This window comes from Xanthomonas cucurbitae (assembly GCF_002939885.1).
GTDB classification, from domain to species: domain Bacteria; phylum Pseudomonadota; class Gammaproteobacteria; order Xanthomonadales; family Xanthomonadaceae; genus Xanthomonas; species Xanthomonas cucurbitae.
Genome location: NZ_MDED01000001.1, coordinates 170,004 through 263,151 on the forward strand (window position 1 = coordinate 170,004; position 93,148 = coordinate 263,151).

79 protein-coding genes, 1 tRNA gene, 2 other RNA genes and 1 pseudogene (1 of these 83 running past the window's edge) are annotated in these 93,148 nt (G+C 65.8%); 43 read left to right on the forward strand and 40 right to left on the reverse strand.

The features are described 5' to 3' along the window. From rlmKL to XcuCFBP2542_RS00805, 5 genes are all read right to left on the reverse strand, one after another. On the reverse strand, positions 1-358 hold the 5' end (the start) of the coding sequence (gene rlmKL, locus XcuCFBP2542_RS00785; protein ID WP_104601726.1) for a bifunctional 23S rRNA (guanine(2069)-N(7))-methyltransferase RlmK/23S rRNA (guanine(2445)-N(2))-methyltransferase RlmL. Its footprint begins 1,778 nt before the window's first position; only the first 358 of its 2,136 coding nucleotides appear in the window; the start codon lies at positions 356-358; the stop codon falls past the left edge of the window. 331 nt (positions 359-689) lie between these two features. Further along, the gene (locus XcuCFBP2542_RS00790) at positions 690-1,640 is read right to left on the reverse strand and encodes an SAM-dependent methyltransferase (protein ID WP_104601727.1); all 951 of its coding nucleotides are present in this window, start codon (positions 1,638-1,640) and stop codon (positions 690-692) included. Between the two features lie 150 nt (positions 1,641-1,790). After that, positions 1,791-2,297 (reverse strand): GNAT family N-acetyltransferase, encoded by a 507-nt coding sequence (locus XcuCFBP2542_RS00795; protein ID WP_104601813.1) that lies wholly within the window; start codon positions 2,295-2,297, stop codon positions 1,791-1,793. 44 nt (positions 2,298-2,341) lie between these two features. Continuing rightward, on the reverse strand, positions 2,342-2,869 hold the full coding sequence (locus XcuCFBP2542_RS00800) for an alpha/beta hydrolase (RefSeq protein WP_104601728.1): 528 nt from the start codon (positions 2,867-2,869) through the stop codon (positions 2,342-2,344). Continuing rightward, on the reverse strand, positions 2,866-3,357 hold the full coding sequence (locus XcuCFBP2542_RS00805) for an MOSC domain-containing protein (RefSeq protein ID WP_104601729.1): 492 nt from the start codon (positions 3,355-3,357) through the stop codon (positions 2,866-2,868). Before XcuCFBP2542_RS00805 ends, XcuCFBP2542_RS00800 begins: the two co-directional genes overlap by 4 nt. 23 nt (positions 3,358-3,380) lie before the next feature. On the opposite strand from XcuCFBP2542_RS00805, the gene XcuCFBP2542_RS00810 reads away from it, so the two are divergent. Continuing rightward, positions 3,381-3,956 carry an N-acetylmuramoyl-L-alanine amidase gene (locus tag XcuCFBP2542_RS00810; RefSeq protein WP_104601730.1) on the forward strand — a complete coding sequence of 192 codons (576 nt, stop codon included), beginning with the start codon at positions 3,381-3,383 and terminating at the stop codon, positions 3,954-3,956. A 180-nt stretch (positions 3,957-4,136) separates the two neighbouring features. On the opposite strand, the gene XcuCFBP2542_RS00815 is transcribed toward XcuCFBP2542_RS00810, so the two are convergent. From XcuCFBP2542_RS00815 to XcuCFBP2542_RS00830, 4 genes are all read right to left on the reverse strand, one after another. Then, positions 4,137-5,081 (reverse strand): DUF1684 domain-containing protein, encoded by a 945-nt coding sequence (locus XcuCFBP2542_RS00815; protein WP_104601731.1) that lies wholly within the window; start codon positions 5,079-5,081, stop codon positions 4,137-4,139. A gap of 85 nt (positions 5,082-5,166) precedes the next feature. Further along, positions 5,167-6,039, reverse strand: coding sequence for a sulfurtransferase (locus XcuCFBP2542_RS00820; RefSeq protein WP_104601732.1), 873 nt, complete (start codon positions 6,037-6,039; stop codon positions 5,167-5,169). Continuing rightward, positions 6,036-6,833, reverse strand: a complete 798-nt coding sequence (locus XcuCFBP2542_RS00825) for a CoA pyrophosphatase (RefSeq protein ID WP_104601733.1) — start codon at positions 6,831-6,833, stop codon at positions 6,036-6,038. Before XcuCFBP2542_RS00825 ends, XcuCFBP2542_RS00820 begins: the two co-directional genes overlap by 4 nt. A 117-nt stretch (positions 6,834-6,950) precedes the next feature. Then, the gene (locus tag XcuCFBP2542_RS00830; RefSeq protein WP_104601734.1) at positions 6,951-7,649 is read right to left on the reverse strand and encodes an FKBP-type peptidyl-prolyl cis-trans isomerase N-terminal domain-containing protein; all 699 of its coding nucleotides are present in this window, start codon (positions 7,647-7,649) and stop codon (positions 6,951-6,953) included. Positions 7,650-7,971: 322 nt separating this feature from the next. Between XcuCFBP2542_RS00830 and XcuCFBP2542_RS00835 the strand changes: the two genes are divergently transcribed. Together XcuCFBP2542_RS00835 and nth are read left to right on the forward strand one after the other, a co-directional pair. Continuing rightward, the gene (locus XcuCFBP2542_RS00835) at positions 7,972-8,352 is read left to right on the forward strand and encodes a hypothetical protein (protein WP_104601814.1); all 381 of its coding nucleotides are present in this window, start codon (positions 7,972-7,974) and stop codon (positions 8,350-8,352) included. Then, complete coding sequence (nth, locus tag XcuCFBP2542_RS00840; RefSeq protein ID WP_104601735.1) at positions 8,349-9,041, forward strand: endonuclease III; 693 nt, start codon at positions 8,349-8,351, stop codon at positions 9,039-9,041. Before XcuCFBP2542_RS00835 ends, nth begins: the two co-directional genes overlap by 4 nt. A gap of 256 nt (positions 9,042-9,297) precedes the next feature. Here the strand turns inward: nth and XcuCFBP2542_RS00845 are convergent, their stop codons facing one another. The 3 genes from XcuCFBP2542_RS00845 to XcuCFBP2542_RS00855 all read right to left on the reverse strand — a co-directional run bounded on the left by XcuCFBP2542_RS00845 (position 9,298) and on the right by XcuCFBP2542_RS00855 (position 11,987). Continuing rightward, positions 9,298-10,857: a SulP family inorganic anion transporter gene (locus XcuCFBP2542_RS00845; protein ID WP_104601736.1), complete on the reverse strand. Its 1,560-nt coding sequence runs from the start codon at positions 10,855-10,857 to the stop codon at positions 9,298-9,300. Between the two features lie 11 nt (positions 10,858-10,868). Continuing rightward, complete coding sequence (locus XcuCFBP2542_RS00850; protein WP_104601737.1) at positions 10,869-11,549, reverse strand: carbonic anhydrase; 681 nt, start codon at positions 11,547-11,549, stop codon at positions 10,869-10,871. 117 nt (positions 11,550-11,666) lie between these two features. Next, on the reverse strand, positions 11,667-11,987 hold the full coding sequence (locus XcuCFBP2542_RS00855; protein WP_104601738.1) for a hypothetical protein: 321 nt from the start codon (positions 11,985-11,987) through the stop codon (positions 11,667-11,669). A gap of 336 nt (positions 11,988-12,323) precedes the next feature. Between XcuCFBP2542_RS00855 and XcuCFBP2542_RS00860 the strand changes: the two genes are divergently transcribed. From XcuCFBP2542_RS00860 to rnt, 8 genes are all read left to right on the forward strand, one after another. Next, entirely contained in the window at positions 12,324-13,574 is a 1,251-nt protein-coding gene (locus tag XcuCFBP2542_RS00860; protein ID WP_104601739.1) for an OprO/OprP family phosphate-selective porin, read from the forward strand. A 203-nt stretch (positions 13,575-13,777) separates the two neighbouring features. Next, on the forward strand, positions 13,778-14,797 hold the full coding sequence (pstS, locus tag XcuCFBP2542_RS00865; protein WP_167526848.1) for a phosphate ABC transporter substrate-binding protein PstS: 1,020 nt from the start codon (positions 13,778-13,780) through the stop codon (positions 14,795-14,797). Between the two features lie 186 nt (positions 14,798-14,983). Then, positions 14,984-16,075 carry a phosphate ABC transporter substrate-binding protein PstS gene (pstS, locus tag XcuCFBP2542_RS00870; protein WP_104601741.1) on the forward strand — a complete coding sequence of 364 codons (1,092 nt, stop codon included), beginning with the start codon at positions 14,984-14,986 and terminating at the stop codon, positions 16,073-16,075. A gap of 112 nt (positions 16,076-16,187) precedes the next feature. Beyond that, positions 16,188-17,162, forward strand: coding sequence for a phosphate ABC transporter permease subunit PstC (gene pstC / locus XcuCFBP2542_RS00875; RefSeq protein ID WP_104601742.1), 975 nt, complete (start codon positions 16,188-16,190; stop codon positions 17,160-17,162). Then, positions 17,162-18,031: a phosphate ABC transporter permease PstA gene (pstA, locus tag XcuCFBP2542_RS00880; protein ID WP_104601743.1), complete on the forward strand. Its 870-nt coding sequence runs from the start codon at positions 17,162-17,164 to the stop codon at positions 18,029-18,031. Before pstC ends, pstA begins: the two co-directional genes overlap by 1 nt. A gap of 22 nt (positions 18,032-18,053) precedes the next feature. Further along, positions 18,054-18,884, forward strand: a complete 831-nt coding sequence (pstB, locus tag XcuCFBP2542_RS00885; protein WP_104601744.1) for a phosphate ABC transporter ATP-binding protein PstB — start codon at positions 18,054-18,056, stop codon at positions 18,882-18,884. Positions 18,885-18,999: 115 nt separating this feature from the next. Further along, positions 19,000-19,710: a phosphate signaling complex protein PhoU gene (phoU, locus tag XcuCFBP2542_RS00890; protein WP_104601745.1), complete on the forward strand. Its 711-nt coding sequence runs from the start codon at positions 19,000-19,002 to the stop codon at positions 19,708-19,710. Between the two features lie 293 nt (positions 19,711-20,003). Next, positions 20,004-20,639, forward strand: coding sequence for a ribonuclease T (rnt, locus tag XcuCFBP2542_RS00895; RefSeq protein WP_104601746.1), 636 nt, complete (start codon positions 20,004-20,006; stop codon positions 20,637-20,639). Between the two features lie 148 nt (positions 20,640-20,787). Here rnt and XcuCFBP2542_RS00900 read toward each other — a convergent pair whose 3' ends face one another. From XcuCFBP2542_RS00900 to rnr, 3 genes are all read right to left on the reverse strand, one after another. After that, the gene (locus tag XcuCFBP2542_RS00900; RefSeq protein ID WP_104601747.1) at positions 20,788-23,820 is read right to left on the reverse strand and encodes a ligand-binding sensor domain-containing diguanylate cyclase; all 3,033 of its coding nucleotides are present in this window, start codon (positions 23,818-23,820) and stop codon (positions 20,788-20,790) included. A gap of 253 nt (positions 23,821-24,073) precedes the next feature. Then, complete coding sequence (rlmB, locus tag XcuCFBP2542_RS00905; protein WP_104601748.1) at positions 24,074-24,823, reverse strand: 23S rRNA (guanosine(2251)-2'-O)-methyltransferase RlmB; 750 nt, start codon at positions 24,821-24,823, stop codon at positions 24,074-24,076. 205 nt (positions 24,824-25,028) lie between these two features. Next, complete coding sequence (rnr, locus tag XcuCFBP2542_RS00910) at positions 25,029-27,545, reverse strand: ribonuclease R (protein ID WP_104601749.1); 2,517 nt, start codon at positions 27,543-27,545, stop codon at positions 25,029-25,031. A gap of 121 nt (positions 27,546-27,666) precedes the next feature. Between rnr and XcuCFBP2542_RS00915 the strand changes: the two genes are divergently transcribed. Next, a tRNA-Leu gene (locus XcuCFBP2542_RS00915) sits at positions 27,667-27,753 on the forward strand. Between the two features lie 205 nt (positions 27,754-27,958). On the opposite strand, the gene XcuCFBP2542_RS00920 is transcribed toward XcuCFBP2542_RS00915, so the two are convergent. Together XcuCFBP2542_RS00920 and XcuCFBP2542_RS00925 are read right to left on the reverse strand one after the other, a co-directional pair. Then, positions 27,959-29,482 carry a GDSL-type esterase/lipase family protein gene (locus tag XcuCFBP2542_RS00920; RefSeq protein ID WP_104601815.1) on the reverse strand — a complete coding sequence of 508 codons (1,524 nt, stop codon included), beginning with the start codon at positions 29,480-29,482 and terminating at the stop codon, positions 27,959-27,961. A 161-nt stretch (positions 29,483-29,643) separates the two neighbouring features. After that, the gene (locus tag XcuCFBP2542_RS00925) at positions 29,644-30,762 is read right to left on the reverse strand and encodes an acyl-CoA dehydrogenase family protein (protein ID WP_249027590.1); all 1,119 of its coding nucleotides are present in this window, start codon (positions 30,760-30,762) and stop codon (positions 29,644-29,646) included. 153 nt (positions 30,763-30,915) lie between these two features. Here XcuCFBP2542_RS00925 and XcuCFBP2542_RS00930 point away from each other — a divergent pair, with 153 nt between their 5' ends. After that, on the forward strand, positions 30,916-31,911 hold the full coding sequence (locus tag XcuCFBP2542_RS00930) for an ArsR/SmtB family transcription factor (RefSeq protein WP_170066927.1): 996 nt from the start codon (positions 30,916-30,918) through the stop codon (positions 31,909-31,911). Beyond that, the gene (locus XcuCFBP2542_RS00935; RefSeq protein WP_104601752.1) at positions 31,908-33,047 is read left to right on the forward strand and encodes a homocysteine S-methyltransferase family protein; all 1,140 of its coding nucleotides are present in this window, start codon (positions 31,908-31,910) and stop codon (positions 33,045-33,047) included. Before XcuCFBP2542_RS00930 ends, XcuCFBP2542_RS00935 begins: the two co-directional genes overlap by 4 nt. Here XcuCFBP2542_RS00935 and XcuCFBP2542_RS19505 read toward each other — a convergent pair. Continuing rightward, complete coding sequence (locus XcuCFBP2542_RS19505; protein WP_158251424.1) at positions 32,969-33,535, reverse strand: hypothetical protein; 567 nt, start codon at positions 33,533-33,535, stop codon at positions 32,969-32,971. The two genes, XcuCFBP2542_RS00935 and XcuCFBP2542_RS19505, sit on opposite strands and share 79 nt — an antisense overlap. 53 nt (positions 33,536-33,588) lie before the next feature. On the opposite strand from XcuCFBP2542_RS19505, the gene metH reads away from it, so the two are divergent. Then, complete coding sequence (gene metH / locus XcuCFBP2542_RS00945; RefSeq protein WP_104601754.1) at positions 33,589-36,342, forward strand: methionine synthase; 2,754 nt, start codon at positions 33,589-33,591, stop codon at positions 36,340-36,342. 135 nt (positions 36,343-36,477) lie between these two features. Here the strand turns inward: metH and XcuCFBP2542_RS00950 are convergent, their stop codons facing one another. The 11 genes and pseudogenes from XcuCFBP2542_RS00950 to XcuCFBP2542_RS01000 form a co-directional block, all read right to left on the reverse strand. Continuing rightward, on the reverse strand, positions 36,478-37,683 hold the full coding sequence (locus tag XcuCFBP2542_RS00950; RefSeq protein WP_104601755.1) for an AGE family epimerase/isomerase: 1,206 nt from the start codon (positions 37,681-37,683) through the stop codon (positions 36,478-36,480). Further along, positions 37,680-38,666, reverse strand: a complete 987-nt coding sequence (locus tag XcuCFBP2542_RS00955; protein WP_167526846.1) for a carbohydrate kinase family protein — start codon at positions 38,664-38,666, stop codon at positions 37,680-37,682. The genes XcuCFBP2542_RS00950 and XcuCFBP2542_RS00955 overlap by 4 nt, the downstream gene beginning before the upstream one ends. Next, positions 38,663-39,973 carry an L-fucose:H+ symporter permease gene (gene fucP, locus XcuCFBP2542_RS00960; protein WP_104601757.1) on the reverse strand — a complete coding sequence of 437 codons (1,311 nt, stop codon included), beginning with the start codon at positions 39,971-39,973 and terminating at the stop codon, positions 38,663-38,665. The genes XcuCFBP2542_RS00955 and fucP overlap by 4 nt, the downstream gene beginning before the upstream one ends. A 13-nt stretch (positions 39,974-39,986) precedes the next feature. Beyond that, positions 39,987-41,075 (reverse strand): annotated as a pseudogene (locus tag XcuCFBP2542_RS00965) (LacI family DNA-binding transcriptional regulator); the annotation flags it as partial. Positions 41,076-41,338: 263 nt separating this feature from the next. Next, positions 41,339-42,061, reverse strand: a complete 723-nt coding sequence (locus XcuCFBP2542_RS00970; RefSeq protein ID WP_372372406.1) for a transporter — start codon at positions 42,059-42,061, stop codon at positions 41,339-41,341. A gap of 242 nt (positions 42,062-42,303) precedes the next feature. Beyond that, a complete protein-coding gene (locus XcuCFBP2542_RS00975; protein ID WP_104601760.1) occupies positions 42,304-44,412 on the reverse strand; it encodes an acyltransferase family protein in 2,109 nt (702 codons plus the stop codon). Positions 44,413-44,483: 71 nt separating this feature from the next. Beyond that, the gene (locus tag XcuCFBP2542_RS00980; protein ID WP_337999780.1) at positions 44,484-45,194 is read right to left on the reverse strand and encodes a DUF2058 domain-containing protein; all 711 of its coding nucleotides are present in this window, start codon (positions 45,192-45,194) and stop codon (positions 44,484-44,486) included. Between the two features lie 18 nt (positions 45,195-45,212). Then, positions 45,213-45,449 (reverse strand): SlyX family protein, encoded by a 237-nt coding sequence (locus XcuCFBP2542_RS00985; protein ID WP_024939344.1) that lies wholly within the window; start codon positions 45,447-45,449, stop codon positions 45,213-45,215. Beyond that, the gene (locus XcuCFBP2542_RS00990) at positions 45,442-46,791 is read right to left on the reverse strand and encodes a UDP-glucose dehydrogenase family protein (RefSeq protein WP_104601762.1); all 1,350 of its coding nucleotides are present in this window, start codon (positions 46,789-46,791) and stop codon (positions 45,442-45,444) included. The genes XcuCFBP2542_RS00985 and XcuCFBP2542_RS00990 overlap by 8 nt, the downstream gene beginning before the upstream one ends. A 24-nt stretch (positions 46,792-46,815) precedes the next feature. Next, positions 46,816-47,787: an FKBP-type peptidyl-prolyl cis-trans isomerase N-terminal domain-containing protein gene (locus tag XcuCFBP2542_RS00995; RefSeq protein ID WP_104601763.1), complete on the reverse strand. Its 972-nt coding sequence runs from the start codon at positions 47,785-47,787 to the stop codon at positions 46,816-46,818. A gap of 90 nt (positions 47,788-47,877) precedes the next feature. Further along, complete coding sequence (locus tag XcuCFBP2542_RS01000) at positions 47,878-48,435, reverse strand: glutathione peroxidase (protein ID WP_104601764.1); 558 nt, start codon at positions 48,433-48,435, stop codon at positions 47,878-47,880. Between the two features lie 135 nt (positions 48,436-48,570). On the opposite strand from XcuCFBP2542_RS01000, the gene XcuCFBP2542_RS01005 reads away from it, so the two are divergent. The 7 genes from XcuCFBP2542_RS01005 to XcuCFBP2542_RS01035 all read left to right on the forward strand — a co-directional run bounded on the left by XcuCFBP2542_RS01005 (position 48,571) and on the right by XcuCFBP2542_RS01035 (position 52,920). Then, the gene (locus XcuCFBP2542_RS01005; RefSeq protein WP_104601765.1) at positions 48,571-48,819 is read left to right on the forward strand and encodes a hypothetical protein; all 249 of its coding nucleotides are present in this window, start codon (positions 48,571-48,573) and stop codon (positions 48,817-48,819) included. Between the two features lie 2 nt (positions 48,820-48,821). Then, positions 48,822-49,184, forward strand: coding sequence for a GntR family transcriptional regulator (locus XcuCFBP2542_RS01010; RefSeq protein ID WP_104601766.1), 363 nt, complete (start codon positions 48,822-48,824; stop codon positions 49,182-49,184). Next, positions 49,181-50,056 (forward strand): ABC transporter ATP-binding protein, encoded by an 876-nt coding sequence (locus XcuCFBP2542_RS01015; RefSeq protein ID WP_104601767.1) that lies wholly within the window; start codon positions 49,181-49,183, stop codon positions 50,054-50,056. The genes XcuCFBP2542_RS01010 and XcuCFBP2542_RS01015 overlap by 4 nt, the downstream gene beginning before the upstream one ends. Then, positions 50,053-51,039, forward strand: coding sequence for an ABC transporter permease (locus XcuCFBP2542_RS01020; protein WP_104601768.1), 987 nt, complete (start codon positions 50,053-50,055; stop codon positions 51,037-51,039). Before XcuCFBP2542_RS01015 ends, XcuCFBP2542_RS01020 begins: the two co-directional genes overlap by 4 nt. 10 nt (positions 51,040-51,049) lie before the next feature. Then, on the forward strand, positions 51,050-51,868 hold the full coding sequence (locus XcuCFBP2542_RS01025; protein ID WP_104601769.1) for a DUF4097 family beta strand repeat-containing protein: 819 nt from the start codon (positions 51,050-51,052) through the stop codon (positions 51,866-51,868). A 23-nt stretch (positions 51,869-51,891) separates the two neighbouring features. Then, complete coding sequence (locus XcuCFBP2542_RS01030; protein ID WP_104601770.1) at positions 51,892-52,425, forward strand: DUF2884 family protein; 534 nt, start codon at positions 51,892-51,894, stop codon at positions 52,423-52,425. A 72-nt stretch (positions 52,426-52,497) separates the two neighbouring features. Beyond that, positions 52,498-52,920: a hypothetical protein gene (locus XcuCFBP2542_RS01035; RefSeq protein ID WP_167526845.1), complete on the forward strand. Its 423-nt coding sequence runs from the start codon at positions 52,498-52,500 to the stop codon at positions 52,918-52,920. Between the two features lie 119 nt (positions 52,921-53,039). Here XcuCFBP2542_RS01035 and XcuCFBP2542_RS01040 read toward each other — a convergent pair whose 3' ends face one another. After that, a complete protein-coding gene (locus XcuCFBP2542_RS01040; protein ID WP_104601772.1) occupies positions 53,040-54,446 on the reverse strand; it encodes a class II fumarate hydratase in 1,407 nt (468 codons plus the stop codon). A 285-nt stretch (positions 54,447-54,731) separates the two neighbouring features. On the opposite strand from XcuCFBP2542_RS01040, the gene XcuCFBP2542_RS01045 reads away from it, so the two are divergent. The 16 genes from XcuCFBP2542_RS01045 (at position 54,732) to XcuCFBP2542_RS01120 (ending at position 75,389) form a co-directional block, all read left to right on the forward strand. Then, positions 54,732-56,054 (forward strand): hemolysin family protein, encoded by a 1,323-nt coding sequence (locus tag XcuCFBP2542_RS01045; protein ID WP_104601773.1) that lies wholly within the window; start codon positions 54,732-54,734, stop codon positions 56,052-56,054. 35 nt (positions 56,055-56,089) lie between these two features. Continuing rightward, positions 56,090-57,457 (forward strand): adenylosuccinate lyase, encoded by a 1,368-nt coding sequence (gene purB / locus XcuCFBP2542_RS01050; protein ID WP_104601774.1) that lies wholly within the window; start codon positions 56,090-56,092, stop codon positions 57,455-57,457. 77 nt (positions 57,458-57,534) lie between these two features. Next, a non-coding RNA gene (locus XcuCFBP2542_RS01055) (sX9 sRNA) lies at positions 57,535-57,610 on the forward strand. 206 nt (positions 57,611-57,816) lie between these two features. After that, the gene (locus XcuCFBP2542_RS01060) at positions 57,817-58,317 is read left to right on the forward strand and encodes a DUF3060 domain-containing protein (protein WP_104601775.1); all 501 of its coding nucleotides are present in this window, start codon (positions 57,817-57,819) and stop codon (positions 58,315-58,317) included. A gap of 402 nt (positions 58,318-58,719) precedes the next feature. Further along, on the forward strand, positions 58,720-60,180 hold the full coding sequence (locus XcuCFBP2542_RS01065) for a ribosomal protein uL16 3-hydroxylase (RefSeq protein WP_104601776.1): 1,461 nt from the start codon (positions 58,720-58,722) through the stop codon (positions 60,178-60,180). After that, complete coding sequence (locus XcuCFBP2542_RS01070) at positions 60,177-61,109, forward strand: GNAT family N-acetyltransferase (RefSeq protein ID WP_104601777.1); 933 nt, start codon at positions 60,177-60,179, stop codon at positions 61,107-61,109. The genes XcuCFBP2542_RS01065 and XcuCFBP2542_RS01070 overlap by 4 nt, the downstream gene beginning before the upstream one ends. Positions 61,110-61,289: 180 nt before the next feature. Further along, positions 61,290-64,109 (forward strand): 2-oxoglutarate dehydrogenase E1 component, encoded by a 2,820-nt coding sequence (locus XcuCFBP2542_RS01075; RefSeq protein ID WP_104601778.1) that lies wholly within the window; start codon positions 61,290-61,292, stop codon positions 64,107-64,109. A gap of 42 nt (positions 64,110-64,151) precedes the next feature. Further along, positions 64,152-65,360 carry a dihydrolipoyllysine-residue succinyltransferase gene (sucB, locus tag XcuCFBP2542_RS01080; RefSeq protein WP_104601779.1) on the forward strand — a complete coding sequence of 403 codons (1,209 nt, stop codon included), beginning with the start codon at positions 64,152-64,154 and terminating at the stop codon, positions 65,358-65,360. Positions 65,361-65,504: 144 nt separating this feature from the next. Further along, positions 65,505-66,941 (forward strand): dihydrolipoyl dehydrogenase, encoded by a 1,437-nt coding sequence (gene lpdA / locus XcuCFBP2542_RS01085; protein WP_104601780.1) that lies wholly within the window; start codon positions 65,505-65,507, stop codon positions 66,939-66,941. 151 nt (positions 66,942-67,092) lie between these two features. Beyond that, the gene (locus XcuCFBP2542_RS01090) at positions 67,093-67,686 is read left to right on the forward strand and encodes an LOG family protein (RefSeq protein WP_104601781.1); all 594 of its coding nucleotides are present in this window, start codon (positions 67,093-67,095) and stop codon (positions 67,684-67,686) included. 72 nt (positions 67,687-67,758) lie between these two features. Next, positions 67,759-68,361 (forward strand): IMPACT family protein, encoded by a 603-nt coding sequence (locus tag XcuCFBP2542_RS01095; protein ID WP_170066928.1) that lies wholly within the window; start codon positions 67,759-67,761, stop codon positions 68,359-68,361. Continuing rightward, the gene (locus XcuCFBP2542_RS01100) at positions 68,358-70,127 is read left to right on the forward strand and encodes an ABC transporter transmembrane domain-containing protein (protein WP_104601782.1); all 1,770 of its coding nucleotides are present in this window, start codon (positions 68,358-68,360) and stop codon (positions 70,125-70,127) included. Before XcuCFBP2542_RS01095 ends, XcuCFBP2542_RS01100 begins: the two co-directional genes overlap by 4 nt. Positions 70,128-70,243: 116 nt before the next feature. Beyond that, a complete protein-coding gene (locus XcuCFBP2542_RS01105; RefSeq protein WP_104601783.1) occupies positions 70,244-71,143 on the forward strand; it encodes a hydrogen peroxide-inducible genes activator in 900 nt (299 codons plus the stop codon). Between the two features lie 88 nt (positions 71,144-71,231). After that, entirely contained in the window at positions 71,232-72,920 is a 1,689-nt protein-coding gene (locus XcuCFBP2542_RS01110) for an ABC transporter transmembrane domain-containing protein (RefSeq protein ID WP_104601784.1), read from the forward strand. Then, positions 72,904-73,989: an efflux RND transporter periplasmic adaptor subunit gene (locus XcuCFBP2542_RS01115; protein ID WP_104601785.1), complete on the forward strand. Its 1,086-nt coding sequence runs from the start codon at positions 72,904-72,906 to the stop codon at positions 73,987-73,989. The genes XcuCFBP2542_RS01110 and XcuCFBP2542_RS01115 overlap by 17 nt, the downstream gene beginning before the upstream one ends. Continuing rightward, positions 73,986-75,389: a TolC family protein gene (locus XcuCFBP2542_RS01120; protein WP_104601786.1), complete on the forward strand. Its 1,404-nt coding sequence runs from the start codon at positions 73,986-73,988 to the stop codon at positions 75,387-75,389. Before XcuCFBP2542_RS01115 ends, XcuCFBP2542_RS01120 begins: the two co-directional genes overlap by 4 nt. 164 nt (positions 75,390-75,553) lie before the next feature. On the opposite strand, the gene XcuCFBP2542_RS01125 is transcribed toward XcuCFBP2542_RS01120, so the two are convergent. The 6 genes from XcuCFBP2542_RS01125 to hrcA form a co-directional block, all read right to left on the reverse strand. Continuing rightward, positions 75,554-76,681: a prephenate dehydrogenase gene (locus tag XcuCFBP2542_RS01125; RefSeq protein WP_104601787.1), complete on the reverse strand. Its 1,128-nt coding sequence runs from the start codon at positions 76,679-76,681 to the stop codon at positions 75,554-75,556. After that, a complete protein-coding gene (pdxY, locus tag XcuCFBP2542_RS01130) occupies positions 76,678-77,586 on the reverse strand; it encodes a pyridoxal kinase (RefSeq protein ID WP_104601788.1) in 909 nt (302 codons plus the stop codon). The genes XcuCFBP2542_RS01125 and pdxY overlap by 4 nt, the downstream gene beginning before the upstream one ends. Before the next feature lie 600 nt (positions 77,587-78,186). Next, positions 78,187-79,314 carry a molecular chaperone DnaJ gene (gene dnaJ, locus XcuCFBP2542_RS01135; RefSeq protein ID WP_104601789.1) on the reverse strand — a complete coding sequence of 376 codons (1,128 nt, stop codon included), beginning with the start codon at positions 79,312-79,314 and terminating at the stop codon, positions 78,187-78,189. A gap of 138 nt (positions 79,315-79,452) precedes the next feature. After that, positions 79,453-81,381 carry a molecular chaperone DnaK gene (gene dnaK / locus XcuCFBP2542_RS01140; protein WP_104601790.1) on the reverse strand — a complete coding sequence of 643 codons (1,929 nt, stop codon included), beginning with the start codon at positions 81,379-81,381 and terminating at the stop codon, positions 79,453-79,455. Positions 81,382-81,522: 141 nt separating this feature from the next. Then, positions 81,523-82,041, reverse strand: a complete 519-nt coding sequence (gene grpE, locus XcuCFBP2542_RS01145; RefSeq protein WP_104601791.1) for a nucleotide exchange factor GrpE — start codon at positions 82,039-82,041, stop codon at positions 81,523-81,525. 100 nt (positions 82,042-82,141) lie between these two features. Beyond that, positions 82,142-83,173 carry a heat-inducible transcriptional repressor HrcA gene (hrcA, locus tag XcuCFBP2542_RS01150; protein WP_167526998.1) on the reverse strand — a complete coding sequence of 344 codons (1,032 nt, stop codon included), beginning with the start codon at positions 83,171-83,173 and terminating at the stop codon, positions 82,142-82,144. Positions 83,174-83,312: 139 nt separating this feature from the next. Here hrcA and recN point away from each other — a divergent pair, with 139 nt between their 5' ends. Beyond that, positions 83,313-84,977: a DNA repair protein RecN gene (gene recN / locus XcuCFBP2542_RS01155; protein WP_104601793.1), complete on the forward strand. Its 1,665-nt coding sequence runs from the start codon at positions 83,313-83,315 to the stop codon at positions 84,975-84,977. Between the two features lie 990 nt (positions 84,978-85,967). Here the strand turns inward: recN and fur are convergent. Then, positions 85,968-86,378: a ferric iron uptake transcriptional regulator gene (gene fur, locus XcuCFBP2542_RS01160; RefSeq protein WP_029221003.1), complete on the reverse strand. Its 411-nt coding sequence runs from the start codon at positions 86,376-86,378 to the stop codon at positions 85,968-85,970. 104 nt (positions 86,379-86,482) lie between these two features. Between fur and XcuCFBP2542_RS01165 the strand changes: the two genes are divergently transcribed. Next, the gene (locus XcuCFBP2542_RS01165) at positions 86,483-86,878 is read left to right on the forward strand and encodes an outer membrane protein assembly factor BamE (RefSeq protein ID WP_039403293.1); all 396 of its coding nucleotides are present in this window, start codon (positions 86,483-86,485) and stop codon (positions 86,876-86,878) included. Positions 86,879-87,115: 237 nt separating this feature from the next. Here XcuCFBP2542_RS01165 and XcuCFBP2542_RS01170 read toward each other — a convergent pair whose 3' ends face one another. Beyond that, positions 87,116-87,385 carry an RnfH family protein gene (locus XcuCFBP2542_RS01170; protein WP_104601817.1) on the reverse strand — a complete coding sequence of 90 codons (270 nt, stop codon included), beginning with the start codon at positions 87,383-87,385 and terminating at the stop codon, positions 87,116-87,118. Between the two features lie 7 nt (positions 87,386-87,392). Beyond that, on the reverse strand, positions 87,393-87,824 hold the full coding sequence (locus XcuCFBP2542_RS01175) for a type II toxin-antitoxin system RatA family toxin (RefSeq protein WP_104601795.1): 432 nt from the start codon (positions 87,822-87,824) through the stop codon (positions 87,393-87,395). A 60-nt stretch (positions 87,825-87,884) separates the two neighbouring features. Here XcuCFBP2542_RS01175 and smpB point away from each other — a divergent pair, with 60 nt between their 5' ends. Beyond that, the gene (gene smpB / locus XcuCFBP2542_RS01180; RefSeq protein WP_029221007.1) at positions 87,885-88,388 is read left to right on the forward strand and encodes an SsrA-binding protein SmpB; all 504 of its coding nucleotides are present in this window, start codon (positions 87,885-87,887) and stop codon (positions 88,386-88,388) included. A gap of 146 nt (positions 88,389-88,534) precedes the next feature. Here the strand turns inward: smpB and XcuCFBP2542_RS01185 are convergent, their stop codons facing one another. Then, positions 88,535-90,973, reverse strand: coding sequence for a S8 family serine peptidase (locus tag XcuCFBP2542_RS01185; protein WP_104601796.1), 2,439 nt, complete (start codon positions 90,971-90,973; stop codon positions 88,535-88,537). A 133-nt stretch (positions 90,974-91,106) separates the two neighbouring features. On the opposite strand from XcuCFBP2542_RS01185, the gene ssrA reads away from it, so the two are divergent. Together ssrA and XcuCFBP2542_RS01195 are read left to right on the forward strand one after the other, a co-directional pair. Then, positions 91,107-91,503, forward strand: a transfer-messenger RNA (tmRNA) gene (gene ssrA / locus XcuCFBP2542_RS01190). 105 nt (positions 91,504-91,608) lie between these two features. After that, entirely contained in the window at positions 91,609-93,105 is a 1,497-nt protein-coding gene (locus tag XcuCFBP2542_RS01195) for a site-specific integrase (RefSeq protein WP_104601797.1), read from the forward strand. Positions 93,106-93,148 lie beyond the last annotated feature (43 nt).

The following is a 93,148-nucleotide window of genomic DNA, read 5'->3' on the forward strand; positions in this document are numbered from 1 at the left end:
GCATGGTGTCCACCACCGCGTCCTTGATCCGCTGCGCCGCGTAACGGGCGTGGGTGATGGCGGTGCCGGAGACGTGCGCATCCACCGACAGGGTATGCCCCACCGCCAGATGCTCGTGCCAGGGCAGCTCGGCGACACCGGCGTAGAGCGCGTCTTCGTCCGGGCAATCGAATTCGGTCAGCGGCCACAGCACCCGGCTGGCCAGGCGCGACCACAGCACGGCGCGCTGCGCATCGCGCAACTGGCCTTCGACGTTGACGCCGGAAATGGTGGCGGTGGCCTTGCTGGCACCGAGCGTCAGCAGCTCGTCGGCAAGCAGATATTCCAGGCCTTTGGCACAGGATGCGAAGAATTTCACGTGGGCAGGTATCGATCAAGACGCTGGCCGCAGTGGCGAGCGTGGGAGCAGGACGGCGGGACGGCGCCCGCAAGGGCAATGCCGTGGCCGTGGACGGGCGCAAATGGTCGGCCATCGGGGCCGGCATTACCACCCCCGCCGGCCGCATTGCCCATTGCACGGCTCACCAGCGCGCCGCGATCGCCGTCCGGCACTCCCTGCAATCCGGCCCAATCCCCCGCCACACCCTGGAGTGCAGGGGCCTGGCAGCGGCACGTCGCCCGACACCGGCTCCGCGCATCCGCACGCCTGCCGTCGTTGCCGCAGGCGTGCAGGCCTGCGGCCGCCCCGCTCAGCCGTGGGCAGGCTTGTGCGCGATGACGGTGGGAAAGAGGCTGGCGCGATCCTCGATGAAACGGATGTCGGTAAAGCCCGCGCTCTCCAGTTGCGCTCGCGTTTGCGCGTGTGTACGGAACGATGCCCAGCGCGCCTGCACGATGTCGACGAAGATCTGGCTCTGCAGTGCCAACGCCGCCGGGTCGATCAATGCCATCTGCCATGGCGACTGCGCGCACAGGCTGGGGGGTGGCGTCAGGAAACTGGTCAGCAACGTGCCGCCCGGCCGCAACTTGTGGAAGAACGCGCCATACAGCGCGATCACGCGCGCGTCGTCCGGTTCGTAGAGATTGAGCCCGTTACTGGTCAGCACGTCCACGCTATTGGCATCGCCCTGCGTCCATGCGTCTTCCAGCCGTAGCGACAGCTGCCCCTCCAGCCCGTGCCGGCGCGCCAGTTGCAATGCACCTTCCAGCGCCTGCGGGTCCAGGTCGATGCCGAGCAACTGCACCTCCGGACAGTGCCGGTAATCCAGGCTCAGCACGTCACCCATCCAGCCGCAGGGGACCGAGGCCAGCGTCATGCCAGGCCGCAGCAGGGCCTGCAACTGCGCACGGAAAATGCCGAACCGCTCACGCGTGGCGAGCACGGCCGGGAGTGTCTCGAACAGGGCGTATTCCAGTGCCGGCGTGGTGTCCGGCGCCAGACTGCCTGGCGGGTGCGTCACCAGACGATGGGTCCAGGCCGCGTCCAGCCCGCGGTTGCGGAGCAGGAACCGGCCCAGCTCCACCGCCCATAGCGCATCGAGCAACTGCAGCAGGCGCTCCACGTCCGCCGCGGACCGCGCCGGGTCCTGGCCGAGTCGCGCCTTGATCGAGGCGAGCAGGGTCGCATCGTCGTGCGGCAGGTCGCCCGCGTGCGAAATCAGGCGCGCCTGCGGCGGCACCGCTTGCTGGTCATGTTGCATCGTTCACCTCGTCTAGCGTTCATCGCGATCGATTGACCATGATGACGGCTGACGCAAGCCGCGACGGTGCCCAGGGCGATGCAGGATGCCGGCGAACGAACGCGAACGACAGGCTGCGCGGAAAGGCCCCGGGCAAGCCACGCGCACGGCTCAACCCAGCCCGAATGCCGGGTGGTAGGTCACATCGGCCAGTGGCACCAGCCGGTCGCCGAACGCCAGCGCCTGCACCGTCGATGCCGGCACATCCGGCATGCCCAGGCCCGGCTCGACGGCGAATCCGAAACGGCGGAAGAAGCCGGGCTCGCCATCGACCACGCAGCCGGCCGCGCCACGCTCGCGCAAGCTCGCCAGGGCCGCGCGCACCAGGCGCGTGCCCAGTCCCTGATGCTGATGGCCCGGGCCAACGGCCAGTGGCCCCAGCGCGAACCAGCCGGAGGATCCATCGGACAAGGCCACCGGCGACACCGCCAGATGCCCCACCACATAGCCGTCGTGGTCGGCCACCAGCGACAACGCCAGCGCCGCCGCGTTGCGCAACTCGGCGATCACCTGATGCTCGTCGTGACGGCTGTGCTCGGCGCGCATGAAGGCCACCATGGTCAGCACTTCGATGGCCGCCGCGTCGTCCGCGCTCGCCTCGCGGATCAGCACCGCCAGTGGTGCTGCTGCCTGCGCAGGCGGCAGGTCGTCGGCGTCGTGCATCACAGGTCCTGCAGCAGGTCGGCAAACGCGCGCGTCGCGGTCTCCACGTGCGCGCCAAGGCGATGCCCGTCGTCGACCAGCAACAGCCGCGCCGCACGCGCCTGTGCCCAGGCGATCACCTCAGCCGCAGGAATGAGTTCGTCATGCCAGGCATGCACGATCGAGATCGGCACTGCCGCGGCATCCAGCGCCGGCAACGGTCCCATTCGGGTCGGTGGCACCATCAGGAACAGCCCGCGCACCGGCACCTGCAAGGATACTTGCGCGGCGATGTAGGCCCCCAGGCTGGAACCGGCCAATACCAATGGCCCCTTGGCGGCGGCGGCGCGCGCCACCTCCAGCAATCGCTGCAGCCGCCCACGCACGTCGCCCAACTGGCCCAGATCGCGGCGTGCATCCAGATCGGTGAAATCGGGCCGCTCGTGCGTCCAGCCCAGCCGCTGTGCCGCCTCGGCCAGGGCGGTGACCTTCAAGGCCTCCGGACCGCTCTCGAACCCGTGCGCCAGGATGCAGTGACCGCGGCTCATAGCGCCTGCACCACATCGCCCAGCCGCAGCACGCCGCCCCGCAGGATGCGCGCGCACAAGCCGCCGTGCCCGCGCATCGCGTTGTAGCCGCCCGCACCCAGCGCGTCTTCCATGCGCGAACAGGGATCGCACGGATCGGTGCCTTCCAGTTCCACCTCGCCAATGCGGAACCGCCGCCCCTTCAACGCGATCAACGCAATCCCGCTGACCACCAGGTTGCGTCGCAGCGTGGCCGGCGCGATCGTCGCATGCCCGGCCAACGCCGCGATCACCGGCAGATGCTCGGCCTGGATCAGGGTGACACCGCGCTTGCCGCTGCCGCCCTTGTAGCGATCGCCGACCAATCCGATGCCGGTGGTGGCCTGCGCTGCGTCCACCTCCAGCATTGCCACATCACGCGCCGGACGCACGCCGATCCAGGTCACCTGACCGGTCTGCGGCAGCGTTGCCATCAATTTGCCCAGGGGGCTGTCGGGATTCAAAGCCATCGTCGAATGCTAGCATTCGCTGCATGTCCGATGCCGTCCTGCCGTCGCCCCCGATCACCTACGCGCCGTTGCCCTATGAATCTCGACTGGCCCGCCGCGCGCTCGACCGGATCGACATGGTGGTCATCCATTGCACCGAACTACCGGACATGGCCATGGCGCGCGAATACGGCGAGCGCGTGCTCTACGACAGCGGCACCGGCAACAGCGGGCATTACTACATCGACCGCAATGGCAGCATCCAGCAGTACGTGGCGCTGGAGCGCGTGGCGCACCATGTGCGCGGCCACAATCCGCATACGCTGGGCATCGAACTGGTCAACCGTGGCCGTTATCCGCACTGGCTGGATTCGCGTCATCAGCTCATGCACGAAGCCTACCCGGATGCACAGATCGCCACGCTGGTCACGCTGCTGCAGTGGTTGCAGCAACAGCTGCCCTCGGTGCGCTGCATTGCCGGCCATCAGGAGCTGGATACCACGCTGGAAGCGGCCAGCGACGATCCGGCCTGCAAGATCCAGCGCAAGCTCGACCCCGGCCCGTTGTTCCCGTGGTCGCGCATCGAAGCGGCGGTGGCTTGGTCGCATCGCACGCGCTGAGGCTGGCGCTGCCGCAACGCCGACGTGGCTGGCGGGTACCGGATGCCTGCACGCACTTGCGCTGCATCGTGCACGCGGCAACCTTGCCGTCCCGGGTGCCATTCGGCCGACGCGCGACCGCGCTGCCGATGATGCCCGCGCGATGAGCCGGCAGCCCGCGTGAACCGCCTTGGTGGCCGCTCAGGGTTCAGCCGGGCGGTAGGTGGTTTCGCCCGCACTCACCGCAACCGCCAGGCGATTTTCCAGTGGCGCGATCGGGCACACCACATGCGGGGTGAAGGCGCAGGGCGGGTTTTCGGCCAGATTGAAATCCAGCACCACCTCACCATCGCGCGGCAGTGCGGTGGTCAGATAACGTGCGCCGCCGTAGCTGTCCTTGCCGCTGGTGCGGTCGGCGAACAGGAACACCAACCCGCCACCGTCCTGCGCGATCGGCTGCAGCCGGTAGTGGCGGCCGTCGCGCGCGAACACCGCTTCACCCGGCACCTGCACCGTCAGCGTGGTCCCGATCGAGGTCAGCAAGGTGGTGGTGCGCGCAGGCACATATGGCTGCCAGTGCGCGCGCACGCGCCAACGCGGGTCGGTCGGAAAATACTCCAGCCCGTCGAACCGGCTCAATGCCGGCGCCCGTGGATCGCGCAACCGCCAACCGAACGCGTTGCCGGTCTGCACCAGGAAGAACTGCCGTTGCTCCAGATCCAGCCGATCGCCGCGTTGCCCCGCCCGCTCCGGCCGCAATCCGGCAACCTGCACCGGCTGCCCATTGAGTGCCACCACCGCGCCGGGCGCCACCCGAAAGCGCGCGTGGCCATGCGCGTCTAGGGTCAGTTGCCCCAGCTGCGCGGGCCCGGCCGGCAGCACGATGTCGTTGCCCGCATCGCTGCCCACCCGGTAGCGGCCCGGCTGCACGCGACCGGATCCCACCAGGCTCAGCCAGCCATCGGGTGTGCGCAGCCGCTCCACGCGCTGCGCGCGGGCAACGTGCAGTGCCTGCTGGTAACCGGAGGGCACGTCGCGGAGCCGGCTCTGCGGCGGGTTGCCAGCGTCCGCCGTCGACCCGGCCGTGCATGCCGCCATCGACCACAGCGCTCCCCACACGACGCATGCCCGCCATTGCAGCCACATGTGCTTTACCACCGCAAGAAACCGCGCTGCGCGCAGTGCACCCACCGTTGGGCAGGCCACCGTCCCGGCGGCCATTGTGCACGGCTCAGCCCGCCATTTCGACCGGGCGCGATGGCTCCTGCAGCCAACCGCTCCACGAACCGGCATACACGCGGGCACCGGGCAGGCCGGCCACCTCCAGCGCCAGCAACAGATGGCAGGCGGTCACGCCCGACCCGCACATCACCACCACCTGACCGGGCCGGTAGTGGCCCAGCAGCGCCGACAGCTCGGCGCGCAACGCATCGGCCGGCTTGAAGCGGCCATTGTCGATGCTCAGCCCCAGCGGACGATTGAGCGCGCCGGGCACGTGCCCGGCGACCGGATCGATCGGCTCTACCTCGCCGCGGAAGCGCTCGGCGGCCCGCGCATCCAGCAGCCAGCCTGGCGCCTGCTGCAGCCGTGCCTGGACCTGCTCGGCCGTCACCACCGCATCGGCATCGAAACTGCCCGGATAGGCGGGAGCCTGGCGCAACGCCGGCGGCTCGGTGGTCTCCGCCAGGCCTGCGGCGCGCCAAGCGGCCAGCCCACCATCCAGTACCGCCACGCGGCGGTGGCCCATCAGCCGTAGCATCCACCAGGCGCGCGCGGCGGCCATGCTGCCATCGCCCGCGTCGTAGACCACCACCTGGCTCTCCGGATCGATGCCCCATGCGCCCAGGCGGCTGGCGAAGTCGGCACTGTGCGGCAACGGATGCCGCCCCTGCCCGGGCCGCGACAGATCGGCCAGGTCATGGTCCAGATCCACGTAGTGCGCACCGGGCAGATGCCCCTGCGCGTAGGCCTTGCGGGCGGCTCCCGGGTCCGGCGCGGTCGGCGGCGCGGCGCGCGCGTCCAGCAAACGCAGCTGCGGATGCGACAAGGCGTCCGCCAGCGTGGCGCCGTCCACCAACGTGGTCCAGTTCGGCTCTGAATTCATGCAACCTGCTCCAGGCGACGACGAAGATTGAGAAGAATGGCGGCGGTGGCGCCCCAGATGCGTTGCCCGGGCCAATCGTATTCGAGCACGCGCCGCGGCCGCCCGCGGAATTCCAGCTCCACGCTGCGCAGGTTGTCTGCATCCATCAGGTAGGCCAGCGGCACTTCGAACACCTCGGCCACTTCGTCCGGCTGCGGCACCGCCACGAACGCGGGGTCGATCACCGCCACCACCGGCGTCACCCGAAACCCGCTGACGGTCAGGAACGGGTCCAGATAGCCCAGCGCGTGCGCCTGCCGGGCACCCAGCGCGATCTCCTCGCAACTCTCGCGTAACGCGGCGCCGGCCGCATCGGCGTCGGAGGGTTCGATCCTGCCACCCGGAAAGCTGACCTGCCCGGCATGATGGCGCAGGCTGTCGGTGCGCCGGGTCAGCAACACCGTGGTGCCCTGCGCACGCGGTACCAGGCCGCACAGCACCGCCGCTTCGGCGCAGGCGCCGCCTTCGCTCAGGTCGATCAGTTCGGCATGGTTCCAGCCAGGCCCGTCGGGTGCGGTGTCCAGCGGGTACAGCGCGCGCCGCAGGTGCGCGTATTCGGCCAGCGACGCCACCAGGGCACGCGCGGGCAGCACGGTGTGCAACAACTCATGGCGTTCGGTGTCGCTCATGCTCATCCAGCGGGCAATTTCATCCAGGCTGCGCAGGCAGCCGACGCAGTGCGACTGCGCGTCTAATGAACATACACCGATACAGGGGCTGGGCAGCTGCGCACTGGCCGAATCGGTGTCGCTCATCGCTCGCTCCTGCCAGCCTGGTTCGGGTTGTGCATCGCTCTGCTCGCGTTTGTCTGCCGGACTGAAACGACAACGCCGGCCTGGTGGCCGGCGTTGTCACTGCAACAACAAACGCGATTACTTCACGCTGACCAGCTTGATCTCGAACTGCACGGCCACGTTCGGCGGGAACGGCGTGCGCGGGTCGGCGCCATAGGCCTGTTCCGGCGGCAAGGTCACTTCCCACTTGGAGCCGGCCGGCATCTGCAGCAGGGTTTCGCGCATCGCCTTCATTTCGACTTCGCTGACCTTGATGGCCGGGATCTGCTGAGCCGGACGCGCCTTCTCACGGTCGCCGAAGGGGAACGGACCAGCCACTTCCAGCTGCACGGTGCTCGCCTGGGTCGGCTTGGCACCCTTGCCGGCTTCGATCACGCGGTACTGCACGCCGCTGGGCAGGCTCTGCACACCAGCGGTGCCCTTGTTCTTGGCCAGGAACGCATCGCTCTTGGTCTTGTTGGCGGCGGCGGCCTTGTCGTACTCGGCCTTGGCTTGCTGGGCACGGCCCTGCTCGCGCTTCTGGAACGCTTCGACGGCCGGCTTCAGCTGGTCGGCGGTGATGGCCGGCTGCTTCTTGGCGTAGGCGTCCTGCAGGCCCTTGACCACCGAATTGATGTCCAGCTGCTCGCCGCGACCGGTGAGTTCGGCAAGGTTGTTGCCGTAGTCGTAACCGAAGTAATAGCTCAGCTTGCCCTTTTCGGACGTCGTGTCCTGGGCCACTGCATTGCCCGTCAGGGCCAGGGCCGCCACGGCGACCGCGATAGAACGCAACTTCATCAAACAATTCTCCAGGGTGGTGGCACAGGACGGGGCTGCCGCCTGAGATGACGCGCTAGGATAGCGGCCGCGATAGCGAACCGCTACTGATCGCGAAAGCTAGGACCAGCAAGGCTTTCAGAAGTTCCGTATTTACTATTTTTTTACGTTTGCAAGAGGTTTCGATGTCCACCGACGCCATGTTGACCGCCGACCACGCCACTGTCCGGACCAGCACGGTCAATCGGCCATACACATTGGATGCCTGCTCCAGCCACACTACGCGGGCGCGGGACCAGATCGCAAAGCGTCTTGCGCAGTTCCGCCCCCAGTGAGCGCCGCCATGCTGCCCGACCCCACCCCCTCACCGCATCCGCTGTGCCTGCAGTTGTTCGACTGCGTGCAGGCCGATGACCTCGATCGCGCCCTGGCGCTCGGCTTGATGGAGTACCGGCCCGAGCCGCCGGACGACGCCTGCGATCCGGCGGCCATGCAGAGGGTGGCGGCCGTGCTGGCGGCGCAGCAACGCCTGCGCGATGCCTGGGCGGCGCGTGAGCGCTACCGCGCGCGCGCCGTGCGCCTGCAGCGGCGTGCCGCAGAACGCGACGCCCGCCGCGCACCGCCGCCGCTTGCCAGCCAGCCGGCCGCCCCTGCGCTGCCGCCGTTGGCGGCGGCGATCCTGGCGCGCGCCAAGGCCAGGGCAGCCGGCGGGACCCGGTCATGAGCGCCGCGCGCCCGCTCGCTCCGGCACGCCGCCGCATGCGCAAGCCCGAGATCCAGGAAATGTTCGTGCGGCTGCGCGAGCTCAATCCGCACCCCACCACCGAGCTGGAATACACCACGCCGTTCGAATTGTTGATCGCCGTGTTGCTCTCGGCGCAGGCCACCGATGTTGGCGTCAACAAGGCCACGCGCAAGCTGTATCCGGTCGCCAATACCCCACGCGACATCCTGGATCTGGGCGAAGAAGGCCTGAAGCGCTACATCTCCACCATCGGGCTGTTCAACGCCAAGGCCAAGAACGCCATCGCCACCTGCCGCATCCTGCTGGAGCACTACGACGGCGAGGTGCCGCACGATCGTGCAGCGCTGGAGGCATTGCCCGGGGTCGGCCGCAAGACCGCCAACGTGGTGCTCAACACCGCCTTCGGCGAACCCACCATGGCGGTGGATACGCATATCTTCCGAGTCGCCAACCGTACCGGCCTTGCGCCTGGCAAGGACGTGCGCGTGGTGGAAGACCAGCTGGTCAAGGTCATCCCCGCAGAATTCCTGCACGACGCCCACCATTGGCTGATCCTGCACGGCCGCTATGTCTGCAAGGCGCGCAAGCCCGATTGCCCGGGCTGTGTGATCCACGACCTGTGCTGCTATCGCGACAAGACCCCGCCGGCCCCAGAGCGGCAGACATAAAAACCGAGGCGTGATGCAGCTACGGCGTCAGAACAAGCCCGCAGCAAGAAGACGGAGCAATAGAGACCCCCGATCCACATCCAGCAAACGCACGGCCGCATGCTTTTGCGATTCCCGATTCCCGATTCCCGATTCCCGATTCCCGATTCCCGGCCCAAAAAAAATCGCGACCGGATGATGCGTCTTACGGCGCCATGCATCATCCGGTCGCGACACACTGGACCCCGGCGCGTACGCCGGGGCTACAACAACAGCGTCAGGCCGCCTTGCGCGGCGCGTCCACCACCGCGCCTGCGGTCTTGGCCGTGCCTTCGACGCGGCGATCCAGCTCGTTCCAGTCCACCACCAGCTCGCATCCACGCGAGGCTGCATTCCGGCTCCAGTCGCGCAACAACTCGATGCAGGCGTGGTCCACGTGGTGCAACTTGGCCACATCCAGATGCAGTGCGGTGTTCGGCGGCACGCTTTCCAGCGTCCGCGCCATCGCCGGCACCTTCAGGAAGGTGGCCGAACCCTGCAGGGTCAGATGCATTTCGTCCTTCTTGTCGGCGTGCTCGCGCACTTCAACCTTCAGACGCGAAGAATGCAGCGCCAGGCGGAACAGCGACAGACCAAAGCCGATCAACACGCCGGTCAGCAGGTCGGTCGCCACGATCGCGAAGGTGGTGGCCAGGTAGATCGCCGCCGTTCCGCGGCCGTAGGTCGCCAGCTCCTTGACCTGCCCGATCTTGATCATCTTCACGCCCGTGTAGACCAAGATGCCGGCCAGACACGCCACCGGGGTCATCCGCAACAGCCACGGCAGCAGCATCGCGAACACCAGCAGCCAGCTGCCGTGCAGGATGGTCGAGGTGCGTGTGGCGGCACCGGCCTGCACGTTGGCGGCACTACGCACGATCACGCCGGTCATCGGCAACGCACCCAGGAAACCGCACAGCATATTGCCCACGCCCTGCGCCGCCAGCTCGCGGTCGTACTGCGTGCGAGCGCCCTGGTGCATGCGGTCCACCGCTGCCGCCGAGAGCAGGGTCTCGGCGCTGGCGATGAAGGCAAAGGTCACCGCCGACACCAGCAGGGTGTGATTGAACACCCCGAAGATGTCGGAGACGCTCGGGATGCTGATCGCGGAGAACAGGTTGCTCGGCACGTCGACACGATTGACGTTCAGACCCTGCAGCTGCGCCGTGGCGGTCACCGCAACCACCGCGATCAACGCACCGGGCAGGAAGCGCAGACGCTGCGGACGCAGCTTCTCCCACGCCAGGATGATGCCGATCGTCGCCAACCCCACGAACAGCGCGGTGCGCCCGGTACCTTCGCTGATGGCCTGCCACAGCACCGCAGGCAGCGCCGCGAAGTTTTCCAGACCACGCGCCTTGGGTGCCGCATCCATCAGCACATGCGCCTGCGAGGCCACGATCAGGATGCCGATACCCGACAACATGCCGGCCACCACGGCCGGCGAGGTCATCCGGAACCACACCCCTGCACGGCACAGACCGGCAATCAGCTGGATCGCACCGGCGACCAGGATCACCGGCCCCAGCGCCGCGGCGCCATGCTCACGGACCAGTTCGAACACCAACACAGCCAGGCCGGCGGCCGGCCCGCTCACCTGCAGAGGAGAGCCCGCCAGAAAGCCGACGACCAGACCACCGATGATGCCGGTAATCAAGCCGGCGGCCGGCGGCATGCCGGAGGCGATCGCGATGCCCATGCACAAGGGCAACGCGACCAGGAAGACCACGACCGACGCCAGCAAATCGCGCCCGAACAGTCCCTGGCGGAAATATCCGCCGATACCTGATGTGCTCATGATCGGCTCCGTCAGGCGAGTTCGGCGCGAACGACTTGCTGCAGTCGCGGACGCGGGGTGGCTTCAGGCGTGCTGTCGGCCAGCAACGGACGGAAGCCGCCCTTCTCGGCATCGAACGCGCGGATGTCGCCGTGCGCGATGTCGTAGATCCAGCCGTGGATGCGCAAGGTGCCGGCAGCCAGGCGTGCGGCAACCACCGGCTGCGTACGCAAATGGTCCAGCTGCGAGACCACGTTTTCCTCGGTCATGCAGCTCAGCGCATCCTGGCTGTGCGGATCGTGCCCGTGGTGGGCGGTGACGTGCCGCGCCGCATCGGTGTGCTTGAGCCACGCCGCCACGGACGGCACGTCCTCCAGCGATTCCGGCTTGAGCACGGCCTTCATGGCGCCGCAGTCGGTGTGGCCGCAGATCACGATGTGACGCACGCCCAATACCGCGATGGCGTACTCGATGGCGGCAACCACGCCGCTGACGTGCTGTGAATACGGCGGCACCACATTGCCGATGTTGCGGTAGACGAACAGTTCACCGGGCTGCGCGGAAAAAATCAGCTCCGGCATGACGCGCGAGTCGGCGCAGGTGATGAACAGCGTATGCGGGCTCTGGCCGCCGGCCAGCTCCTGAAAACGCGCGCTCTGGCGCGGATACACTTCCTTGCGGAAATGACGAAACCCTTCAAGCAGACTTTCCATGGGAGATTCCTCTAGGCAACGGATAGCAATCCCCGGCGCAAGCCGCGGATTGAAAAAGACAATCAAGTCAAACGAAAGAGCAGGCGCGTGGCGCACCGGGTACAGCGACAGCCGGGATCAGCCAAGCAACGCGTTTGGAGGACGCAGCTGTGGGATCAGGTCGCGTTTTTGATGTGCAGGCGCGTGGTGCGCGTGCCAGGAGGGTGAGTACCGCGCCAGCATCAGCCATGCCTGGGAGGGCAATGGAATATCGTCTGCGGGGTGGGTATCGACCTGGCTCTGTGTTTCCCCGTCGTCCTGCAGAAGGTCGGCGCTGTCGCGCTGCTCGCCTGCATCGGCCGTCACCGCCACGCCGTCGCCCAGCAACGCGCCTTCAGCGCGGCCGTGCGCACTGGCCGCCGACCACGCACCGAGCGCGAGCAGACAAACCAGTAGCAAATGGAGGAATCGGGGAAACATGTGTCCGAAATTAACAATTTAGAACAGGTATACGCAAGTGGTGCGTTGCACAAGCTGGCATCGGCGTTCAGGGTGCGATGTCTCAGGTTGAGCCTGCTCGCCGGACGAGCCTGGCCACAGTGACTTTGGCAGGCGTGCAGCGGGCTGTCGTGGCACAGTCACATTCAGTTACATGACATACGATGACACAGTTGAAACGCGTGTAAAACCTTGTCTTTATTGGAAAAAAATAAATGTGACGGCTCCACTGATTTGTCACATTAACGCAACTTTCACACCATAGCCTGCGCCCAATTTCCCGCCAGGTCGCATGTCATGAAACCCGCTTCCACCCTGCTCTACTCCGCATTGTTCTTCGCGCTTGCTGCGCCCACGGCGCACGCCGAGATCGCCATCGATGCCATCGCCGGCTCGGAGATCTCGCTGGAAGGCCTGGTCCAGGCCGACGGCAACTGGTTTCACAACGACGTGCAGGACCTCAACGGCCCGATCGGCGCCAATGGCGACAACTCCGAATTCAGCATCCGCCGTGCGGAGCTGGTGCTCAAGGGCAAGGGCCCGGGCAACGTTGAATGGGTGGCCGGCTACGACCCCAGCGTCCTGAAGGAAGTCACCATCCGCGGCACCACCATCCGCAGCACCGGGCGCTTCCTGGACAACAACATCAAGTACAAGTTCGGCGGCAATGCGAACAACTTCGTGCAGATCGGCCAGTTCAAGCAGCCCAACAGCCTGGAAGAGCTGTCCAGTACCAGGTACAACGATTTCATCTCCAAGGCGGCGGTGACCAACACCTACGGCATTTCGCGCCGGCTGGGCGTGGAATCGGGCATGGGCGACAACAACTGGAGCGTCACCGCCAGTGCCTTCAGCCGCGAGCTGACCCGCAACCAGGCCCACGGCAACGGCTACGGCGCACGCGGCACCTGGGCGCCGATCAACGAGACCGGCAACGTCCTGCATATCGGCCTGAGCTACCTGAACTTCGACACCGACGACGACACCCTGCGCCTGCGCGCGCGGCCGGACGCAGACCTCACCACCATCCGCCTGATCGACAGCGGCGCACTCACCAATGTGGACCGCGTGGGCGTGGCCGGTGCCGAGGCGATGTGGATCGGCGGCCCGTTCAAGCTGCAGAGCGAGTACTTCCTTGAGAACGCCAAGCGCATCGGCAACAACGCGCAGGACTACAAGAGCAATGGCTGGTACGTCAGCGGCGTGTGGAACCTGACCGGCGAAACCTGGGGCTACAAGGCCGGCGTGCCGACCAACCCGCTCCCCAATGCGCCGGCCTCGGGCATGTGGCAGCTGGCACTGCGCTACGACTCCCTGGACCTCAACGACGGTCACCTGGTGTCCAACGGCAACACGCCGTTCGTCGACGGCGTGCTGGGCGGCAAGATGGACGTGTGGACGGTTGGCGCCAACTGGTACTGGCGCTCCAACTTCAAGTTCGCGCTGAACTACGCCAAGGTCGAGAGCACCCGCTACAACAGCGCCACGCGTGGCCTGGTGGACGACAACCCGTCGATCGTCGAGGCACGCGCGCAGTTCTACTGGTAAGCGCGCGTCGCTGCTGCGGCCGCCGTGGCGCATCTGCCCGGGCGCGGTATGGCGACCGCAGCGGCGCCCGGCAGTGCTGGAGAACGCCTCGGCACCACGCTGTCACCCTGCCGTCATTTCTGCGACACCGCACGGTCATGCCACTGCCCTGCAATGGCGCCACTGCGGAAGCGTCGCATCCCTTCGCTACAAGGAGCTGTTCCGTGATCCATTCCCTCAAGACCCGCCTGGCCATCGGCGTACTCGCCGCCTCGCTGGCACTGTGCGCCCAGGCCGCCGATGTCACCGGCGCCGGTGCGTCGTTCATCTATCCGGTGATGTCCAAGTGGTCGGCCGACTACAACACCGCCACCAAGAAGCAGGTGAATTACCAGTCCATCGGTTCGGGTGGCGGCATTGCCCAGATCAAGGCCGCCAGCGTGGACTTCGGCTCCTCCGATGCCCCGCTCAAGCCGGAAGAACTGGCTGCCGCCGGGCTGGCGCAGTTCCCGTCGGTGATCGGCGGCGTGGTGCCGGTGGTCAACGTGCCCGGCATCGCCGCCGGCACGCTCAAGCTCGATGGCAAGACCCTGGGCGACATCTTCCTGGGCAAGGTCAGCACCTGGAACGATGCGGCCATTGCCGCGCTCAACCCGGGCGTGAAGCTCCCCGACGGCAAGATCACCGTGGTGCATCGCTCCGATGGTTCGGGCACCAGCTTCAACTTCACCAACTACCTGTCCAAGGTCAATCCGGACTGGAAGAGCAAGGTCGGCGAAGGCACTGCCGTGCAGTGGCCGACCGGCATCGGCGGCAAGGGCAACGAAGGCGTCGCCGCCTATGTGAAGCAGATCAAGGGCGGCATCGGCTACGTGGAGCTGTCCTACGCGCTGCAGAACAAGATGGCCTACACCGCGATGAAGAACGCGGCCGGCAAGTTCGTGCAGCCGTCCGACGAGACCTTCGCCGCGGCCGCCAACAGCGCCGACTGGGGCACCACCAAGGACTTTTACCTGGTGATGACCAATGCCGCCGGCGACAATGCCTGGCCGATCACTGCCACCAATTTCATCCTCGTGCAGAAGAAGCCCAAGAACCCGGCCGGCCTCAAGAACACGCTGGACTTCTTCCGCTGGGTCTATACCAAGGGCGATGCGCAGGCCAAGCAGCTGGACTACGTGCCACTGCCAGACAGTCTGGTGACGCAGATCGAAGCCTACTGGGCCAAGAACCTTCCCAAGTAAGGCACCGCACAACGTGCAGGATCGACGCCGTCTCTCTCCCCGGCGTCGGGACCGGGACGCGGCCTCACGGGGCCGCGTCTTTTTTGTGATGCCTATCGCGCCAGTCGCTGTCATGCACATGTAACAAAAACATCATTTCATAGCGTGGTCTGCCGGATACCCGGCCCATCCAGCCTCGGAGCTTCCATGAAATTGCAGTCGGCCAGCCTGACCGCCCTGTCCCTCACCATCGCACTCGCCCTGGCGGCATGCTCGCCCGGCAAGGACGCGCAGTCCGGCGATGCCGCCAAGGGTGCGCCCGGTGCAGGCGTTGCGGCCAGCGACAGCAAGAGTGCCGAGATCTCCGGCGCGGGGGCCTCCTTCATCTATCCATTGGTGTCCAAGTGGTCGGCCGACTACAACGCCGCCACCGGCAACAAGGTGAACTACCAGTCGATCGGTTCCGGTGGCGGCATTGCGCAGATCAAGGCCGGCACGGTGGATTTCGGCTCGACCGACAAGCCGCTGGATAGCGCCGAATTGGCGCAGGCCGGCCTGGGTCAGTTCCCGTCGGCGATTGGCGGCGTGGTGCCGGTGGTGAACATCGAAGGCATGGCACCGGGCAAGCTGCGCCTGACCGGCGCGCTGCTGGGCGACATCTTCCTGGGCAAGGTCACGATGTGGAACGACGCGGCGATCGTGGCGGCCAACCCGGGCATGACCCTGCCGGCGACCAAGATCAATCTGGTGCACCGCTCGGATGGTTCGGGCACCACCTTCAACTTCTCCAACTACCTGTCCAAGGTCAGCCCGGAGTGGAAGAGCAAGGTTGGCGAAGGCACCTCCGTACAGTGGCCAGGCGGCGTGGGCGGCAAGGGCAACGAAGGCGTGGCGTCGTACGTGCAACAGATCAAGGGCTCGATCGGCTATGTCGAACTGGCCTACGCACTGCAGAACAAGATGCCCTACACCTCGCTGCAGAACGCGGCTGGCCAGTGGGTCGAGCCGAACGCCGACAGCTTCGCCGCCGCAGCCGCCAGCGCCGACTGGGCCAACGCCCGTGACTTCAACCTGGTGATTACCAATGCACCGGGCGAGAAGGCCTGGCCGATCACCGCCACCAACTTCATGCTGATGCACAAGCAGGCCAAGGACGCTGCGCGCAGCAAGGCGACCCTGGACTTCTTCAAGTGGGCACTGGAAAACGGCCAGGCCCAGGCCAGCGAGCTGCATTACGTGCCGCTGCCGCCGGAACTGGTGAAGCAGATCCAGGCCTATTGGGGCAGCGAGTTCAAGTAATGCCTGCAGCCCGCCGGCCAGGCGGGCTGCGCGGCGGCGAGGTGCTTGAGGGCGCCTCGCCGTTCCTGATGTCTCACGCTCCCGCCATTGCGCGGGTGACGGGTTCAATCGAATGAATGCCACTGCCATTCCCGAAGCGATGACCGCTCCCCGCGGCCGTGACCTGCGCGATGCGCGCGCCGATCGGCTGTTCAAGCTGGTATTGGCCGCCACCGTGGTGTTCGTGCTGCTCGCACTGGGCAGCGCAGCACTGTCGATGCTGTGGGGTGGGCGACATGCGCTGCAGATGCAGGGCCTGAGCTTCTTCTATTCCGCCGACTGGAATCCGGTAGAGAACAAATATGGTGCGCTGGCGCCGATCTACGGCACCCTGGTCACCGCGCTGATCGCGATGCTGATCGCGGTGCCGGTGAGCTTCGGCATCGCGTTCTTCCTCACCGAAGTGGCACCGCGCTGGCTGCGTGGGCCGGTCGGTACCGCCATCGAACTGCTGGCCGGCATTCCGTCGATCATCTACGGCATGTGGGGCCTGTTCGTGCTGGTCCCGGTGATGACCGAGCACGTGACGCCCTGGCTCAACGACCATCTGGGCACGTTGCCGCTGATCGGCCCGCTGTTCCAGGGCCCACCGCTGGGCATCGGCCTGCTCACCGCCGGCTTCGTGTTGGCGATCATGGTGATTCCCTTCATTTCTTCGGTGATGCGCGAAGTATTCCTGACCGTGCCCACGCGCCTGAAGGAATCGGCCTACGCACTGGGTTCCACCAAGTGGGAAGTGAGCTGGGACATCGTTCTGCCCTACACCCGCTCGGCGGTGATCGGCGGTGTGTTCCTGGGCCTGGGACGCGCGCTGGGCGAAACCATGGCGGTGGCCTTCGTGGTGGGCAACACGGTGCGGCTGTCGCCATCGCTGCTGGAGCCGGGCACCACCATTGCCGCATTGATCGCCAATGACTTCGGCGAGGCCACCGAAACCTATCGCTCGGCCCTGTTGCTGCTGGGTTTTGTGCTGTTCATCGTGACCTTCATCGTGCTGGCGATCGCGCGCTTGATGCTGATGCAGCTCTCGCGCCGGGAGGGCAACTGATGTCCGCCGCTTCGGTCTCGCAATCGCTCTACACCCGGCGCCGCATCACCAATGCGGTGGCGCTGCTGCTGTCGTGCATCACCGCCCTGTTCGGGCTGTGCTTTCTGGCCTGGATCCTGTGGACGCTGTTGTCCAAGGGTCTGCCTGGCATCGATCTCAAGCTGTTTACCCAGATGACCCCGCCGCCGATGCAGGAAGGTGGCCTGCTCAATGCCTTCTACGGCAGCGCGGTGATGTGCGGGCTGGCGTTGGCAATCGGCACCCCGCTGGGCGTGGCCGCCGGCACCTGGCTGGCCGAATACGGCAATGCGCGCAAGGCCGGCGAGGTGGTGCGCTTCGTCAACGACATCCTGCTGTCGGCGCCGTCGATCGTGCTGGGCCTGTTCGTCTACACCTTGTACGTGATGCAGACCGGTGGGCGCTTCTCGGCGTTCGCCGGTGCGTTGTCGCTGGCCTTCATCGTGCTGCCGGTGGTGGTGCGCACCACCGACGAGATGCTGCGGCTGGTGCCGGCGCAGATGCGCGAGGCCGCGTTGTCGCTGGGTATTCCGCAGTGGAAGGTGACGGTGCAGGTGCTTTACCGCAGCGCCTCGGCCGGCATCGTCACCGGCGTGCTGCTGGCGCTGGCGCGCATCAGCGGCGAAACCGCGCCACTGTTGTTCACCGCCTTCGGCAATCAGTACTGGAACAGCAACATCTTCCAGCCGATGGCCAGCGTGCCGATCATCATGAACCAGTTCGCCGGCAGCCCCTACGAATCCTGGCAGACGCTGGCCTGGGCCGGCGCACTGGTACTGACCGTCTTCGTGTTGCTGGTGAGCCTGGGCGCACGCGCGTTGCTGGTGCGCAACAAGATTTCCAATGACTGACCTCTCCTTTCGGACCCCGGACATGAACGATCTTCAAAACGCCAAGCCGATGCATCGCATCGCCGTTCCGGCTGCCGCACGGGCGCCGAGCGTGCAGGCACAGGTCAAGGTGGCCGCCCGCGAGCTGGACTTCTATTACGACAAGTACCACGCGCTCAAGGGCATCAATATCGAAATTCCGGAAAAGCGCGTCACTGCGCTGATCGGGCCATCGGGTTGCGGCAAGTCGACCCTGCTGCGCATCTTCAACCGCATCTATGCGCTGTACCCGAAGATGGAGGCGCGCGGCGAGGTATTGCTGGACGGGGAAAACATCCTCTCGCCCAAGTACTCGATGAACCGCCTGCGCAGCAAGGTGGGCATGGTGTTCCAGAAGCCGGTGCCGTTTCCGATGACGATCTTCGAGAACGTGGCCTACGGCATCCGCCATCACGAAAAACTGTCCAAGGCCGACATGCAGGAGCGGGTGGAACAGGCGCTGCGCCAGGGCGCGCTGTGGGACGAGGTCAAGGACAAGCTGGGGCAGAGCGCGCTTGGCCTGTCCGGCGGCCAGCAGCAGCGCCTGTGCATCGCACGCGCGGTGGCCTTGCGGCCGGACGTGCTGCTGCTGGACGAACCGACCTCGGCGCTGGACCCGATTTCCACCAGCCGTATCGAACAATTGGTGGAAGAACTCAAGCGCGACTACACCATCGTGATCGTGACCCACAACATGCAGCAGGCCGCGCGCGTGTCCGACTACACCGCCTTCATGTACCTGGGCGACCTGATCGAACACGACCGCACCGAAACCATCTTTTCCCAGCCCTCCAAGCAGCAGACCGAGGACTACATCACCGGTCGTTTCGGTTGATGTCTGCCAACGCATCACCTGCGCTGCATTGAAGCAGCCACACCGTTGCCCTGCACACGGCTCGCCGCGTGCAGGGCAACGGACGTCCACCACTGCCTAGAAAATCGAGACCACGATGAACCAGCACCCCAACGACCATATCGTCAAGAGCTACGACGAAGAGCAGCACCGGCTTGTCGCCGAGATCGTGCGCATGGGCGAGACGGCGGTGGCGCAACTGGAAGCGGCGCTGGACGTCGTGGAGCGTCGCGATGACCACGCCGCACACCGCATCGTGGTCAATGACGAAGCGATCGACGCACTGGAACACGCCATCAGCCATGACGTGATGCGGCTGGCCTTGCGTGGCCCGATGGCGCGCGACCTGCGCGAGATCCTGGCCGGCCTGCGGATTCCGGCCGATATCGAACGCATCGGGGATTACGCGGCCAACGTGGCCAAGCGCTCGATCGCACTCAATGCCGCGCCGCCGCTGCCGCAGACGGTGGGCCTCCGCGCGCTGGGCCAGATGGCCGCCGATGCGGTACGCGAGGCAGTGCAGGCGTATCGCGACAAGGACGCCGACGCCGCGATCCGCGTACGCGACGAAGACGCACGCCTGGACGCGCAGTACACCGCGCTGTTCCGCGAACTGCTCACCTACATGATGGAAGACCCGCGCAACATCACCCCCTGCACGCATCTGCTGTTCATGGCCAAGAATCTGGAACGCATCGGCGACCACGCCACCAACATCGCCGAGAACGTGTGGTTCCTGGTGCACGGCGAACAACCGCTGCCGCCGCGCGTGAAGCGCGACGACACCAGCACCACCGGCGTGATCTGAACCAGACGACGCGCGCGTACCCGACGCGCGGGGCCTGCGGTCGCCGCATTGCCTGAACTGCCTCTCGAGGTGTCGTTAGATCGGCCCGACCCACCACAGCTTGGGGTCGGGCCGTTTTTTTTCGCCCTCTGCGGCCAGGCCGCTCCCGCCAGGCAAGTCGCCGGAGAAGTCGACCAGGGAACCTGCGGATGCCGCCTGCACGCCGCCGGCCACGCGTCAGCGCGCAAGGCAGGACCGGGACGGCGACAGATGGCCAAGGCCAGGCACGCGGTGCGACCTGCTAGGCTATACGGATGAACGCACCGGTCGCCCCGCCCTCTGCCCGCTCCATCCTGCCCATGTCGCGGCGTTTCCGCGGCTATCTGCCCGTGGTGGTGGACGTGGAAACCGGCGGCTTCGACTGGAACCGGCATGCCTTGCTGGAAATCGCCTGCGTGCCGATCGAGATGGATGCGGACGGGCGCTTTTTCCCCGGCGAAACCGCCAGCGCGCACCTGGTGCCTGCACCAGGGCTGGAGATCGACCCGAAGTCGCTGGAAATCACCGGCATCGTGCTCGACCATCCGTTCCGCCTGGCCAAGCAGGAAAAGGACGCGTTGGACCATGTATTCGCGCCAGTGCGCGCAGCGGTGAAGAAATACGGCTGCCAGCGCGCGATCCTGGTTGGCCACAACGCGCACTTCGATCTGAACTTCCTCAACGCAGCCGTGGCGCGCGTCGAGCACAAGCGCAATCCGTTCCACCCCTTCAGCGTATTCGATACGGTCACCCTGGCCGGCGTGGCCTATGGGCAGACCGTGTTGGCGCGCGCCGCCCAGGCGGCGGGCCTGGACTGGAACACCGCCGATGCGCACAGCGCGGTCTACGACACCGAGCAGACCGCACGGCTGTTCTGCACGATCGCCAATGCCTGGCCGGGGCCTGGTTAATCGGGAATGGGGAATGGGGAATGGGGAATGGGGAATGGGGAATCGTAAAGCTTGCCGCATCGGCTTCTTCACTGTTCGGGAGAATCGCTTACGCCTTGCGGCGGGCATGCTGCACGCTTTTGCGATTCCCGATTCCCAATTCCCGCCCCTAAGTCCCGCTGATCCGGTCGCGCCCCGCGCTCTTGGCCTCGTATAGCGCGTGATCGGCGCGCTGCATCAGCGACGATGCGGTGTCGTCCTCGCGCAACTGCGCCAGTCCGGCACTGAACGTCACCCGTAGCCCATCCACGCCGCCCCAATCATGGCGCGCGTGGAACAGCGCGCGAATGCGCAGGCACGATGCCTGGGCATCGTCGAGCGTGGTGTCGGCCAGCAGCAGGGCGAACTCTTCGCCACCCAGCCGCGCCGGCAGATCCGTGGCGCGTGCGGCGGCGGTCAGCAGTGCACCCACTTCGTGCAGCACCGTGTCGCCGCTGGCATGCGAATAATGATCGTTGATGCGCTTGAAATGATCGATGTCCAGGATCGCCAGCACCAGTGGCCGGCCGTTGCGGCGTGCACGGCTGATGTCGCGCGCCAAGGCCTCGTCGAAATGGCGACGGTTCGGCAGCCCGGTCAGCGCATCCTCGTGCGCCTGGCGTTCGAACACATCGGACTTGATGCGTAGCCGCGTCAGCAGTTCACTCTTTTCCTGATTGGCGTACAGCAGGCGCTGTGCCTGCAGCTGCAGGTCGTGGGTACGGCTGCGCACCAGTTCGGCGAGCCGGGCGTTGTGGGTCTTGTAGCGATGCAGCAGCAACCGATACGACAAGGCCAGTGCGACCAGCGCAACCAGCAGCGCCGCCAGGCGCACATCCTGGCGCTGCCACCACAGCGGCAACACGTCGAAGGTCCAGCGCGCTTCCTGACGGCTCCACGCCCCGCCCGGATGGCGGGCGCTCACGCGCAGCGTGTAATGACCGGGCGGTAGCCCGATGAATTCCACGTTGCGCTGCCGGCCGCGCTCGATCCATCCCTTGTCCAGGCCATCCAGGCGCGTGCGGTACTCGATGCGTTCGGACAATAGAAAGCTCATGCCCGCGTAGGCCACGCTGAGACGGTGGCCACCGGGCAGCGCGGCCGGTTGCCGCCAGTCCAGCGGCTGGCCATCCTGCTGCACGCGCTCGATCGCTGCCGGCGGCGGGCGACGTTCGCGAAACCGCCGCAGACGCGCCGGATCGACCGTGCTGACTCCGCCGGCGGTGACCACCCATACCGACCCATCCGCGCGCTCGATCATGCTCGGCCCGGAACTACCGTTGGCCTGCGCATTGCCCATGCCATCGATCTCGCCGTAGCGCTCGACGTCCAGCCTGCCGCGCCCATCGGCCACCGCGTCGAGCGCGCCGAATGCGCTGCGCAACATACCGCGATTGCTGCTGATACAGGCATTGCCAAGCTGGTCCTTCACCACCTGGAACACCGTATCGACCGGCATGCCCTGCTCCAGGCCCACCCGCGCAAGCGTGCCACCGCGGACGCGATACAAGCCACGGTCGGTGGAGATCCACATGGCCTTGCCGATCGACTGGAACCCGAACACGCTGCGCGCCCCCCCGAGGCGCTGCAGATCCAGCGGTCGCAGCTGGCCCTCGCGCAACACCGCCGCGCCATCCACCGAGCCGATCCACAGCGCACCATCGAGACTGGCCAAGGCAGTAATCACGCCCTCGGGCATGCCAGCGATTGCCAATGGCACGCGCTTGCCATCCACCAGCTTCACCACGCCGCGCTGGGTGGCCAGCCACGCCACGTCGGGATCGTCCACGAGGATGGCGCGGATGTGACCGCTCGGAATGCCCTCGGCTTCGCCGAACTGGCGCAGCACCCGTCCGCCGCGCAACACAAAGACACCATCGGCATAGGTGCCCACCCACAGGTCGCCATTGCGGTCCAGCGCCAGGCTGAGCACCGATGGCCGGCGCCCGGATGGCAGCGCGACCGGCACCGGGACGATGCGCCCATCCGGCAGCATGCGATCCAGACCGGCGGTACCGGCGATCCACAGGCTGCCATCGCGATCCTCGAGCACCGCGCGCGTATAGTCCCCGCTCAAGCCGTCGCGCTGGCTGTAGCTACTGAACAAGGTCTCGCGCAGCCGGAACAGGCCGCCGTTGGCGCCCACCCAGATGCTGCCTTCGGCATCCTCGCGCAGGCTGACGATACGCCCACCGGGCAGGCTGCGCCCGGCCGGCAGGTGCTCCACCCCGTGGCTGCCGATGCGCAGCAGCCCCTGGTTCTCGCTGCCCAGCCAGAGATCGCCGTTGCGATCCTGCAGCATCGCGGTGAAATGGCCCTGCTCTGGAACCCGGTGCACCAGATCGGCACGCCCATCGTGCAACTGGTACAGCCCATCGTCCGCGACCACCCACAGCCTGCCGTCCGGGGCGCGATACGGCCACGCCAGACCCGGTGGCAGCCCAAACGCCGCTGGCGCGCGGCGCATGCGCCCATCCGGTTCACGATAGACCAACCCGTCCAGCGTACCGATCAGCAACCGGCCGTCATTGTCGAACAGCATGCGCGGGAAGCTGCTCTGCAGCGGCACACCATCGCGCGGCGGAAAATAGTCGAAGCGTCCATCCGGCCACAGGCAACCCAGCCCGTGCCCTTCGAACAAGAGCCACATGCGGCCTTCCGCATCCATCGTCATCGCGTGGATCAGCGCCTGCGGCCACGCCCCCCTGCGCGGCCAGTGGCGCCATTGCCCATCGGCGCCATGCCGCACCAGATTGCCGCGTGCATCGCTGAGCCACAGCGCGCCATGGCGGTCCACATACAGCGCTCCCACGCCGTTATCGGGCAGGCCGGGCCGGGTACTGCGGTCGATGACGGTGAATTCCAGCCCGTTGTAGCGCACCAGGCCTTCCCAGGTGGCAAACCACAGGGCGCCGTCGGGGGTCTGGGCGATGTCGCGCAGCGAGTTGTGCGGCAAGCCGTTGCGCGAGCTCCAGCTGTCGATGGCGTAATCACGCAACGGCGCCGTACCGGCCTGCGCGGCGAATACGGCGAATGCGTACAGCGTCAACAGCATGCACACACCGACGCCTGGCCAGCGCCGCCACCGCCCGTACGCCCGTGCCCACGCTGCGTCGGCGCCCCCATTCTCGCCCCTGCCGCAGGCGCCCACCCCAAGTTTCATCAGATCGACACGCCGTTCACTGTCGATATGGTAGGCAAAAACCAGCGCGCGTGCCGAACCGCGCCGCCCGGTGGTCGCGGAAGCATTGCCCCAGCAGCGTTACGCAGCCCGAGGGCATCATCGCCCCGGCAACCGCCCGCTGACCATCTGCGCAGATAAGGGCCAGCCAGTGCACCGGCCAAGCCCCCCCCTATGTGCCCGCGAGCGGCGGCGCTGCGCTACCGCTCCCACCCTCCCGGCGGGTGCGCGATCCTCACTGACCCAGGCGTTGGCGCACCGCTTCGAACAGGGTTACCCCGGTGGCCACGGAGACGTTGAGACTCTCGATATCGCCCGGCATCGGGATCTTGACCAGCCCGTCGCAATGCTCGCGGGTGAGACGGCGCAGGCCATCGGCCTCGCCGCCCAGCACCAGCCCGACATTGCCGCGCAGGTCTACGCTGTACAGCGAGGCCTCGGCCTCGCCGGCCAGGCCGTACAGCCACACGCCCTGCTTCTGCAGATCGCGCAGGCAACGCGCCAGGTTGGTCACCGCCACCACCGGGATACGGTCGGCGGCACCGGCCGAGGTCTTGCGCACGGTGGCGTTCACCGTGGCCGACTTGTCCTTGGGGATCACCACGGCGGTCACGCCCGCCGCCGCCGCGCTACGCAGGCAGGCGCCCAGGTTGTGCGGGTCCTGCACGCCATCGAGCACCAGCACCAGCGCACGCCCCTCGGCCGCATCGACCAGCCCCTCCAGCTCGTTTTCCGCCCACAGCCGCGCCGCCGCATAGCGCGCAGCCACGCCCTGGTGGCGCACCTGCCCACCCACGCCGTCCAGCGCCTGGGTATTGACCCGGCGCACGTCGATGCCCTTGCGGCGCGCCTGTTCCTCGATCTCGGTCAGCCGCGGATTCTTGCTGCCGGCCTCGATCAACACCTCGCGCACGTTGTCGGCATCATTCTCGACGGACGAGGCGACGGCGTTGACGCCGACGATCCACTGGTTCTGCTTGCTCATTGCGCGGAATACGAAAAGATGAAAGCGGGCATGGTAGGCCCTGCGGCCTGCCACGTCACGACCAGGCCGGCCACTGCGCCGTATCGTGACCCGGATGCTGCCGCTACACCCTGCCCGCACGGCGCGCGAGCGCGTCGGGTGGGTCTGCTGATCGGATGTGTTGCCGGCAGCACTGCGCCACCGGCAACGTCATGCCTCAGATCGATCAGTGCGACTTCTTCTTGCGCTTGGCAGGCTTTTCCCGCGGCGGCAACGGCGCCTCGGCGGGGTCGCGCTCTTCGGCCAGCCGGAAATCGATCTTGCGCTCTTCCATGCTGGCCTTGAGGACCAGCACGCGCACCGGGTCGCCCAGCCGGAATTCGCGACCACGGCGCTCGCCGCTCAGCGTCTTGCGAATCGGGTCGAACTGGTAATAGTCCTGCGGCAGCTGGGTGACATGCACCAGGCCGTTGACCTTGGATTCGTTCAATTCCACGAACAGGCCGAAGCCGGTCACGCCGCTGATGACGCCATCGAACTGGCCACCGACATGCTTCTCCATCCAGGCGGCGCGGTAACGCTCATCCACTTCGCGCTCGGCCTCGTCGGCACGCCGCCCACGCTCGGAACACTGCAGCGCCAGCGCCGCCATCTGCCGCGGCGTGTAGATGAACTTCTCCGGGCTGGCGCCGGTCAGCGCGTGCTTGATCGCGCGGTGCACCAGCAGGTCCGGATAACGGCGGATCGGCGAGGTGAAGTGCGCATACGCCTCCAACGCCAGGCCGAAGTGGCCGTTGTTGTCCGGCGAATACACCGCCAGGCTCTGGCTGCGCAGCAGTACCGATTCCAGCAATGCGGCATCCGGGCGCGCACGCACCTTCTTCAGCAGCTTGGTGTAATCGGCGGGGCGCACCTTGCTCCAGGCCGGCAGGCTGAGCTGGAATTCCTTGAGGAACTCCAGCAGGTCCTCGTACTTGCTCTCCGGCGGGCGCTCATGCACGCGGTATGGCGCGGGCACATGCACGCTCAGCAGGTAGCGTGCGGCTTCCACGTTGGCGGCGATCATGCATTCTTCGATCAGCTTGTGCGCGTCGTTGCGCACCAGCATGCCGGCCTGGGTGACTTCGCCGGTATTGTCGAGCACAAAGCGCACTTCGGAGGTTTCGAACTCGATCGCGCCGCGGTGCGTGCGCGCCTTGGACAACAGGTGATACAGCTGATGCAGGCGCTGTACCTGCGGCAACAGCGGGCCGATGAAGGCCTTGGTGTCGGCATCGTCCTCGCCCACCGCCTTCCAGACCTGGTTGTAGGTCAGGCGTGCGTGGGAATTCATCACCGCTTCGTAGAAGCGCGAGCCGCTGACCTCGCCGTCGCGGCCCACCTGCATGTCGCAGACAAAGCACATGCGGTCGACCCTGGGCATCAGCGAGCAGATGCCGTTGGACAGCGTTTCCGGCAGCATCGGCACCACGAAGCCGGGGAAATACACCGAGGTGGCACGCTGTTGCGCCTCATCGTCCAGCGGCGTACCAGGACGCACATAGTTGGACACGTCGGCGATCGCCACGACCAGACGGAAGCCGTCTGCGTTCGGCTCGCAGTACACCGCGTCGTCGAAATCCTTGGCGTCTTCGCCATCGATGGTGACCAGCGGCATCTGCCGCAGGTCCACGCGGCCGCCAATCATCTGCGGCTCGACCACCAACGGCACGGCCGCGGCTTCGTCCAGCACTTCCTGCGGGAACTCGTGCGGCAGTTCATGGCCATGGATGGCCATTTCCACCACCAGCGACGGGGTCAGCTTGTCGCCGAGCACGGCGATGATCTTGCCGATGGCCGGGCGGCGCGCATCCGGCGGTGCGATCAGCTCGCACACCACCAACTGGCCTTCGCGCGCCTCGCCGATGCCGTCCGGGGCGATCTGTACGTTGCGCTGCACGCGCTTGTCGTCCGGATCGACGTAGGCCACGCCGTGTTCGTAGAAAAAGCGCCCGAGCATGCGCGACATGCCGCGTTCGAGCACGCGGGCGATGGCACCTTCGCGGCGGCCGCGACGGTCGATGCCGGTCACGTTGGCCAATGCACGGTCGCCGTGCATCACCTTGCGCATTTCGAATGGCGGCAGGAACAGGTCGTCGCCACCCTCGTCCGGCTTGAGGAAACCAAAGCCCTCGGGATTGGCGATCACCACGCCGGCAATCAGGCTGGTCTGCTGCACCGGGGCATAGCCGCCGCGACGGTTCTGCACCAGCTGCGCTTCGCGCACCATCGCGGCCAGGCGCTTGCCCAGCGCATCGATGCGATCGCTCAGGCCGAGCTGCTCGGCGATCTCTTCGGCGGTCTGCGGGCCGTCGCAGGCTTCCAGCAGCTGCAGGATGGCTTCGCGGCTGGCGATCGGCTCGGCATAGCGCAGCGCCTCGCGGTCGGCATGCGGGTCCTTGAAACTGGTGGCAGGCGCGGCGGTGGCCTCTGCAAAACGCTCGGGCGGCGGTGCCGGCGGGCCGCTCTTGCGCGGATGCGGCGCGCGCGGAGCGGCGGGCAGTGGAGCGGAAGGCGGCTCCGGTGCCGCCTTGGCGGCGGCGCGCTTGTTGGCGGACCTGGTCGATGCACCGGCAGCGGCGCGGACCAGGAAGTCGGGCATCCACCCGGGTAACTTCTGTTGTTCGGCGGTGGAGGAATCGCCCGGGCTGGCGGATTTACGGCGGCTGGGCCGGGCGGAATCTGGGGGGTTTTTCTTCGTCATTGCCCTTATGGTACCCCCTGCGGTCCTGGCGTGGGCGGCAGGCCGGCCCCGGCGGCCGGCCATGGATGCATGAAACCCGTTGACAAGCCAGCCGGGAGTCTGCAAAATTCGCGGCTCACCTGCCCAGGTGGCGGAATTGGTAGACGCACTAGCTTCAGGTGCTAGCGGGGGCAACTTCGTGGAGGTTCGAGTCCTCTTCTGGGCACCAGTTTAAAAAGACCTCCGAGCGATCGGGGGTCTTCTGGTTTATGGGGTCCGGATCTTCCGGGCGCCCTCGACCGATCGATGCGCACGTTGCGCCTGCTGTTAGATGCGTCTTGTCACCGCCTGTACGGCACGGCATTCACGCCGCGCATCTCGCATCAAGGCCCAAGTATTCCAGGACAGCCTGGCCAGCGCCTCCGGCGTCGTGCCTACGGCACTGCGGTGATCCCGGCGGCGCGCAATGCCTGCGCCCAGATGCGATAACCGGCTTCGCTGGGATGGGTGCTGTCGGGCATCAGGGCTTCGGGAAGGGAACCGTCGGCCTGCAGCAGTTGCGGGCCGATATCCAGCAACCGCACCGACGGGTCCTTGGCGAAACGGGCGACCAGCAGGCGATTGGTCTCGGCGATCGGCGCACGCAGCGGGCTATCGGCACGGAAACCGCGCGGCATGATCTGCATCAGGATCAACCTGCTGTTGGGCAAGCGGCGGCGCACCTCGGCGACCACCGCCTCCACGCCCAGGGCCGCCTCGGCCGGGGTGCTGGCGCGCGACTGCGCAGTGCCGGTGAGGTTGTTGGTGCCGATATGCAGTACCACCCATCGCGGATCCAGGCCGTCGAGTTCGCCCTGGCGGATGCGCCACAGCACGTTCTGGGTGCGGTCCCAGCCGAAGCCCAGGTTCAGCACCGGCCGCTTGCCGTACAACCACTGCCAGGACGCCGCGCCGCTGACGCGAGTGGCCTGCGGCGGACCGGCCCAGAAATGGGTGATCGAGTCGCCGATCATCACTACCTCCGGCTTGAGCGTACGTGCCACGGCCAGCGCTGCGTGGTGGCGCGCATACCAGTCGTAGGAATCCTGCTCCAGCCAATCGACCGGCATCAACGCGGTTGCCGCATCCCGCCCGAGCTCGGCCACCGGCTTGACCGGCGGCTCGCCAAGCAGCCGCGCCAGCGTCGGTTCGATCGCCTCGGCCAGCATGCGCTGGCCCTGCGTGTCCGGATGCAGGGCACCGGCTGCAGGCCGGAAGCGGGTGTCGTAGAACAGCTCGGTCCGCAGCTTGCCCGCACGCTGGAAGACCGTGCTCACGTCCAGATAGGTCACGCGCGGGTTGTCGCCGTAGCGCACCGCCAGCCCCTGGTTGACCTGCGCATCGCGACGCGACTTCTCTGCGGAAATATCCGTGGGCAGCACGCTCAGCAGCAGGATGTGGGTGCGTGGCAGTTTCTGCTCGATGGCCGCCACCACCGCATCGATGCCGAGCTGGGCCTGCTCGGCGCTCTGGCCGAGATGACCGGTGTTGTTGGTACCGATCAGCACCAGCGCGACCTTGGGAGCCAGGCCGTCCACTTCGCCATTGGCCAGCCGCCACAGCACGTTCTCGGTGCCATCGCCGCTGAAACCCAGGTTGAGCGCGCCACGGCTGCCGTAGAAGGTCTGCCAGGTGGACTGGAAGTCTTCGTCCGGCGCCTTGGCTTTCTCGTAGTTCTGGGTGATGGAATCGCCGATCAACAGCAGCGGCGTGTTGGCGTGCTGCTTCACCTGCTCCAGCACCTGCGCATGCCGCTGCGCCCACCAGGACTCCTGCAGACGGTCGGTGGGCTCGATCGAAGGCATGGGCGTCTGCGCACCTGCACAGGCACAGGCCAGCAACAGCCCCCAGCACACCAGCGCAGGCGCAATGGCAGACAGCGAACGGCGGAAAAACACAGCGTGCAACGACCGGAACATGCGCGCACCAGCGGCGGGGTAGCGGCGATTGTGGTCTGCGCACGCGGCCAACGACAAGCGCGCCAGCGTTTCGTAGGAGCGTGCCTGCGCGCGACGAAGCGTTATCGATAACGCCAAGTCGCGCGCAGGCACGCTCCTACGAGACGCACCGGATGGGCCGCTCAGCGCAGCCCGGTCTCCCCGCGCGCGATCACCAGGCGTTGAATCTCGGAGGTGCCTTCGTAGATCTCGGTGATCTTGGCGTCGCGGAAGTAACGCTCCAGCGGCATTTCCTTCGAGTAGCCCATGCCACCGTGGATCTGCACCGCCTGGTGGGTGATCCACATCGCCGCCTCCGACGCGGTGAGCTTGGCCACGGCCGCCTCGGTGCCGAACTTCTTGCCCTGCCCCTTGAGCCAGGCCGCGCGCAGCGTGAGCAGCAGCGCCGCATCCAGCTTGCACTTCATGTCGGCGATCTTGGCCTGGGTCATCTGGAAGGTACCGATCGCCGCGCCGAACGCCTGGCGTTCCTTCACGTAGGCCAGCGTGGCTTCATAGGCGGCACGCGCGATGCCTACCGCCTGCGAGGCAATGCCGATGCGCCCGGCATCCAGCACGCTCATCGCGGTCTTGAAGCCCTCGCCCTCGGTGCCCAACACCTCGTCCGGCTGCGCCACATAGTCGGCGAACTCGATCTCGCAGGTGGCCGAGGCGCGGATGCCCAGCTTGGGCTCGGTCTTGCCGCGATGGAAGCCGGCGCGCTCGGTATCGACCATGAACGCGGTGATGCCGCGCGAGCCCTTGTCCGGCTCGGTCACCGCGAACAGCACGATGTACTTGGCCACCGGACCGGAGGTGATCCAGCTCTTCTTGCCGTTGACGACGAAGCTGCCATCGCCCTGCTTGACCGCGCGGCAGCGCATTGCCGAGGCATCGGAGCCGGACTGCGGCTCGGTCAGTGCGAAAGCGCCGATGTGGGTGCCTTCGGCAATCGCGCGCACGTAGCGCTGCTTCTGCGCTTCGGTGCCGTTCTTCAGGATGCCGGTGCAGAACAGCGAGTTATTGACCGACATGATGGTGGAATGCGCGCCGTCGGCGGCGGCGATCTCGATCATCGCCAGTGCATAGCTGATCGGGTCCATGCCGGCGCCGCCGTACTCGGCCGGCACCTCGATGCCCATCAGGCCGTTCTCGCCCAGCAGCTGGATATTCTCCAGCGGAAACTCGCCGCTGCGATCGAACTGCTCGGCACTGAGGGCGATCTTTTCCTGGCCGATCCGGCGTGCCACGTCCTGGATCATCCGTTGTTCTTCGGTAAAGCTGAAATCCACGTTCGACCCCTCCCGGGGATTGGCTGTGCGCCCATTGTAGCCACAACCATTCGCATGCGTATGTAGTTGACCCCACCCCCTGCCCGGCCGAAAATATCTCCATATCGCGATATAGAGATATTCATGGATCTGGAAGACTGGTCGGCCCGCCTGAAAGTATTCGCCGACGCCACCCGTGTCCGCCTGCTGGCCCTGCTGGAACAGGAAGAACTCACCGTGGCCGAGCTGTCGGCCATCACCCGCCTGGCCCAGCCGCGGGTGTCCACCCACCTGGCCAAGCTCAAGGAAGCCGGGCTCGTGCGCGACCGCCGCGCCGGTGTGTCCGCCTACTACCGCTTCGATGAGGTGTCGCTGGACCCGGCCCAGCGTGCGCTGTGGCTGGCGCTGAGCACTGGCAGCGACGACCCGCTGCTGCGCCAGGATGGCGAGCGCGTGGCCGCCGTGTTGGCCAACCGCGCCGCCGACCAGAACTGGGCCGATTCGGTGGCCGGCGACATGGAGCGCCACTACTCGCCCGGGCGCACCTGGGAAGCGCTGGCGCGCACGGCGCTGCCGTTGCTGGAAACCGGCGACGTACTCGACATTGCCTCTGGCGATGGCGTGCTGGCCGAACTGGTGGCCCCGCACGCCACCCGCTACATCTGCATCGACACCAGTGCGCGCGTGGTGGCCGCCGCCAGCGAGCGTCTGCGCAAGCTGCGCAACGTGGAAGTGCGCGAAGGCGACATGCATGCGCTGCCGTTCCCCGATGCCAGCTTCGACCTGGTGGTGCTGATGCATGCACTCACCTATGCCGCCAAGCCGGCGCAGGCCGTGGCCGAATCGGCGCGCGTGCTGCGCCCCGGCGGCCGCCTGCTGCTGTGCAGCCTGGCCAAGCACGAACACCGCGCCGCCGTACATGCCTACGGCCACGTCAACCTGGGTTTTGCCGCCAAGGAATTGCGCAAGTTCGTCGAGAAAGCGGGGCTGGACGTGTCCAGCCTGGAGACGGTAACGCGCGAAAAGCGGCCGCCGCATTTCGAGGTGATCTCGTTGATTGCTGTGAAGCCGGGAATCGGGAATCGGGAATCGGGAATCGTTGAAAGCAGCGCCACTGCCTCTCGGAGAATCGCATCATGACGCCCGCTGCAATCCCCAATCCCCAATCCCCAATCCCGTTCTCGCTGCCGTGGCTGCATCCGGAGCGTGCTGCCAAGCTCACTGCCGCGTTGCGCGAGCGCATCCTCATCATCGATGGCGCAATGGGCACCATGATCCAGCGCCACGATCTGCAGGAGCCGGATTACCGCGGCACCCGCTTTGCCGAGGGCTACGACAGCGCGCATGTGCATGGGCCGGGGTGCGATCACGCACATGCGCCGGAAGGGCATGACCTGAAGGGCAACAACGACCTGCTGCTGCTGACGCGCCCGGAGATCATCGCCGGCATCCACCGCGCCTACCTGGATGCCGGTGCCGACCTGCTGGAGACCAACACCTTCAACGCCACCTCGGTGAGCCAGGCCGACTATCACCTGGAACACCTGGTCTATGAGTTGAACAAGGCCGGTGCCCAGGTTGCACGCAGCTGTTGCGATGCGGTCGAAGCACTGACCCCGCACAAGCCGCGTTTTGTCATTGGCGTGCTCGGCCCGACCAGCCGCACCGCCTCGATCAGCCCCGACGTCAACGACCCCGGCTATCGCAATACCAGCTTCGATGCACTGCGGCAGACCTATCGCGAGGCGATCGAGGGCTTGATCGACGGCGGCGCCGACACCTTGATGGTGGAAACCATCTTCGACACCCTCAATGCCAAGGCGGCGCTGTACGCCATCGAAGAAGTCTTCGAAACGCGCGGCGGGCGCCTGCCGGTGATGATCTCCGGCACCATCACCGATGCGTCCGGGCGCACCCTGTCCGGACAGACCGCCGAAGCGTTCTATGCCTCCGTGGCGCACGGGCGACCGTTGTCGGTGGGCCTGAACTGCGCGCTGGGCGCCAAGGACCTGCGCCCGCATGTGGAGACGCTGGCGCAGATCGCCGACGGCTATGTGAGCGCGCATCCGAATGCCGGCCTGCCGAATGCATTTGGCGAGTACGACGAAACCCCTGAAGAGATGGCGGAGACATTGCGCGAGTTTGCGCAGGCCGGCTTGCTCAATCTGGTCGGGGGGTGCTGCGGCACCTCGCCCGATCACATCCGCGCCATCGCCGAGGCGGTGGCCGATCTGCCGCCTCGGCAATTGCCTGGTGGGCAGGAGCTGGTGGCGTGATGCGCACGGCAGGCCCTCATCCGCCCTTCGGGCACCTTCTCCCGCCTGCGGGAGAAGGACAGAACATGGCTTGGCTTGCCGCAAAGATGCGCCGTGCGCAGCCAATCACCCTTTTTCCGCCTGCGGGAGAAGGACAGCGCATGGCTTGGCTCGCCACAAAGAACCGCCGTGCGCAGCCAATCACCCTTCTCCCGCCTGCGGGAGAAGGACAGCGCATGGCTTGGCTCGCCACAAAGATGCGCCGTGCGCAGCCAATCACCCTTCTCCCGCTTGCGGGAGAAGGACAGCGCATGGCTTGGCTCGCCACAAAGAACGGCCGTGCGCAGCCAATCACCCTTCTCCCGCTTGCGGGAGAAGGACAGCCCATGGCTTGGCTCGCCACAAAGAACGGCCGTGCGCAGCCAATCACCCTTCTCCCGCTTGCGGGAGAAGGTGGCGCGCAGCGCCGGATGAGGGCCGCATTCCACCGCACGCCATCGCAGGGCCATAGACACCAATCCACCAAGACCGATCGCGCCGCCACCGTCCAGCAGAGGCTTGCATGAGCACTCCCCGCTACACCCGCCTGTCCGGGCTGGAGCCGCTGGTCATCACCCCGGACCTGCTGTTCGTCAACGTCGGCGAGCGCACCAACGTGACCGGCAGCGCGCAGTTCCGCAAACTCATCAAGGAAGAGCGCTACGAAGAGGCGGTAGAGGTGGCGCGCCAGCAGGTCGCCAACGGCGCGCAGATCCTCGACGTCAACATGGACGAAGGCCTGATCGATTCCGAAAAGGCGATGACCCGCTTTCTCAACCTCATCATGTCCGAGCCGGACATCGCGCGCATCCCGGTAATGGTGGATTCGTCCAAGTGGACGGTGATCGAAGCCGGCCTGAAATGCCTGCAAGGCAAGAGCGTGGTCAATTCGATCTCGCTCAAGGAAGGCGAAGCGGTCTTCATCGAACAGGCGCGCAAGGTACTTCGCTACGGCGCTGCCGCAGTGGTGATGGCCTTCGATGAAGTGGGCCAGGCCGATACCTGCGCGCGCAAGGTGGAAATCTGCACGCGCGCCTACACCGTGCTGACCGAGCAGGTGGGCTTCCCGCCGGAAGACATCATCTTCGATCCGAACATCTTTGCCGTGGCCACCGGCATCGAGGAACACGACAACTACGCGGTGGACTTCATCGAGGCCACGCGCGAGATCAAGCGCACGCTGCCGCACTGCCATATCTCCGGCGGCGTCTCCAACGTGTCGTTCTCGTTCCGTGGCAACGAAAGCGTGCGCCAGGCGATCCATTCGGTGTTCCTGTTCCATGCGATCAAGGCCGGCATGGACATGGGCATCGTCAATGCCGGCGGCATGCCGATCTACGACGAGCTGGATCCGGAACTGCGCGAGCGCGTGGAGGACGTGATCCTCAACCGGCGCCGCGACGGCACCGAACGGTTGCTGGACATCGCCGAGCGCTACAAGGGCACCAAGGGGGCATCGAAAGCCGAAGACCTGGCCTGGCGTGACAAGCCGGTGCATGCACGTCTGGCGCATGCACTGGTGCACGGTATCGACGCCTATGTGGAAACGGATACCGAAGAGGCGCGCCAGCAGTCCACCCGCCCGCTGGATGTGATCGAAGGCCCGCTGATGGACGGCATGAATGTTGTCGGCGACCTGTTCGGCGCCGGCAAGATGTTCCTGCCGCAGGTGGTCAAGTCCGCACGCGTGATGAAAAAAGCCGTCGCCTACCTGCTGCCCTTCATCGAAGCGGAAAAACTGCGCACCGGCGATGTTGGCAAGTCCAACGGCAAGATCATCATGGCCACGGTCAAGGGCGATGTGCACGACATCGGCAAGAACATCGTCGGCGTGGTACTGGCCTGCAACAACTTCGATGTGGTGGACCTGGGTGTGATGGTCAGTGCGCAGGTGATCCTGGACCGCGCGCGCGAAGAGCATGCGGATCTGATCGGGCTGTCCGGGCTGATTACACCCTCGCTGGAAGAGATGTCGCACGTCGCACGCGAGATGCAGCGCCAGGGCTTCGAGATTCCCTTGTTGATCGGTGGTGCCACCACCTCGCGCGCGCACACCGCGCTGAAGATCGACCCGCACTACAGTGCACCCACCGTGTGGGTAAAGGATGCCTCGCGCGCCGTGGGCGTGGCGCAATCGCTGATTTCGCGCGACCTGCGCCAGGCGTTCGTGGCCGCCAACGATGCCGACTACGCGGAGATCCGCGCGCGTCATCGCAACCGTGGCGATGCCAAGCGGCTGGTGTCGCTGGACAAGGCGCGCGCGCAAAGGTTCGATGGCGATTGGAGCAACTACACGCCGCTCACGCCGCGCCAGCCGGGCCTGCACGTCTTCGACGACTACCCGCTGGCCGAGTTGGTGGAGCTGATCGACTGGACCCCGTTCTTCCAGGCCTGGGAACTGGCCGGCAAGTTTCCGGCCATCCTCAGCGACGAGCTCGTCGGCCCCCAGGCCAGCGAGCTGTATCGCGATGCGCGGCGCATGCTCAAGCAGATCGTTGCCGAAAAATGGCTCACGGCCAAGGCGGTGTTCGGGCTGTGGCCGGCCAATGCGGTAGGCGATGATGTTGTGGTGCTGACAGAGCCTTCGCAATCTGGAATCGGGAATCGGGAATCGCAAGGCGATGCATCGGCACCCGACCACTCCCGATTCTCCATTCCCCATTCCCTGCATTTCTTGCGCCAGCAAGTCGACAAACCCATCGATCGCCCGGATTTCTGCCTGGCCGATTTCATCGCGCCCAAGGACAGCGGCAAGCAGGACTGGATCGGCGCGTTCGCGGTCACGGCCGGCCTTGGTATCGATCCGCACATCGCCCGCTTCGAAGCCGCGCACGACGACTACAACTCCATCCTGCTCAAGGCCCTGGCCGACCGTCTGGCCGAAGCGCTGGCCGAGCGCCTGCATCAGCGTGTGCGCACCGAGTTCTGGGGCTATGTGGACGATGAGCACCTGGACAACGAGGCGCTGATCGCCGAACGCTATCGCGGCATCCGCCCGGCACCCGGCTATCCGGCCTGCCCCGAACACAGCGAAAAGCGCACGTTATTCGACTTGCTCGCCGCCGAGCGGCATGCCGGCATGTCGCTGACCGAGAGCTTTGCCATGCTGCCCACTGCAGCGGTGTCGGGCTATTACTTCAGCCATCCCAGGAGCCAGTACTTCGTAGTCGGGCGGCTGGCCAAGGAACAGGTTGCCGATTACGCCAAGCGCAAGGGCATCACCCTGGCGTTGGCCGAACGCTGGCTGGCGTCCAATCTGGATTACGACCCCGAATAAGCACGGCACGCAAGCGTAGGAGCGCACCCGGGCGCGACGGGGCTGTACCGGTGTAGGAGCGCACCTGGGCGCGACGAGGCCGTACCGGTAAAGCCCCATCGCGCCCAGGTGCGCTCCTACGAGATCACATGCGCATCAAGTCGCCGGGCGCAGCACGTTCAGCACTTCGTGGCAGGCACCCATGGTGTGGTAATCGGTCTTGCCGGCCGGGCTCTTCTCGTCGCTGTACTTGCGGTTGTCCGCATCCAGGATGCGATACCACGCACCGTAACGGTGGTCGATCATGTGCTTCCACGAGTAGTCCCACAGCTTGTCGTACCACTGCCAATAGCGTTCATCGCCACTGCGTTGTGCCAATAAGGCCGCCGCAGCCAGCGACTCAGCCTGCACCCAGAAATACTTGTCGTCGTCGCACACCTGGCCATCCGGCGCGAAGCCATAGTACAGCCCGCCGCGCTGCGCATCCCACGAACGCTCCACCGCCACGTCGAACAGGTGTTGCGCGGTCGGCAACAACCAGTCCATGGGTGCATAACGATCCAGCAGCATCAGCAGCTTGGCCCATTCGGTCTGGTGGCCTGGCTGGAAGCCCCAGGGACGGAACAGATGCTTGGGATTGTCGCGGTTATAGTCCCAATCGATGTTCCACTGCGGGTCGTAATGCTCCCACACCAGACCATCGGCCTTGGCCGCCTGACGCCGGGTCATGTTGTCGGCCAGCTGCAATGCGCGATCGAGATAGCGCTGCTCGCCGCTGGCCTCGTACGCGGCGATCATCGCCTCGCACATGTGCATGTTGGCGTTCTGGCCGCGATACGTGGTGAAGTTGAACTGGGCATCGGCTTCATCGCGGTACAAGCCGAATTCCGGCTCCCAGAAGTGTTTCTCCAGCAGCTGCCAGGTTTCGTCCATCCACGCACGCGCCTCGGCGATGCCGGTCTTCAGCCCGCACGAATACGCCAGCAGCACGAACGCCACGCCGTAGCAATGGTTCATGTCGTCTTCCACCACGCCATCGCGCAGCGTCCAGGCATAACCGCCGGTGGCGGCATTGCGATGCACGTTGCGCAGGTAATCCAGGCCGTGACGCACGGCTTCCAGATACTCGGGGTTACCGAATTCGCGGTAGGCCATCGCATAGTTGAAGACGAAGCGCGTACTGCTCACCAGATGCCGGTGCCCGGCATCGTAGATGCTGCCGTCATCCTTGAAATACTGGAAGAAGCCACCGGCCGGATCGATCGCGCGCGGGTGGTAGAACGCCATGGTGTCGGCGATGTGCTGGCGCAGGACGTCGGCCGAACGGAAATCGGGTGTGGGGGAAGCGGGCAACGGGCTCATGCTTGTTCCTGGATCAGGGTATGGACGTCATCGATGCCGGGCATCGCTGCAAACGCGCCCTTGCGCGTCACCGCCAACGCACCGACGGCGGCGGCGAAGCGGATCACCTCGGCCATCGTCGTAGGGTCGCCGCACAGCTGCTCAAGCGGAATTGCACGCGCTGCCAGCTGGTACAGCAGGCCGCCGACGAAGGCATCGCCCGCCGCAGTGCTGTCGCGCACCTGCACCTCGAAGGTTGGCACCTGGCCCGTATCGGTACGCGTCTGCCAATGCACCGGGCCACCGCCGTCGGTGACCAGCAGCCAACGCGCCTGCCCCTGCCACAGCTTCTGCGTCACCGCGCCAGCGTCGGCCTTCAAGGTGCCGGCCAGATAGTCGAGTTCTTCGCGCGAGAGCTTGACCACATCAGCCAGCGCCAGCGCCTCCCACAGGACCGGCGCCGGGTTCACGTCCTGCGGCCACAGCATCGGGCGCAGGTTGAGGTCCAGGCTGACGATGGCGCCGGCCGCGCGCGCGCGGCGCATGCCATCGAGCGTGCACTGCGCGATCTCCGGCTCGGTCATGCTGTTGGAGCACACATGCAGCACCGCTGCCTGCGCGAAGCCGTCGGCGGCGAAATGGTCGGCGCGGAACAGCAGGTCCGCCGCCGGCGGCCGGTAGAAACTGAAACTGCGCTCGCCTGCGGCATCGAGTGCGACGAACGCCAGCGCAGTCTTGGCCTGGTCGGTGCGCACGATGCCGTCGGTGGCCACGCCTGCCTGCTGCAGGCTCTGCAGCAGGAAGTCGCCAAACATGTCGCGGCCCAGCATGCCGACAAAATGCGCCGCGCCGCCGAGCTTGGCCACCGCCACCGCCACGTTGGCCGGCGCACCACCGGCGTATTGCGCGAAGGTACGCGCATCGTCGCTGGCGGCCTGCGGCAAGGCCAGCATGTCGATCAAGGCTTCGCCGAAGCAGATCACCTGATTCCTGACCGCACTCATGCGCGCGCCTCCGCCAGGGCGCCACGCAGGCGCGAACCCCAGATGCCATAGAACACGATGTACAGGTAGCACACCAGCGGCAGCACGAACGATTCCTGCAGGCCGATGCGGTCGGCCAGCAGGCCCTGCAGGTACGGCACGATCGCGCCACCGACAATGGCCATGATCAACAGGCTGGAGGCGCGGCCGGTCAGCGCGCCCAGGCGCTCGATGCCCAGGGTGAAGATGGTCGGGAACATGATGGAATTGAACAGCCCGATCGCCACCAGCGCATACACCGCCAGCATGCCGCCGCTGAGCATGGTCGCGCCCAGCAACAGCACGTTGATCGCCCCAAACACCGACAACAGCACGCGCGGCGACAACTTGGCCAGCAATGCCGAGCCGACGAAGCGGCCGATCATTGCCAGCGTCCAGTAGGCCGAGACGTACTTGGTCGCCTCGCGCTCGGTGAACCCGCCGATCTCCGGCAACGAGAAGTAATTGACCATCAGGCTGCCGATGGCCACTTCCGCACCGACATAGAAGAAGATCGCCAGCACGCCGAAGCGCACATGCGGGTGGCGCAGCGCATCCAGCAACGAATGCTTGCTTTCTTGCTTCTGCGCGCCGGCGTCAGTCAATGCCGGCAGGCGGAACAGGAACACGAAGATCGCCAGCAGGAACAGCACCACGCCCAGGCCGATGTACGGGCCCTGCACCGCCTGCGCTTCCTGCACGCGGTAGGCAAGCTGCTCGGGTTCCGGCAGCGCCTTGAGCGCGTCGCTGCTCATCACCTTGTTGGACAGGATCAACCAACCGCCCAGCAACGGCGCGATCGCGGTGCCGAGTGAATTGAGCGCCTGCGCCAGGGTCAGCCGGCTGGACGCGCTGCGTTCTGGCCCCAGCAACGCGACATAGGGATTGGCCGCCACCTGCAGGATGGTGATGCCGGTGGCCAGCACGAACAGCGCACCGAGGAATGCGCCGTACACACGCAGCTCCGCCGCCGGCCAGAAGCCCAGGGCACCGACCGCCGCCACGGCCAGCCCGGCCACGATGCCCTGCTTGTAGCCCAGCCGGTTCACCAGCCAACCGGCCGGCAGCGACATCAGGAAATACGCGCCGAAAAAGGTGAACTGCACCAGCATCGCCTGGGCGAAATTGAGCTCGAACACCGACTTCAAATGCGGAATCAGGATGTCGTTGAGGCAGGTGAGAAAGCCCCACATGAAGAAGATCGTGGTGACCACCGACAACGCGACGCGGTTGTTGACGGGCGCCTTGTTGCCGCTTGGCACAGGGGATTGCGTGGAAAGGGAAACCATAGGAGTTGCCTGGTCAGCGGCCGGAGGCCTTGGTGGGGGAATGGGTGGGAGAACGGCGTAAAGGCGCGGGCAAGACCGCAGCGATGGGCGCGCAGGCGCTGCTGGCGCGAACCTTCAGCGCCACCGCGGCGGTGAGCCGCTGCACCGCCAGGTCGGGGCTGCCGATGCGTTGCAGCACCAGTTGCGCAGCCTGACGGCCACGCGCGCGCGGATCGGCAGCCAGGGTGGTCAGCGCCGGCGTGAACAGCGCGGCCTCGGCGATATCGTCGAAGCCGGTCACCGCGAAGTCGCGCCCCGGCACGACGCCGCGCATCGCCAGGGCCGCCATCAGGCCCAGCGCAACGCTATCGTTGTAGCAGACCGCCGCAGTGGCGCCGTGCGTGCCGCCATCGAGCATGCGTGCGCCACACAACGCGGCATCCTGGCGATTGGGTGCCGATTCGACATACTGCACCGCCAGCCCGGCCACGGACATTGCCCGCGTGTAGCCGGCGCGACGCTGCCGGCATGAGCTGGAATCGGCATGGCCACCGAAGAACACGATCTGCCGATGTCCTTGCGCGATCAGATGGGTACAGGCGAGCAAGGCGCCCTGCTCGTTGTCCAGCGCCAGCAGATCCCACCCCGCCCCTTCCACTTCGCGGTTGAACAGCACCACGTTGCGCTGGCGGCCGACCACCTGCGCCAGCGCCTGTGCCTGGCTGCCTTCTGCGGGCGAGAGGATGATGCCGGCCGGGGTGTGCTCCATCAGCGAGGTCAGCACCGCATGCTGGCGCTGCGTCGATTCGCCAGTGCTGCCCAGCAGGGTCACATACCCGGCCGCGCCCAGCGCCTCGTCCACACCTGCCGCAAATTCGGCAAAGAACGGATTGGACAGATCGTTGATGACCAGCGCGATGCTGGACGAGGTGCGCTGCCGCAGATTGGCCGCAGCGCGGTTATAGACGTAATGCTGCCGATCCAGCTCGGCTTCCACCCGTGCACGGGTCGTGGCATGCACCAGCGGGCTACCACGCAGCACCAGCGACACGGTGGCACGCGAGACGCCGAGCGCGCCGGCGATATCGCGCAGCGTCACCGCGCCACGGCGCGCCGGGCGCGTCTGGCCCGCCTCCGGCGCGGCCGGCACCTGCCTGGAACGCGTCAAGCGCCCGCCCCCGCTGAGTGGACATCGTGCATGCAATGGACTGAAATTGGATCGATCCAATTAAGCCTTTTCCTCGCTCCCAATGCATGCGGCAGTGCAGCATCGACCCCCCCCATCTGACAGCCGACGTCCTCACGCAGCACTGCTGCTTTGGAGGCTTGCGTGCGCGCACGGCCTCGTCGCGCGGCGCTGTGCCTATGTCGAGCCGAACAAGCCCGTTACTGGAAGGCGATCGACAACCCGAGCCCACCCTGCCAATCCGGGCTTTCCGATGTCAGCCCGCGCAGGACCGAGACATCCAGTTGCATTGCGTGCGGCAACTGCCAGGCAGCACCGACACCGGCGACACGCGAGTGCTCGCTGCCGGTCTGCACGCCCGCTTCCACATAACTGCTGAAGCGTTCGCCGGAAAAGAACGTGTAGTTGGGCGCGAAGGTCCAGTTGTGCCCGTCATCGTCACGCGCATAGTTGATGTACAGCGCCAGCGCACGTTGTTGGGCAAGGTCCCAGGATGCAGTCACCCCCAGTTCGCGCGCATGGCCGTCGCTGAAGGCGGGGCTGCCGGTCGGCACGCTATAGGTGCCTAGCGCCGCCCAATGAAAGCTGTCCGAGCGCGACGGCAAGGCCACCTTCAGCCCGACATGGCTATCGCCTCCGCCGCGCACGCGCGCGCCACCGCCGTGCTGCCAGTTGTAACTGTCGCTGCCGAGCTGCAGCTCCACATGTTGCGATAGCCCCAGACGCAGCACGGTGTCAGCGGTGTAGAGCGTCGTGCGCTGACCATCGGCTCGGTCGGTACTTGCATCCGGCAAGCCCTGCTCCCAGGCGAACGCGCCGGGCTGCAACACGTCGGCGGCAAACGGAAGGCCGGGGCGATCGAATGCAGGTGGATCCTCCGCCTGCGCGGAAGCCTGTCGACTAGCCAGGCACAACAGCACTATGGCGCCGGCCAATGCGAGGTAGCGACCCGCCTGTGGCCGCAGGCCACTGAGCGCAGCAGCAGGCATCGACGACGCCTGCGCAACGGCGCGAATTTGCACAACGTGGGAGGACTGGGACATACGCGGCACCATCGGCAGAAAGTGAGCGACAACGCAGCTGCCTATGCCTGGCTGCGTGGACCGGCAATGACGCGCATGCTGCCGCTGCGGCCGTGACCGGCATGTATAGCGCGCTGCGCCGCCTACTGACCGGCCACCCTCTGCGCCGGCAAGGCGCGCAGATGCGCGGTGAAGTCGGGCAATAGCACGCGGTTGCCGTAGCCACTGACATGATCGGCGTCGAAGAATAACGGCCTGCCCTGCAGGGCCGGCGTGCACCAATGCGCATCGCATAGCAGCGGTAGTGGATCCCACAAGGTGGCTCGCTCCAACCCCACCACGATCTGGCGCAACCCGTCCAGCGCAGGCGCTCGGTAGCGTTCCATCACACTGCGTTCGATCTGCATTCCGTTGACGCAAATGGGGTTGTCGCGGTTGAACCAGTCAGAGCACCGGTATGCCGGCGCCTTGAGCACCGGCTTGGGTGCTTCCAGCACGATGTGCACGCCGTTGGCCTGCACTGGCTCCAGCAATGTGATTGTCGCTTCTGCCTCCAGTTGCCGCTGTGCTCTCGCCTGCGCGCTATGCAAGCGGGACGTATTGAAAGACAGATCGAACAATTGGTCCTGCTCGGCCAGACGCGGCACCCTCAGTCCCGGAAGGAACAGCACATCACCGGGACGCGCATTGGCAATGACGTCGTCCAGCATCTGCCGCACGAATGCTCGACAACGTGCCGCACCCGGATCAGGCGTCATTGGCGCAATCGCGCAACCGGCGGCACCGTAAAGGCGCACACTGCCACCTTCCATCACGGTGAACCGGCGCAGCATTTCGCTGTAGGACAACGCATGCGAGTCGCCGAGCACAAAGATCTGCCGATGGTTGTGTACCGGCAGTACGCACGTTCCGCGCGAGAATATCTTGGTGCGCCATCCGCCGATCGACACGCTCCTGGTCGACAGTTCGCAGTCTGGAATTTCCTGATCCAGACCACGCGCGTATGCATACCAATCACCCGGATTGCGGCTCACCACACTGAGCGAGGTATAGGGCTGTGTCTTTATCACCAGCAGCTGCACGCCGGCAGCGAGCACCAGCGCGCCGACACCGACCCCCAGCAACCTGGCGTTGGCTGCAACCTTCAGACGACGATGACGCCAGGGAAGTTCGACCCAGCGATAAGAGGCGATGGCGCACAGCCCTGTGAGCAGCAACGCGACCATCTTGGTCGCGAAGGCATCCAGGCCAATCGTCCAGCGCAGCACCACCAGTACCGGCCAATGCCACAAATACAGAGAATACGAAAGACGTCCGACGGCCAGCATCGGCGCTGCGGACAACAGCCGCCCTATCGGGTTATCCGCTTGACGATGCAACAGCAACAGCAGCCCGGACGCTCCCAGCACCGGCCATGCACCATCACTCCATGGCGAATGCCCTGGGCGCGCGTAGCGTAGTCCGTAAGCAACACAGGCCAGCGCCGTCAGCAGCAGCAGCGCGCGTAATGGCGCCGGCATGGAAATCCCGCGATCGAACAGGCACTGACCATGCCGACCACGCAACAATACCAGGGCCTGATACGTCACCACACCGACACCCAGCTGCCAGAAGCGCGCCGTCGTGAGATAGAACGTGGTGGCTGCCTGATCGGGCGAGCGCGCTCTCAGCCACGCATAGCCCAGCGAGATAGCCGTGGCAGCGACAAACAGACCCAGCGACCAAAGGCGTCCACTACCGCCCCGCCTCCAGCACAGAAACATCCACGGAAATAGCAGATAGAACTGCTCTTCGATGCCCAACGACCAGGTTTGCGTGTATTGATTGAATTCGGCGCGTGGCGAAAAATAGTCGTGCCCCGCCGCAGCCAGCACCCAGTTGCTGAAGCCGACGAATGCCATTCGGCCAGTTTCGGAACTCGCCTCGCTCAGCCACGATTTCGGAATGAACAACGCCGACACAAGCGCGGTTCCGATCAGGCAAACCACCAAGGCCGGCGCGATGCGCCTCAGCCGTCGCGCATAGAACCGCGCCAGTTCTGCAGGCCATTCGAGTCGCGGCAAGCGATCGACCGATGCGCTGACGACAAACCCGGAAATCACGAAGAACACGTCGACGCCGGTGAACCCGCCCGGCAGCCAGTCGGCATCCAGGTGATACACAATCACCGCGAGGACGGCGATCGCACGCAGTCCATCGATATAAGCAAAGTAACCGCTTCCCGGTGCACGAAACGCCGCTGTTTTCTCCATCAATTTCCTTCTGGATACGCAAAGGGCGCCTTGCGGCGCCCTGCGTTTTGGCCCTTACTTGCCAACGGATATCACCAAACAAGATCGTCAGGCACCTGATACTGCGGATCCGCGTACGGATCCTCGCTTGCCGGTGCATCAGGGTCCACCTTCAGTGCAACCGAAGGCGCGAACACCGCTTCGGCTTCGGCCAGTACTTCGGCAGTCACCAGCAGATAGCGCCCGTTGAGCTGCAGTACGCCCAACTCGCCAGCGTTGAGCGCCTTGAGCTGATCGGCGGTGACGTAGATGCGCTTGATCTTGCCGCCATACGGGAAATGCCGGGCGATATCGGCCTCGGCATGGTTCAGGCCCTTGTCCTTGAGCAGCGCTTCCAGCTTGGTCTTGGCTTCGCGGCGCAGGCGGGCTTCTTCCTGCTTCAACCGCTCCGCTTCGATGCGCTCGTCCTTTTCGCGCTGCGCACGGATCGCATAGGCCTTGGCCAGGTCAATGTCTTCGCGCGTGCGGGCGGGCCTGGGACCGCGCCGATCGGTGGCGGCATGCGGCGGACGCGGCCCACCGGGCCGTCCGTCGTGTTTGCGTGGGTTGCCGCCGTCGGTGGCCGCGGCGGCGTGCGGCCGCTGCGGTCCCCGGCCCTGGCCACCCGGCGTGTTGCCGCCGGGTGCGGGCTTGCCACCCTTGCCATGTGGACGCGCGGCAGGCCGTGCGTCGGGTTTGCGTTCGGGCTTGGGCGCGGACTTGAAGCCCAGGCCAAGCAACTGGTCACGTAAGGTATCGCTCATGGCGGTGGCAATCTGCAATCAATAGTGCGGCGGCGGCGGTTCATCGGCCGCATCGGCAAACAACGTGGAGCGCACCTTGCCCAAATCCTCGAGCAAGTGGCGGATCAGTTCGGCGTTGCGGGCGCCCGTCAACCGGGCGTCCGCAAGCGCTTCACTCAGCTCATTGAGCGCCTGCTCCTGAAAGGAGAGGCGCGTTTCCAGTTCCACCAACCGCGCATCCAGTTCCTGGTCGCGCGGCGAGAGTTGCTCATGCATGCAACGAACGGCCTCGTCCGATAGCGTAGTACGCCAGTCCTGCAGCTTCGATTTCCTGCGGGTCGTACAGGTTGCGGCCGTCGAACACGACGTCGTCCGTCAACGCCTGCTTGATCTTGCTGAAATCCGGGCTGCGGAACTGCTTCCACTCGGTGACCACGACCAACGCATCGGCGCCTTCCAATGCAGAGAACGCGTTGTCGCAGAAGGTCAGGTCGTCACGCTCGCCGAAGATGCGCTTGGCCTCGTGGGTCGCTTCCGGGTCGTAGGCGCGCACCTTGGCACCGGCTTCCCACAGCTGCGCCATCAGGCGACGGCTGGAGGCCGCACGCATGTCGTCGGTGTTGGGCTTGAACGCCAGGCCCCACACCGCAAACGTCTTGCCGGCGATGCTGCCGGAACCTTCGCCACCGTAGTGACGCTGCACCAGCTCGAACAGGTGCCCCTTCTGCGCGTTGTTGACGCTTTCCACCGCATTGAGCAGGGTCGGCTGCATGCCGTACTGCTCGGCGGTCTTGGCCAGTGCCTGCACGTCCTTGGGGAAGCACGAGCCGCCATAACCGGCGCCGGGATAGATGAAGTGCCAGCCGATGCGTGGATCCGAGCCGATGCCGTTACGCACATGCTCGACGTCCGCACCGACACGCTCGGCGATATTGGCGATCTCGTTCATGAAACTGATCTTGGTCGCCAGCATCGCGTTGGCCGCGTACTTGGTCAGCTCGGCCGAACGCACGTCCATTTCCACGATGCGATCGCGGTTGCGGTTGAACGGCGCGTACAGGCGACGCATCCGCGCGATCGCCGCCGGCTTCCTGGCGCCGATCACGATGCGGTCCGGTCGCATGCAGTCGGCCACCGCATCGCCTTCCTTGAGGAACTCGGGGTTGGAAACCACATCGAATTCATGCTCCACGCCGCGTGCATCCAGCTCTTCCTGGATCGCCGCGCGCACCTTGTCGGCGGTGCCGACCGGCACGGTGGACTTGTTGACCACGATCGCTGGCCCATCGATATGGCGGCCGACCGTGCGCGCAACGGCCAGCACGTACTGCAGGTCGGCACTGCCGTCTTCGTCCGGCGGCGTGCCCACGGCGATGAAGGTGATTTCGCCGTGCGCAATCGCCTCGGCGGCGTCGCTGGTGAAGCGCAACCGGCCAGAGGCGTGGTTGGCTTTCACCATCGGCTCCAGGCCGGGTTCGTAGATGGGAATCACCCCACGATTGAGACCATCAACTTTCGCCTGGTCGATATCCACGCAGATGACGTGATGACCTACTTCGGCCAGACAGGTACCGGTGACAAGACCAACATAACCGGTACCAAAGATCGCAACTCGCATGGGTGGGGGTACTCCTGTGGGGGATCAGGGAAGGATACCCATCAGTTCGACATCGAACGTCAACGTTGCATCCGGTCCGATCGGCCCCCCTTGCGTGCCGTTCGGGCCATAGGCCAGGTTGGATGGAATCCAGAAACGATATTTCGAACCGACCGGCATCAACGCAACGCCTTCGGTCCAGCCGGCAATGACCTGGTCCAGCCCGAACTCGGCCGGCTGGCCGCGCTGGTAGGAACTGTCGAACACCTGCCCATTGAGCAGCTTGCCTTCGTAGTTCACGCGAACCTTGTTGGTACGCATCGGGCGCTCGCCGCTGCCCTGGCGCAGCACCATGTACTGCAGGCCGGACGCGGTGGTGATGACGCCCTTCTCGGCCTTGTTCTTGGCCAGGAAAGCATTGCCTTCTTCGCGATTCTTGGCACCGGCAGCGCCCTGCTTGGCAGCAGCAAACGCCTGCATGGTGGCGGCCGCTTCCTGCTGGGTCAGGCGGGTGGTGCCCTTGGCGAACACGGTCCGCACGGCGTCCATCAGGATCGGCAGGTCGATCTCGTCCTTGATGCCGGCCAACGACGGACCCACCGCACGGTCGCCCAGCATCAGGCCGACGTTTTCCTTCGAAGGCGTGGCAGGCGCCGAACCCGGTGCCATGCCCGGCACCTGCTGGCCGTTGCGGGCCGCCAGCGCGGTGCGCAAGGCGGTGTCGGTGGCCTGGGTCTGCTCGTCGGACAACAGCGGCTTGCCACCCTTGAACGCATTTTCGATGGCGCGCTGCATCGCACCCAGATCGATGTCCTGGGCAATCGGCTCGAACGAACGCGCCACGTCCATGCCGATGGCGTAGCTGACGTTGTCGCGCGTGCTCTTCTCAGACGATGCATTCAAAACTGGCTTCTCCTTGGTGGCCGCTGCGGCCGGTTGCTGCGACATCGCCGGCACCGAAGCCGCCATTGCCACCATCAGTAGCGACGCCGCCGCGCCGCGCTTTCCCATCTTCATTCGATGCACTTCCCGAAAGTGAAAAGACACGCCGCCGACGGCGCTGAACAGGCATTGTCGCATGCGCACGCGGCGTTGCGAGAGCCGCGCTCAGCGCGAGGGCGCATTGAGCTCGCGTTCGATTGCCGCCAGCACGCTCGGATCGTCCGGCTTGATCTTGCTGGGGAACTGCGCCACCACGCGCCCATCGCGAGCGATCAGATACTTGTGGAAGTTCCAGCCCGGCGCCACACCGGTCGCCTGGGTGAGCCGTTGGTACAGAGGAGTCGCTTCCTTGCCCAGCACATGCACCTTCTCGAACATCGGGAACTTGACGCCGTAGGTCAGCGTGCAGAATTCCTGGATCTGCTTCTCCGATCCCGGTTCCTGCCCCCGGAAATCGTTGGACGGGAAGCCCAGCACCGAAAAGCCACGGCTGCCGAAACGCTGATTGAGCGCTTCCAGGGCTTCGTACTGCGGGGTGTAGCCGCACTTGCTGGCGGTATTGACCACCATCAGCACCTTGCCACCGTAGCTACGGTTCAGGTTGATGGGCGCCTTGCCGGCCAACGGGCGGTAGTCCAGATCCAGCAACGGCGCGTCGGCGGCCACCGCCGACCCAGCGAAAAAGCCAGCAATAACAAGCATCAGCAGACGTTTCATGACCATGGCGATTCCTTGGAAGTGGGCGGCAACCCGGCCTGCGCGAGGGGTGCCATCAGTTGGGTACGACAAGCAGTTGACGGGCTGCGTGTCGGTGTTATAGTTTAATACAACACCAGTCATCCAATGCAGGGGGCAAGCATGAACAGCACACGCACCACGCGACCAGTTCCGCTGTTGCTGTTCGGCAGCACCCTGTTTGCCATTGGTTGCCTGGGAGCCGCTTCCAGTCAGGTCACGGAGTCCGGCGCCGATTATGGCGTGTCGGAGGCGGTTACGGAAAACGCGACAACTCCCCCCGAAGCGCGCAGCCGGCCCGACCGGCATCCACGCGCCTCGCTGTCGATGCCCTATTTCTCCTTCGCGCAGGTTCTGCGTCCACGGAGCTGACCATGAACGACATTCAATGGAGCGACGGCGCTCCCATCTATCGCCAACTCAAGGACCGGGTCATTGCCATGATGCTCGATGGAATCCTCAAACCTGGCGACGCCCTGCCCTCGGTACGGCAGGTGGCCGCTGACTACCAACTCAATCCCATCACCGTCTCTCGCGCCTATCAGGAACTGGCCGACGAGAATCTGGTGGAAAAACGTCGCGGCCTGGGGATGTTCATGACCCCGGAAGCCGCACAGAAGCTGCGCGGAAGCGAGCGCGAGCGCTTCTTGAACGAAGAATGGCCGGTGGTGCTGGAACGGATCCAGCGGCTGGGCCTGTCCATCGACGATCTGTTGCCACAGGGGAAAACACCATGACCGCCGTCTCCACCGACCTTGTCGTCGACGCCCGCGGCCTGCGCAAGGCCTACAAACACCGACTGGCGCTGGACAACACCAGCTTCACCATCGCTGCCGGTCGCATCGTCGGATTGATTGGCCCCAACGGCGCCGGCAAGACCACGGCCCTCAAGGCCGTACTGGGCCTGACCGATTTCGACGGCGAGCTGCGCGTGCTGGGCATGGACCCGCGCACGCAGCGCAACGCGCTGATGAATCAGGTCTGCTTCATCGCCGACGTGGCGGTGCTGCCGCGCTGGCTGCGGGTGGGCGAAGCGATCGACTTCGTGGCCGGCGTGCACCCGCGCTTCGATCGCGCCAAGTGCGAGCGTTTCCTGGCCAATACCCAGCTCAACCGCAGCGCGCGGGTGCGCGAGCTGTCCAAGGGCATGATCGTGCAGCTGCACCTGGCGCTGGTGATGGCCATCGACGCGCGCATCCTGGTGCTGGACGAACCCACCCTGGGCCTGGACATCCTGTACCGCAAGCAGTTCTACCAGCGCCTGCTGGAGGACTACTTCGACGAACAGAAGACCATTATCGTCACCACCCACCAGGTAGAAGAGATCGAACACATCCTCACCGATGTGATGTTCATCCGCGACGGCCGCATCGTGCTGACCGCCGACATGGAAGACGTGGCCGAGCGCTACACCGAAGTGCTGGTCAGCGCCGAGCAGGTGGACACCGCGCGTGCGCTCAGGCCGATCGACGAGCGCAGCCTGCCGTTCGGCAAGACCGTGATGCTGTTCGACGGAGTGCCCAAGGCACAGCTCGCCGGCGTTGGAGAAACCCGCAATCCCGGCCTGGCCGACCTGTTTGTAGCCGTCATGAAGGGGACCTACGCATGAATGCCATGACCCACCAAGCATCCTCCTCGCGCACCTTCGCCTGGCTGCTCAAGCGCGAATACTGGGAACATCGTGGCGGCTTCGTCTGGGCGCAGCTCATCACCGGCGGCATCGCGGTGTTCTTCGCGCTGCTGGGCGCGGTGATCGGCGCGATCACCGCGCGCCGCAACATGGTCGGCGACAGCGTCCACCTGGGCGACATGGCCGAATACACCCGCACCCTGGGCCAGGTGGGCGACGGCCTGCTGCTGGGCGGCATCGGCATCGCCTCGGTGGTACTGGCCTTCGTGGTGTTCTTCTATTCGCTGGGTAGCCTGTACGACGACCGCCGCGACCGCAGCGTGCTGTTCTGGAAGTCGTTGCCGGTGTCGGATGTGCAGACCGTGCTGTCCAAGGCGGCTTGGGCGCTGCTGCTGGCGCCGCTGATTGCCATCGCGATCGGCCTGGTGGTGGGCCTGGCGCTGTGGCTGATCGCCATCGGCGGCGCCCTGATCGCCGGTGCGCCCAGCCCCTGGGCGATGGCCACGCACTCGCATCCGTTCGCGATGCTGTGGTTGCTGCTCAAAACCGTGCCGATGAGCCTGTTGTGGTCGTTGCCCACCGTCGGCTGGCTGATGTTCTGCTCCGCGTGGGCCAGCAGCAAGCCGTTCCTGTGGGCGGTGCTGTTCCCGCTGCTGGCCTGCGTGATGCTGAGCATCCTGTCGGCAATGCCGGGCGTGTCGCTGCCGATCGGCTGGATCTGGTACATCGTCGGCTACCGCGGCCTGCTCAGCGCCCTGCCCGGCACCTGGTCGGCGCGTGCGGTCAGCGGCAACCTGGACAGCAGCACCCTGCAGAACCCCAGCGACCTGGTGCAGTGGGCCCTGCAGCACACCGACAGCGCGCGCGTCTACGGCAATGTCGATATCTGGATCGGTGCCGCCATCGGTGCTGCGCTGATCGCTGCCTCCATCTACCTGCGCCGCCGGCGCTCCGAAGCCTGAAGGACACCGTATGCGCCTGCCTCTGACCCTGTCCATCCTGCTTGCCCTGCCCGGCGCCGCCGCAGCGGAAGAGCAGTGCAAGTTTTCCGAGCCGCGCAGCCTGGAACTGCAACTGACCGGCGTGAAATCGGTGTTGTTCGAAGTCGGCTCCAACGACCTGCATCTGGACGCGTTGCCGAGCAGTGGTGGAAAACTGGGCGGGCGCGCCTGTGCTGCCAGGGCGGAACTGCTCAAGGGCCTGACCGTGACCCAGAAGCGTGTTGGCGACAAGCTGGTGGTCACCTTGAACGATGACCGCCGGTTTTCCTTCGGGGAAAGCTATTCCTACCTGGATCTGCGCGGCAGCGTGCCCAACACGGTGCTGGTGCAATTCGATGTGGGTTCCGGCGATGCCCAGATCGCCGGCGCCGCAGCGGTCAGCGCCGACGTCGGCTCCGGCGACATGGTCATTCGCCGCAGCAAGGGGCGTGTTACCGCCAAGGTGGGTTCCGGCGACGTCGAGCTGGAGGACATCGGTGCGCTGCGCGTGCTAAGCGTCGGCTCGGGCGACCTGAAGGCCAGGCAGATCCATGGTGCAGCCGAGATCGGCAAGGTCGGCTCCGGCGAGGTCAAACTGCGTGGCGTGGCCGGCAATGTGAAGCTGGGCACGATCGGATCGGGTGATGTAGAGGTCCACGATGTGCAGGGCAACGTTACCGTGGAAGCGATCAATTCCGGCGCGCTCGACATCCACAACATCCGCGGCGATGTCAGCGTTGCGCGCAAGGGCAGCGGCGATGTCAATGTCAGCGACGTGACCGGCACCACGCGCGTGCCGACCGGCAAGTAATCCTTCACTTGGGGAAATAGCGGATGAAACTCCTGATTTCTGCGGTAATGGCCAGCGTGTCACTGGTAGGCTGCGGCAAGTCCGAGCCGAAGGTCGTGGTATCGGGCGAGAATGACAGCGGCGGCGGCGTGAGCTTCAACGGCAAGAGCGTGACGCTCAAGCGCAGCGGCTTGCCGGCGGCGACCATCAGTGCCGACGGTGCGCTCAGCATCGATGGCAAACCGGTGAACTTGAACCAGGTGCAGCATCAGGCGATGCGCCATTACTACGCGCAGATCCAGGGCGTTGCGGCCAAGGGCATCGATATCGGCACGCAGGGCGCGGCATTCGGCGCGCATGCCGCCGGTGAAGCGCTCAAAGGCGTACTGAGCGGCAACCCCGACCAGATTGGCGACAAGATCGAAGCCGAAGCGGCAACCTTCAAACAGAAGGCCATGCTGATCTGCGACCAGCTGGACAAGCTGCGCGGTGCGCAGGATGCCGCCGCCACTGCGGTGCCCGAATTCGGCCCGTATGCCAATCTCACCCAAAAGGATGTTGCCGACTGCCGCAAGTGAGCGCCGCATGCACCGGCACCCGCAACGCGCGGCGGGATTACACTGGTGCACTCCCCTCGACCCACTGATTCCATGAACAAGTTCGTGATGCTCTGCATGGCGCTATTGCTGTGCACCCTGTCCGCTTGCGGCGATCAGTCGTCCCGGCGCGCCGAACGTGGCAAGCCGCGCGTGGCCATCACCACGCAATCGGTGATGATCCGCCGCCCGCCCGCCGCCAATGCGGAGATCACCCCGGACGGCACGCTCAAGATCGACGATATCGCGCTACCGCAGAAGGAGCCGACCCGCGCCAAGCTGCAACTGCTGTTCGGGCACCTGCAGATGCTGCGCCAACAAGCGATCAACGACGCTGGCCCGGACCCGGGTTACAAGTCGATCAAATTGACCGCCACTCCGGAAATCCAACAAATCAGTAGAGAGCTGCTGGAGGAAATCCCGTCACTGCAGCCGTACCGCGAAAGTTTCGGCAACGTGCAGGCGGAGCGGCACTGAGTCCTGGCGAGGCCGCGGATTCGCGTAAGTCCCGTAGGAGCGAACCTGGGCGCGACAGGGCTTTATCGACAACGCCCCATCGCGCCCGGGTGCGCTCCTACGCGCGCACGCTGCGGTTGTCAGCCACCGCTTCCACTGCTGCCGGCCTGGATCCCCCCACGCGTCAGTGCGGCCGGGTCCAGCAACCGCCGCAGTTCGGCTTCGCTCAGTCCGCTGTCTTCCTTGGCCACCTCCAGCACCGGGCGCTGCTCCTTGTAGGCGCGCTTGGCGATCGCGGCCGCCTTTTCGTAGCCGATGAGGGGATTGAACGCGGTCACCAGGATCGGATTGCGATCCAGCGCCTCGCGCACGCGCTCCTGACGCACCTTCAAGCCGGCAATGGCGGAGTCGGCCAACAGACGCGACACATTGCCCAGCAAGGTGATCGAATCCAGCAGGTTGTAGGCAATCAGTGGCAGGGTCACGTTCAACTGAAAATTGCCGGTCTGTCCGGCCACCGTGATGGCGGTGTGGTGGCCGATGACCTGGGCGCAGGCCATCACCGTGGCCTCGGGAATCACCGGGTTGACCTTGCCCGGCATGATCGAGCTGCCCGGCTGCAACGCCGGCAACTCGATCTCTCCCAGCCCGGCCAACGGTCCGGCATTCATCCAGCGCAAATCATTTGCGATCTTGATCAGCGCCACCGCCAGCGCATTGAGCTGGCCGGACAATTCCACCGCATCGTCCTGCGCGGCCAAGCCTTCGAACTTGTTTTCCGCGCTTTCGAACCTGGCCCCGCTCAGGCTCGACAAGGCCTTGGCGGCTTTTGCACCAAAGCGCGGATCAGCATTGATGCCGGTGCCAATCGCGGTGCCGCCCAGCGGCAACCGGCGCAGGCGCTTGAGCGCGTCGTCGATCCGCTCCTGCGCCGAGCGCAGTTGCGCAGACCAGGCACCGAATTCCTGCCCGAAGGTCAGCGGCATCGCATCCATCAAATGGGTGCGCCCGGTCTTGACGATCTTGTCCAGCGATCTGGCGCGCTTGTCGATGGTCTTGCGCAGATGCTTCAGCGCCGGCTGCAGGTGCTCCTGCACGGCAAGCAGGGCGGAGACACGGATCGCGGTAGGCACCACGTCGTTGGAACTCTGTCCCAGGTTGACGTGGTCGTTGGGATGCACCGTGGACTTGCCAGCCCGCGTGGCGAGCGTGGCGATCACCTCGTTGGCATTCATGTTGGACGAAGTACCCGAGCCGGTCTGGTACACATCGATCGGGAATTGCGCGTCATGCGCGCCGTCGGCCACCTGCAAGGCCGCCTCCTGCACGGTCCTGGCGATTGCCTTGGGCAACAACCCCAGGTCGGCGTTGACGCTCGCCGCAGCGGCCTTGATCAGCCCCAGCGCGCGAACGAAACCGCGCGGCATCGGCTGACCGGAGACCGGGAAATTCTGTACGGCGCGCTGGGTCTGCGCGCCCCATAGCGCATCCGCGGGCACCTGCAATTCGCCCATGCTGTCGTGTTCGGTCCTGAAACGTTCGCTCATCTGCACTCTCCGCAATTGGTGATTTGTGGTGACGCAATGGCTGGCCGCGGGCATGCCCACGCTGGCAAGGCCGCCTACGATACCCGCCCCCCCGTTGCGACCGTGTCGTCGCACTGCGTGGGCTAGACTGCCGAATCATCCATCCGAGGTACCACGCCGCCATGGGCGACGACCCTGACTGTAGAAACGCACCGAGCGTGTCGTGCTTTGCTGTACACCCCACCGTTTCGCCCCTGCCCGCGCTGATGCATTCGGGCACTGCAATCGATCGTTGCGGAGGCGGATATGCTCGGTAACGTCTTGCTGCTGTTCGTCGCGCTGCTGCTGGTGCTGTTGAACGGATTCTTCGTTGCCGCCGAGTTTGCATTGGTCAAACTGCGGCATACCCAGGCGGTGGGCCTGGCACAGAACAACGGGTGGCGCGGGCGGTTGTTGCTCGGCGTGCATGCGCACCTGGATGCGTATCTGTCGGCTTGCCAGCTGGGGATCACCCTGGCCTCGCTTGGCCTCGGCTGGGTGGGCGAACCGGCCTTCGCGCATCTGCTGCAGCCGCTGTTCGACAGGCTTGGCCTGTCGCCGGAAGCCGCGCAGTTCACCGCGCTGGCGATCGCCTTCAGCCTGATCTCGTTCCTGCACATCGTGCTGGGCGAACTGGCGCCCAAGACCATGGCGATCCGCCGTCCGGAGCGGATGTCGCTGTGGACTGCGGCGCCGCTGTATGTCTTCTACTGGATCATGTTCCCGGCGATCTGGCTGCTCAACACCAGTGCCAACGGCCTGTTACGGCGGCTGGGTTGGGGCGATATCGAACATCAGTCGCACCGCTACTCGCGCGAGGAACTCAAGCTGATCGTGGGCCGCCAGGATCCGAATGCGCCCGCGCCCGACCATGGGCTGACGCTGATGAGCCACGCACTGGAGCTACCGGACCTGGTGGCCGGCGACCTGATGCGCCCGCGCGAGCACCTGCGCAGCCTGCGCGAGGGCATGGATCTGGATGCGGTACTCGCCGAATTCAGCGAGTCGCGTTACAGCCGCTACCCCTGGTTCGACACCGACGGCGAGCAGGTGCTGGGCATCCTGCACACCAAGGATCTGCTGGTGGCGATGGCACGTGGCCAGGACCTGGACGACCTGCGCCCGCTGCTGCGCCCAGCCACCCTGCTGACCCTGGAGACGCCGATCCCGCATGCGCTGGAAGAATTCCGCACCGGCACCACCCATCTGGCGCTGTGCGTGGAGGACGAAGGCCGCATCCTGGGCTTCTTCACCCTGGAAGACCTGCTGGAAGTGGTGGTGGGCGAGATCGAGGACGAACACCGCCATGTGGTGCGCGATGCCCCGGTGCGCAGCCAGGACGGCTCGCTGCTGGTGGCCGGCAGCACCTCGATCTTCCGCCTGGAGCGCCTGCTCGGCCAGGATCTGAGCGCCCCGGATCATGTCAATTCGGTCGGCGGGCTGATCGTGCATCAGTTGCAGCGGCTGCCCGACGAAGGCGAGACCCTGGAGCTGGACGGCCACGCGCTGACCGTGCGGCGCATGGCTGGCCACCGCATCCAGGCGGTGACGGTGCGGCCGGTGGGCGAAGCCGAGGCCGGGGCGGCGTAGAATATCGGCCCCGCCAGCTTCCCAGTGCCCTGCCCATGTCGGATTCCGCCCTGCTCGCCCTGTCCCCGCTCGACGGCCGCTACGCCTCCAAGGTGGATGCATTGCGCCCGATCTTCTCCGAATATGGCCTGATCAAGGCGCGGGTGAAGGTCGAGATCGAGTGGCTGCTGGCCCTGGCCGCCGAACCGGGCATCGCCGAGCTGGCGCCGTTTTCGGCCAGCGCCGCGCAGCGCCTGCGTGCGCTGGCCGATGGCTTCAGCGTCACCCACGCCGCCCGCGTCAAGGAGATCGAGCGCACCACCAACCACGACGTCAAGGCGGTGGAGTACTTCATCAAGGAACAGCTCACCGACGACGCCGAGCTGGGCCCGGCACTGGAATTCGTGCACTTTGCGTGCACCAGCGAGGACATCAACAACCTCAGCTACGGCCTGATGCTGGAACAGGCCCGGCGCGAGGTGCTGCTGCCCACGCTGGACGGCATCGTCGCCTCGCTGCGCCGCCTGGCGCATGCGCAGGCGGCCCAGCCCATGCTGTCGCGCACCCATGGCCAGACCGCCTCGCCCACCACGCTGGGCAAGGAAATCGCCAACGTGGTGGCGCGCCTGGAACGCCAGCGCACGCAGATCGCCGCGGTCGAGCTGACCGGCAAGATCAACGGCGCGGTCGGCAACTACAACGCGCACCTGGTGTCGTACCCGCAGCTGGACTGGGCGGCGTTCGCACGGCGGTTCGTCGAGAGCCTGGGCCTGGTGTTCAACCCCTACACCACCCAGATCGAGCCGCACGACAACGTCGCCGAGATCGGCGATGCCGCCCGCCGCGCCAACACCATCCTGATCGATCTGGCGCGCGATATCTGGGGCTATATCTCGCTGGGCTACTTCAAGCAGAAGTTGAAGGAAGGCGAAGTCGGGTCCTCGACCATGCCGCACAAGGTCAACCCCATCGACTTCGAAAATGCGGAAGGCAACTTCGGCATCGCCAATGCCTTGTTCGAGCATTTTTCCGCCAAATTGCCGATCAGCCGCTGGCAGCGCGACCTCACCGACTCCACCGTGCTGCGCGCGCTCGGCACGGCGTTCGGCCACACCCAGGTGGCGCTGGATTCGCTGGCCAAGGGCTTGGGCAAGCTGACCGTCAATCCACAGCGCCTGGACGCGGACCTGGACGCGGCCTGGGAAGTGCTGGCCGAAGCTGTGCAGACGGTGATGCGCCGCCATGGCCTGCCCAACCCGTACGAGCAATTGAAGGCGCTGACCCGCGGCCAAGGCATCACCGCCGCCTCAATGCAGGCCTTCGTGGAACGCCTGCAGCTGCCGGAAGACGACAAGCAGCGCCTGCGTGCACTCACTCCGGGCGGCTACACCGGCCTGGCCGAGCAGTTGGCGCGCGCGATCTAGACGCGGCCAACAACTCCACGGCACAACCACTCTACGGCGCAACCACTCTACGGGCGCGAACGGCACCCGGAATCGGCATGTGCCCCGGCCACGCTCCGGTTCTGAGCGCACCATCCGTCCCACCTGATGACTGCCCGCGACGCGTTGTGGGCCGCTCCAAACGGATGGAATGCAGACAATGGCCGTGCCGGACAGGCCCGGCCATCGCTGACGCACGATGGATGGTCGCGTGTCTGCCGCCGTCCCGAACGGGAAGCGTGGCCGGATTGGCCGGCAATGCCCGGGCGTCGAGCCGGCGTCAACGACGCTTCCCGGCCTGGCTGCTATGGTGCCGGCCTCATCCAAGCGAGGGACCACCCATGCGTGCAGTTCGGAGTATCGCGTCGCTGATTGCGCTGTCCAGCATCGCCGCATTGAGCGGATGCGGTGCCGACGGCCCGGCCGCGCAGGCGGTATCGGCCATGTCCTCCACCCTCACCGACCCGGCCAGCGGCGCGGATTGCGATGGCAAGGATGTCCGGCTGACCCGCAATGACAGCGAATGGATCCTGCATGGCAACTGCGGCGCAGTGACCATCACCGCCTCACGTGGCGCGATGAATCTGGACAACGCACGCAGCATCCGCGTGGAAGGCAGCAATTTCACCGTACTCAACAGGCAGCTCGGCCAGCTCAGCGTGAGCGGTCACGACAACACGCTGAATCTGACCAATGTGGATCGCGTGGACATCCAGGGCAACAAGAACCTGGTGTTGGCGCGCGAAGTGAAGCAAGTACGGTTTTCCGGCAACGACAACACCGTCAACCCATCCAGCAAGCCGACGCTGGACGACAGCGGCAGTGGCAACAAGCTGATGTAAGCCACCTCCGTGCGTGACGCTGCAACCGGCGGCGCGCACGCTACGCGGTTACCCGCAGGACCAAGGGCTCTCGCCACGGCGTTCGCCAATATCCCAGCGTCGGTCAGCGCCGCCTCATGACGGGGCCTGCCGCAGTCGCGGCCCAGCACGCCCACCCGGCCACACGCCGGGCAGATCCCAAGGCAGGACCCAGGCACAGGGCCATGCTGCACGGCGAAGCGTCGCTCACCACAGCGGGCCTACATCGGTGCGGGATCACCGGCCACCACTTCCCTGAAGCCTTGCCTGTTCGCGCCCCCGCTTGCAGGTGCAGATCCGGCGCAGGCATCGGACAATGGTGCCGGTACGCGCCGGCCCGGCCTGCGCCGCCGGCACTTCATCGATCCCCTGCAAGGAACCCCCATGGCTGCACGCAAGGCAAACCCTCCCGTCATCGAAGTCCAGGCCCGTCCGGGTCAGCCGCTGGGCATGCCGGTGGAGCGCTTCCTGCGCACCTACTGGCACAAGCACCCACTGCTGATCCGCAATGCCTTCGCGGACTTCGTCTCGCCGCTGCAGCCGGAAGACCTGGCCGGGCTGGCCTGCGAGGAGGGCGTGCTGGCGCGGCTGATCCGCCACGACCGCGCCACCGACGGCTGGGACGTGCGCACCGGCCCGTTTCAGGAAACCGACTTCCCCGGCCTGCCCGACCATGACTGGACCTTGCTGGTGCAGGACGTGGACAAGTGGGACGCCGACGTGCGCGGCCTGCTGGAGCAGTTCCGTTTCCTGCCGCGCTGGCGCATCGACGACATCATGATTAGCTTCGCTGCCACCGGCGGTTCGGTCGGCGCGCATGTCGATCATTACGACGTGTTCCTGCTGCAGGGCCAGGGCCACCGCCGCTGGCAGATCGATGCGCGCGCCTCGCAGGGCCGCAAGCCCACGCCACAGGCATTCCGCGCCGATGTCGACCTCAAACTGTTGCGCGACTTCAAGCCCACCCACGACTGGGTACTGGGCCCGGGCGACATGCTGTACCTGCCACCGCTGGTGCCGCATCACGGCGTGGCCGAAGATCCCTGCCTGACCTTCTCCATCGGCACCCGCGCGCCCTCCTCGGCCGAGCTGATCGGCGACTACCTGGACACCCTGATCGCCGATGCCGACGAGGCCGTGCGCTATCACGACGAAGACCTGAAGCTGCCGGCCGACCCGTACGAGATCGACGTCACTGCGATGAACCGCGTGGTCGAAGCGCTCAATGCGCTACGCATGAACGACCCGGATCGCCTGGGCGACTGGTTCGGCCGCTTCATGACCACCTACCGCGCCTCCGGCGACGTGGTGCCGGCACCGGAACCGATTCCGCGCGAGGCGGTGGAGCAGGCCCTGGACGAAGGCGTGGTGCTGTATCGCCACCCGTGGTCGCGGCTGGCCTGGCGGCGTGCCAAGCGCGGCGCCACCCTGTTCTGCAGCGGCCTGGAATTTGCGCTGTCGGCCAAGGACGCCGCACGCCTGGCGGCGGCTGAAGAGATCGATGGCACGCTCTACGGGCAGTTGTCGGCGCGCGGCCGCGAGGTGGTGCTGGAACTGCTGGCCCAGGGCCATTACCAGCGCGCCCATGACGATACGCATGAGGACATCGAAGACATCGACGACGCACAGGCAGTTGCGCTGAGCGTATCGACCGATCACGTCGACGCGGATGACGATGCCGATCCCGTAGAAGCAGACGCCGCCATCGACCACGACGCGGATGTGGAGGCGATCGCAGACGACGCGGACAACCCGCAGGAGCGCGTCGATGCCACCGAAGCGGACCTCGGCGAAGACGAGGACGAGGACAGCGACGAAGACGAAGGCAGCTCTCCGCGCACATGAGCCCACACGGCAGGCCACGGATCGTTTCGCTGGACCCGGCCACCGACGCGGCGGCCCTGCGTGCGCTGCGCCGGGCCTGCAGCAGCGCGGCCCCGGGCGGTCCGGCCGAGGACGAGTGGGACGCACTGGACCCGCTCAGCCTGCACCTCGCCGCACGGACCGAGGACGGCCAACTGGTCGCCTCGGTCCGGCTGACCCCGGACCGGCGCATCGACCGGCTTGGCCTACTGCCGGACTGGCGCCGCCGCGGCCTGTCAGACCAACTGCTTTCCGCCGCCGTGGTCAGCGCCACCCAGCATGGCTGGCCACGCCTGCAGGCCCGCGTCACCGCCGGCGCCGAGGCGGTGTTCGCACGCCAGGGTTTTCTTCCCGACAGCCCTGCAGACCTGTCAACCGACCGCAGTGCCGACATCGGCGATGCACCCGGAACGCCAGTCCATCGCCGGCTCGACGGCCCGATGGCGGTGGACACCCTCGGTGCCGCCCTGGCTGCCACCACCGGCCTGCTGTGCAGCGCGCGCCGCCAGGTACTGATCTATACCCGTGCCCTGGACCCGCCGCTGTTCGACAACGCCGCAGTGCTGGACGCATTGCGCCGCTTTGCCACCGCTCGCCACGACAAGCGGGTGCAGGTGCTGGTGCAGGACACCGCCAGCGCCACTGCCAGCAGCAGTGCCATGCTGCGCCTGGCGCAACGCCTGCCCAGCGTATTCCGGTTCCGCGCGGTCAGCGATCCGGTCGATACCAGTGATGCGTCGGCCTACGTGGTCGGCGACGACGCCTACTACTTTCGTCCAACAGGTCATCGCTACGACGACGGCGAAACCTGGCTGTCCGGTGCGGCCCGCAGCCGCCAGCTGGCGCGCGAATTCGCGCAGATATGGGGGCGCAGCGCACTTTGGAACGAGGCGCGTGCACTCGGTATCTGATGCCGCAAGGCCCTTCTCACGCAGGCGCGCACGCCAGTGGTCTACCCCGCCGGTCAGCTCGCAGACGCCCCCTCACCAGCGCAAGGGGGTATAATTTTTCGAGATTTGAGACCGACCGACACGGCATCTTGCCCTGCCGCTTCCGCACAATCATCCCCACAGCAGACCCGACTTACCATCGTGGATAATCTCCTAAAGCAGTTCGCGCAGTCATCGCAGCTCGCCGGCGGCAACGCCGCCTACATCGAGGATCTGTACGAGCAGTACCTCGTCGCCCCGGACAGTGTCGATCCGAAGTGGAAGAGTTATTTCGACGGTTTCCAGGGTCGCGATGCCGGTGACGTGCCGCATTCGGCCGCCATCGCCCACATTCTCACCGCCTCAAAACAGGCCGGCACCGGCGCTGCTGCCAGCGACGAGCGCGAGCGTAACGTTGGCCGCCTGATTACCGCCTACCGCGCGCGTGGTCACCTGGGCGCGCAGTTGGACCCGCTCGGCCTGACCCCTTCGGTCAACCCGCCCGATCTGGACCTGCCGTTCCACAGCCTCTCGCAGGCGGATCTGGACAGCGAGTTCAGCACTGGCGGCGTCGGCGGCCAGCCGCGCATGAAGCTGAAGGACCTGCTGGTGCGCCTCAAGGCGACCTATGCCAGCACCATCGGCGCCGAATTCATGCACATCCAGGAATTCGACCAGCGCCAGTGGATCTACAAGCGCCTGGAAGATGCCGGCGGCAAGATCGCTGGCGATGCGGCCAGCCGCAAGCGCACCCTGGAGCGGCTCACCGCCGCCGAAGGCCTGGAGCGCTACCTGCACACCAAGTACGTCGGCCAGAAGCGCTTCTCGCTGGAAGGCGGCGATGCGCTGATCCCGATGATGGACGAGATCATTCGCCAGTCCGGCAACGATCAGGTCAAGGACATCGTGATCGGCATGGCCCACCGCGGCCGCCTCAACGTGCTGGTCAATACGCTGGGCAAGAACCCGCGCAAGCTGTTCGACGAGTTCGAAGGCAAGTTCGAGCATGCCCATGACGACCGCGCGCACACCGGCGACGTCAAGTACCACATGGGGTTCTCGGCCGATATCGCAGTCGGCAGCGACAAGCAGGTGCATCTGGCACTGGCGTTCAATCCCTCGCACCTGGAAATCGTCGATCCCGTCGTGGTCGGCAGCGTGCGTTCGCGCCAGGAGCGCTTCGGCGATGCCGAGCGCAAGACCGTGCTGCCCATCCTGATCCACGGCGATGCCGCCTTCGCCGGCCAGGGCGTGGTGATGGAACTGTTCCAGATGTCGCAGGCGCGCGGTTTCGCGGTCGGCGGTACCGTGCACATCGTCATCAACAACCAGATCGGTTTCACCACCAGCACCCGCGACGACGCGCGTTCCACGCTGTACTGCACGGACGTCGCCAAGATGATCGGCGCGCCGGTCTTCCACGTGAACGGCGACGACCCGGACGCGGTGATGTTCGTGTCCAAGCTGGCTTATGAATTCCGCCAGCAGTTCAAGAAGGACGTGGTCATCGACCTGGTCTGCTACCGCCGCTGGGGCCATAACGAGGCCGACGAACCGGCAGCGACTCAGCCGGTGATGTACCAGACCATCCGCAAGCACAAGACCACCCGCGAGCTGTATGCCGCCAAGCTGGAAAGCGACGGCGTGCTGAGCGCCGACGAGGCCAAGGCGCTGGTGGACGGCTACCGCAACAAGCTCGATTCGGGCGAATACACCACCGAATTGGCCAAGCGCAAGCCGGACGAATTTGCCATCGACTGGTCCAAGTACCTGGTCGGCACCGCCGCCGACCCGGTGGATACGCGCGTCCAGCGCGAGCAGCTGGACCGCCTGGCCAAGCTGATCACCACCATCCCCGAAGGCGTCGAGCTGCATGCGCGTGTGGCCAAGATCTACGACGATCGCGTCAAGATGGCCGCCGGCGACCAACTGGGCGACTGGGGCTTCGCCGAGAACCTGGCCTATGCCACGTTGCTGACCGAAGGCCACAAGCTGCGCCTGGTCGGCCAGGACGCCGGTCGCGGCACGTTCTTCCACCGTCACGCGATCCTGCATGACCAGAAGACCGACAACTATTACCTGCCGCTGCGCCAGCTGGTGCAGAACCCCGAAGACGCCACCGTCATCGACTCGCTGCTCAGCGAAGAAGCGGTGATGGGCTTCGAATACGGCTACTCCACCACCGACCCGAATGCACTGTGCATCTGGGAAGCGCAGTTCGGCGACTTCGCCAACGGCGCGCAGGTGGTCATCGACCAGTTCATTGCCGCTGGCGAAGCCAAGTGGGGGCGTATCGCAGGCCTGTCGCTGTTTCTGCCGCATGGTTACGAAGGGCAAGGCCCGGAGCACAGCTCCGCACGCCTGGAGCGCTTCCTGCAGCTGTGCGCGCTGGAGAACATGCTGGTCTGCGTACCGACCACCCCGGCGCAGTGCTTCCACATGATCCGGCGCCAGATGCGCATGACTACCCGCAAGCCGCTGGTGGTGATGACGCCCAAGTCATTGCTGCGCCACAAGCTGGCGGTGTCGAGCCTGGAAGAACTGGCCGACGGGCAATTCCAGCATCTGATCCCGGATGCCAAGGCCGAGGCGGCCAAGGTCAAGCGCGTGGTGCTGTGCTCGGGCAAGGTCTACTACGACCTGCTCGAAGACCAGACCAAGCGCGGCCAGGACGATGTTGCCGTCGTGCGCATCGAGCAGCTGTACCCGTTCCCACGTGCACAGCTGGCGGCCGAGCTCAAGGGCTATGCCAATGCCACCGACGTGGTGTGGTGCCAGGAAGAACCGCAGAACCAGGGTGCGTGGTACCAGATCCGTCACCACCTCAACTTCTGCCTGGCCGGTGGTCAGAGCCTGCATTACGCCGGCCGCGCCCGTTCGCCCTCGCCTGCCGCTGGCCACATGGCCGACCACATCGCCGAACAGCAGACGCTGGTCGCCGATGCGCTCCTCAATCCGTTCAACGACCAAGTCGCTGAATAACTCCTCTTCCCCAAAGAACGAAAACCCTAGGACGCTCCCCGAATGGCCACCGAAGTCAAAGTTCCGGTACTGCCCGAATCCGTTTCCGACGCCACCATCGCCAGCTGGCACAAGAAGGCCGGCGACGCGGTCAAGCGCGACGAGAATCTGGTCGACCTGGAAACCGACAAGGTCGTGCTGGAAGTTCCTTCGCCGGTCGATGGCGTGTTGAAGGAAATCAAGTTCGAAGCCGGCAGCACGGTCACCAGCAACCAGATCCTGGCAATCATCGAAGAAGGTGCCGTGGCTGCCGCCGCGCCGGCCGAAGAGAAAAAGGCTGATGCTCCGGCAGCTCCGGCTCCTGCTGCAGCGCCGGCGCCAGTTGCCGCCGCCGCGCCGGCCGCCGCGTCCAAGTCTGCTGCCGATGCGCTGCCCCCGGGTGCGCGGTTCTCCGCGATCACCCAGGGCGTGGATCCGTCGCAGGTCGAAGGCACTGGCCGCCGCGGTGCGGTGACCAAGGAAGACATCGTCAACTTCGCCAAGGCCGGCGGCGTGGGCAAGGCCTCGGGCGCCCGGCCGGAAGAGCGCGTGGCGATGACCCGCGTGCGCAAGACCATTGCCAAGCGCCTGATGGAGTCCAAGAACTCCACCGCGATGCTGACCACCTTCAACGAAGTGAACCTGGCCAAGGTGTCGGCCGCACGCAAGGAGCTGCAGGACGAGTTCCAGAAGGCCCACGGCATCAAGCTCGGTTTCATGAGCTTCTTCGTCAAGGCCGCTGCCAACGCGCTGCAGCGCTTCCCGCTGGTCAACGCCTCGATCGACGGCGACGACATCATCTATCACGGCTACAGCGACATCTCGATTGCCGTCTCCACCGAAAAGGGCCTGGTCACGCCGGTGCTGCGTAACGTCGAGCGCCAGTCGTTCGCCGACGTCGAACAGGGCATCGCCGACTACGCCGCCAAGGCGCGCGCCGGCAAGCTGGGCCTGGATGACCTGCAGGGTGGCACGTTCACCATCACCAATGGCGGCACCTTCGGCTCGCTGCTGTCCACCCCGATCATCAACCCGCCGCAGAGCGCCATCCTGGGCATGCACGCGATCAAGGAACGTCCGATCGCCGAGAACGGCCAGGTGGTGATCGCCCCGATGATGTACCTGGCGCTGTCCTACGACCACCGCATCATCGACGGCAAGGATTCGGTGCAGTTCCTGGTCGACATCAAGAATCAGCTGGAAAACCCGGGCCGCATGCTGTTCGGCCTGTAAGCGCCGGGAATCGGGAATGGAGAGTCGGGAATGGGACAAGCGCCCACCGCCCGCTCCATTCCCGCCTGGACCTGGATGGGACGACAGGCGCATGCGCTGTTGCGATTCCCCATTCCCTATTCCCCATTCCCGTGAGCAAATGAAATGAGCGAACAATTCGACGTCGTCGTCATCGGTGCTGGTCCGGCCGGTTATCACGCCGCCATCCGTGCGGCCCAGCTGGGCATGAAGGTCGCCTGCATCGATGCGGCACTCGGCAAGGACGGCAAGCCCGCCCTGGGCGGTACCTGCCTGCGTGTGGGCTGCATTCCGTCCAAGGCGCTGCTGGATTCCTCGCGCCAGTTCTGGAACATGGGTCACCTGTTCGGCGACCACGGCATCAGCTTCAACGACGCCAAGATGGACGTGCCCACCATGATCGGCCGCAAGGACAAGATCGTGAAGCAGTTCACCGGCGGCATCGCGATGCTGTTCAAGGCCAACAAGATCACCCCGTACTACGGCTTCGGCCAGCTGCTGCCGGGCAATATCGTCAAGGTCACCCAGCACGAAGGCGGCGAGATCGAGCTCAAGGGCACCAACGTGATCCTGGCGGCCGGTTCGGAATCGATCGAACTGCCGTTCGCCAAGTTCGATGGCGACACCATCGTGGACAACGTCGGCGGCCTGGATTTCACCGCCGTGCCCAAGCGCCTGGCGGTGATCGGCGCTGGCGTGATCGGCCTGGAGCTGGGTAGCGTGTGGAAGCGCCTGGGCGCCGAGGTCACCATCCTCGAAGCGCTGCCGGACTTCCTGGCGCTGGCCGACGCTGAAGTGGCCAAGACCGCGCTGAAGGAATTCAAGAAGCAGGGCCTGGATATCAAGCTGGGTGCCAAGGTCGGCAAGACCGAGATCACCGGCAGCGGCGATGCCAGGCAGGTGGTGCTCAACTACACCGACGCCGCCGGCGAGCAGACCCTGACCGTGGACAAGCTGCTGGTGGCCGTGGGCCGCAAGGCCGCCACCAAGAACCTGCTGGCCGACGGCACCGGGGTCAAGGTCACCGACCGTGGTCAGATCGAGGTCGATGGCCATTGCCACACTGGCGTCGACGGCGTGTGGGCGATCGGCGACTGCGTGCGCGGCCCGATGCTGGCGCACAAGGGCTTCGAGGAAGGCATCGCGGTGGCCGAGCTGATCGCCGGCCTGCCCGGTCACGTCAACTTCGACACCATTCCGTGGGTCATCTACACCGAGCCGGAAATTGCCTGGGTCGGCAAGACCGAGCAGCAGCTCAAGGCCGAAGGCGTGGCCTACAAGGCTGGCAGCTTCCCGTTTGCGGCAATCGGCCGCGCGGTGGCCATGGGCGAGCCGGCCGGCTTCGTCAAGGTGATCGCCGATGCCGAGACCGACCGCGTGCTGGGCATGCACCTGGTGGGCGTGGGCGTCTCCGAGCTGGTGCACGAAGGCGTGCTGACGATGGAATTCAACGGCTCGGCCGACGACCTGGCACGTATCTGCCATGCGCACCCGACGCTGTCCGAAGCCATCCACGACGCCGCGATGGCGGTGAGCAAGCGCGCGATCCATAAGGCTAACTAAGCCGGGAATCGGGAGTGGGGAATTGGGAATCGTAAGAGCGTTCCCATCACCTCACTCCTCATGCTGACGCCGGACCTAGGTCCGGCGTCATGCGTTCTGGCTTCTGTATTTGCTTCGACCCATTCCCTATTCCCAACTCCCGATTCCCCCCATGAAAAGCCTCTGCGTCTATTGCGGCTCCAATGCCGGTAACAAGCCCGCCTATGTCGAGCGCGCCACGGCGCTGGGTCAGCGCATTGCTGCGCACGGCCTGCGCCTGGTCTACGGTGGCGGCAATGTCGGGCTGATGGGTACGGTGGCCAATGCGGTCCTGGCAGCCGGCGGTGAAGTGACCGGCGTCATTCCTCAGCAACTGGCCGATTGGGAAGTGGCGCATCGCGGGCTGACCACGCTGGAAATCGTCGGCTCCATGCACGAGCGCAAGATGCGCATGTTCGAACTCTCCGATGCCTTCGTCGCCCTGCCCGGTGGCTTCGGCACCATGGAAGAGATTTTCGAAATGCTCACCTGGCGCCAGCTCGGCATCGGCAACAAGCCCTGCGCCTTTCTGGATATCGAGAACTTCTATGCGCCGCTGATCGGCATGATCGATCGCATGGTGGAAGAGCGCTTCCTGCACCCGGACCAGCGCACCGACCTGTGGTACGGCAGCGACATCGCGCAGATGCTGGAATGGATGCAGCACTACACGCCGGCCCAGGCCTCGAAATGGATCGACGAGAAGCGTCGCTCCACGCTGGTATGACCGGTCGCCGGCGCCCGCAACAGGGCGTCGGCGATCACGCCGCCGCAATCGGTGCCACCACCCCGCAGTACAATGGCGGCGATGCCAGAGACCCTTGCCGCTGACGCGCACCACAGCCTGGACATCAAGCACAGTCGCTTTCTGGCCAATGCCTGTGCACTGGATGCTCCCGCACAGGCACTGGAACTGGTGCAACGCGTGGCGGTCCCCGATGCCACCCACAACTGCTGGGCCTACCGCTTCGGGCAGGAATACCGCTCCAGCGATGATGGCGGGCCCAGCGGCACGGCGGGCAGGCCGATCCTGGCGGCAATCGATGGCCACGGCCTGGATCGCGTCGTGGTGGTGGTCACCCGTTGGTACGGCGGCATCAAGCTCGGTGCCGGCGGGTTGGTGCGCGCCTATGGCGGCGCTGCGGCCGAGTGCCTGCGGCTGGCGACGCGACGGCCATTGATCGCACTGACGCAGCTGGATCTGCACTGTCGGTTCGACGACCTGGGGCTGGTGCATGCCGCCTTGGTCGCCTTCCATGCCGACAAGCTGGACGAGCGTTTCGATGCCGATGGCGCAGCCTTGCGCGTGCAATTGCCTGCAGATCAGCTTGCAGGCTTGAAAACCCGCCTGTGCGACGCCACTCGCAACCGTGTCCACCTCTCAACACCGGAAGCCGCATGAACCAGCCAGCCGCCGCCAGGCCCAACCCGTTGCGGAAGCTTGGCAGCCTGCGCGCCCTGTGGCCGTTCGTGCAGCGCCAGCGCGGATTATTTGCCGCCTGGCTGATCGCGCTGGCGATTTCCTCGGCGGCCACGCTGAGCCTGCCGGCCGCGGTCAAGCGCATGATCGACCACGGCTTCTCCGGCGGGGCGCAGATCAACCAGGCATTCGCCCTGCTGTTCGCGGTTGCGGTGGTACTGGCACTGGCCACCGCGGCACGGTTCTACTTCGTCTCGCTGCTGGGCGAAAAGGTGGTCGCCGACCTGCGTGGCCGCCTGTATGCGCATCTGATCGGGCTGGATGCCGGCTTTCACGACCGTAGCCGCAGCGGCGAACTGGTGTCGCGGCTGTCGGCCGACAGCGAACTGCTGCGCGGCTTGATCGGCACCACCATGTCGGTGGCGTTGCGCAGTACAGTGACGGTGGTCGGCAGCATGGTGATGCTGTTCGTCACCAGCCCACGTCTGGCCGGCTTCACCCTGATCGGCATCCCGCTGGCAGTGCTGCCCATCGTGCTGGGCGCTCGCCGGCTGCAGAAGATCTCGCGCGCCAGCCAGGACCGTGTGGCCGATGCCAATACGCTGGCCGCCGAAACCCTGGGCGCGGTGCGCACCGTGCAGGCGCATGCGCGCGAGCAGTACGAGAGCCAACGGTTCAGCCAGGCGCTGTTGTCCGCCATCGACACCGCACGGCTGCGGGTACGTACCCAGGCAGGCGTCACCGCCGTGGCGATCATGCTGATCTTCGGCGCCATCGTCGGTGTGCTGTGGCTGGGCGCGCACGATGTGGTGTCCGGGCGCATGACCCCGGGCACGCTGGGGCAGTTCGTGTTGTACGCGCTGATCGGCGGCGGCTCGGTCGGGGCATTGGCCGAGGTGTGGAACGAACTGCAGCGCGCCGCCGGCGGCATGGGCCGCGTCGGCGAACTGCTCGACGAACAGTCGGCAATCGTGGCACCGGCCACGCCCACGCCGTTGCCGCAGCCGCTGCATGGCGCGATCCACTTCGACCAGGTGGTGTTCCATTACCCGCAGCGCCCCGATGCACCGGCGCTGGATCACTTCGACCTGCATGTCCGCCCCGGCGAGACCGTGGCCTTGGTTGGCCCCTCCGGCGCCGGCAAGAGCACGGTGTTGTCGATGCTGCTGCGCTTCCATGACCCGGTGAGTGGCCGCGTGCGCATCGACGAGGTGGACCTGCGCGACACCGACCCGGTGCGCTTGCGCGAACACATTGCGCTGGTGCCGCAGCAACCCACCCTGTTCGCCGCCAGTGCCGCCGACAACATCCGCTACGGCAGGCTGCAGGCCAGCGACGCGCAGGTGGAAGCCGCCGCTGCGGCTGCCGAAGCCGATGTCTTCATCCGGGCGCTGCCGCAGGGCTACGCCAGCGAGCTGGGCGAGCGCGGCACGCGCCTGTCCGGCGGCCAGCAACAACGCGTGGCAATCGCGCGTGCCCTGCTCAAGGACGCGCCGATCCTGCTGCTGGACGAGGCCACCAGCGCACTGGATGCGCAGAGCGAACGCGCCGTGCAGCAAGCGCTGGATCGGCTGATGCAGGGCCGCACCACCCTGGTCATCGCGCACCGCCTGGCCACCGTGCTCAAAGCCGACCGCATCGTGGTCATGGATGCCGGCCGCATCGTTGCGCAGGGCACCCACGCACAGCTGATCGCAGAGGGCGGCCTGTATGCGGAATTGGCGCGGCTGCAGTTCATCGATCAGTGACGCTGATTGGTGACATCGATTAGTGACGCCTGGCTGACGCGCCGGCGGCCGCTACGCGGCGTTCACCCACCCGCCACCGATGCTGCGCTTCCGCCACTGCCTGCACGGCTGAACCCATGCCCCGCCCCAAGACCACGCTTCGCCAACTCAGCTACTTCGTCGCGCTGGCCGACACCGGCAGTTTCACCCGCGCGGCAGAGCAGATGGGCGTGTCGCAGCCGTCGCTGTCACAGCAGATCCGCGCACTGGAGACCATCATCGGTACACCGCTGTTCGAGCGCGGCGTGCCCGCCATCCTGACCCCGCTGGGCCGCGACCTGCGCGACCGCGCACGCGGCATCCTGCTGGACGTGGCCGACCTGGAAGAGCTGCGCGCCACCTCGGCCGACACCTTGATCGGCACCATCCGGCTCGGCGTCTCGCCCACGCTGGGCGCCTATCTGATGCCCAGCCTGGTGGCGCGCCTGCATCGCGAGCACCCGGCGTTGCGCGTGCACGTCCGCGAAGGCTTGCCGAACGTGCTGGCCAACGACCTGGCCAATGGCGTGCACGACCTGGTGCTGGTGCAACTGCCGATGGCCGGCCGCAACCTGCACAGCGAACGGCTGTTCCGCGAGCCATTGCACGTGACCATGGCCGCCGATCACCCGCTGCGCAGCAAACGCCACATCACCCCGGCCGACCTGCGTGGCGCCAACCTGCTCACGCTGATGCCGGACTACCGCCTGGCCGAACAGATCAGCGCGATTGCGGTGGACGTCGGCGCCAATGTCCTGCGCGATTACGAAGGAACGAGTCTGGATGCGATCCGGCAAATGGCCGGCATGGGCATGGGGCTGGCGCTGCTGCCCGACCTGTACGTGCGCCAGGAGATCCGCGAAGGCGACGACGTGGTGGTGCGTCCGATCAAGGGAGGACGCTATTACCGCGAGATTGGACTGCTCTGGCGGCAAGGCGCCGGCCGCGCGCCCGCGTTCGGGCTGATCGCCGACTTGCTGCGCGCGGCAGCGGCATAGGAAAATCCTATGCGGTGGATAAGCGGTTCGGCCTTGTTCTGTTGCCGCAACTCGTCAATGCTTGCTTGAAATCAACAGTGGAAGGAACATGGCGGCAAAGCAGATCGGATGGCGGGAAGCGGCGGGCTGGCTGGCGGAGATCGTCGGGCCGGACATGCCGTATGTGCGGCTGGCCCTGGTGTACGGCATCGCGATTAGCCTGCTGTCGCTGGCGACCCCGATCTCGGTGCAGCTACTGATTAACAGCGTGGCCAATATCGCCCTGCCCACGCCGCTATGGACACTGTCCGGCCTGCTGCTGGGCCTGCTGCTGCTGGTGGCCGCCCTGAGCGCGATGCGGGTGTGGGTCATGGCGTTGTTCGAGCGCCGGCTGTTCGCGCGGGTGGTGGCCGAGATCACGGTGCGGGCGGTACACGCCCAGAACCCCTTCTTCACCGACCAGAACCGCGGCGACATGTTCAACCGCTACTTCGACCTGGTGGTGGTGCAGAAGGCTGTCCCCAGCCTGGCCGTGGGCGCCTTCACCATCGTGCTGCAGTCGGCGGTGGGGCTGATCGTCACCAGTTTCTACCATCCGTTCTTCCTGGCCTTCAATGCGCTGCTGTTGCTGGTGATCTTCTCGATCTGGATGATCTGGTCACGCAGTTCGATCCGCACCGCAGTCGACCTGAGTCACGCCAAGCACAATGCCGCACACTGGCTGGAAAGCGTTGGCGGCTCCAATGGTTTCTACAAATCCAGCCGCCACCTCAACTTTGCGATGGAGCGCTCCGAAGCGGTGACGGCGGCCTATGTGGCACGCCATCGGCGTCATTTCCGCTACACATTCACCCAGACGCTGGCATTTCTACTCACCTATGCGGTGGCCAGCGCGGCGCTGCTGGCGCTGGGCGGCAGCCTGATCCTGCGTGGCGAATTGTCGATCGGCCAGCTGGTGGCGGCCGAGCTGATCCTGAGCGCGGTGTTCTACGGCATCGCGCAGTTGGGGACCTACCTGGATACGTTCTACGACCTGGTGGCCAGCGCAGAGGAATTATCGCTGCTGTACGCCATCCCGCAGGAGCGCGCGGTGGCCATTGCTGGCAAGACCCCGCGCAACAGCGACGTGCGCCTGGATGGCGTGGTGATCGAAGGTGCGCGCTTCGATTTCGCGCTGGAGGCCGGCGAGCAGCTGGTCACGCTGGCATCCGGTGGCGCCGAACGTCTGCTGGCGATGGTACTCAAGCGCCATGAGGTCCCGGAGCGCGGGCTGGTGATGGTGGGCGGCGCCGACATGGCGACCTTCGACATGTACCTGCTGCGCTCGGAAGTCACTGTGCTTGATCGCCCCACCATCGTGGAAGTCACCATTCGCGAATACCTGTCGATGGCCTCGCCGGACGTCAGCTCCGAGAGCATGCTCGAAGCGATCGATGCGGTGGGCTTGCGCGCCCGCATCGCCGCACTGCCGCAGGGCCTGGATACGCGCCTGGCGGCCTCGGGCTACCCGCTGTGGATCGGCGATGTGATGGGCCTGAAGCTGGCCAACGCCTTGCTGGTACGCCCGCGGGTGCTGATGCTGTCGCAGCTGTTCGACCTGATCCCCACCGAACGCCTGGCGGCGGTGCTGCGCCGGCTCAAGGACGCCGGAACCACGGTCTTGCTGTGTACCGGCCGGCCGGAAGACATCACCCTGGATGGCTGGTTCCGGCTGGAGCCTGGACACCAGCAACGCTACGCCACGCGGGCGGAACTGATCGCATCGGCACAGGAGGCAGGCAATGCAATACGCCACTGACCGCATGCTGCACTTCCCCACCCTGTCGGCCATGGGCCCGCCCAGCATCGCCAAGGTGCTGGCCTGGATGCTGCTGATCGGCATCGTCATCTGCAGTGCCATCCTGGCGTTGGTGCCCTGGGTACAGACCGCCAGCGGCAAGGGCCAGGTGGTGGCGCTGGATCCGGACGACCGCCAGCAGCAGGTCACCGCGTTCGTGCCCGGCCGGGTGGAACGCTGGTACGTGCACGACGGCCAGCATGTGTCCAAGGGCGATCCGATCGCCCGCGTGGGCGACCTGGATCCTGACCTGCTCACCCGCCTCGCCAGCGAACGGGCGCAGGCGCAGGCCGAGATCGCCGCCCTCCAGCAGTCGCGTGCAGTCGCCAGCATCGACGTGGAGCGCAGCCGGCAATTGCTCGCCGAAGGTCTGGCAGGCCGCCGCGACTTCGAGCTGACCCAGATCAAGGTGGCCGAAGCCGATGCCAAGCTGGCCGAATCGCGCGCCAAGCTGACCCGCATCGACATCCAGTTAAACCGCCAGTCCGCGCAGTTGGTGCGCGCCCCGCGCGATGGCCGCGTGCAACAACTCAACGCCGCCAGCGGCAGTGCGATGGTGTCGCCAGGCACCGTGCTGGCGGTGATCGCGCCCGAGCGGGTGGAACGCGCGGTCGAGCTGTACATCGACGGCCGCGACGTACCGCTGATCCGTCCCGGCCGCCCGGTGCGGCTGGAATTCGAAGGCTGGCCGGCGATCCAGTTCAGCGGCTGGCCGTCGGTGGCGCACGGTATGTTCGACGGCCGGGTGCGCGCCATCGACCCCAATGCTGCGCCCGACGGCGTGTTCCGCATCCTGGTCGAACCGGCGCCGGGCAAACCGGCCTGGCCCGCCCAGGAATTCGCCCGCCAGGGCGGCAAGGTGCGCGGCTGGGTGCAGGGCGAGACGGTGAAGGTGGGCTACGAACTGTGGCGCCAGCTCAACAATTTCCCATTGGAATTCGGGCAGCGCCCCGCAGCGGGCATGCAGCAGGATGGCAAGGCCAAGCCAGCCGCCGGCAAGACCGAAGAAGACGCGACGGGCAAGAAATGAGGCATCGTCTTGTTGTCTTGTTGATCGCACTCTGCCCCGGTGCGGCGTTCGCCCAGGCCGCGCCACTGACCCTGGACGAGGTACTGCAATCCTCGGCGCGCTCGGCGCCGCAGATCGTCGAAGCGCTGGCCAAGGTCCGCCAGGCCGAAGGCAAGGGGATCTCGGCCGACGGCGCCTTCGATACCGTTTTCGACATCGAGGGCCGCTCGCGCGAGGCCGGCTATTACGACGGCAGCACCATCGAAACCGGCGTCAAGCGGCCATTCGAGACCAATGGCGGCTATTACTACGGCGGCTACCGCTCCTCGCGGGGCGAGTTTCCGATCTACGAAGACAAGTCCTACACCGACCGCGGCGGCGAAGTGAAGGTCGGCGCGCTGTACGCGCTGCTGCGCGACCGCGTCGTGGACGAGCGCCGCACCCGTCGTAGCGTGGCCAGCACCGACATCGACGTGGCCCAGTACGAAGCGCAGATGGTGGCCATCGGCGTGCAGCGCCGCGCGGTGGACGCCTATCAGAGCTGGGTCGCGGCCGGCCTGAGACTGCGCGCCTATCGGGACCTGCTGGAGCTGGCCGAGCGCCGCCGCACCGCGATTTCCCGGCAGGTGACGCTGGGCGCACGTCCCACGATCCTGTTGACCGAGAACGACCAGAACCTGGTGCGTCGCCGCGCGCTGGTAGTGCGCTCGGAGCAGGACTTCGCAAGCGCCGCCAATGGCTTGTCGCTGTATCTGCGCGACGATGCCGGCATGCCGCTGACGGTGACCGCCGAACGCCTGCCGGCCGATACCTCCGCGCTGGAAGGGCTAGCCGGCGCCAGCAGGATCACCGCCCCGGTGGAGCGGCCCGATTACCGCGCCGTGCTGACGCGCATCGACCAGGCCACTGCGCGGCTGATGCTGGCGCAGAACGACCTGAAGCCGCGCCTGGATGTCAGCGTCGAGGTCAGCAAGGACTTCGGCCCGCCCGGCGTGGGCGGCCCCAACCGCTCGCCCACCGATGCCATCATCGGCTTCCGTTTCAGCGTGCCGTTGGAGAACCGCGCCGCCAAGGGTCGGGTCGCCGAAGCGCGCGCCGAGATCGAAGCGCTGGATCAGCGCAGCCGTTTCCTGCGCGACCAGATCTCGGTCGAGGTGGAATCGGTGGTGATCTCGCTCACCGCCGCCGAGCGCCTGGCCAAGATCGCCGATGAGGAACGCAGCCTGGCCGACCGCCTGGCCGAAGCCGAGCGGCGGCGCTTCGAGCTGGGGTCGGGCGACTTCTTCCTGGTCAACCAGCGCGAGGAAACCGCCAACGATGCCCGCGTGCGCCTGGTCGATGCACAGGCCCGTATCGCCTCGGCGCGTGCCGAGCTGGCCGCGGCTACCGCCGACCGCGATGCGCTGCGACTGAGCCGCTGAGGGCGGCGAATTGCAGCTCTCCACGCCCTGATGATTGCCTGGTCATTTTTTGACCAACGCGATCGACGGACTTGCCGGACAGGGGCCGTCGGCAGTTATCCACATGCTTGTGCAGGTTTCATCCACATCCGTTGTGGATGAAACCTGTACTGCGCGCGCCACGCTCAGGCCTTGCGCTCCACACGCTCCAGCACACGCCCGATCCCGCTGTGGTCGATCTCGCTGGCTGCCCGCCTCAGCGCAGCAGGATCGCTATCGGGCTCGAATCCGATCCGGAAGTGCAGTTCACCCAGCGGCGTGCGCGAGGAGTGGATCGACGACAGGTTCACCGTGTGCCGTTCGAACACGTGCAGCAAGGCGCGTAGCGAACCTGGCCGGTCTTCAGGCAGGTAGACGCTCAAGGCCAGGGACTCGGTCAGGTCGGCCAACAGGTAGCCCAGCCGTTCGTAGGTGTAGTTGCCGGCAGCCAGGGTCTGCGGTTCTAGGGCCGCAGCAGTGTCGTCCAGAAAGCGGCGGCGGAACTGTACACGCGCCGCGTCATCGCCCTGCGCCACCAGCGCGCGCAACTGCTGCAATTGCGCCAGCAGCCGGTCCAGCATCTCGCCAACGTAGGGGTTGCCGAACTGGATGTCTTCGTAGATCGCCGGATTGAGCGAGAGGATGCGCGCGATGACCGCAGTGTCCAGCTCGAACGCGGCCGAGCGGTAGGGCATCAGCGCCTGCAGCTCGCCCAGCAGCGGCGCGTAGTCGCGCAAGGTGCCGGCTTGCGCCAGGTGGGTGGCGTGCACCATCGCCTGTACCAGCGCCATCACCCGGTCGTGGTGTTCGGCAGTCGCGTAGACGCACTCGGCCTGCAAGGCGGTGCACAACGCCTGCACCCACGGCGTCCAGTGCTGCAGGCGCGCCTGGCAGACCACCATCACCCGGCCCTTCAAGGTCGGCGACTTGGGCGGTGCGGTCATCGGATGCAGGCCGACCACCTCGGCCGAGGACACCAGCATCGCCGCCACCGGCGCCTGCTTGATCGAAGTGACGTCCATCCACAGTTGCGAGGCTGCGCGCAGGCCGGCCAGCGCGACATAGCGCTGAATCAACACGGCCGTGTGGCGGATGGGTGCGGCAAAGATCAGTACATCTGCCTGCTGCGCCAGCGTGGCCTCGTCCATGCTACCGGCATCGGCAGGATCAAAGCCAATCACCTGCAGCTGCATACGCGTGCGCAGGAACTGCCCCAGCCATCGCCCGTAGGCACCGGCACTGCCGACGATCCCGACGACCGGTTGGGCGATCATGCCAGGCGCTCGACGGCGAAGCGTGGCGATGCGGCGAGTGCGGCCGGGGCGGCGGCAAGCACATCGAACTCTTCATGCCCTGCAGCCAGGGTCGCTTCCAGGGCGCCATGCACACCACCAAGCGCATGGCCCACCGCCTGCTCGAACGGCAGGTCGCGCAGCAGGAATCCGATCAACAACGCCATCAACACGTCGCCGGTACCGGCGACATCCACCGGTAGGTGCGGGCTGGCCCAGCGATACACCGCCGTGTTGCTGACCGCCAGCGTCACCAGCTCGCCGGCACCGCCGGCCACGCTGTGTGCAAGCACCCAGTGTGGCCCGCGCGCGAGCAAGGCGCGGGCGGCCACGATGGCATCGTCCTGTTGCAGGCTGGGCAGGCCGGTCAAGCGTCCCAGTTCGAACGCATTGGGCGTCACCAGCCAGGCATGCGGCAGCAGGCGTTCGGCAAAGACCCGTTCCAATCCCGGCTCGACGTAGGGGCCGGTATGCGTATCGCCAATCACCGGATCCAGGCAGTAGCGCAGTTGCGGTGCCTGCGGCAGGGTCTGCTGCAGCCAGTCGGCAAACGCCTCGCCGTTGGCCAGGCTGCCGAAGTAGCCGGACACCAGCATGCGTGCGCGTTGCGGCAGGCCGCGTTCGGTGGCGCCGAGCAACAGATCCGCCAGCCAGTCGGCCGGCAGGATGCGGCCACGCAGCGTGGAATAGAACGGCGCATTGCTCAACAGCGTAGTGGGCACTTCGGCCACGCGCAGGCCAAGCGCGCGCAGTGGCGGCACCGCCGCACTGTTGCCGGCGTGGCCATAGACCAGCTGCGACTGCACCGAGATCACATCGATCGGCGAAGGACCCTCCGGGCGCTGGCGGCGACCGTGGACAAGGTGGCTATCGGTTGCATCGCTCATGGGAAACGCCGTCGTGAGAACAGGACGCCATTATCCGCCGCAACGCGTGAGCGCGTGACGTGACTGGAATGAGGCGACGTTGCGTGTTGCGCGCTGAAGTGGGTGCGCTCTTTTGAACGGCGCCGACGTTCGACTTGATCTGCTTTGCAAACGCGGCCGGACGCTTCAGCGCTGTGCGCATGACTTGCAGTCTTTTCGACGCCAACGGTGCCGCTTGCAAGCGGGCGTTGGGTTGACGATCGGTACGGCGTACCCTCATCCGCCCTTCGGGCACCTTCTCCCGGCGGGAGAAGGGAACAAGGCACATTTTCCCGGAGGGAGAAGGGAACAAGGCACCTTCTCCCGAAGAAGGCGAGCAAAGCCCCTCTCCCTGCGGGAGAGGGGTTGGGGTGAGGGTACGCGGCGAAGCCCACATGGACCCAGGCTTCAGCAGGCTTCGCGCATGCCCTCATCCGCCTCTAAGGAGCAGATTCTCTCCATGAAGGCGGCCAATATCCCGGCAGGAGAAGGATGTTGTTCTTCTGGCACGTCTTGCGACACCTGCTCCTGCAAGGAACAGGCACTTATGTCAGCAGCCTTGGTGACAAAAACAGACGTCGCTTACGAGGTCATCCTGTCCCAGAAGCCCTTGACGCCGTCGATGAAGGTCGCCGACTTGGGCGAATGCTTGCGGGCATCCTCACCGGTGAAGGTGGCCTCGAACTGCTGCAGCAGCTCGCGCTGGTCGGCGGTGAGGTTGACCGGCGTTTCCACCACCACGCGGCAATACAGATCGCCTTCGCTGCGGCTGCGCACCGAACGCACGCCCTTGCCGCGCAGGCGGAACAACTTGCCGGTCTGCGTTTCGGCCGGGATGCGGATTTCCGCTTCGCCACCCAGGGTCGCAACACGCACGGTATCGCCCAGCGCCGCCTGCGAAATACGGATCGGCACCTCGCAATGCAGATCGTCGCCGTCGCGCTGGAAGATCGCATGCTCGCGCACCCGCACTTCCACGTACAGATCGCCCGGCGGGGTGCCGGCCGGGCCGGCCTCGCCCTCGCCTGCCAGCCGGATGCGGTCGCCGGTATCCACCCCGGCAGGCACCTTGATCGACAGCACCTTGTTCTCTTCCACGCGACCGGCACCGTGGCAGACCTTGCATGGATTGCGGATCAGCGTGCCGCGCCCATCGCAATGCGGGCAGCTCTGCTGCATGGCGAAGATGCCACGCTGGATGCGCACCTGGCCGCGCCCATGACAGGTGCCGCAGGTCTCGACCTTGCCGTCTTCCGAGCCGCTGCCGTGGCAGGACGTGCATTCGATCAGGGTCGGGATCTCGATGCGTCGCTCGATGCCGGCGACGGCTTCTTCCAGATCCAGCTCCAATACGTAACCGACGTCGGCACCACGTCGCGCAGCGCGCGGACCGGCGGCGCCACCGCCAAAAATATTGCCGAAGATATCGCCAAAGATATCGCCCATGTCCGGGCCACCCGGCCCGCCGCCGCCCCCCATGCCGTGCTCGAACGCGGCATGGCCGTGCGCATCGTAGGCACGCCGCTTGTTGCCATCGGACAGCACTTCGTAGGCTTCCTTGCATTCCTTGAACGCCGCTTCGGCAGCCGCGTCACCAGGATTGCGATCGGGGTGGTGCTTCATCGCACAACGTCGATAAGCCTTCTTCAGCTCCTCGTCGCTGGCACCGCGGGCAACGCCCAGCACTTCGTAGTAATCGCGTTTGCTCATGACAGGGAATCGGGAATCGGGAGAAGGGAATCGTTCAAAGCGTACATCCTCAAATCAATCAGCGTTCGGTGGGGTCAGAACAGCGAAGGAGCGATGCCGTCGCATCGCTCCTCCGATTCTCTATTCCCTATTCCCGACTCACGCTTTCTTATCGTCCTTGACCTCGGTGAACTCGGCGTCCACCACGTCGTCGGCGGCCTTGGAGGTCTGCGCGTTGCCGCTGGCCGCATCGGCGTTACCGCCCTGCTCTGCTGCTGCCGCCGCCGCGTACAGCGACTGGCCGGCTTCTTCCAGAGTCTTGCTGCGTGCTTCGATCTGCGCCTTATCGTCGCCCTTCATGGCGGTTTCCAGGTCGGCCAGCGCCGCTTCCACCTTGCCGATCACATCGCCACCGACCTTGCTGCCATGCTCGGTGATCGCGGTGCGGGTGGCGTGGATCAGGCCATCGGCCTGGTTGCGGGTCTGCACCAGCTCCTGGAACTTCTTGTCTTCCTCGCGGTTGGCTTCCGCGTCGGCGACCATGCGTTGGATCTCTTCATCCGACAGGCCCGAACCGGCCTTGATCTCGACCTTCTGTTCCTTGTTGGTCTTCTTGTCCTTGGCCGAGACGTGCAGGATGCCGTTGGCGTCGATGTCGAAGGACACTTCCACTTGCGGCATGCCGCGCGGCGCCGGCTCGATGCCGGAAAGGTCGAACTTGGCCAGCGACTTGTTGAAGCGGGCCTGCTCGCGCTCACCCTGCAGCACATGCACGGTCACGGCCGACTGGTTGTCTTCGGCGGTGGAGAAGGTCTGCGAGGCCTTGGTCGGGATGGTGGTGTTCTTCTCGATGATCTTGGTGAACACCCCGCCCATGGTTTCGATACCCAGCGACAGCGGGGTCACGTCCAGCAGCAGCACGTCCTTGACGTCGCCGGCCAGCACGCCGCCCTGGATCGCGGCGCCCACGGCCACCGCTTCGTCCGGGTTGACGTCCTTGCGCGGTTCCTTGCCGAAGAAATCGGCAACCGCCTGCTGCACCTTCGGCATGCGGGTCTGACCGCCGACCAGGATCACCTCGTTGATGTCGCTGGCGCGCAGGCCGGCATCGTTCAACGCGGTGCGGCACGGATCGATCGACTTCTTGACCAGATCTTCCACCAGCGCTTCGAGCTTGGCACGGGTCAACTTGATGTTGAGGTGCTTCGGACCTGAGGCATCGGCAGTGACGTACGGCAGGTTCACTTCGGTCTGCTGACTGGTCGACAGCTCGATCTTGGCGCGCTCTGCGGCGTCCTTCAGGCGCTGCAGCGCCAACGGATCCTTGCGCAGGTCGATGCCCTGGTCCTTGTTGAATTCGTCAACCAGGTACTCGATGACGCGGTTGTCGAAGTCTTCGCCGCCCAGGAAGGTGTCGCCGTTGGTGGCCAGCACTTCGAACTGCTTCTCGCCATCGACCTCGGCGATCTCGATGATCGACACGTCGAAGGTGCCGCCGCCCAGGTCGTACACGGCGATCTTGCGGTCACCGCCGTTCTTGTCCAGGCCATAGGCCAGGGCTGCGGCGGTCGGCTCGTTGATGATGCGCTTGACGTCCAGACCGGCGATGCGGCCGGCATCCTTGGTGGCCTGGCGCTGGCTGTCGTTGAAGTACGCCGGCACCGTGATCACCGCTTCGGTGACCTTCTCGCCGAGGAAGTCTTCAGCGGTCTTCTTCATCTTTTCCAGCACGCGCGCGGAGATTTCCTGCGGCGCCATGCGCTTGGCATCGCTGGTCTGCACCCAGGCGTCGCCGTTGTCGTGCGCCAAGATGCCGTACGGCACATGCGAGATATCCTTCTGTACTTCGGCGTCGGTGAACTTGCGGCCGATCAGGCGCTTCACCGCGTAGAAGGTGTTCTTCGGGTTGGTCACCGCCTGGCGCTTGGCCGAGGCACCGACCAGCACTTCGCCGTCCTTGGTGTAGGCGACGATGGAGGGCGTGGTGCGGTCGCCCTCGGAATTTTCGATGACGCGGGCCTTGCCGCCGTCCATGATCGCCACGCACGAGTTCGTGGTGCCGAGGTCAATACCAATGATCTTGCCCATGGATACGCTCCTGATGAGTCTTTAGCTGTGTCCGGCGACGCCGGGTCTGGCTGAGATGTGGGGGTGGCGCGCAGGTGTTCAAGCCACCCGTGCGCATCTGTGTGTCATCCGTGCGCCTGGCAGTTCAGCCGGCGCGATCGGTCAATCGTGCTTGGCCACGACCACCAGGGCCGGGCGCAGCAGACGTTCGTTGAGCAGGTAGCCTTTCTGGAACACCTGCACGACGTGGCCGGGCGCAATGCCTTCGGCTTCGCCCTGGCTGATGGCCTGGTGCTGGTCCGGATTGAACGGCTGGCCAACCGGGTCGAGCAGGGTCAGGCCGTTGTCGGCGGCAACCTTGAGCAATTGCTTGTAGGTCATGTCCAGGCCATCGCGCAGCGGGCTGGGTTGGGTACCAGCCGCAGTCAGCCCGGCATCCAGGCTGTCGAACACCGGCAGCAACTCGCCCAGCAGCTTCTCGTTGGCGAACTTGCGGGCATTCTCCACGTCGCGCGCGATGCGCTTGCGCTGGTTCTCCAGGTCGGCGCGTTCGCGCAGGGCATCGGCCTTGACCAGGGCGATCTCGCTGCGCAGCGACTCGATCTCGGACTTGAGCGGATCGGTCTCGGGCAGGTTCTGGGACGGGTCTTCTGAATCGAATTCGGGGTGGTCTTGGTTCATGTGCAGTTCCCGGGCAAGCGGAACGCCCGCCCCAACGTCACCTCGTATATGGGCGCCGGGGCGCGTTTCAAGCGAAACCCATTGCCGCGATGGAGCGCGACTATCGCGCCCCGGCCGGCTCCATCGCCGCGCCCAGCACCTGGGCGGCGGTCTGCACCAGCGGAATCACCCGGTCGTAGGCCATGCGCTTGGGGCCGATGACCCCCAGCACGCCCAGTACCTGCCCGCCGGCGGTATACGGCGCGGTGACCAACGAGACGTCGTCCAGCGACAGCATGCCGGTCTCCTCGCCGATGAAGATGCGCACGCCCGGCGCCTGGATGGTGCGTTCGAGCAGCTGCAGGATCTCGCGCTTGCTGGCGAAGGCCTCGAACAGCTCGCGCAGCCTGTCCAGGTCCGACAGGTCCTGTACCCCCATCAACCGGGTCTGCCCGGCCATCACCATGTCGTCGGCCTCGGCCGGCACCAGCGCCTCGCTGGCCAGGTCCACACTGTGCTCCAGCAGCTGCTCCATCTGGTTCTTGGCCATGCGCAGCTCGCGCAGCAGGCTGGCGCGGATATCGGACAGCGCGCGCCCGGCGAACTGCGCATTGAGGTAATTGGCCACCCGCTCCAGCTCGGCCGGCTCGTAGGCGCGGCGCGGCTCGATCACCCGGTTCTGCACCTCGTTGTCGGCAAACACCAGGATCGCCAGCACCCGCCGCGCATCCAGGGACACGAAATCGATATGCCGGAACGCGAACTGCTCGCGCTTCGGGGCGCTGACCACCCCGACGAAATGGCTCATCGCCGACAGCATCTGCGAAGCGCTGCCCAGCAGCGACTGGGTTCCGTTGCCGCTGGCCAGCTCCGCGCGCAGCCGGCGCACTTCTTCTTCGCCCGGCGGCTGCATCTGCACCAGGCTATCGACGAACACCCGGTAGCCATGCGCGGTGGGCACCCGCCCGGCCGAGGTATGCGGGGAGCTGAGCAGCCCCACGTCTTCCAGATCGGCCAGGATGTTGCGGATGGTGGCCGGGCTCACGTCCAGCCCGGCGTGCTGGGCCAGGGTCTTGGACCCCACCGGCTCGCCGTCGCGGATGTAGCGCGCAATCAGCGTGCGCAGCAACTGGCGGGCGCGGGGGGCGAGCATTGGGGGCTGGGACGCGCGCATGGGATCATCCGGTGAGACTGGGCATAGATAATGTCTGGCCCCGGGGATGGCAAGCATCCGACTCCCTGCCCGCACCGTCAGGCCCTAAGCTTCCCCAACGCATTCACTCTCGACCCTCATGCTCACACACCTCTCGATCAAGGATTTCGCCGTCGTCCGCGCCACCGAACTGGAATTCGGGCCGGGCATGACCGTGGTGTCGGGCGAAACCGGCGCCGGCAAGTCGCTGATGGTGGACGCGCTGGGCTTCCTGTCCGGCCTGCGCGCCGACAGCGGCGTGGTGCGCCATGGCGCCGACCGCGCCGAACTGTCGGCCGAATTCCAGCTGCCGGCCGAGCATCCCGGCCTGGCCTGGCTGGCCGACAACGAGCTCGACGACGACGCCCAATGCCAGCTGCGCCGGATCATCCGCGCCGATGGCGGCTCGCGCGCCTGGATCAACGGCCGCCCGGTCACCTCCTCGCAACTGGCCGAGCTCGCGGCGCGGCTGGTGGAAATCCACGGCCAGCACGAACACCAGGCGCTGATGGCCCGCCATAGCCAGCTCGCCCTGCTCGACGCCTATGCACGCAACAGCGCCCAGCGCGAGCAGGTGCGCCAGGCCAGCCAGCGCTGGCAGGCGCTGCTGGACGAGCGTGATGCGCTGTCGGCACAGGGCGATGTCTCCGATCGTATCGGCTTTCTGGAACACCAGCTGGCCGAGCTGGAACGCGAAGACCTGGACCCAGCCGCGATTGCCGCGCTGGACGTCAACCACCGCCGCCAGGCCCATGCCACCGCCTTGATTAGCGCCTGCGACAGCGTGGCCCGGCAGCTCAACGGCGACGATGGCCCCTCGGCCCTGGGTCTATTGCAGGACAGCCGCCACGACCTGTCCCGCGTGGCCGAGCACGAACCGCGCCTGGGCGAGGTGGACGCGCTGCTGGACAGCGCCGTCATCCAGATCGAAGAAGCGCTGGCCCTGCTCGACCGCGTGCGCGACGACCTGGAGGCCGACCCCACCCAGTTCGAGGCGATGGAACGCCGCCTGGGCCGCCTGCACGACTTGGCCCGCAAGCACCGCGTTGCGCCGGACGAGCTGGCCGCGCACCGCGACCATCTGAGCGCCGAGGTCGAGAGCCTGCGTGGCGCCGACGAGCGCCTGCAGCAGCTGGACAAGCACATCGAGACGGCCACCGGTGTCTGGCGCAACGCGGCCGGGGTGCTCAGCGACAGTCGCAAGACCGCTGCCGAAGCCCTGTCAGCGGCCACCACCACGCTGATCGGCGAGCTGGGCATGGGCGGCGGCCAGTTCCTGATTCAGTTGCAACCCCAGGACACCCTGCGTCCAGACCCGAACGGCGCCGAGCGGGTGGAATTCCTGGTCGCCGCCAACGCCGGGCAGCCGCCGCGCGCGCTGCGCAAGGTGGCCTCCGGTGGCGAGCTGTCGCGCATTTCGCTGGCCATCGAAGTGGCCGCGCTTGGCCTGGACAGCGTGCCGACCATGGTGTTCGACGAAGTGGATTCGGGCATCGGCGGCGCGGTGGCCGATATCGTCGGGCAGAAGCTGCGCGCGCTGGGCGAGGAGCGCCAGGTGCTGTGTGTCACCCACCTGCCGCAGGTCGCGGCCAAGGGCCACGCGCACTACCGGGTCAGCAAGGCGCCGGTGGACGGCATGACCCAGAGCGCCGTGGAACTGCTCGGCCCGCAGGCCCGCCAGGAAGAGCTGGCACGCATGCTGGGCGGCGTGGAAGTCAGCAAGGAAGCCCGCGCGGCGGCGCGCAAGCTGCTGCAGAGCGCCTGAGCGCAGCGAGCAGCTTGCAAATTCAGGGCCCCCGTTCCCTCCCGTGCTGACGAAGCTCCCTTCCCCCGCCCGCGGGAGGAAGGTGCCCGAAGGGCGGATGGGGGCAACATCGCTGCGACACGACCACCACAGGCGCGACAAGCGCAAACGGTGTTGCCCCTCATCCGGCGCTGCGCGCCACCTTCTCCCGCCAGCGGGAGAAGCGATGCCTGGCTGCGCGTGATCTCTCGATTGCACTGCGACTGACCACCCAGCGCTCCCTTCCCCAGCCTGCGGGGGAAGCTGCCCGAAGGGCGGATGGGGGCAACATCGCTGCGATACAACCACCACGGGCGCGACAAGCGCAAACGGTGTTGCCCCTCATCCGCGCTGGGCGCCACCTTCTCCCGCCAGCGGGAGAAGCGATGCCTGGCTGCGCGTGATCTCTCGATTGCACTGCGACTGACCACCCACCGCTCCCTTCCCCAGCCTGCGGGGGAAGCTGCCCGAAGGGCGGATGGGGGCAACATCGCTGCGACACGACCACCACGGGCGCGACAAGCGCAAATGGTGTTGCCCTCATCCGGTGCTGCGCGCCACCTTCTCCCGCCAGCGGGAGAAGCGATGCCTGGCTGCGCGTGATCTCTCGATGGCACTGCAACTGACCACCCACCGCTCACTTCCCCAGCCTGCGGGGGAAGGTGCCCGAAGGGCGGATGGGGGCAACATCGCTGCGACACGACCACCACGGGCGCGACAAGCGCAAATGGTGTTGCCCTCATCCGGTGCTGCGCGCCACCTTCTCCCGCCAGCGGGAGAAGCGATGCCTGGCTGCGCGTGATCTCTCGATGGCACTGCAACTGACCACCCACCGCTCACTTCCCCCGCCTGCGGGGGAAGGTGCCCGAAGGGCGGATGGGGGCATGGGCCTGCAGCACACCCACCAACACGCCCCAGAACGCACAAGGCGGCCGAAGCCGCCTTGTCGTTCGTATTGGCGATGTAGCGCGCTCAGCGCTGGCGCTTTTTGCGCACGTAAAGCACCAGCGAATGCTCTTCCAGCTCGTAGCCGTGCTTGGCGGCGATCTGCCGCTGCAATGCCTCGATCTCCTCGCTTTCGAACTCGATCACATGGCCGGTATCCACATCCACCATATGGTCGTGGTGGCCACCGCGGTCCAGCTCGTACACCGCCTGGCCGCCCTCGAAATTGTGCTTGAGCACCAGGCCGGCGGCCTCGAACTGGGTCAGCACGCGGTAGACCGTGGCCAGCCCGATCTCGTCGCCGTGGTCGAGCAGCTGGCGATAGATATCTTCTGCGCTGAGGTGATGCTGGTTGCTCTTCTGTTCCAGCAGCTCCAGGATCCGCATCCGCGGATGGGTCACCTTCAGCCCGACTTTGCGCAGGTCGTGGGTTTCCATGGGTTCTCCGTTCATTGGCAATTTAGCGCCAGCTGCCTTCAAACGGGTCGCGGCGACCGGCAGAAGTGTATCATCGGCATGATTTCCTAAGCACTTACTCCCCGATGCGCAATCTCCTGCTGGTCGCCGCCATTGCCTTGTCCACCGCTGGCTGCGGCATCATCTACAAGCAGCCGATCTACCAGGGCAACCTGATCAAGCAGAACGCCGTGGAGCAACTGCAGGTAGGCCAGAGCAAGCAGCAGGTCAGTGCATTGCTGGGCACCCCGTCGATCCCCGACCCATTCCACGCGCAGCGCTGGGACTACACCTCCACCCAGCGGGTGGATCGCCTGGCGCATACCGAGGTCAAGAACTTCACCGTGTTCTTCGAGAACGACCAGGTCACGCGCTGGGAGGGCGACTATTTCCCGTCGCAGGACGAGCAGCTGGCCAAGTCGGCACCCAAGCAGTTCGGCCGCAATCTGGCACGCGACAAGAAGAAGCAGCGCGGCCGTTGATGCGTTCGGTCAGGGGTCGCTCGACGCCTGGCCGCAGACACTCGGGCTTCTAGCGAACCTTCGCGGCTCGCCGCCCAGAGGCCGGTCACCACGGCTCATCAGACGCGTTGTCGCAGCTGCCGAAGGCCAGTGCAGGCTCGCTGCCAGCTGGGCCTGGCACTCAGCACGCGGCTCTCGGTGACCGAGCTGATCGGCAACGGCAGCCGGGATATTGCAGCCACCAGATGGCTTGGGGCGCTACCCGCCCACCCGCTTGCCCGGCCCGGCACGCCGACGGCGCGCCTCCTTCGGATCCAGCAAGAGCGGCCTGAGCAACTCCACCCGGTCGCCGTCGCGCAGGACCTGCGGCGGCTGCGTCACCTGGCCGTGGATGGCCAGCGCCGCAGGCTGAATCTCCTGCAACAGACCGGATGCTGCAACCGCCTCGGCCACCGTGGCACCTTCGGGCAGCGCGAGCTGCACCGCGCTGCAGCGGTCCGGCCAGGCCAGCACCACCTCGACCCGCACGGTCACTTCACACGTCGCCGCGGTCGGCAACCCGCACGAAATCGTTGACCATGCGATCGGCCAGGCCCTGAAACCCCAGCGCCAGCGCCGGCCCCAGCAAGCGCGCGCTGGTCTCCACTTCCAGGGTCAGGCTCACCTTGCAGGCGTTTTCGCCCAGCGCCTGGAATTCCCAAAGGCCTTCCAGGCGCTTGAACGGCCCGTCGCGCAGGTGCATCGCAATGCGTTCGGGGCGTTCGAGGACGTTCTCGGTGGTGAACCAGGTACGGAACGTGCCCAGCCCCAGGTCCAGCCGCGCCACGGTGTGCGCCTGATCCTGCTCGATCACATGGGCGGCATCGCACCAGCCAAAGCGGCGCGGATAGGCGGCGACATCATTGACCAGATCGAACATGCGGGAGGCGCTGTGTTCGACCAGGGCGCTACGACGGATGGTAGGCATTCGCTAACTTGTGAAAGACGGAAGATCGTTTGACGACACCGAATCGGCGACAATGGCGTCATGAGCAAGAAACCATCCAAGGATAAAGCAAACGGCGCGAAGGCCACGAAAACCATCGCGTTGAACAAGCGTGCGCGCCACGAATACCACCTGGAAGAACGCTACGAGGCCGGTCTGGCGCTGCAGGGCTGGGAGGTCAAGGCGATCCGCGCCGGTCGCGCCAACATCGTCGATGGCTATGCGTACGTGCGCTCCGGCGAGATCTACCTGATCGGCGCGCAGATCACCCCGCTGATCCAGGCCTCCACCCACACCGTGCCGGTAGAACGCCGCGACCGCAAGCTGCTGCTGCACCGGAACGAGATCGACAAGGTGCTCACCCGGGTCGAGCGCGAGGGCTATACCCTGGTACCCACCGCGCTGTACTGGAGCAGCAACAAGGTCAAGCTGGAGATCGCCCTGGCCAAGGGCAAGCAGAACCACGACAAGCGCGACGCCGCCAAGGACCGCGACTGGCAGCGCGACAAGCAGCGCGTGATGCGGCGGCATAATCGCGATGCGTGAATCGGGAATCGGGAATCGGGAATCGGGAATCGGGAATCGGGAATCGTAAAAGCTTGGCTGGTCGGGCGGTGCTGTATCCAGCCTGACGGCAACTCAGCTCAAACAGCCGCTGCTCCTGCGATTCCCCATTCCCGATTCCCGATTCCTCACGTCGCCCCAAGCATGCGCATCAAATTCGGCACTCCCCTGCCCTGCACATAGCGATCGCGTTGCAGGTCGGTGCTGGTGTCCAGCAGCAGTTGCTTGACCCGGTCCGGGAAGCCGATGAACTCGCGGCGTGCCGACAGAAAGCCGGCCAGCACGCCGGAGACGTGCGGTGCGGCCATGCTGGTGCCGCTCATTTCCACCATTAGGCTGGCAAGATCCTTCGGGTCGAAGTCGTAGTAGGCCGAGACGATCTTCTCGCCCGGCGCCACGACGTCGGGCTTGCTGCGACCATCGGCAGTGGTGCCGCGCGATGAGAAATACGACACCCCGTAGTTGTGCGGGCTACTCTTGTGCACCGAGCCCACCACGATCGCTTCTTCGAGATTACCTGGGTCGCTGATCGACAGATCCATGTTGGCCGGGTAGACGCCGCCGTCGTTCTGCATCAGCCAGGTCAGGCCCTCGTTGCCGGCCGCCACCACCACCAGCACACCCTGCCGCCACAGCCGGCGCAGTTCGTTGCACAGCGGCGTGAAGCCGCAGCCGTAGCTTTCCGGGTCGAAGCAGCCACCCAGACTCAGGTTGACCCCGTGGATCACCAATTCGCCAGCACGTTCGTTGATCGCGGCCACCTGTTGCACCGCTTTTATCATCCACGAATCGCGGCCGTTTCCGGCATCGTCAAGCACCTTGAAGCCATACAGGCGCGTGTCCGGCGCCATGCCGGCAAACTCCAGCGGGCTACCGGGATTGCCTTGCGCGTCGGGAATCGAAGCATGGCAGTGGCCGGCGATGATGCCGGCGATGTGGGTGCCGTGCCCATGCCGATCGAGCCGGGCAAACGCCTGACCATCGGCACGCGTGAGTTGCCTGGGCGCGCCACGCCGCGTGCAATCCCACTGCGCCACCACGTTGTCGCGCTGGCCCTTGACGTAGAAATGCGGGTGACTGGCCACGATGCCGGTATCCAGCACCGCCCACCCGATCTGCTGCCCGCGCGCCCGATACGCGGTGCGCGCCGCATCGGCGTGCAGCACGTTACCGGAGACATGGATCAGCGCACGCTTGCCGGCATCGCGCCAGACCCGACGAAAGCCCAGCGCGCGGTAGCGGTCCTGCAACGACTCGATCTCGTAGCGCGTCAGCCGTGCCGAGACGAAACGCTGCAAGCCGTCTTCCAGTTCGATCGCCTCGTCCAGCGCCTCGCCCTTCAATCCGGTGCTGTGCGCGGCGACCTGCCGCAACTGGCTCAGCAACTGGGCGCGCACGCCGTCCGGGTCCATGCCCAGCACTCGCCGATCCAGCTCGATCAACACTTCATGCCGATACTCCGCACTGTGTGCCTCGAGCTGCTCGCTGAGATCCTTGATCAGCACCGCATTGGACACCGGCTGGTCGAAACCGACGCCGACCGCCTGGCGCACCGCCGCACGCACCTGCGGAATCGACAGATAGCCCGAGCCCGAATGCGGGTTGTCCTGCCAATCCGGATTCAGGCGCGCCGCGGCCAGATTTTCAAAGCGCCCCTTGGCATTGCTGATGTCGTCGGTGAGATCGGGGTCCAGCGCGATCGGGTCACGGGTGTCGGCCGCATTGACCCAACGCTGCACGCATGCGGGAAACGGCAGTTTGCGGGTGCCGGTCCAGCGCTTGAACATGCTGCGCACCTGCGGCAACCCCAGCGGTGACCCCACGCTCAAGAACAGCGTCACCTCGCACTCCGCTGCCTGCAGTTGCCGCAGTACGTCGTAGGCGATCATCGAACCCTGGCTGTGCGCAACCACCACGAACGGCCCGCCACCGGCACGCAACCGCTGGGCCAGGCTCTCGCGCATCAGTGCCGCGCGTTCGGGCACGAAGAACAGGTCATGCACATCCTGCAGCAGAGCGGCGGAGATCAGCCGCAGCAGCACCCGGTTGATGGCATCGATCGGCCCCTTGGCCTGCACGCTGCCCGGCGCGCTGGCGCCCTCCAGTTCGTCCAGCAGGCGGTGCAACTCTGCGCGTTCCTGTGCGTTCTTGGCCAATGCGTCGGCCAGCAGATGCAGATCCTGCGCACCCGGCACCAACCCCAGGGTGCTCAGCGCGCGTTGCACGCTCTGGTTCAGCGCCGGCCCCACATCGCGGCTGTCGCAACTGCCCGGCTCGGGCACCGGATAGCGTTCGCGGTTGACCCAGTAGGCCATGCGCGTGCGCTCGCCCATCGGCCGCCCGAACAAGGCCTTGTCCCACTGGCAGCGCAGCACGTCGGCCGGCGGCTTGTTCCCGATACCGTGGATGTAGATCACCGTGCGCACCTTGCCTTGCACGCGCGTGGTGGCGGCCTGCGCCTCATCCGCAGGTTGCCGGACCTCGCGCTTCCGCCGCGCCGGTGACTTTTCTGTCTTGCCCCGCGCCACGCGCGCCGGCCGAGGACGTGAGGGCTTGCCTGTCGCCATTGCTTCGCTCCTTCGCTTGCGGACCATTCCGTTGGGTCCGGACTGAAGCCACTGTAAGCGCTGGAGATCTCACCCCTTGTGACAGGCCGCGCCGATCCCTACACTGACCGGGTCAGCGTTTGATGCTTTCCCCGGGGGTGCACTGGTTTCGACGGGGGTCGCGAAGTCGCTTGGCGCATGCCGAGGGGGCAGCTTTCCTCGTTAATCCAGCAGCAAACTTTTAGTTGCCAACGACGACAACTACGGTTCGGACTTCGCTATCGCCGCTTAATTGGCTTTAGTTGTAGTTCTACAGCCGCCTAAGGCGAACCCCCGAAACTACTTGTGCCCGTGCTCGTAGATGTAGGGTCATTATCACGGAACCGCCGGTAGTGGCTGCCTGTCAGCTGCCGGTTAGATCAAGCAGGCTGGTTCTCAGGTGCGCTTTGCCCGCCGTGCTGCCTGGGGACGAGATCTAACGGAGGGATAAGCATGTAGTGCCGGGGATGGAGTGCTTCCGGACGGCGGTTCGATTCCGCCCACCTCCACCATTCTCGCCTTGAAGTTTACGCTAAGTGCGTTGATTTTTCAAGGTTTTTTGGTGAAATGACGAGCCTCAAACGATGCCCTTCAAAGGTATCGTTTGAGGTATCGTTTTGCCCAAACCCTTCTTATTGAAGCGCCCGAGCGGCCTCTACGCCCGCTTCCTTGTGCCCGTCGATCTGCGCGAGCGTGTGGGCTCTCGCTTCCTCGTGCGCGCTCTGCCTGGTCGTGGTGACACCGCGCGACTGGCCGCCGCTCAAATGGCCGTGTCACTATCAGAGTTGTTTGCGACCGCACGCAGGGGGGCGGCGATGACCGATGACATGTTCAAGAAAGCGCTTGCTGCGCTCCAAGGGAACGCCACGCGCCCCTACACGATCAGGACCGGTAGCGGTGGCTTGGAGCTGTCAGCCGACGGCCCCGAGGACCACGCGCGCTTGATGGAAGCGTTGAGGGCAATTCCCAACATGCCCGCGCCCGTCGCCAAGCCCGACAGCCCTATGTTGTCCGAACGCGCAGCCATCCACATCGGCGAGATGAAGCGCGTAGGCCGAAGCTCGAAAAATGTGCTTGACACCGAGCACACGCTTTCTCTCTTCGTCGCCCTGGTCGGTGACAAGCCTGTCCAAGACTACAAGCCCGACGATGTGCGCGCTTTTTTGAAAGCCATTGAGAGCTACCCGAGCAACGCGTCAAAGATGGCTGTATTCGCCAACCTTGCGCCCATTGATATCTTGAAGAAAGCGCAAGCGGGCGACTACGCCAAGCTCAGCATGCGCACGAAGGAAAAGCACCGCGACCGCGTAGCGGCATTTTTCAACGCGTTAGCCAATGAAGACCTAATCAGCAAAGCACCGCACAAGGCCATCATCAACCGCTCAAAGGCTGTGACCGATGAGCCAAGCCGTGAGCCGTTTAGTCAAGCCGAGCTTGCCGCTTTATTCGATCCAGAGGCGTTCACGACCTGGGCAAGCAAATATCCGCATCGCTGGTTTGGCACGCTTTTAGGGCTTGCCACGGGCGCCCGAGTTAATGAAATTGGACAGCTTTATACGGACGACATTTCAAAAGTCGCAGGGCAATGGGGTGTTCACTACCGTGTGACTCGCCCCGACCAGCGTTTGAAAAATCCACACTCATCGCGCTTTGTGCCCTTGCCAACTAAACTCATTGACGCAGGATTTTTGACTTATCTTGAAGAAGTCAAAGCGGCCGGGCATGAGCGGATTTTTCCTCACCTACCGTTTTCGAAAGACAACGGCTATGGCGACGCCCTCGGCGATCAGTTCAGAGCCTATGCAATCAAGCAGGGACTGACTCAGCGCCTTAAAAGCTTCCATTGTTTCCGCCACACGCTTTCTAATTCTCTCATCAATGAGCACGGGGTTTCGCCCCTTATTTCCCAGCAAATTACGGGGCATGAGCTGACTTTGCCAGCTGGATTGAAACACTATGTGGATCCGCCGTCCATTCCAGCAAGGCATAGAGCACTTGAATTGTTTGGCCCACCTATCGCCCTACCTGCATACCTCGCTGGGCAATTCGACCAATCGTTCAAAAGAGTGGGTCTTCGCGGATCACTGTGGGTGCAATCGAGCATTTTCGGGTAGCGCGGGCAGGAAGCTGGCGATGATCTTGAGCCTCAGGAACTCC

Coding starts and splice junctions, on each gene's coding strand:
- fur (WP_029221003.1), bottom strand. CDS start 86,378: ATGGAAACCCACGACCTGCGCAAAGTCGGGCTGAAGGTGACCCATCCG.
- XcuCFBP2542_RS00860 (WP_104601739.1), top strand. CDS start 12,324: ATGAAACCCGCTTCCACCCTGCTCTACTCCGCATTGTTCTTCGCGCTT.
- XcuCFBP2542_RS01125 (WP_104601787.1), bottom strand. CDS start 76,681: ATGATCGCCCAACCGGTCGTCGGGATCGTCGGCAGTGCCGGTGCCTAC.
- XcuCFBP2542_RS01185 (WP_104601796.1), bottom strand. CDS start 90,973: ATGGCGACAGGCAAGCCCTCACGTCCTCGGCCGGCGCGCGTGGCGCGG.
- rnt (WP_104601746.1), top strand. CDS start 20,004: ATGAACGCACCGGTCGCCCCGCCCTCTGCCCGCTCCATCCTGCCCATG.
- XcuCFBP2542_RS00925 (WP_249027590.1), bottom strand. CDS start 30,762: ATGATCCAGGACGTGGCACGCCGGATCGGCCAGGAAAAGATCGCCCTC.
- pstC (WP_104601742.1), top strand. CDS start 16,188: ATGAATGCCACTGCCATTCCCGAAGCGATGACCGCTCCCCGCGGCCGT.
- XcuCFBP2542_RS01020 (WP_104601768.1), top strand. CDS start 50,053: ATGAATGCCATGACCCACCAAGCATCCTCCTCGCGCACCTTCGCCTGG.
- pstS (WP_104601741.1), top strand. CDS start 14,984: ATGAAATTGCAGTCGGCCAGCCTGACCGCCCTGTCCCTCACCATCGCA.
- smpB (WP_029221007.1), top strand. CDS start 87,885: ATGAGCAAGAAACCATCCAAGGATAAAGCAAACGGCGCGAAGGCCACG.
- dnaJ (WP_104601789.1), bottom strand. CDS start 79,314: ATGAGCAAACGCGATTACTACGAAGTGCTGGGCGTTGCCCGCGGTGCC.
- XcuCFBP2542_RS00820 (WP_104601732.1), bottom strand. CDS start 6,039: ATGAATTCAGAGCCGAACTGGACCACGTTGGTGGACGGCGCCACGCTG.
- XcuCFBP2542_RS00835 (WP_104601814.1), top strand. CDS start 7,972: ATGCTGCCCGACCCCACCCCCTCACCGCATCCGCTGTGCCTGCAGTTG.
- XcuCFBP2542_RS00790 (WP_104601727.1), bottom strand. CDS start 1,640: ATGCAACATGACCAGCAAGCGGTGCCGCCGCAGGCGCGCCTGATTTCG.
- pstA (WP_104601743.1), top strand. CDS start 17,162: ATGTCCGCCGCTTCGGTCTCGCAATCGCTCTACACCCGGCGCCGCATC.
- dnaK (WP_104601790.1), bottom strand. CDS start 81,381: ATGGGCAAGATCATTGGTATTGACCTCGGCACCACGAACTCGTGCGTG.
- XcuCFBP2542_RS00920 (WP_104601815.1), bottom strand. CDS start 29,482: ATGTTCCGGTCGTTGCACGCTGTGTTTTTCCGCCGTTCGCTGTCTGCC.
- XcuCFBP2542_RS00845 (WP_104601736.1), bottom strand. CDS start 10,857: ATGAGCACATCAGGTATCGGCGGATATTTCCGCCAGGGACTGTTCGGG.
- XcuCFBP2542_RS00810 (WP_104601730.1), top strand. CDS start 3,381: ATGTCCGATGCCGTCCTGCCGTCGCCCCCGATCACCTACGCGCCGTTG.
- XcuCFBP2542_RS01045 (WP_104601773.1), top strand. CDS start 54,732: ATGCTCGGTAACGTCTTGCTGCTGTTCGTCGCGCTGCTGCTGGTGCTG.
- XcuCFBP2542_RS00975 (WP_104601760.1), bottom strand. CDS start 44,412: ATGGAGAAAACAGCGGCGTTTCGTGCACCGGGAAGCGGTTACTTTGCT.
- XcuCFBP2542_RS00800 (WP_104601728.1), bottom strand. CDS start 2,869: ATGAGCCGCGGTCACTGCATCCTGGCGCACGGGTTCGAGAGCGGTCCG.
- nth (WP_104601735.1), top strand. CDS start 8,349: ATGAGCGCCGCGCGCCCGCTCGCTCCGGCACGCCGCCGCATGCGCAAG.
- XcuCFBP2542_RS01040 (WP_104601772.1), bottom strand. CDS start 54,446: ATGAGCGAACGTTTCAGGACCGAACACGACAGCATGGGCGAATTGCAG.
- XcuCFBP2542_RS00825 (WP_104601733.1), bottom strand. CDS start 6,833: ATGAGCGACACCGATTCGGCCAGTGCGCAGCTGCCCAGCCCCTGTATC.
- XcuCFBP2542_RS00980 (WP_337999780.1), bottom strand. CDS start 45,194: ATGAGCGATACCTTACGTGACCAGTTGCTTGGCCTGGGCTTCAAGTCC.
- XcuCFBP2542_RS01015 (WP_104601767.1), top strand. CDS start 49,181: ATGACCGCCGTCTCCACCGACCTTGTCGTCGACGCCCGCGGCCTGCGC.
- pstB (WP_104601744.1), top strand. CDS start 18,054: ATGAACGATCTTCAAAACGCCAAGCCGATGCATCGCATCGCCGTTCCG.
- phoU (WP_104601745.1), top strand. CDS start 19,000: ATGAACCAGCACCCCAACGACCATATCGTCAAGAGCTACGACGAAGAG.
- XcuCFBP2542_RS01060 (WP_104601775.1), top strand. CDS start 57,817: ATGCGTGCAGTTCGGAGTATCGCGTCGCTGATTGCGCTGTCCAGCATC.
- purB (WP_104601774.1), top strand. CDS start 56,090: ATGTCGGATTCCGCCCTGCTCGCCCTGTCCCCGCTCGACGGCCGCTAC.
- XcuCFBP2542_RS01070 (WP_104601777.1), top strand. CDS start 60,177: ATGAGCCCACACGGCAGGCCACGGATCGTTTCGCTGGACCCGGCCACC.
- metH (WP_104601754.1), top strand. CDS start 33,589: ATGAGCACTCCCCGCTACACCCGCCTGTCCGGGCTGGAGCCGCTGGTC.
- pdxY (WP_104601788.1), bottom strand. CDS start 77,586: ATGAGCGATGCAACCGATAGCCACCTTGTCCACGGTCGCCGCCAGCGC.
- XcuCFBP2542_RS01065 (WP_104601776.1), top strand. CDS start 58,720: ATGGCTGCACGCAAGGCAAACCCTCCCGTCATCGAAGTCCAGGCCCGT.
- XcuCFBP2542_RS00830 (WP_104601734.1), bottom strand. CDS start 7,649: ATGAAGTTGCGTTCTATCGCGGTCGCCGTGGCGGCCCTGGCCCTGACG.
- XcuCFBP2542_RS01115 (WP_104601785.1), top strand. CDS start 72,904: ATGCAATACGCCACTGACCGCATGCTGCACTTCCCCACCCTGTCGGCC.
- XcuCFBP2542_RS01175 (WP_104601795.1), bottom strand. CDS start 87,824: ATGCCTACCATCCGTCGTAGCGCCCTGGTCGAACACAGCGCCTCCCGC.
- lpdA (WP_104601780.1), top strand. CDS start 65,505: ATGAGCGAACAATTCGACGTCGTCGTCATCGGTGCTGGTCCGGCCGGT.
- XcuCFBP2542_RS00985 (WP_024939344.1), bottom strand. CDS start 45,449: ATGCATGAGCAACTCTCGCCGCGCGACCAGGAACTGGATGCGCGGTTG.
- XcuCFBP2542_RS01035 (WP_167526845.1), top strand. CDS start 52,498: ATGAACAAGTTCGTGATGCTCTGCATGGCGCTATTGCTGTGCACCCTG.
- XcuCFBP2542_RS00805 (WP_104601729.1), bottom strand. CDS start 3,357: ATGGCTTTGAATCCCGACAGCCCCCTGGGCAAATTGATGGCAACGCTG.
- XcuCFBP2542_RS00930 (WP_170066927.1), top strand. CDS start 30,916: ATGGATCTGGAAGACTGGTCGGCCCGCCTGAAAGTATTCGCCGACGCC.
- fucP (WP_104601757.1), bottom strand. CDS start 39,973: ATGGTTTCCCTTTCCACGCAATCCCCTGTGCCAAGCGGCAACAAGGCG.
- XcuCFBP2542_RS01100 (WP_104601782.1), top strand. CDS start 68,358: ATGAACCAGCCAGCCGCCGCCAGGCCCAACCCGTTGCGGAAGCTTGGC.
- XcuCFBP2542_RS01120 (WP_104601786.1), top strand. CDS start 73,986: ATGAGGCATCGTCTTGTTGTCTTGTTGATCGCACTCTGCCCCGGTGCG.
- XcuCFBP2542_RS00955 (WP_167526846.1), bottom strand. CDS start 38,666: ATGAGTGCGGTCAGGAATCAGGTGATCTGCTTCGGCGAAGCCTTGATC.
- XcuCFBP2542_RS00815 (WP_104601731.1), bottom strand. CDS start 5,081: ATGTGGCTGCAATGGCGGGCATGCGTCGTGTGGGGAGCGCTGTGGTCG.
- rnr (WP_104601749.1), bottom strand. CDS start 27,545: ATGACGAAGAAAAACCCCCCAGATTCCGCCCGGCCCAGCCGCCGTAAA.
- hrcA (WP_167526998.1), bottom strand. CDS start 83,173: ATGCTCGCCCCCCGCGCCCGCCAGTTGCTGCGCACGCTGATTGCGCGC.
- XcuCFBP2542_RS00900 (WP_104601747.1), bottom strand. CDS start 23,820: ATGAAACTTGGGGTGGGCGCCTGCGGCAGGGGCGAGAATGGGGGCGCC.
- rlmB (WP_104601748.1), bottom strand. CDS start 24,823: ATGAGCAAGCAGAACCAGTGGATCGTCGGCGTCAACGCCGTCGCCTCG.
- XcuCFBP2542_RS00850 (WP_104601737.1), bottom strand. CDS start 11,549: ATGGAAAGTCTGCTTGAAGGGTTTCGTCATTTCCGCAAGGAAGTGTAT.
- recN (WP_104601793.1), top strand. CDS start 83,313: ATGCTCACACACCTCTCGATCAAGGATTTCGCCGTCGTCCGCGCCACC.
- sucB (WP_104601779.1), top strand. CDS start 64,152: ATGGCCACCGAAGTCAAAGTTCCGGTACTGCCCGAATCCGTTTCCGAC.
- XcuCFBP2542_RS01000 (WP_104601764.1), bottom strand. CDS start 48,435: ATGGTCATGAAACGTCTGCTGATGCTTGTTATTGCTGGCTTTTTCGCT.
- XcuCFBP2542_RS01095 (WP_170066928.1), top strand. CDS start 67,759: ATGGCGGCGATGCCAGAGACCCTTGCCGCTGACGCGCACCACAGCCTG.
- grpE (WP_104601791.1), bottom strand. CDS start 82,041: ATGAACCAAGACCACCCCGAATTCGATTCAGAAGACCCGTCCCAGAAC.
- XcuCFBP2542_RS01010 (WP_104601766.1), top strand. CDS start 48,822: ATGAACGACATTCAATGGAGCGACGGCGCTCCCATCTATCGCCAACTC.
- XcuCFBP2542_RS01090 (WP_104601781.1), top strand. CDS start 67,093: ATGAAAAGCCTCTGCGTCTATTGCGGCTCCAATGCCGGTAACAAGCCC.
- XcuCFBP2542_RS01005 (WP_104601765.1), top strand. CDS start 48,571: ATGAACAGCACACGCACCACGCGACCAGTTCCGCTGTTGCTGTTCGGC.
- XcuCFBP2542_RS01110 (WP_104601784.1), top strand. CDS start 71,232: ATGGCGGCAAAGCAGATCGGATGGCGGGAAGCGGCGGGCTGGCTGGCG.
- XcuCFBP2542_RS01025 (WP_104601769.1), top strand. CDS start 51,050: ATGCGCCTGCCTCTGACCCTGTCCATCCTGCTTGCCCTGCCCGGCGCC.
- XcuCFBP2542_RS01105 (WP_104601783.1), top strand. CDS start 70,244: ATGCCCCGCCCCAAGACCACGCTTCGCCAACTCAGCTACTTCGTCGCG.
- XcuCFBP2542_RS00935 (WP_104601752.1), top strand. CDS start 31,908: ATGACGCCCGCTGCAATCCCCAATCCCCAATCCCCAATCCCGTTCTCG.
- XcuCFBP2542_RS19505 (WP_158251424.1), bottom strand. CDS start 33,535: ATGGCCCTGCGATGGCGTGCGGTGGAATGCGGCCCTCATCCGGCGCTG.
- XcuCFBP2542_RS01165 (WP_039403293.1), top strand. CDS start 86,483: ATGCGCAATCTCCTGCTGGTCGCCGCCATTGCCTTGTCCACCGCTGGC.
- XcuCFBP2542_RS00995 (WP_104601763.1), bottom strand. CDS start 47,787: ATGAAGATGGGAAAGCGCGGCGCGGCGGCGTCGCTACTGATGGTGGCA.
- XcuCFBP2542_RS01030 (WP_104601770.1), top strand. CDS start 51,892: ATGAAACTCCTGATTTCTGCGGTAATGGCCAGCGTGTCACTGGTAGGC.
- XcuCFBP2542_RS00990 (WP_104601762.1), bottom strand. CDS start 46,791: ATGCGAGTTGCGATCTTTGGTACCGGTTATGTTGGTCTTGTCACCGGT.
- XcuCFBP2542_RS00950 (WP_104601755.1), bottom strand. CDS start 37,683: ATGAGCCCGTTGCCCGCTTCCCCCACACCCGATTTCCGTTCGGCCGAC.